The sequence below is a fragment of the Acidovorax sp. SUPP2825 genome (assembly GCF_030158995.1).
GTDB lineage: Bacteria > Pseudomonadota > Gammaproteobacteria > Burkholderiales > Burkholderiaceae_C > Paracidovorax.
In genome coordinates, this window is record NZ_BQXK01000002.1 from 54871 (window position 1) to 167665 (window position 112795).

Annotated in this window: 112 protein-coding genes and 1 pseudogene (2 of these 113 running past the window's edge); 71 read left to right on the top strand and 42 right to left on the bottom strand. The window is 67.2% G+C overall.

Going from position 1 to position 112795, the window contains the following annotated elements:
- The 12 genes from AVAK2825_RS02730 to recG form a co-directional block, all read right to left on the bottom strand.
- A protein-coding gene (locus tag AVAK2825_RS02730; RefSeq protein ID WP_284394159.1) for a Dps family protein crosses the window boundary here: on the bottom strand, positions 1-486 show its 5' portion. Its footprint begins 39 nt before the window's first position; 486 of the gene's 525 nt are visible here — the first part of the coding sequence; its start codon is at positions 484-486; its stop codon lies off the left edge, out of view.
- A 158-nt stretch (positions 487-644) separates the two neighbouring features.
- The gene (locus tag AVAK2825_RS02735; RefSeq protein WP_284394161.1) at positions 645-2399 is read right to left on the bottom strand and encodes a dipeptidase; all 1755 of its coding nucleotides are present in this window, start codon (positions 2397-2399) and stop codon (positions 645-647) included.
- A 229-nt stretch (positions 2400-2628) separates the two neighbouring features.
- Positions 2629-3594, bottom strand: a complete 966-nt coding sequence (locus tag AVAK2825_RS02740; RefSeq protein WP_272566898.1) for a LysR substrate-binding domain-containing protein — start codon at positions 3592-3594, stop codon at positions 2629-2631.
- Positions 3595-4268: 674 nt separating this feature from the next.
- Positions 4269-4529 (bottom strand): hypothetical protein, encoded by a 261-nt coding sequence (locus AVAK2825_RS02745; RefSeq protein ID WP_284394163.1) that lies wholly within the window; start codon positions 4527-4529, stop codon positions 4269-4271.
- A gap of 75 nt (positions 4530-4604) precedes the next feature.
- Positions 4605-4982, bottom strand: a complete 378-nt coding sequence (locus tag AVAK2825_RS02750) for a DUF7684 family protein (RefSeq protein ID WP_284394165.1) — start codon at positions 4980-4982, stop codon at positions 4605-4607.
- Between the two features lie 193 nt (positions 4983-5175).
- Entirely contained in the window at positions 5176-5529 is a 354-nt protein-coding gene (locus tag AVAK2825_RS02755) for a hypothetical protein (protein ID WP_284394169.1), read from the bottom strand.
- A gap of 35 nt (positions 5530-5564) precedes the next feature.
- The gene (locus AVAK2825_RS02760; RefSeq protein WP_284394172.1) at positions 5565-7280 is read right to left on the bottom strand and encodes an RHS repeat-associated core domain-containing protein; all 1716 of its coding nucleotides are present in this window, start codon (positions 7278-7280) and stop codon (positions 5565-5567) included.
- Positions 7281-7465: 185 nt separating this feature from the next.
- A complete protein-coding gene (locus AVAK2825_RS02765; RefSeq protein ID WP_284394175.1) occupies positions 7466-7753 on the bottom strand; it encodes a hypothetical protein in 288 nt (95 codons plus the stop codon).
- A 9-nt stretch (positions 7754-7762) separates the two neighbouring features.
- Entirely contained in the window at positions 7763-7927 is a 165-nt protein-coding gene (locus AVAK2825_RS02770) for a hypothetical protein (RefSeq protein WP_284394177.1), read from the bottom strand.
- Between the two features lie 127 nt (positions 7928-8054).
- Complete coding sequence (locus AVAK2825_RS02775) at positions 8055-8363, bottom strand: DUF8220 family protein (RefSeq protein WP_284394178.1); 309 nt, start codon at positions 8361-8363, stop codon at positions 8055-8057.
- A gap of 2 nt (positions 8364-8365) precedes the next feature.
- Complete coding sequence (locus tag AVAK2825_RS02780; RefSeq protein WP_284394180.1) at positions 8366-13021, bottom strand: polymorphic toxin type 37 domain-containing protein; 4656 nt, start codon at positions 13019-13021, stop codon at positions 8366-8368.
- 123 nt (positions 13022-13144) lie between these two features.
- Entirely contained in the window at positions 13145-15352 is a 2208-nt protein-coding gene (recG, locus tag AVAK2825_RS02785) for an ATP-dependent DNA helicase RecG (RefSeq protein ID WP_284394182.1), read from the bottom strand.
- 124 nt (positions 15353-15476) lie between these two features.
- On the opposite strand from recG, the gene AVAK2825_RS02790 reads away from it, so the two are divergent.
- The 6 genes from AVAK2825_RS02790 (at position 15477) to AVAK2825_RS02815 (ending at position 21897) form a co-directional block, all read left to right on the top strand.
- Entirely contained in the window at positions 15477-16763 is a 1287-nt protein-coding gene (locus AVAK2825_RS02790; protein WP_284394183.1) for a cyclic di-GMP phosphodiesterase, read from the top strand.
- Between the two features lie 33 nt (positions 16764-16796).
- A complete protein-coding gene (locus tag AVAK2825_RS02795; RefSeq protein WP_284394186.1) occupies positions 16797-17768 on the top strand; it encodes an AraC family transcriptional regulator in 972 nt (323 codons plus the stop codon).
- A 67-nt stretch (positions 17769-17835) separates the two neighbouring features.
- On the top strand, positions 17836-18627 hold the full coding sequence (locus AVAK2825_RS02800) for a fumarylacetoacetate hydrolase family protein (RefSeq protein ID WP_284394188.1): 792 nt from the start codon (positions 17836-17838) through the stop codon (positions 18625-18627).
- Positions 18628-18777: 150 nt separating this feature from the next.
- Positions 18778-19761 carry an alpha/beta hydrolase family protein gene (locus tag AVAK2825_RS02805; RefSeq protein WP_284394750.1) on the top strand — a complete coding sequence of 328 codons (984 nt, stop codon included), beginning with the start codon at positions 18778-18780 and terminating at the stop codon, positions 19759-19761.
- Positions 19762-19869: 108 nt separating this feature from the next.
- On the top strand, positions 19870-20967 hold the full coding sequence (gene queA / locus AVAK2825_RS02810; protein WP_284394190.1) for a tRNA preQ1(34) S-adenosylmethionine ribosyltransferase-isomerase QueA: 1098 nt from the start codon (positions 19870-19872) through the stop codon (positions 20965-20967).
- 18 nt (positions 20968-20985) lie between these two features.
- Positions 20986-21897, top strand: a complete 912-nt coding sequence (locus AVAK2825_RS02815; RefSeq protein WP_284394192.1) for a DMT family transporter — start codon at positions 20986-20988, stop codon at positions 21895-21897.
- Between the two features lie 74 nt (positions 21898-21971).
- Here the strand turns inward: AVAK2825_RS02815 and AVAK2825_RS02820 are convergent, their stop codons facing one another.
- Positions 21972-23591 (bottom strand): gamma-glutamyltransferase family protein, encoded by a 1620-nt coding sequence (locus tag AVAK2825_RS02820; RefSeq protein ID WP_284394194.1) that lies wholly within the window; start codon positions 23589-23591, stop codon positions 21972-21974.
- Positions 23592-23631: 40 nt separating this feature from the next.
- Positions 23632-24615 (bottom strand): Bug family tripartite tricarboxylate transporter substrate binding protein, encoded by a 984-nt coding sequence (locus tag AVAK2825_RS02825; protein WP_284394196.1) that lies wholly within the window; start codon positions 24613-24615, stop codon positions 23632-23634.
- A 172-nt stretch (positions 24616-24787) separates the two neighbouring features.
- Between AVAK2825_RS02825 and AVAK2825_RS02830 the strand changes: the two genes are divergently transcribed.
- Entirely contained in the window at positions 24788-25696 is a 909-nt protein-coding gene (locus tag AVAK2825_RS02830; protein WP_284394199.1) for a LysR family transcriptional regulator, read from the top strand.
- A gap of 109 nt (positions 25697-25805) precedes the next feature.
- Here the strand turns inward: AVAK2825_RS02830 and AVAK2825_RS02835 are convergent.
- The 7 genes and pseudogenes from AVAK2825_RS02835 to AVAK2825_RS02865 all read right to left on the bottom strand — a co-directional run.
- Positions 25806-26255: pseudogene (locus tag AVAK2825_RS02835) on the bottom strand (T3SS effector XopP-like protein); the annotation flags it as partial.
- 222 nt (positions 26256-26477) lie between these two features.
- A complete protein-coding gene (locus AVAK2825_RS02840; protein ID WP_284394206.1) occupies positions 26478-27197 on the bottom strand; it encodes a uracil-DNA glycosylase in 720 nt (239 codons plus the stop codon).
- Between the two features lie 67 nt (positions 27198-27264).
- On the bottom strand, positions 27265-28065 hold the full coding sequence (trpC, locus tag AVAK2825_RS02845) for an indole-3-glycerol phosphate synthase TrpC (RefSeq protein ID WP_284394208.1): 801 nt from the start codon (positions 28063-28065) through the stop codon (positions 27265-27267).
- Positions 28066-28094: 29 nt separating this feature from the next.
- The gene (locus AVAK2825_RS02850; RefSeq protein WP_284394210.1) at positions 28095-28709 is read right to left on the bottom strand and encodes a hypothetical protein; all 615 of its coding nucleotides are present in this window, start codon (positions 28707-28709) and stop codon (positions 28095-28097) included.
- A 182-nt stretch (positions 28710-28891) separates the two neighbouring features.
- On the bottom strand, positions 28892-29923 hold the full coding sequence (trpD, locus tag AVAK2825_RS02855) for an anthranilate phosphoribosyltransferase (protein WP_284394214.1): 1032 nt from the start codon (positions 29921-29923) through the stop codon (positions 28892-28894).
- Positions 29924-29943: 20 nt separating this feature from the next.
- The gene (locus AVAK2825_RS02860; RefSeq protein WP_284394220.1) at positions 29944-30609 is read right to left on the bottom strand and encodes a LysE family translocator; all 666 of its coding nucleotides are present in this window, start codon (positions 30607-30609) and stop codon (positions 29944-29946) included.
- The gene (locus tag AVAK2825_RS02865) at positions 30606-31175 is read right to left on the bottom strand and encodes an aminodeoxychorismate/anthranilate synthase component II (RefSeq protein ID WP_284394222.1); all 570 of its coding nucleotides are present in this window, start codon (positions 31173-31175) and stop codon (positions 30606-30608) included. Before AVAK2825_RS02865 ends, AVAK2825_RS02860 begins: the two co-directional genes overlap by 4 nt.
- 527 nt (positions 31176-31702) lie before the next feature.
- Between AVAK2825_RS02865 and AVAK2825_RS02870 the strand changes: the two genes are divergently transcribed.
- From AVAK2825_RS02870 to AVAK2825_RS02890, 5 genes are all read left to right on the top strand, one after another.
- Entirely contained in the window at positions 31703-33301 is a 1599-nt protein-coding gene (locus tag AVAK2825_RS02870) for a hypothetical protein (protein WP_284394223.1), read from the top strand.
- A gap of 41 nt (positions 33302-33342) precedes the next feature.
- On the top strand, positions 33343-33723 hold the full coding sequence (locus tag AVAK2825_RS02875; RefSeq protein WP_272565598.1) for an HrpB1 family type III secretion system apparatus protein: 381 nt from the start codon (positions 33343-33345) through the stop codon (positions 33721-33723).
- A 10-nt stretch (positions 33724-33733) separates the two neighbouring features.
- Complete coding sequence (locus tag AVAK2825_RS02880; RefSeq protein ID WP_284394224.1) at positions 33734-34246, top strand: GNAT family N-acetyltransferase; 513 nt, start codon at positions 33734-33736, stop codon at positions 34244-34246.
- Positions 34228-35004: a hypothetical protein gene (locus AVAK2825_RS02885; RefSeq protein WP_272565604.1), complete on the top strand. Its 777-nt coding sequence runs from the start codon at positions 34228-34230 to the stop codon at positions 35002-35004. The genes AVAK2825_RS02880 and AVAK2825_RS02885 overlap by 19 nt, the downstream gene beginning before the upstream one ends.
- 223 nt (positions 35005-35227) lie before the next feature.
- Positions 35228-37930, top strand: a complete 2703-nt coding sequence (locus tag AVAK2825_RS02890) for a hypothetical protein (protein ID WP_284394225.1) — start codon at positions 35228-35230, stop codon at positions 37928-37930.
- Between the two features lie 139 nt (positions 37931-38069).
- Here AVAK2825_RS02890 and AVAK2825_RS02895 read toward each other — a convergent pair whose 3' ends face one another.
- Both AVAK2825_RS02895 and AVAK2825_RS02900 read right to left on the bottom strand, forming a co-directional pair.
- Positions 38070-38780, bottom strand: coding sequence for a lytic transglycosylase domain-containing protein (locus tag AVAK2825_RS02895; protein WP_284394226.1), 711 nt, complete (start codon positions 38778-38780; stop codon positions 38070-38072).
- Positions 38780-40294: a methyltransferase regulatory domain-containing protein gene (locus tag AVAK2825_RS02900; protein ID WP_284394227.1), complete on the bottom strand. Its 1515-nt coding sequence runs from the start codon at positions 40292-40294 to the stop codon at positions 38780-38782. Before AVAK2825_RS02900 ends, AVAK2825_RS02895 begins: the two co-directional genes overlap by 1 nt.
- Positions 40295-40641: 347 nt before the next feature.
- On the opposite strand from AVAK2825_RS02900, the gene sctC reads away from it, so the two are divergent.
- The 13 genes from sctC to sctN all read left to right on the top strand — a co-directional run bounded on the left by sctC (position 40642) and on the right by sctN (position 50201).
- Positions 40642-42570: a type III secretion system outer membrane ring subunit SctC gene (gene sctC / locus AVAK2825_RS02905; protein WP_284394228.1), complete on the top strand. Its 1929-nt coding sequence runs from the start codon at positions 40642-40644 to the stop codon at positions 42568-42570.
- Entirely contained in the window at positions 42567-43559 is a 993-nt protein-coding gene (locus tag AVAK2825_RS02910; RefSeq protein ID WP_284394229.1) for a secretion protein, read from the top strand. The genes sctC and AVAK2825_RS02910 overlap by 4 nt, the downstream gene beginning before the upstream one ends.
- Before the next feature lie 26 nt (positions 43560-43585).
- Positions 43586-43849 (top strand): hypothetical protein, encoded by a 264-nt coding sequence (locus tag AVAK2825_RS02915; RefSeq protein ID WP_272565616.1) that lies wholly within the window; start codon positions 43586-43588, stop codon positions 43847-43849.
- Between the two features lie 18 nt (positions 43850-43867).
- Positions 43868-44293 carry a hypothetical protein gene (locus AVAK2825_RS02920; protein ID WP_284394230.1) on the top strand — a complete coding sequence of 142 codons (426 nt, stop codon included), beginning with the start codon at positions 43868-43870 and terminating at the stop codon, positions 44291-44293.
- Between the two features lie 109 nt (positions 44294-44402).
- Positions 44403-44606, top strand: coding sequence for a hypothetical protein (locus AVAK2825_RS02925; RefSeq protein ID WP_284394232.1), 204 nt, complete (start codon positions 44403-44405; stop codon positions 44604-44606).
- Between the two features lie 82 nt (positions 44607-44688).
- The gene (locus tag AVAK2825_RS02930) at positions 44689-44892 is read left to right on the top strand and encodes a hypothetical protein (protein ID WP_284394233.1); all 204 of its coding nucleotides are present in this window, start codon (positions 44689-44691) and stop codon (positions 44890-44892) included.
- Between the two features lie 76 nt (positions 44893-44968).
- Positions 44969-45169, top strand: coding sequence for a hypothetical protein (locus AVAK2825_RS02935; RefSeq protein ID WP_284394234.1), 201 nt, complete (start codon positions 44969-44971; stop codon positions 45167-45169).
- A 226-nt stretch (positions 45170-45395) separates the two neighbouring features.
- Complete coding sequence (locus AVAK2825_RS02940; RefSeq protein WP_284394235.1) at positions 45396-45872, top strand: HrpB1 family type III secretion system apparatus protein; 477 nt, start codon at positions 45396-45398, stop codon at positions 45870-45872.
- A gap of 27 nt (positions 45873-45899) precedes the next feature.
- Positions 45900-46283 carry a type III secretion protein gene (locus AVAK2825_RS02945; protein WP_272565623.1) on the top strand — a complete coding sequence of 128 codons (384 nt, stop codon included), beginning with the start codon at positions 45900-45902 and terminating at the stop codon, positions 46281-46283.
- A 23-nt stretch (positions 46284-46306) separates the two neighbouring features.
- A complete protein-coding gene (gene sctJ, locus AVAK2825_RS02950; RefSeq protein ID WP_284394236.1) occupies positions 46307-47146 on the top strand; it encodes a type III secretion system inner membrane ring lipoprotein SctJ in 840 nt (279 codons plus the stop codon).
- Positions 47147-47186: 40 nt separating this feature from the next.
- The gene (locus tag AVAK2825_RS02955; protein WP_284394238.1) at positions 47187-47810 is read left to right on the top strand and encodes a type III secretion protein HrpB4; all 624 of its coding nucleotides are present in this window, start codon (positions 47187-47189) and stop codon (positions 47808-47810) included.
- Positions 47804-48886, top strand: coding sequence for a type III secretion system stator protein SctL (gene sctL / locus AVAK2825_RS02960; protein ID WP_284394239.1), 1083 nt, complete (start codon positions 47804-47806; stop codon positions 48884-48886). Before AVAK2825_RS02955 ends, sctL begins: the two co-directional genes overlap by 7 nt.
- The gene (gene sctN / locus AVAK2825_RS02965) at positions 48879-50201 is read left to right on the top strand and encodes a type III secretion system ATPase SctN (protein ID WP_272565633.1); all 1323 of its coding nucleotides are present in this window, start codon (positions 48879-48881) and stop codon (positions 50199-50201) included. Before sctL ends, sctN begins: the two co-directional genes overlap by 8 nt.
- 34 nt (positions 50202-50235) lie before the next feature.
- On the opposite strand, the gene AVAK2825_RS02970 is transcribed toward sctN, so the two are convergent.
- Together AVAK2825_RS02970 and AVAK2825_RS02975 are read right to left on the bottom strand one after the other, a co-directional pair.
- Positions 50236-50964, bottom strand: coding sequence for a metal-dependent hydrolase (locus AVAK2825_RS02970; RefSeq protein ID WP_284394240.1), 729 nt, complete (start codon positions 50962-50964; stop codon positions 50236-50238).
- Positions 50961-51671, bottom strand: coding sequence for a hypothetical protein (locus tag AVAK2825_RS02975; RefSeq protein ID WP_284394241.1), 711 nt, complete (start codon positions 51669-51671; stop codon positions 50961-50963). The genes AVAK2825_RS02970 and AVAK2825_RS02975 overlap by 4 nt, the downstream gene beginning before the upstream one ends.
- A gap of 243 nt (positions 51672-51914) precedes the next feature.
- On the opposite strand from AVAK2825_RS02975, the gene AVAK2825_RS02980 reads away from it, so the two are divergent.
- Positions 51915-53378, top strand: a complete 1464-nt coding sequence (locus AVAK2825_RS02980) for a leucine-rich repeat domain-containing protein (RefSeq protein WP_284394242.1) — start codon at positions 51915-51917, stop codon at positions 53376-53378.
- A 151-nt stretch (positions 53379-53529) separates the two neighbouring features.
- Here AVAK2825_RS02980 and AVAK2825_RS02985 read toward each other — a convergent pair whose 3' ends face one another.
- The 5 genes from AVAK2825_RS02985 to AVAK2825_RS03005 all read right to left on the bottom strand — a co-directional run bounded on the left by AVAK2825_RS02985 (position 53530) and on the right by AVAK2825_RS03005 (position 60336).
- Entirely contained in the window at positions 53530-55686 is a 2157-nt protein-coding gene (locus AVAK2825_RS02985; RefSeq protein ID WP_284394243.1) for a hypothetical protein, read from the bottom strand.
- Between the two features lie 49 nt (positions 55687-55735).
- Complete coding sequence (locus AVAK2825_RS02990) at positions 55736-56191, bottom strand: hypothetical protein (protein ID WP_284394244.1); 456 nt, start codon at positions 56189-56191, stop codon at positions 55736-55738.
- A gap of 252 nt (positions 56192-56443) precedes the next feature.
- The gene (locus AVAK2825_RS02995; protein ID WP_284394246.1) at positions 56444-58609 is read right to left on the bottom strand and encodes a pectate lyase; all 2166 of its coding nucleotides are present in this window, start codon (positions 58607-58609) and stop codon (positions 56444-56446) included.
- Positions 58610-58928: 319 nt separating this feature from the next.
- On the bottom strand, positions 58929-59792 hold the full coding sequence (gene sctT, locus AVAK2825_RS03000; protein WP_284394248.1) for a type III secretion system export apparatus subunit SctT: 864 nt from the start codon (positions 59790-59792) through the stop codon (positions 58929-58931).
- A gap of 7 nt (positions 59793-59799) precedes the next feature.
- Complete coding sequence (locus AVAK2825_RS03005; protein ID WP_284394249.1) at positions 59800-60336, bottom strand: type III secretion protein; 537 nt, start codon at positions 60334-60336, stop codon at positions 59800-59802.
- A 247-nt stretch (positions 60337-60583) separates the two neighbouring features.
- On the opposite strand from AVAK2825_RS03005, the gene sctU reads away from it, so the two are divergent.
- The 8 genes from sctU to AVAK2825_RS03045 all read left to right on the top strand — a co-directional run bounded on the left by sctU (position 60584) and on the right by AVAK2825_RS03045 (position 67995).
- Positions 60584-61657, top strand: coding sequence for a type III secretion system export apparatus subunit SctU (sctU, locus tag AVAK2825_RS03010; protein WP_284394250.1), 1074 nt, complete (start codon positions 60584-60586; stop codon positions 61655-61657).
- 27 nt (positions 61658-61684) lie between these two features.
- Entirely contained in the window at positions 61685-63739 is a 2055-nt protein-coding gene (gene sctV, locus AVAK2825_RS03015) for a type III secretion system export apparatus subunit SctV (protein ID WP_284394252.1), read from the top strand.
- A gap of 11 nt (positions 63740-63750) precedes the next feature.
- Positions 63751-64515 carry a type III secretion HpaP family protein gene (locus AVAK2825_RS03020; protein WP_284394253.1) on the top strand — a complete coding sequence of 255 codons (765 nt, stop codon included), beginning with the start codon at positions 63751-63753 and terminating at the stop codon, positions 64513-64515.
- A gap of 194 nt (positions 64516-64709) precedes the next feature.
- Positions 64710-65564, top strand: coding sequence for a type III secretion system cytoplasmic ring protein SctQ (sctQ, locus tag AVAK2825_RS03025; RefSeq protein WP_284394254.1), 855 nt, complete (start codon positions 64710-64712; stop codon positions 65562-65564).
- Positions 65561-66232 carry a type III secretion system export apparatus subunit SctR gene (gene sctR, locus AVAK2825_RS03030; protein ID WP_284394255.1) on the top strand — a complete coding sequence of 224 codons (672 nt, stop codon included), beginning with the start codon at positions 65561-65563 and terminating at the stop codon, positions 66230-66232. Before sctQ ends, sctR begins: the two co-directional genes overlap by 4 nt.
- A 16-nt stretch (positions 66233-66248) precedes the next feature.
- Positions 66249-66512 carry a type III secretion system export apparatus subunit SctS gene (sctS, locus tag AVAK2825_RS03035; protein WP_272565653.1) on the top strand — a complete coding sequence of 88 codons (264 nt, stop codon included), beginning with the start codon at positions 66249-66251 and terminating at the stop codon, positions 66510-66512.
- On the top strand, positions 66509-67543 hold the full coding sequence (locus tag AVAK2825_RS03040) for a hypothetical protein (protein ID WP_284394258.1): 1035 nt from the start codon (positions 66509-66511) through the stop codon (positions 67541-67543). Before sctS ends, AVAK2825_RS03040 begins: the two co-directional genes overlap by 4 nt.
- Positions 67540-67995 (top strand): CesT family type III secretion system chaperone, encoded by a 456-nt coding sequence (locus AVAK2825_RS03045; protein WP_272549503.1) that lies wholly within the window; start codon positions 67540-67542, stop codon positions 67993-67995. The genes AVAK2825_RS03040 and AVAK2825_RS03045 overlap by 4 nt, the downstream gene beginning before the upstream one ends.
- 314 nt (positions 67996-68309) lie before the next feature.
- Here the strand turns inward: AVAK2825_RS03045 and AVAK2825_RS03050 are convergent, their stop codons facing one another.
- Entirely contained in the window at positions 68310-69023 is a 714-nt protein-coding gene (locus AVAK2825_RS03050; RefSeq protein WP_284394261.1) for a winged helix-turn-helix domain-containing protein, read from the bottom strand.
- 631 nt (positions 69024-69654) lie between these two features.
- Between AVAK2825_RS03050 and AVAK2825_RS03055 the strand changes: the two genes are divergently transcribed.
- Positions 69655-71082, top strand: coding sequence for a helix-turn-helix domain-containing protein (locus AVAK2825_RS03055; RefSeq protein ID WP_284394263.1), 1428 nt, complete (start codon positions 69655-69657; stop codon positions 71080-71082).
- Between the two features lie 46 nt (positions 71083-71128).
- Here AVAK2825_RS03055 and AVAK2825_RS03060 read toward each other — a convergent pair whose 3' ends face one another.
- From AVAK2825_RS03060 to AVAK2825_RS03070, 3 genes are all read right to left on the bottom strand, one after another.
- Positions 71129-71464 (bottom strand): chorismate mutase, encoded by a 336-nt coding sequence (locus AVAK2825_RS03060; RefSeq protein WP_284394751.1) that lies wholly within the window; start codon positions 71462-71464, stop codon positions 71129-71131.
- A complete protein-coding gene (gene trpE / locus AVAK2825_RS03065) occupies positions 71464-72963 on the bottom strand; it encodes an anthranilate synthase component I (RefSeq protein ID WP_284394265.1) in 1500 nt (499 codons plus the stop codon). The genes AVAK2825_RS03060 and trpE overlap by 1 nt, the downstream gene beginning before the upstream one ends.
- Positions 72964-73357: 394 nt before the next feature.
- Positions 73358-74149: a TetR/AcrR family transcriptional regulator gene (locus tag AVAK2825_RS03070; protein ID WP_284394268.1), complete on the bottom strand. Its 792-nt coding sequence runs from the start codon at positions 74147-74149 to the stop codon at positions 73358-73360.
- A gap of 12 nt (positions 74150-74161) precedes the next feature.
- On the opposite strand from AVAK2825_RS03070, the gene AVAK2825_RS03075 reads away from it, so the two are divergent.
- Entirely contained in the window at positions 74162-75280 is a 1119-nt protein-coding gene (locus AVAK2825_RS03075; RefSeq protein WP_284394269.1) for an MFS transporter, read from the top strand.
- Positions 75281-75302: 22 nt separating this feature from the next.
- A complete protein-coding gene (locus AVAK2825_RS03080) occupies positions 75303-75614 on the top strand; it encodes an Mpo1-like protein (RefSeq protein ID WP_284394271.1) in 312 nt (103 codons plus the stop codon).
- Here AVAK2825_RS03080 and AVAK2825_RS03085 read toward each other — a convergent pair.
- Positions 75604-76653 carry an NAD-dependent epimerase/dehydratase family protein gene (locus AVAK2825_RS03085; protein WP_284394273.1) on the bottom strand — a complete coding sequence of 350 codons (1050 nt, stop codon included), beginning with the start codon at positions 76651-76653 and terminating at the stop codon, positions 75604-75606. The two genes, AVAK2825_RS03080 and AVAK2825_RS03085, sit on opposite strands and share 11 nt — an antisense overlap.
- Before the next feature lie 95 nt (positions 76654-76748).
- Here AVAK2825_RS03085 and AVAK2825_RS03090 point away from each other — a divergent pair, with 95 nt between their 5' ends.
- The 15 genes from AVAK2825_RS03090 to AVAK2825_RS03160 all read left to right on the top strand — a co-directional run bounded on the left by AVAK2825_RS03090 (position 76749) and on the right by AVAK2825_RS03160 (position 90118).
- Positions 76749-77771, top strand: coding sequence for an AraC family transcriptional regulator (locus tag AVAK2825_RS03090; RefSeq protein WP_284394275.1), 1023 nt, complete (start codon positions 76749-76751; stop codon positions 77769-77771).
- A 103-nt stretch (positions 77772-77874) separates the two neighbouring features.
- Positions 77875-78303 (top strand): DUF2147 domain-containing protein, encoded by a 429-nt coding sequence (locus AVAK2825_RS03095; RefSeq protein WP_284394277.1) that lies wholly within the window; start codon positions 77875-77877, stop codon positions 78301-78303.
- A gap of 41 nt (positions 78304-78344) precedes the next feature.
- Positions 78345-79226, top strand: a complete 882-nt coding sequence (locus tag AVAK2825_RS03100; protein ID WP_284394279.1) for a TorF family putative porin — start codon at positions 78345-78347, stop codon at positions 79224-79226.
- Between the two features lie 7 nt (positions 79227-79233).
- Positions 79234-80820: a xylulokinase gene (locus tag AVAK2825_RS03105; protein ID WP_284394281.1), complete on the top strand. Its 1587-nt coding sequence runs from the start codon at positions 79234-79236 to the stop codon at positions 80818-80820.
- Positions 80821-80832: 12 nt separating this feature from the next.
- Entirely contained in the window at positions 80833-81486 is a 654-nt protein-coding gene (locus AVAK2825_RS03110; RefSeq protein ID WP_284394283.1) for a class II aldolase/adducin family protein, read from the top strand.
- 25 nt (positions 81487-81511) lie between these two features.
- Positions 81512-83005, top strand: coding sequence for an aspartate aminotransferase family protein (locus AVAK2825_RS03115; protein WP_284394284.1), 1494 nt, complete (start codon positions 81512-81514; stop codon positions 83003-83005).
- Complete coding sequence (locus AVAK2825_RS03120; RefSeq protein ID WP_284394285.1) at positions 83002-83649, top strand: hypothetical protein; 648 nt, start codon at positions 83002-83004, stop codon at positions 83647-83649. Before AVAK2825_RS03115 ends, AVAK2825_RS03120 begins: the two co-directional genes overlap by 4 nt.
- Before the next feature lie 75 nt (positions 83650-83724).
- Positions 83725-84513: an SDR family NAD(P)-dependent oxidoreductase gene (locus AVAK2825_RS03125; RefSeq protein ID WP_284394286.1), complete on the top strand. Its 789-nt coding sequence runs from the start codon at positions 83725-83727 to the stop codon at positions 84511-84513.
- Positions 84507-85946: an aldehyde dehydrogenase family protein gene (locus AVAK2825_RS03130; protein WP_284394287.1), complete on the top strand. Its 1440-nt coding sequence runs from the start codon at positions 84507-84509 to the stop codon at positions 85944-85946. The genes AVAK2825_RS03125 and AVAK2825_RS03130 overlap by 7 nt, the downstream gene beginning before the upstream one ends.
- Positions 85947-86126: 180 nt before the next feature.
- On the top strand, positions 86127-86723 hold the full coding sequence (locus AVAK2825_RS03135; protein ID WP_502870476.1) for a chalcone isomerase family protein: 597 nt from the start codon (positions 86127-86129) through the stop codon (positions 86721-86723).
- A gap of 264 nt (positions 86724-86987) precedes the next feature.
- Entirely contained in the window at positions 86988-87608 is a 621-nt protein-coding gene (locus tag AVAK2825_RS03140) for a cytochrome b/b6 domain-containing protein (RefSeq protein WP_284394289.1), read from the top strand.
- The gene (locus AVAK2825_RS03145; RefSeq protein ID WP_284394292.1) at positions 87605-88396 is read left to right on the top strand and encodes a molybdopterin-dependent oxidoreductase; all 792 of its coding nucleotides are present in this window, start codon (positions 87605-87607) and stop codon (positions 88394-88396) included. The genes AVAK2825_RS03140 and AVAK2825_RS03145 overlap by 4 nt, the downstream gene beginning before the upstream one ends.
- A gap of 92 nt (positions 88397-88488) precedes the next feature.
- Positions 88489-88758 (top strand): pentapeptide MXKDX repeat protein, encoded by a 270-nt coding sequence (locus AVAK2825_RS03150; RefSeq protein WP_272565669.1) that lies wholly within the window; start codon positions 88489-88491, stop codon positions 88756-88758.
- A gap of 113 nt (positions 88759-88871) precedes the next feature.
- Positions 88872-89480: a sigma-70 family RNA polymerase sigma factor gene (locus AVAK2825_RS03155; protein WP_284394296.1), complete on the top strand. Its 609-nt coding sequence runs from the start codon at positions 88872-88874 to the stop codon at positions 89478-89480.
- On the top strand, positions 89477-90118 hold the full coding sequence (locus AVAK2825_RS03160; protein WP_284394298.1) for an NrsF family protein: 642 nt from the start codon (positions 89477-89479) through the stop codon (positions 90116-90118). The genes AVAK2825_RS03155 and AVAK2825_RS03160 overlap by 4 nt, the downstream gene beginning before the upstream one ends.
- 28 nt (positions 90119-90146) lie before the next feature.
- On the opposite strand, the gene gph is transcribed toward AVAK2825_RS03160, so the two are convergent.
- The 4 genes from gph to ku all read right to left on the bottom strand — a co-directional run bounded on the left by gph (position 90147) and on the right by ku (position 93281).
- Positions 90147-90869, bottom strand: a complete 723-nt coding sequence (gene gph / locus AVAK2825_RS03165; protein ID WP_502870477.1) for a phosphoglycolate phosphatase — start codon at positions 90867-90869, stop codon at positions 90147-90149.
- 79 nt (positions 90870-90948) lie between these two features.
- Positions 90949-91425 (bottom strand): RDD family protein, encoded by a 477-nt coding sequence (locus tag AVAK2825_RS03170; protein WP_284394303.1) that lies wholly within the window; start codon positions 91423-91425, stop codon positions 90949-90951.
- 89 nt (positions 91426-91514) lie between these two features.
- Positions 91515-92327, bottom strand: a complete 813-nt coding sequence (locus AVAK2825_RS03175) for an exodeoxyribonuclease III (RefSeq protein WP_284394305.1) — start codon at positions 92325-92327, stop codon at positions 91515-91517.
- Between the two features lie 36 nt (positions 92328-92363).
- On the bottom strand, positions 92364-93281 hold the full coding sequence (gene ku / locus AVAK2825_RS03180) for a non-homologous end joining protein Ku (protein WP_284394307.1): 918 nt from the start codon (positions 93279-93281) through the stop codon (positions 92364-92366).
- Positions 93282-93444: 163 nt separating this feature from the next.
- Here ku and AVAK2825_RS03185 point away from each other — a divergent pair, with 163 nt between their 5' ends.
- The 4 genes from AVAK2825_RS03185 to AVAK2825_RS03200 all read left to right on the top strand — a co-directional run bounded on the left by AVAK2825_RS03185 (position 93445) and on the right by AVAK2825_RS03200 (position 95832).
- Positions 93445-93777: a hypothetical protein gene (locus AVAK2825_RS03185; protein ID WP_284394310.1), complete on the top strand. Its 333-nt coding sequence runs from the start codon at positions 93445-93447 to the stop codon at positions 93775-93777.
- Between the two features lie 67 nt (positions 93778-93844).
- Positions 93845-94888 carry an NAD(P)H-dependent flavin oxidoreductase gene (locus AVAK2825_RS03190; protein ID WP_272565680.1) on the top strand — a complete coding sequence of 348 codons (1044 nt, stop codon included), beginning with the start codon at positions 93845-93847 and terminating at the stop codon, positions 94886-94888.
- 42 nt (positions 94889-94930) lie between these two features.
- Entirely contained in the window at positions 94931-95263 is a 333-nt protein-coding gene (locus AVAK2825_RS03195; protein WP_272565681.1) for a DHCW motif cupin fold protein, read from the top strand.
- A gap of 152 nt (positions 95264-95415) precedes the next feature.
- Positions 95416-95832, top strand: coding sequence for a hypothetical protein (locus tag AVAK2825_RS03200; RefSeq protein WP_284394315.1), 417 nt, complete (start codon positions 95416-95418; stop codon positions 95830-95832).
- Positions 95833-95870: 38 nt separating this feature from the next.
- On the opposite strand, the gene rpe is transcribed toward AVAK2825_RS03200, so the two are convergent.
- On the bottom strand, positions 95871-96551 hold the full coding sequence (rpe, locus tag AVAK2825_RS03205; RefSeq protein WP_284394318.1) for a ribulose-phosphate 3-epimerase: 681 nt from the start codon (positions 96549-96551) through the stop codon (positions 95871-95873).
- Between the two features lie 69 nt (positions 96552-96620).
- On the opposite strand from rpe, the gene apaG reads away from it, so the two are divergent.
- The 10 genes from apaG to AVAK2825_RS03255 all read left to right on the top strand — a co-directional run bounded on the left by apaG (position 96621) and on the right by AVAK2825_RS03255 (position 107048).
- The gene (apaG, locus tag AVAK2825_RS03210) at positions 96621-97028 is read left to right on the top strand and encodes a Co2+/Mg2+ efflux facilitator ApaG/CorD (protein ID WP_272565684.1); all 408 of its coding nucleotides are present in this window, start codon (positions 96621-96623) and stop codon (positions 97026-97028) included.
- The gene (gene tlpB / locus AVAK2825_RS03215; RefSeq protein ID WP_284394320.1) at positions 97025-99004 is read left to right on the top strand and encodes a transporter-like protein TlpB; all 1980 of its coding nucleotides are present in this window, start codon (positions 97025-97027) and stop codon (positions 99002-99004) included. The genes apaG and tlpB overlap by 4 nt, the downstream gene beginning before the upstream one ends.
- A gap of 190 nt (positions 99005-99194) precedes the next feature.
- On the top strand, positions 99195-100454 hold the full coding sequence (locus AVAK2825_RS03220; protein WP_272565687.1) for a cation:proton antiporter: 1260 nt from the start codon (positions 99195-99197) through the stop codon (positions 100452-100454).
- Positions 100444-101568 carry a YbdK family carboxylate-amine ligase gene (locus tag AVAK2825_RS03225; RefSeq protein WP_284394324.1) on the top strand — a complete coding sequence of 375 codons (1125 nt, stop codon included), beginning with the start codon at positions 100444-100446 and terminating at the stop codon, positions 101566-101568. Before AVAK2825_RS03220 ends, AVAK2825_RS03225 begins: the two co-directional genes overlap by 11 nt.
- Positions 101569-101591: 23 nt before the next feature.
- Positions 101592-102113 carry an O-acetyl-ADP-ribose deacetylase gene (locus AVAK2825_RS03230; protein WP_284394328.1) on the top strand — a complete coding sequence of 174 codons (522 nt, stop codon included), beginning with the start codon at positions 101592-101594 and terminating at the stop codon, positions 102111-102113.
- Between the two features lie 289 nt (positions 102114-102402).
- On the top strand, positions 102403-102612 hold the full coding sequence (locus AVAK2825_RS03235; RefSeq protein ID WP_272565690.1) for a hypothetical protein: 210 nt from the start codon (positions 102403-102405) through the stop codon (positions 102610-102612).
- 100 nt (positions 102613-102712) lie between these two features.
- Positions 102713-103063, top strand: coding sequence for an RNA-binding regulator (gene rbp, locus AVAK2825_RS03240; RefSeq protein WP_284394330.1), 351 nt, complete (start codon positions 102713-102715; stop codon positions 103061-103063).
- A gap of 408 nt (positions 103064-103471) precedes the next feature.
- Entirely contained in the window at positions 103472-103873 is a 402-nt protein-coding gene (locus AVAK2825_RS03245; RefSeq protein ID WP_284394337.1) for a GreA/GreB family elongation factor, read from the top strand.
- A gap of 36 nt (positions 103874-103909) precedes the next feature.
- On the top strand, positions 103910-104884 hold the full coding sequence (thiL, locus tag AVAK2825_RS03250) for a thiamine-phosphate kinase (RefSeq protein ID WP_284394339.1): 975 nt from the start codon (positions 103910-103912) through the stop codon (positions 104882-104884).
- A gap of 373 nt (positions 104885-105257) precedes the next feature.
- Positions 105258-107048 (top strand): pectate lyase, encoded by a 1791-nt coding sequence (locus AVAK2825_RS03255; RefSeq protein WP_284394342.1) that lies wholly within the window; start codon positions 105258-105260, stop codon positions 107046-107048.
- Between the two features lie 86 nt (positions 107049-107134).
- On the opposite strand, the gene AVAK2825_RS03260 is transcribed toward AVAK2825_RS03255, so the two are convergent.
- On the bottom strand, positions 107135-107350 hold the full coding sequence (locus tag AVAK2825_RS03260; protein WP_284394343.1) for a hypothetical protein: 216 nt from the start codon (positions 107348-107350) through the stop codon (positions 107135-107137).
- On the opposite strand from AVAK2825_RS03260, the gene AVAK2825_RS03265 reads away from it, so the two are divergent.
- The 5 genes from AVAK2825_RS03265 (at position 107349) to AVAK2825_RS03285 (ending at position 112638) form a co-directional block, all read left to right on the top strand.
- Positions 107349-109115: a methyl-accepting chemotaxis protein gene (locus AVAK2825_RS03265; RefSeq protein WP_284394345.1), complete on the top strand. Its 1767-nt coding sequence runs from the start codon at positions 107349-107351 to the stop codon at positions 109113-109115. The two genes, AVAK2825_RS03260 and AVAK2825_RS03265, sit on opposite strands and share 2 nt — an antisense overlap.
- A gap of 107 nt (positions 109116-109222) precedes the next feature.
- Positions 109223-109762, top strand: a complete 540-nt coding sequence (locus AVAK2825_RS03270) for a chemotaxis protein CheW (protein WP_284394347.1) — start codon at positions 109223-109225, stop codon at positions 109760-109762.
- A 112-nt stretch (positions 109763-109874) separates the two neighbouring features.
- Positions 109875-111578: a DUF4139 domain-containing protein gene (locus AVAK2825_RS03275; RefSeq protein WP_349817155.1), complete on the top strand. Its 1704-nt coding sequence runs from the start codon at positions 109875-109877 to the stop codon at positions 111576-111578.
- On the top strand, positions 111575-112114 hold the full coding sequence (locus AVAK2825_RS03280) for a phosphatidylglycerophosphatase A family protein (protein ID WP_284394349.1): 540 nt from the start codon (positions 111575-111577) through the stop codon (positions 112112-112114). Before AVAK2825_RS03275 ends, AVAK2825_RS03280 begins: the two co-directional genes overlap by 4 nt.
- An 11-nt stretch (positions 112115-112125) precedes the next feature.
- Positions 112126-112638: a CinA family protein gene (locus AVAK2825_RS03285; protein WP_284394351.1), complete on the top strand. Its 513-nt coding sequence runs from the start codon at positions 112126-112128 to the stop codon at positions 112636-112638.
- A 40-nt stretch (positions 112639-112678) separates the two neighbouring features.
- Here AVAK2825_RS03285 and AVAK2825_RS03290 read toward each other — a convergent pair whose 3' ends face one another.
- A protein-coding gene (locus tag AVAK2825_RS03290) for a DUF1493 family protein (protein ID WP_284394353.1) crosses the window boundary here: on the bottom strand, positions 112679-112795 show its 3' portion. It continues 252 nt past the right edge of the window; 117 of the gene's 369 nt are visible here — the last part of the coding sequence; the start codon falls outside the window, past its right edge; it ends in the stop codon at positions 112679-112681.

Consider the following 112795-nt stretch of genomic DNA (forward strand, 5'->3'; position numbering starts at 1 on the left):
CTCGTGCACCGCCAGGCGCTGGGTCAGCAGATCGGCCGTGGGTTCGTCGCTGGCCTTGTCGGCCACCGGGAACAGTTCGCGCGCCGTGCGGGCGACGGCCTCGTGGCCCTCGACCAGGATGCGCACCATCTCCAGCGCGTGGGGCGGCTCGGTGGGCGCGTCGGGCAGCGAGGTGAGCTTGCCGAACTGGGCGTACGAGCCCGGCGCCGCATGGCCCAGCGAGCGGATGCGCTCGGCCACCGGGTCCACCGCGTTCCACAGCTCGGTGTACTGCCCCATGAACATGGTGTGCAGCGTGTTGAACATCGGGCCCGTCACGTTCCAGTGGAAATTGTGGGTGGTGAGGTACAGCGTGTAGGTGTCGGCCAGAAGGCGCGACAGGCCTTGCGCGATGGCCGCGCGGTCCTTGTCGCTGATGCCGATGTTGATGCGCGGTGCGCCGCTGGCGCCTGCGCGGGCAAGGGGGGTCTTGGGGGTCTTGGCCATGGAGAACTCCTTCGGGTGCTGAACTGAACTGAACGATGCGTCGCGTTGCCGCTGCCATCTTGCCGGCCCGGGCGGGCCTGCGCCGCTTCGGGGGAGGCGTGGCGCCCGGGCGCCTGAAACACTTTAGCGCATGCAGGGCGGCCAGCGGCCGCCCGGGGTCACTGCATCTGCGGCAGGTTGCCGATGCGCACCAGCATCTCGGTGAACATCTGCATGTCGGCGTCGAGGTCGGCCACTTCCTTGAATTCCTTCGCGTTGTGGGCCGTGTACTTCTTGCCCGGCATCGCGGGGCCGAAGTTGATCGCGTTGGGCATCAGCTTGGCCGTGGTGCTGCCGGCCGTGGGCACGGGCTTGGCCTCCAGGCCCGTGGTGTCGCCGAAGGTGTTGAGCAGCGTGGAAAGCCAGGCGCCCTTGGGGTCGCGCGCCATCCACTCGCCCTGGCTGTGGTCCACCTCGACCGCCACGCCGGCCTGCGCGCCCCACGCCTGGATGCGCGCGGCGGTGGCCTTCGTCAGCACGTCGGCGGTGCTGCCGCGCGGCATGCGCACGTTCACCAGCACATCGACCTTGCCGTCCTTCTCGCGCACCAGGTTGGGCGACATCGTGAGCGGGCCCATGAAGTCGTCGCTGTACGCCAGGCCCATCGTGCGGCCCAGGTAGTCGGTGCCGTACAGGTCGGCGATGTAGCGCACCGCGCTGGCGTAGCCGTTGGCGGCCAGCGGCACGCCGAACTCCTGCAGGAACAGCGCCAGGCGCGGCAGCGGGTTCACGCCCTCTTCGGGGCGCGAGCCGTGGGCCGACGTGCCCGTGACCTTGACCGTCAGCGCGGCGCCGTCCTGGACGATGTCGATGGCGAAGGGGCCGCCCTGGCCCGCGTACTTGGCGATGAAGGCCTCGCGGGCCGCGCCCAGGCGCTGCGCAGCGGCGGCCAGATCACCGCCCGTGAGGCGCGCGGTGGCCGTCTGCGGCACGGCGTTGGCCGAGGCGGCGCCCGCCATCGCAGCGATGGTGACCGCACCGGCGGGCACGGCGGCGGCAGGTGCCAGGGGGAACGAGGCGCGCAGCGCGCCCGAACCCTTTTCGGCCACCACGGCGGGGTACTTGCTGTCCAGCACGATGTTGTACTCGGGCAGCTGGGTCTTGGCGCGGTAGTACTTCATCGCGTCGCCGCCCGTCTCTTCGGTCGTCTCGACCATGAGGCGGATCGTGCGCGCCATCGGCAGGCCGCTGTCCTTCACCGCCTTCATCGCGTACAGCACGGCGGCGATGGAGCCCTTGTCGTCGATGGAACCGCGGCCGTACAGGTTGCCCCCCACCCGCGTGAGCTTGAACGGGTCCAGCCGGGTGCCGTCGTCCAGCACCCATTCGTCGGCCACCACGGGCACCACGTCGGCGTGCGTGAGGATGCCGAATTCTTCGGTGCCGGTGCCGGGCAGCTTCACTTCGAAGATGCGGTTGTCCACGTTGCGGTATTGGAGGCCGAAGTCCTTGGCCATGCCTTCGACCAGCGTGCCGAAGGCGATGATGGCCTTGTCCTCGTGCGGCGGCACCTTGTCCGAGCGCACCGTGGGAATGGCCACCATCTTCGCGGTCGTGTCGATCACCGCCGTGTGGTGGTGCAGCCGGTTGTACAGGCCCAGCAGGCGGCTGATGTTCACCAGGTCGTCGCCCGCCAGCGTGGCCTTGGACCCATACGCCTTCACGCTGGGCGCCAGCGCAGGGTAGGTGCGCACCGCGCGTTCGAGGAACGCGCTGAAATCGCCGCTGGGCGCGCCCGTCTCGGCGACCACCAGGCGGTCCAGATCGGGTTTCTTGAGCGTGCCCGCCAGGGGCGCGGCGTCGGTCGGCGCGGTCACGCTGGAGCAGGCCGAAAGGCCCAGGGCCAGGCCGGCCGCCATCAAAAGCTTCTTCATGAATGTCCTCGGGATCGTGGAGAGCGCGGCGCCCCGCGCGGACCGCATGTGGCGCGGCCCGCGCCAGGCCGGGGTGGAGGATGCCCACCCACCGGCCGCGCGCGGGGCGAAGTTTAGCCCTGCCCCGAGGCGTTTCGGTGAAGCCGGCAGCCCGCGCGCGCGGCGGCCAGCGCCGACCATCGGGCCGCCAAGCCCGCAAGAAGAAGCGGAAGAGGCCGCTGGTCTGCGGTCAGGACAGGCGCGTCATGCCCGGCAGCTCGCAGGCGTAGATCGCGTTGCGCAGCGCGGCGATGGCCTCGTAGCGGGTGAAGCTGCGGCGCCAGGCCAGCACCACGCGGCGCATGGGCGGCGGGCTGCCATCGGCCTCCTGGATCGGCAGGTAGCGGATGTGCGTGTCGTCGCTCTTGCGCCGGCGCGACCCCGTGTGCAGGGCATCGCGCGGCACCGACAGGCGCGGCACCAGCGTCACGCCCATGCCGGCCGACACCATGTGCTTGATCGTCTCGAGCGATGAGCCCTCGAACGTGCGGCGGATGCCCTCGGCATTGCTCGCGTAGCGCGCGAACTCGGGGCAGACCTCCAGCACATGGTCCCGAAAGCAATGGCCCGCGCCCAGCAGCAGCATGGTCTCGCTCTTGAGCTGCGCGGCGGAAATGGATTTCTGTTCGGCCAGCGGGTGGCTGCTGGGCACGGCCGCCATGAACGGCTCGTCGTACAGCGGTGCCATCGCCAGGCCCGTGTCGGGAAACGGCTCGGCCATGATCGCGCAGTCGATCTCGCCGGTGCGCAGCATCTCCAGCAGCTTGACGGTGAAGTTCTCCTGCAGCATGAGCGGCATCTGCGGCGTGCGCGCGATGGCATGGCGCACCAGCTCGGGCAGCAGGTAGGGACCGATCGTGTAGATCACGCCCAGTGTGAGCGCCCCGGCCAGTGGGTCCTTGCCGCGCTTGGCGATTTCCTTGATGGCGGCGGCCTGTTCCAGCACGCTCTGCGCCTGGCGCACGATCTCGTCGCCCAGCGAGGTGACCGACACCTCGCCCGCGCTGCGCTCGAAAAGTTTGACCTCCAGCTCGTCTTCCAGCTTCTTGATGGCCACCGACAGCGTGGGCTGCGACACATAGCAAGCATCGGCCGCCCGGCCAAAGTGCTTCTCCCGGGCCACAGCGACGATGTATTTGAGTTCCGTGAGGGTCATTGTTGGATGCGGATTGGCGAACGCGACATTGTGCGCCGAGATGAAACCCCTGTCGGTCGGCAGTTCGCGGGGAGTTCGGTGGGGGGGAAGGAACTTTACCCAGGCTTCACATTGGGTGGCGGGGCAGGCCGGGGGCTGGCGGAAGGTGCATTGCATGCCCGGAAAACGCTTGCGGCCGAGGCATGTGCGTTGTGCGCTAGTGGGGCTTGCCAGCCATCTTCGCCGCGGCTTTCCTTGTGGCCGAATAGGCTTCATGCCCTAGAAAATCATGGTCATGATGCTATTAAAAATATAGCACATCGAATGTGTTTGGTCCGACCTCTGGCGAGGGCGAGTCGTCGGCCCAGGGGGATGGATTCCGTCCGCATTGGACGGCGGGGAAATTAACGCCTTGCCGCCATGCGTCGCTCTGAACACTGCTGCGGGAGCACCAGCGCCATAAGGCAAATTGATTTGCCACATAAACGATCAGATGCGTTTCGTGTTGTTCATCTCGCTTTTCACTTATCGCTTGGAGGCGTAGCGGTGTGAAACACCTGCGGGCCTAGGGGGCTGTACTGGGTCTGGTAGCTCATCGTCAGCCGCGGTGGGCGGTACAGGCTGCTCGTGACGGCGCGACTGTTGCCGCCATGGCGACCGAATCAAGGCATTTCTATATGGAATGCTTATTTGATCTACTCCGAAGGCGGCAAATCACCACCGCGCAGAGTCGAATAAACAACACAACCTTCATACCCATAAACAATCAACCCATCTTCCAATTGCTCAATCTCCAAGATGCCATCTACCGATTCACTAGGCGCATGCACAGAAATCTCAGCTCGCTCCCCCGGAGGAATCTCAAATTGCTCTGCCCATGGCTCCAAAAATATCTGCATATTTTTTCCAGAGCCATTGACGTAGATAAATTTTTGAATCAGCTTCATCGTCTGCATGATGATATCCGAGCTGGGTACGTCATAACAATCTATTAATTTCCCTATTAAAAACCCACCCCTCGTTTTTTATTATTAATGCATAGCCGAATGCCACCCTTCAATGTTGCGAACAACGATCAACCCTTGATTCATCCCCTCCATCGCCACCAATTTAAAAAAACTGGCGACTTCCGGCCGGGATTCATGACAATGATATGTGGTGATGATTTTTGAAAAATCATGACCTTCGATTACCTCATCAATCAAATCATGCAGCATTTCAGAGGTTTCGCCATAACAAACAAAATAACCACAACCCTTCTCCAACAACTCAACCACTTTTTGTTTTACCCATGAGACGTCATGCCACTCAGGATCTCCAGCATCCAGGAGGGCTGCAAATGGTTTCATCAAAACACCAAAGAAGAGCGGCTGGCAAATATCTTTATAAAAAATATTGGGGAAACCCATTAAAACCCTCCATTCTTAGTACTTCTTCACTTCCATGCAGCATAGCTTCGAGAAAGACGCCGCAGCCCAAGAATTTTTCAAGTCCATCAATCGAGAATCAAGAGATTCAAGAGTCCTCGAAATTAACCAACTAATTACGACACCAAAATCCAATCTGAAGATTTTGAGAAATTCAATCTCTCATTTTCAGACTTCAATCAAAACCAAGCTCAATCCCCAAATCAAAAAGAACTTTTATCTCAGGAAGCCTTAGCTCCTCCGCTCCTGATTCAATCGTGCAATAAAGTATTTTTCTCAAAGTCGGATCATTAATAATTGGCAGCAGTTCAACAGGAACCTTGGCAAAAGCGATCCGTATTAATTCAATAGCCTCTGGAATGCTCTTTGAAGGGGGTTTAATTTTTAGCGCCAAATAAGACTCTTCGTAACACCCTCCAAGCAAATCACCATTAGGAGATCTACATTTATCGCCAGACTTCCAAAGTCTTGCGACTGGAAACTCCAAAGCCTCCCCTAATTTCGAAAGATCTTGAAATTCATGTCTCATCTGGAGACTCATATGGGTTGTCATCGCTTTAATCCTTAACGACAGAGTCCAGTTGGACGATTTGTAAATTGATCAGCAGGGCCATGGTTAGTCGCCCGCCCATTTCGCCCACTGGTAATCACGTCGCCATTCGGCGCTATTCCAGTCCAGTCGCGTGCTCCAGCACCCGCCCCTTCTTTAATGTCATGGATGTCGCCACGCCCGAGGCCGGTTTGGTCAATAGGTTTCGTACCAGCTGGTGCATCAGATGGACGGGATTCATTACCTGGTTTCGCAAACATGCGATCCAACCCATAGCTCAGCGCACCTAAACCCGTTCCGATAGCAATATCTGTCCCAGTGATGATCGCTGGAATGAACGGAATGGCGATTGCGAACTCGCCTGTCGGGTCGGTATAAGAGGCCGGATTTCCTCCCACATACAAGAACCGGTTCCACCCCCCATCCAGCCCAATCGGATCCGCCTGGATGTATCGCCCTCCCTCCCGGTCGTAGTACCGGTTCAGGTTGTACGCCAGTCCTGTCTCTTCATCCCACACCTGCCCTGGATACCGCAGGTCGAATTTGATGGATTCCGCATAGTTGGCACTGCCTTGCCCACTCTGCGCATAGCCCGTGGCGCCGGTCGTCGAGTTCGCCTCTCCGAACCCCGTGATGAGCCATTGCCACACCACCTGGCCCTGCGTGTTCGTCAGCCTTCTCGGCGTGTTCAGGTGGTCCGCATCGATGGCATACAGCCGCCCATTGATCTGCGCCGCCACCGGCATCGGCCCGCCGGCCGTGGGCAGGTAGATGACCTCCGTGCTGTCCATCTCGCCGGCCGGCGCGGCGCTGTTGCTGCTCCTGCGGTTGCCGTACTGGCCCAGCACGGTGCTGCCGATGCCGTCTTCGGCATAGACGGTCTGCTGGGTGATGGCCGGGTTGTTGGCCCCGGACAGCCGCGCATCGCTCTTGAACACGCGCTGGCCCAGGGCGTTGTACGTGTAGCTCACGGCCAGGGCGTTCGCCGGGTCGGCGTTCAGGCCGGCCTTGGCGATGCGGCCGTCGCTGCCGTAGTGCAGGTAGTTGTCGCCCTTCCTGGTGAGCGAGCCGCTGGCGTCATGGCTGTAGGCCACGGTGCTGGTTTGCGCACTGCCGCTGGCGGGCTGGAACGTCTGCGTGGTGTTCTGCAGCCGGTTGCTGCCGCTGACGGCGACGTAGTTGCGCTTGAGCGTGGCCGTGCCCGCCGCCGTGGTGCTGCTGTAGTGGCTCTGGCTTCGGTTGCCGTTGGCGTCCCACGCGTAGCCGCTGGTGTTGGCGCCCAGGGTGTCGCTCAGCGCGCTGCCCGTGGGTAGCGTGAGGCCGGCCGGCGCGCTGTGGGCGCTGGCGGTGAGCCGGCCCGTGGCGTCGTAGGTGTTGGCGCTGGTGATCACGGCCTGCTGCGCGCCCGTGGCGCCGCGCAGGGCGTGCCGCTGCTGCGCCTGGGCCAGGCGCCCGGCGCTGTCCCAGGCCAGCTGCGGCAGCAGCCGGCTGGCGGACAACTGGCCCGCCAGGGTGTAGCTGCGCTGCTCGGTCAGGCCGGGCGTGGGCCCGGCCGAGCTCTCCCGCGTGACGTTGCCCCGGACGTCGTTGCCCCGGACGTCGTTGGCATACGTGGTGGCCACGCCGGCGAAGTCCTGGGCACCCTGCACGGCGCCCAGGACTTCGTAGGACAGCGAGGCCACATTGCCCAGGGCCTGCAATGCGATGAAGACGGCCCAGACGACCCTCATGAACCTCCTCCCGTTTGATGTGAGGCCTGACATCAGGTCAAACAGGCCTTACGCCCTAGTAAATCATGGTCATGATGCTATTAAATATATAGCATTTAAGATGTGCAACGGCCAGGGTTGGATGTCAGGGTGTTGCATCGGCTCGCATGAGATCTCCCGCGCAAGGCTTGAGAAATAAGCAGCAGTTATTTATTTTCAAAGTCCTTAATCAGCCCCTCAAACTCAATGAGCGACTCTTCAATAGAAACCTTGTCTGCTTCGGTCAAATCATTGCCACCATTAATTGCCGCTGCGTTTATCTGCTCCATAGATAAAATGACGGGAAAAACCGCATTTCGCCATAATTCATTTTCAAAAACACTCCCAACCCCCTCAATCCGATGAATAAGTGAGTTTAAATCAAGTGTTCCATCACGATATTCATTGATGGCTTGCCGCAGCACGAAGGCTTGACGAGAGAAAAAATCGCTCATACAACCTGATTATTCAGGAATAAATTTAATTACCTGCTCATTTCCACCAGCAACAATAACCACGCCGTTGCGCGCCATATGCACTGTAGTTCTATGCCATGCCGATGGTGCCATTAAAAATGGCAAAAAAACGGTGCAACGAAATTTTCGGCGGCGGGCAGGAAATGGATTCAAGGGGTTGCATTGGCTCATCATGGCAACTTACTCCGACTAAAGAAGTTGGAACCGATGCAACACTTAGTTCATGAATCAATACAGAGTCGGAAATACAGTTCTGTATGCCCTGCTCAGCAGTATTCCATTACCTAAGCCTAGACCCATCGGGATTGATGGCCTCCTCATCCTTTCTAGTTGGATAATAAATCATTTTTTGATTAAGTTCGTAGAATATCAATCCATGAATGCCTTGCACTTCTAATTTTTTAACCCGGCGTTGCCAAATATTATTGAATACTTCATCAAGCACCTTCGCATCACCAGTCGCGTATATCTCATCGATGAAAGCAATATCGACACCACCAGGAAATAACAACAAAAATTCCTCATCGGTTGCTGAAAAAATGTCATATACGCAATTTTGCGCACCATCAATAATTTGAATGTTTTTCATAATCAGCGACTTGGTTTCACGTTTCTATAATCGCCACCTGGAGTCTGTACATCCCAATGGGGACCGCTGTGAGACCTACCTCCTGACCCAGTAGGACACCACACATCCCCTTTAGCATCTTCCCAGCCGTGGCTAGAACCGCCTTTGCCTGGATTTGGATTGGGCACCCAGTTATCGCCCCCTTTAGGACTTCTAAATCCATCTGCCTCTGTCGGTTTGCCCGGCGCCTTGGGCCCATTTGGGTCATATGCATTCTTAGGCGGTTTCGCAAACATGCGATCCAACCCATAACCCAATGCGCCAAGAGCAGTTCCAACCGCGATGTCAGTACCCGTGATGATCGCCGGAATAAATGGGATGACGACTGCAAACTCGCCGGTCGGATCGGTATAGCTAAGTGGATTTCCTCCCACATACAAGAACCGATTCCATCCCCCCTCCAGCCCGATCGGATCAGCTTGGATGTACCGCCCTCCCTCCCGGTCGTAGTACCGATTCAGGTTGTAGGCCAGTCCCGTCTCTTCATCCCATACCTGCCCCGGATACCGCAGGTCGAATTTGATGGCTTCCGCATAGTTGGCGCTGCCTTGCCCGCTCTGCGCATAGCCCGTCGCCGCGGTCGTCGGATTGGCCTCTCCGAACCCCGTGATCAGCCATTGCCACACCACCTGGCCTTGCGTGTTGGTCAGGCGCCGTGGCGTGTTCAGGTGGTCCGCATCGATGGCATACAGCCGCCCATTGATCTGCGCCGCCACCGGCATCGGCCCGCCGGCCGTGGGCAGGTAGATGACCTCCGTGCTGTCCATCTCGCCGGCCGGCGCGGCGCTGTTGCTGCTCCTGCGGTTGCCGTACTGGCCCAGCACGGTGCTGCCGATGCCGTCTTCGGCATAGACGGTCTGCTGGGTGATGGCCGGGTTGTTGGCCCCGGACAGCCGCGCATCGCTCTTGAACACGCGCTGGCCCAGGGCGTTGTACGTGTAGCTCACGGCCAGGGTGTTCGCCGGGTCGGCATTCAGGCCGGCCTTGGCGATGCGGCCGTCGCTGCCGTAGTGCAGGTAGTTGTCGCCCTTCCTGGTGAGCGAGCCGCTGGCGTCATGGCTGTAGGCCACGGTGCTGGTTTGCGCACTGCCGCTGGCGGGCTGGAACGTCTGCGTGGTGTTCTGCAGCCGGTTGCTGCCGCTGACGGCGACGTAGTTGCGCTTGAGCGTGGCCGTGCCCGCCGCCGTGGTGCTGCTGTAGTGGCTCTGGCTTCGGTTGCCGTTGGCGTCCCACGCGTAGCCGCTGGTGTTGGCGCCCAGGGTGTCGCTCAGCGCGCTGCCCGTGGGTAGCGTGAGGCCGGCCGGCGCGCTGTGGGCGCTGGCGGTGAGCCGGCCCGTGGCGTCGTAGGTGTTGGCGCTGGTGATCACGGCCTGCTGCGCACCCGTGGCGCCGCGCAAGGCGTGCCGCTGCTGCACCTGGGCCAGGCGCCCGGCGCTGTCCCAGGCCAGCTGCGGCAGCAGCCGGCTGGCGGCCAACTGGCCCGCCAGGGTGTAGCTGCGCTGCTCGGCCAGGCCGGGCGCGGGTCCGAAGGCCGGCCACTTCCAGCCGGTGGGCTGGCCCAGCGGGTTCCAGGTGATGGCGGTGAGCAGCGGCTGGCCGTTCCATTGCAGGCCGGTGAGCTGGCCCGTGGCGTCGTACTGGTACTGCAGCTTCTTGCCGCTCGCGTAGGTGAGGGTGGCGATCTGCCCGGCTCCGCCATTGCGGGCGCCGTCCGGCCCCGCCGGCACATAGGCCTGGGCCAGGGTGCGGCTGTCGCCGTTGGCCAGCACCTGGGTGCGGGCGGTGACCCGGCCCAGCGGGTCGCGCTGCCAGCGCGTGGTGACGCCCGCGTCCTGGATCTCGCTCAAGGACCCGATGCTGGCCTGCGGCGTGCCGGGGGCGTTGTAGCTGGCGCCGGTGAGGTCGTACCGCCACACGCTCTGCTTGCCGTCCTTGAAGAGGATGCGCGTCAAGCGCCCCGCCGCATCCCGCGTGAGCCCGGTGGTGCGGCCCAGTGCATCGCTCACCTGCGTGGGGCGCCCCAGTGCGTCGTATTGCACGTTGGCCGCGCCGCTGTCGGCCGAGGTCTCCCGCGTGGCGTTGCCCCGGATGTCGTTGGCATACGTGGTGGCCGCGCCCGCGAAGTCCTTTGCGGCCTGCACCGCGCCCAGCCCGTCGTAGGACAGCGAGGCGACCTTGCCCAGGGGGTCGGTGATTTCCGCGACGCGGCCCAGGGGGTCGGTGGCGTACCGGTAGCGCTGGCCCAGGGCGTTCTCGGCGGTGATGCGCTCGCCGTTGGGGCCGTAGGCGTAGCGGTCCACCTGGCTGCCTGCCTTGACGGTTTCCAGCTGGTTGGCGGCGTTGATGCCCCGCTCCTGGCGCCACACGGTCTGGCCCGCGGCGTCTTTGACTTCCTGCAGGATGACGTTGTTGAACAGGTCGTACCCATAACTGCCCGAGGCGCCCCGGTTGTCCTTCCACGAGGCCAGCCGGTGCGCGCTGTCGTAGGCGTAGTCGATCTGGTAGCCGTCGGGCTGCGTCGTTCGGGACCGCTTGCCGATGGCGTTGTACTGGTGGGTCCATTGCATCCCGAGGACCGAGACGTTGCCGAGCAGGTTCCAGGGGTTGTTGCCATAGGCGTACTGGATTTCCAGGCCGTTGGGCAGGAGCTTGCCCACCAGGCGGCCATCGCTGTAGCTGTGGTTGGTGCGCCGCCCGAACGGGTCGGTGGACTCGAACACCAAGGGCGTGTTGCTGTGGTACGTGTTTTCGCGCCGCACGCCCAGGGCATCGATTTCGGCGGTGACCAGGCCGCCCTGGTATTCCCATCGGCGGACGGCGGCCTTGGCTGCGCCGTCGGGCAGGCTGGCGTCGTACACCCGCTCGGTGAGGACGTTGCCGTCCGCGTCGTAGGTGTATTCGGTGACACGGTTGCCATCGGTGACCTTGACCGGCAGGCGGTAGGTGGGGTGCCACTGCGTGGCGACCCGGCGCTCCTGCGCGGTGCCCTTGGCGTGGGTGGCCAGCAGGGGCAGTTGGCGGTCGTTGTCCCATTCGTAGGTGGTCTGGCGGCCAGCGAAGTCCACCTCCGCCGTGACGAGGCCGGCGGCGTTCTGCACCCGGCGGTTGACCGGGCGGTAGGCCAGCCCCGGCGCCGACGAGGCACTGGTGACGGCCAGCGCCTTGTTCTGCACGGTGTAGCCGTACCGGCGGGTCTGGCCGAGCGGGTCCTTCACGCCGACCTGGCCCGAGGCGATGTCGGTGTAGTCGAACTGGTGCGCCAGAGCGTCGCCCGCATGCGCGGCCCGGAGCGTGCGGCCCAGCGCGTCGTAGCTGAACTGGGCGAAACGGCTGCCGTTCTCATCGACGATGGCGGTCAGCAGGAACGGGTTGCCGGTGTCTTCGTACAGGTAGGTCTTCTGGTACTGGTCCTGCAGGCGGGACGACACCAGCCGGTCGCCCACGCCGTCCTGGTAGCTGTACCGGTAGGTGGTGGTTTGGTAGTCCGGCGTGATGATCTTCTCGATCAGCCGCTCGCCCCAGACGAGGGTGAGGGTCTTGCCGAAGGCGTTGGTGATGGTGGTCAGGCGCCCGTAGGTGTAGCCGTAGGTGGTGACCCAGCCGTTGCGCGCCCTGCGGCTCAGGAGCTTGCCGGCGCTGTCGAAGGTGAGCACGGTGTCGTCGCTGGCGTTCCGAAAGCGCCACAGGCCATCGGCCTGGGACAGCATGTCGCTGCGCTGATCGCCCACCCAGTCCTGCTGGGCGCCCGCGCGCTGAAAGCCCCGCTCTTCGCCATTGCCGAAAATGACGGTCGCAACGCCTTCGGACACCCGCAGGCTGATGGCGTGGTTGTGCCCCCACTGGCGGCCGAAGCCCCGGCTGGTGCGGGCGGAGTCCAGCGCCCAGTGGCTGCGGTAGATGCGCACGAAGTCCAGGCTGCCGCCCCACGGGTCCTGGTGGTCCACGATCTCCTGGAAATTCTCCCCGGTGGCGGGAATGACGGGGTCGCCCACGCACATGCCGTCCTGCCCGCCAGGGAACACGGAGACACCCCGGTAGCCGTCGCCGGGCGGCGGCACCGGGGGTGGCGGCGGCGGCAGGGGCGGCGGGGGTGGGGGAGGAGGTGGCGGCGGTGGGGGTGGCGGCGGGGGCGGTGGTGGCGGATCGGGGTCGATCAATTGCTTGGGGCCGCACCAGCCGCTGATTTCGGAGTCGCGCACATCACCTCGGTAGGCGCTCAGGCAGACGCAGGAGAACTGGTCGGTGGCGTAATCGTATTTACCGCGGCTTTCGGTCCAGCCCGCCGGGTTGTAGAGGTATTCGGGGTGCTCGTTCTTGGGACGGTTGCAGATGGGCGCGATGCTGTCGCCCAGTCCATCTTCGCCCTCGCACGGGGCACCCAGCGAAGGCAGCAGTTGGCACCGGTTGCGCCCCCAGATGGACTGCGCGCAGAACCGATGCGGCCCATCGGGCAACGCATCGCACACACCTGCCACCGTGCCGGACAGCACTGTGTAGCGCCTCGCCCCATACTCGACGCCGTACCCAAACGGCTTGCTTCTGTCGATCCCCCCAGCCTCCGCCACGCCCCAATAACCCATGGCCTGCAATGCGATGCAGGCGGCCCAGACAACCCTCATGAATTCCTCTCCCATTTGATGTTGAGTTACGCATTTTATCGACTGCGCAGAAACCCGAACATCGAGATACAGGGAGTTACATTACCCGCGACCTGCACTGAAAATGCGCCAGGCCTTTTGTCTTCACGCCTTCAGATAATCCGATTTTCCGCCCAGCCACCGCATTACATGCCGCTCGGCCAGGGCGGGAAACCGGTCGAGCATGTGCGGTGCCAGTTCCCTCGCCCACTCCAGCAGCACGGTGTCGGTGGCCAGGTCGGCAAAGCGCAGCAGCGGCGCGCCGGACTGGCGGGCGCCCAGGAATTCGCCCGGGCCGCGGATGTCCAGGTCGCGCCGGGCGATCTCGAAGCCGTCGTTGGTCTCGGCCATGGCCTTGAGGCGTTCGCGGGCGGTCTCGCCCAGCCGGCCGCTGTCGTTGGTGGAATACAGCAGCACGCAGGCCGAGGCGGCCGCGCCCCGCCCCACGCGCCCGCGCAACTGGTGCAGCTGCGACAGGCCGAACCGTTCGGAGTGCTCGATGACCATGAGCGAGGCATTGGGCACGTCCACGCCCACCTCGATCACGGTGGTGCTGACCAGCACGCCCATGGCGCCGCTGGTGAAGAGCGCCATGACGGCCTTTTTCTCGGCGCTGGGCATGCGCGAGTGCAGCAGGCCCACCTGCACGGGCGCCTGGCCTGCCGCGATGCCGCCCTGCAGGGCCTCGCTCAGCTCGGCATGGGTGGCGGTGGCGTTGGACAGGTCCAGCGCCTCGCTTTCCTCGATCAGCGGGCACACCCAGTACACCTGCCGGCCCGAGGCGACCTGGGCGGCGATGCGCTCGATGACCTCGTCCTTGCGGCTGTCCGCGATGAGCTTGGTGACGATGGGGGTGCGCCCGGGGGGGAGCTCGTCGATGGTGGATACGTCCAGGTCGGCGTAGTAGCTCATGGCCAGGGTGCGCGGAATGGGCGTGGCGCTCATCATGAGCATGTGCGGCTCCATGCCCTGCCCTTCGAGCTTTTGCCGCAGAGCCAGGCGCTGCGCCACGCCGAACCGGTGCTGCTCGTCGATCACCGCCAGGGCCAGGCACCGAAAGCGCACCTGCTCCTGGATCACCGCATGGGTGCCGACCACCAGCGCGGCCTCGCCGCTCTCCACCAGGGCCAGCATGGCGGCGCGCTCTTTCTTCTTTTGCCCGCCGACGAGCCAGGCCACGCGCTGGCCGCGCGCGGCCAGCAGGGGCTCCAGCCAGCCGACGAGCTTGGCGAAGTGCTGCTCGGCCAGGATTTCGGTGGGGGCCATCAGCGCGCACTGCCAGCCGGCGTCGATGCACACGGCGGCGGCTAGGGCGGCCACCACGGTCTTGCCCGAGCCCACGTCGCCCTGCAGCAGGCGGTGCATGGGCACGGAGCGGCCCAGGTCGCGGGCGATTTCCTCGCCCACGCGGCGCTGGGCGCCCGTGAGGCCGAAGGGCAGCACGGCCAGCAGCTGTTCGGCCAGCGTCAGGCCGCCGTCGCCGGGCGGCGGCGCCTGCAGCACCGGCGCGCGCAACCGGGCCCGTTCGCGCTTGGACTGCTGCTGCGACAGCTGCTGGGCCAGCAGCTCCTCGGCCTTGAGCCGCTGCCAGGCGGGGTGGCTGTGGTCCTCCAGGGTGGCGATGGCCACGTCGGGCGCCGGGTGGTGCAAAAAAGTGAGCGCCTGCCGCAGGTTCCACCCCGGCGCCAGGCCGTTTTGGCCGGGCACGCGGCCCACCGGCGGCTCCACGCCGGGCGGCAGCGTCTCGGACAGCTCCACGCGCTGCAGGGCGCTCACGATGGCGCGGCGCAGGTAGGCCTGGGGCAGTTGCGCGACGGTCGGGTAGACCGGGGTGAGCGCGGCCGGCAGGTCGCCGCTGGCCGTGCGAAAGGCCGGGTGCAGCATCTGCCGGCCCCAGAAGCCGCCCTTGACCTCGCCCCGGATGCGCAGGCGCGCGCCCACGGCCAGGGTTTTCTGGTGGGAGGGGTAGAAGCTGAAGAACCGCAGTTCGCAGGTTCCGGTGCCGTCGTCCACCTGCACCAGCAGCTGGCGGCGGGGGCGCAGCTGCACCTCGCTGGAGACGACGGTGGCCTCGATCTGCACGGTGTCGCCGTCCCGGGCGTTGCGCAGGGGGGTGATGCGGGTTTCGTCCTCGTAGCGCAGGGGCAGGTGCAGGGCCAGGTCGATGTCGCGCACCAGCCCCAGCTTGCGCAGGGCCTTCTGGGCGGGGCTGGGGGCGGGCCGGGCCCCGGCGGGGGTGCCCGGGGCGCCCGGACGCCCGGGCGCGCCTGCGGAACCGGCGGCGGCAGTGGCGGCGGCGCTACGGTCGGTCATGGGAAGGGGGAGCGGGCGCAGGCAAAGCGCAACAAGAGGAAACCGGCATGGGCAGAAAAGGCTAACATGCCAGCGCCGTCGTTCGGCGTTTTTTGCGGACGCACCCGCGTTACCCACTGGTCCCATGCTCAAGCGAATCAGCGTCCAACATCTTGCCCTGGGCATGTACCTGCACCAGTTCTGTGGCTCCTGGATGGACCACCCGTTCTGGCGCACCGGCTTCGTGCTCCAGGACCCCGAGGACCTGGCACGCATCCACGGCACCACCATCGCCGAGGTCTGGATCGACGTTTCCAAGGGGCTGGACGTGGCCTCCGACGTGGCCACCACCTCGCCCGAAGAGGCCGAGGCCCGCCTCGATACCGACTTCAGCCAGCTGCAGGAGATGCCGGACCTGAAGATCCCGCCCGCCCCGCCGCCCGCCCCGTCCCAGCGCGTGCGCTCGCTGGCACCGACCAGCATGGCCGAGGAGCTGGGCCATGCGGCGTCGATCTGCCACCATGCCCGCCAGGCCGTTTCCTCGATGTTCCACGAGGCCCGCATGGGCCGCGCGGTGGATTCCAGCGATGCGCGCAGCCTGGTGCAGGAAATCTCCGATTCGATCACCCGCCACCCGTCGGCGCTCATCAGCCTGGCGCGGCTGAAGACGGCGGACGACTACACCTACATGCATTCGGTGGCGGTGTGCGCGCTGATGGTGGCCCTGGGGCGCCAGATCGGCCTGGACGCCGCCCGCATCCGCACCTCCGGCCTGGCCGGGCTGATGCACGACATCGGCAAGGCGGCGATCCCGCTGGTGGTGCTGAACAAGCCCGGCAAGCTCACCGACGAGGAATTCGACATCGTGCGCAGCCATTCCGAGCACGGCTACCGCATGCTGCTGGAATGCGGCGGCGGCGTGGAGGACGAGGTGCTGGACGCCTGCCTGCACCACCACGAGAAGATGGACGGCTCGGGCTACCCGCACCGCCTGCCGGCCGAGAAGATCAGCCTGACCGCGCGCATGGCTTCGATCTGCGACGTGTACGACGCCGTCACCTCCGACCGGCCCTACAAGCGCGGCTGGGACCCGGCCGAATCGCTGCGGCGCATGGCCGAGTGGACCAACGGGCACTTCGACCCCCGCCTGTTCCAGGCCTTCGTGAAGAGCATCGGCATCTACCCCGTGGGCTCGCTCGTACGGCTGACCTCGGGGCGCATCGGCGTGGTGATGGAGCAGGCCGCCTCGCTGGTGTCGCCGCGCGTGAAGGTGTTCTTCTCCACCAAGTCCGACCTGCGCATTCCGCCCGAGATCGTCGACCTGGCCCAGCCCGGCTGCCCGGAGAAGATCGTGGCCCGCGAAGACCCCGAGAAATGGCGCTTTCCGGACCTGAACGAGCTGTGGACCGGCATGCCGTCAGTGCCGCGCTGACGCCCCGGCCCTGACGCGCCACCGGCCGCCCGCATGCCCCCGCCGCGCGCCAGCAACGATCCCGCGGGTGCCGTGCGCACCTATGCGATGGTGGAGCGCTCCAGCCACCTCGATTTCGACATCCGCGACCAGAGCGGCCGCACGCCGCTCACGCAGCCCCACAAGCACGAGTATTTCCAGATCCAGGTGAACCTGGAAGGCCACACGCAGCACCACATCGGCGGCGTGGCCCGGCCGTTCACCGCGCGCACCCTGAGCTTCGTGCTGCCGCACCGCATGCACTTCGTGCCGCACCCGCCGGGCACGCGCTGGCTGGTGGTGAATTTCAGCCAGCGCTTCCTGTGGCCCGGCCTGGCCGTGGACCCGCTCGATCTGGAAGACGTGCCGCTGGCCCTGGCGCCGGAGCTGGCGCCGTTCCAGTTCCAGGAGCACCTGGACTTCACGTTCGACGAAAGCGCCTTCGAGGCCGTGCAGGCGCTGCTGGACACCCTGCAGCGCGAGAACACGGCGCGGCGCCTGGCCTCGCTGGCGTGCATCCGCGGTGGCCTGCTGCAGCTGCTGGCGCTGACCTGCCAGCGCTGGGAAGGCGAGTTGCGCGCGCTGGCCGCGGCCCAGGCGCAGCGCGGCAGCCGCCGCGCGGCCATGGCCCGGCTGCTGCGCTACCTGCGCGGGGAACTGGCCGGCGACCCCACGCTGGCCGACGCGGCCGAGGCCGCCTGCCTGTCGCCCAACTACCTGGCCCACCTCATCAAGAAGGAAACCGGCAAGACCTTCACCGAGCTGCTGACCGAACGCCGGCTGGCCCTGGCGCAGGAACTGCTGCTGGCCACGGGCGAGCGCATCGGCGAGATCGCGCGGCGCTGCGGCTTTGCCGACGAGGCGTATTTCGCCCGGCGCTTTCGGCAGTGGCACGGCCTGAGCCCCAGCGCCTGGCGCGCGCAGCGGCTGCGCGAACTGCAGGGCATGCCCGTGGCGGTACCTGGTTCCGTCCAAGTCTTGCGCTGAATCGTCCGGGTGCGCCGCGGCGGCGAACCTTAAGCTTTCCGTTGACCAAAACAACGGAGACGCTTTCATGGACCTGAACCGCCGAGACCTTTTGATGACCTCTTCCGCCACCCTGGGCGGCGCCCTGGCCGCAGGCTGCGCCAGCGTGACCGCCACCCCGTCCCAGCCCACGCCGTTTTCGCTGAGCGTGCCGGCCGTGCCCATCGCCGGCAGCCGCGAAGTCTTTCCGGTGCACCGCATCTACTGCATCGGCCGCAACTATGCGGCCCATGCGCGCGAGATGGGGTCCGACCCCACGCGCGAGCCGCCGTTCTTCTTCCAAAAGCCCAACGACGCGGTGCAGTTCGTGCCGCCGGGCACCACGGTGGACCACCCCTACCCCGCCCTCACCCGCAACTACCACTACGAGGTGGAGCTGGTGGCCGCACTGCACAGCGGCGGGCGCAACATTGCGCCGGAGCAGGCACTGCAGCACGTGTACGGCTATGCCGTGGGCCTGGACATGACGCGCCGCGACCTGCAAAGCGACATGAAGGACCAGAAGAAGCCCTGGGAGATCGGCAAGAGCTTCGACCTGTCGGCCCCCATCGGCCCGATCCACCGCACGGCCCAGACCGGCCACTTTCCCAAAGGCGCCATCACGCTGTCGGTGAACGGCACGGTCAAGCAGAGCGCCGACCTGGCGCAGATGATCTGGAGCGTGGCCGAGCAGATCAGCAACCTGTCGCAGGCGTTCGAGCTGAAGGCCGGTGACCTGATCTACAGCGGCACGCCCGAGAACGTGGGCGCCGTGGTGCGCGGGGACCTCATGGTGGCGCACATCGACGGCCTGCCGGACCTCTCGCTGCGCGTGGTCTGAGCCGGGCCGCATCGGCGCCGAGAAGGCATTGGCGGGCTGGCCGGCGTGGCGGTGGCACACTGCCCCGCCATGACCTCTCCTTTAGCTCCCGAGCCCCGCCGCGCACGCGCGGCACGCGCGGTCGTTGCCCTCGTGGCGCATGCCGTCTCCCTGCCCCGCCGGCTGGTCCTGCCGCTGCTGGCCCTGGCCGCCGGGGTGACCCAGGCGGCGGGCCTGCGCATGATCGAGGTGCCTGCCGATGCCCAGGGCCCGGCATTGCGCGGCGCGGTCTGGACGCCCTGCGCCACACCGCCGGGGCCCGTCGGCATCGGCCCGCTCACCCTGGAGGCGGTGCGCAACTGCCCCGTGCAGGGCGCACCGCTGCCGCTGGTCATCGTCTCGCACGGCTCGGGCGGCACCGCCTTCAGCCACCACGACACGGCCGCGGCGCTGGCCGATGCGGGCTTTGCCGTCGCGGCCATCAGCCACCCGGGCGACAACGCGCAGGACCTGAGCCGCCAGGGCCAGCTTTCCGCCTTCGCCACGCGGCCAGCCGACATGCGGCGGCTCACCGATTACCTGTTGGGCGCCTGGCCCGGCCACGCGGAGCTGGACCCCGGGCGCATCGGCTTCTTCGGGTTCTCGCGCGGCGGCACCACGGGGCTCGTGGCCCTGGGCGCGGTGCCGGACTTCACCCAGCGCCCCGAGCTGTGCCCGGCCGGCTCGCCCATCCCGCTGTGCACCGAGATCCGCAACCGCTCCTGGCCCGCGGTGCCCGCGCCGGACCCGCGCATCCGCGCCGCGGTGATCGCCGACCCGCTGAACTTCTTCACCCCCGAGACACTGCAGGCCGTGAAGGCCCCCGTGCAGCTGTGGGCCTCCGCGCTGGGTGGCGATGGCGTCACGCCCGGCAGCGTCGAGGCCCTGCGCCGCGCGCTGCCGGCTACCCCCGAATGGCACGGGGTGCCCCAGGCCGGACACTTCGCGTTCCTCGCGCCCTGCCCCGCCTCCCTGGCCGAGCGGCTGCCCGCCCTTTGCCGCGATGCGCCCGGCTTCGACCGCAGCGCCTTCCATGCGGCGTTCCACCGCGAGGTGATCGCGTTCCTGCGCCAGCAGTTGGCGCCGGCCGGAGCCAGCGGTCCTTCGGCACGCTAGGGGCGGGCGCAGCCGCGCCCAGCACCGCCCCAGGGGCCCATGGGACAATCGCCCGCTGTTTTTGGTCGTTCTTTCCTTGGAACGGGCCCGTCCGGCCCTCAAGCCCCCATGCCTGCCAGCCCCCGCACCTTCACGCTCAGCGATTTCGACTTCACGCTGCCCCCGCAGCTCATTGCCCAACACCCCGCCCCCGAACGCAGCGCCTCGCGCCTGCTCGACGGCCGCAGCACCGAGCCGGCCGACCGGGTCTTTCGCGACCTGCCCGGGCTGCTGCGCGCGGGCGACCTGCTGGTGTTCAACGACACGCGCGTGGTCAAGGCCCGCGTGTTCGGCGAGAAGGCCAGCGGCGGCAAGCTGGAACTGCTGATCGAGCGCGTGCTGACCGGCAACGAGGTGGTGGCGCACATGAAGGTGAGCAAGAAGCCCCTGCCCGGCGCCGTGGTGCACCTGGCGGGCGGGTTGGCCGGTGGCGGCTTCGACGCCACGCTGCTGTCGCGCTGGCCGGAGGACGACGGCCCGCTGTTTCGCTTCGCGCTGCAGGGCCCCGCGGGCGAGACGCCCTACGACCTGATGGAGCGGCACGGCCACCTGCCGCTGCCCCCCTACATCGAGCGGCACCAGGAGGGCGGCGACGACCCCGATGCCGCCGAGGACGCGCAGCGCTACCAAACCGTCTTCGCCCGGGCCCCCGGCGCGGTGGCCGCCCCCACGGCGGCGCTGCACTTCGATGCGGGCGTGCTGGCCGACCTGGAGGCCCGCGGCGTGGAGCGCGCGAGCGTCACGCTGCACGTGGGCGCCGGCACCTTCCAGCCCGTCAAGACCGAGAACCTGGCCGAGCACCAGATGCACAGCGAGTGGTACGAGGTGCCCCTGGCCACGCTGGCCGCGCTGGAGCGCTGCCGCCAGCGCAGGGGCCGCGTGGTGGCGGTGGGCACGACGACCGTGCGCACGCTCGAATCGTGGGCCCTGAGCGGCCAGGCCACGGGCGACACGCGGATCTTCATCACGCCCGGCTTCGGCTTCCGGGTGGTGGACGTGCTGGTCACCAATTTCCACCTGCCCAAGAGCACGCTGATGATGCTGGTGAGCGCCTTCGCGGGCTACGAGCACGTGATGGGCCTGTACCGCCACGCCATCGCGCAGGGGTACCGCTTCTTCAGCTACGGCGACGCCATGCTGCTGCAGCGCCCGCAGCCGGCGCACTGAACGCGGGCCGCCCGCGCCGTGACGAACCGCTCCGAGACGCCGCCCCCACCGCTGCACGCCCTGCGCAGCCGCGGCGCCGCGGTAGCGGGCATCGGCCTCACCGTGGGCGCCTGCGCGTGCTTCGCGGTGCTGGACGCCACCACCAAATGGGTCAGCGCCACCGTGCCGCTCTTCATGGCGCTGTGGCTGCGCTACCTGTTCCAGGCGCTGCTGACCACGGTGTTCGTGCTGCAGCGCGAAGGCGTGGCCGTGCTGCGCACCACGCAGCCGCGGTTCCAGGCGCTGCGCGCGGTGCTGTTCGCCGCCACGAGCCTCTTCGGTTTCATCAGCATCCAGCACCTGCCGCTGGCCGAGTTCACCGCCATCGTGGCGGCCACGCCGCTGTGCGTGACGGTGGTGGCGGCGCTGTGGCTGCACCAGCGGGTGAGCGCGCCGCGCTGGGCGCTGGTGGTCCTGGGGCTGGCGGGCACGCTGGCCATCATCCGCCCGGGGGGCGAGGCGTTCACCTGGGCCATGCTCTGGCCGCTGTGCCTGCTGGCCACCGGCACGGGCTACCAGGTCATCAGCAGCAAGATGGCAGGGCACGAGAGCCCCGCCACCACGCAGCTCTACACCGGCTGGCTGGCCGCGGCGCTGGTGTCGGTGGGCGTGCCGTTCGCCTGGACCGCCATCGCGGACCCGTGGCTGTGGGTCGGCATGTTCGCCATGGGCCTGTCGAGCGCCGTGGGGCACATGCTGCTGCTCAAGGCCTATGCGCGCACCACCCCTGTGACCATCGCGCCGTTCCTCTACAGCCAGATCGGCTTCGCGATGCTCGCCGGCTGGCTGCTGTTCCGCCATGTGCCGGACGCCTGGTCGCTGGCCGGCATCGCGGCCATCGTGCTCAGCGGGGCGGCCAGCGCCTGGCTCACGGTGCGCGAGACGCGCTGAAACGCCGGTTGAAAGGGTTTCGTGGCCGTTGCCCTAGTGCTTATTGCCCTGGATGCTATTTATTTAATAGCAAATCAAAACGCCGCGGCATGCCCGTCCTTGCGCGGGTCCGAGCCCGCGATGTAGATGCCGCCCTCGCGCAGCACGAGCTGGGCGCCGCCGAAGGCGAATACGCCGTGGCCCGACTCCACGGTGACCTCGTGGCCGCGCGCGCGCAGTTCGGCCAGCACGGCGGGATCGAAACCCGGCTCCACGGCCACGCCCCGGCCGCCGGTGACGCGCCAGCGCGGCGCATCGGCGGCGGCCTGCGGGTTCTGGCCGTAGCGCAGCACGCGCAGCGCCATCTGCACGTGGCCCTGCGACTGCATGGGGCCACCCATGACGCCGAAGGCCATGCGCGGCGTGCCGTCGGCATGCATGGCGAACGCCGGAATGATGGTGTGCGAGGGGCGCTTGCGCGGGCCCACCTCGTTGGCATGGCCCGGCACCAGGCTGAAGCCGTGGCCCCGGTTCTGCAGGCTGATGCCGGTGCCCGGCACCACCACGCCCGATCCGAAGCCCATGTAGTTGGACTGGATGAACGACACCATCATTCCCGAGGCATCGGCGGCCGCCAGGTACACCGTGCCGCCGCGGCGCGGCGCGCCATGGCCGGGATCGCCGGCGCGCGCCGGGTCGATGCGCAGGGCACGCTCGCGCAGGTAGGCCGGGTCCAGCAGGTCGCGCGGCGCCACGCGCATCGCGTCGATGTCGGCGTTGTGCTCGTACAGGTCGGCCAGCGCGAGCTTCATGGCCTCGATGCTGGCATGCACCGTCTCCACGTCGTCCACGGGGCGCGTGCCGATGCCCACGGCGTCGAGCAGCCCCAGCGCGATCAGCGCGGCGATGCCCTGGCCGTTGGGCGGGATTTCATGGACGACCGCATCGCCGAACGGCTGGCTCACCGTGCCCACCCAGTCGGCCTGGTGCGAGGCGAGATCGTCCTCGGTCATCGCGCCGCCATTCGCCTGCGCGTGGGCGGCCATCTGGCGGGCCAGCGTGCCGCGGTAGAAGGCCTCGCCGCTGGTGTCGGCGATCAGCTCCAGCGTGCGGGCATGCGCTTCGCTGCGGAAGATCTCGCCCGCGCGCGGCGCCCGCCCGCCGGGCATGAAGCACTCCGCGAAACCCGGCTGCGCACCCAGCCGGTCCGCCCCCAGCGCCCACTGCGTGGCGATGATGGGCGAGACGGGAAAGCCGCCGCGCGCGTATTCGATGGCGGGCTGCGCCAGTTGCGCGAACGGCAGCTTGCCCAGCCGCTTCGACAGCGCGACCCAGGCCGAGACCGCGCCGGGCACGGTCACGGCGTTCCAGCCGGATTCGGGAATGCCGCCGCGCTGGGCGAAGTACTCGGGCGTCCAGGCCGCCGGCGAGCGGCCCGAGGCATTGAGGCCGTGCAGTTCCTTGCCATCCCACACGATGGCGAAGCCATCGCTGCCGATGCCGCAGCCCGTGGGTTCCACCACCGTCAGCGCCATGGCCGTGGCAATGGCCGCATCCACCGCGTTGCCGCCGGCCATCAGCATGCGCAGCCCGGCCTGGGCGGCCAGGGGCTGAGAGGCGGAAACGATGTTGCGGCCCATGACGGGGCTGCGCTGCGAGGCGTAGGGCTGGCCCCAGTCGAGGGCGGTGGCGTTCGGTGGGGGCGCTTGGGTCATGTCTTGTCTCCTTGGGTTGGGAAAGGCGCTCGGGGCGGGCTCATTGTTCCAGGGTGATCTTGCGCTCGCGGATCACGGCGGCCCAGCGTGCGCTGTCGGCCTGCACCATGGCGGCGAACTGCGCGGCCGTGCTGGGCCGGGCCGGCTCCACGCCCAGATTGGCCAGGCTGGCGATGACGTCCGGGGCCTGCATGGCCTTGGCGAAGGCCTGGTGGATGCGCTCCACCAGCGCGGGCGGCGCACCGGCCGGCGCGTACACGCCGAACCAGGTCACCGACGAATAGCCGGGCAGGCCGGACTCCGCCAGCGTGGGCAGCTCGGGCGCGAGCGCGCTGCGCTGCTGGCTGGTCACGGCCAGGGCCCGCAGGCGGCCGCTCTTCACGTGGGGCATGCCGGTGGGAATCGAGTCGAACAGCACATGCACCTGGCCCGTCGCCAGGTCGGCGATCGACTGGGCCGTGCCCTTGTAGGGCACGTGCGTCATCTCGATGCCGGCCTGCGCGCTGAAGGCCGCGGCATTGAGGTGCACGATGGTGCCGTTGCCGCTGCTGGCGTAGTTGAGCTGGCCGGGGTGCGCCTTGGCGTAGGCGATCAGGTCCGCCACCGATTTGACGGGCAGCGAGGGCGTGACCAGCAGCACGCTGGCGGCGTCCGCCACGTGGGCCACGGGCGTGAAGTCCTTGCGCGGGTCATAGGCCAGGCGCGGCATGAGGTGGGGCGAGATCGCATGCGTGCTGCTGGTGGTGAGCAGCAGTGTGTAGCCGTCGGCCGGGGCCTTGGCGGCCTCGGCCGCGCCGATGGTGCCGCCCGCGCCGGGCCGGTTGTCCACCACCATCTGCTGGCCCAGGTCCTGCGACACGCGCTGCGTGACCACGCGCGCCACCAGATCGGTGGCCCCGCTGGCCGGAAACGGCACGATCACGCGCACGGGGTGGCTGGGCCAGGCCTGCGCACAGACCCCGCCGGCCGTCGCGGCGAGCGACAACGCAACGAGCAGGCAACGGGTGAAATTCACGAATCGCATGGGGCACTCCGATCGGGCACGCGGCAAAAGGGGCCATCTTAGGAACCGGTGCGCCCGCTGACCAACAGCAATTCGGCAAAGACCTTTGCCGCAACGGCAAAGCACTCGATACTTTGCACCTTCCCGAGCAAACCCCTGAGCCCCTTCAAAGCCCTTCGCGCCCTTCTCCGCCATGCGAGCCCACCTGCTGCAAGACACCGCCCTGCGCTACTTCCTCGAAGTGGCGCAATGCGGATCGCTGACCGAAGCCTCCGCCCGGCTGCACGTGGCCGCATCGGCCCTGAGCCGCCAGATCGCGGGGCTGGAGGCGCAGCTGGGCACGCCGCTGTTCGAGCGGCACCCGCGCGGCATGGTGCTGACGGCGGCCGGCGAGATCCTCGCCACGCATGCGCGGCGCACCGGGCTGGACGCCGAGCGCGCGCTGGGCGAGATCGGCGCGCTGCTCGGGCTGCGTGCGGGTCAGGTGCGTCTGGCCACCTCGGATGTGTTCGCCAACGAACTGGTGCCCCGGCTGTGCGTGGCGTTCCAGCGCGAGCATGCGGGCATCCGCTTCACGGTGACGGCGCTGCCCACCGCGCAGGTGCCGGAGGCCGTGCGCACGGGCGTGGCCGACATCGGCCTGTGCTTCAGCCGCGCGCCGCAGCCCGGCATCCAGGTGGCCCACCGCCAGAGCGCGCCCGTGCTGGCCATGCTGCCGCCCGGGCACCCGCTGGCCGGCGCCAGCCGCGTCAGCCTGGCGCAGATGGCCCGGTTCCCGCTCGTGCTGCCGCCCCAGGAAACCATCGTGCGCCAGATGATCGACATGGCCTGCAGCCGCCAGGGACTGCAACTGGAGCCCGTGCTGGTCAGCAACCACGCCCGCACCGTGCTGGAGTTCGTGGCGCATGGCGGCGGCGTGTCGGTGTCGAGCGAAATCGCCACACGCCATGCCGTGGCCGCAGGCGCCATCGTGGCACGGCCCCTCGGCGACCCGGGCATGGACCTGCGCGACATCGAAGTGCAGACCCTCGCCGGCCGCGCGCTGCCCGTGGCTGCGCAGGCCTTTCTGGAGCGGTTGAAGCAAGAGTTGCCGGGGCTGTGACGGGCTGCGGCACCAGGCGTGCGGGATCAGAGGCTCTGCCGTGCGATGTGCGCTGGGTGACCAGACCTGGGGCCTGCCCCTCGGATGCGGTGCGAACGGGCTGCAAAGATCAGCCCTGGAGGCGCTTTTGCAGATCCATCAGCACCTGGTCCGTCAGTGCGCCACGGTGCACCGGCCCCAGCAGGGCGGCATTGAGGGCTTCCCATTTGGGACCGAACGCTCGCTGATCCGCTGTCTTGACATGCACTGCGGCCAGTTGATCGGGAGAAATGCTGGCGATGGCATCGGTCCCTGCCACGCTCTTGGAATGAAAGTGCACGTAGAGCGGCGCTGCCGGCTGCCCGTCCGACAAAGGCTTCACCGCAAGGCACACCTCGAACAGCGTGCCGTGGTCGCCATCCGGATCGCCGTCGGACGGCAGCTTGCGGACCGCCCCGTCCGGCACGGCCTCGCCGGAGTTCAGCAGCATCGACACATGGTTTGCCCTCGGCAGCGCGTATTGCTTCACGAGATCGATCTCGAACGCACTGACCTGGTCGTGCAAGGTCTGCACCTGTGCAGCACGCTGGGTCCTTCGTGTCCTGCATCATCGACGCCGCCAGGGCGAAGAAGTCGAAGCGCGCTCCGGACGGCGCCGCTGGCGGCTTGCGGAATGGGTGGACGCGTGCTTGCGCCAGTTCGATGCAGACCTGCTGCGCCACCGACAAGCCGGGCTTCGAAGCCGCGGCAGCCGATGCCCCCTTTGCAAAGCGTGGGGGCCAGCCCAGCCCTCACGCCGTGGCTACTTCTCGGCGTGCTGCTGGCGAAACTCCCGCGCTTTCCCGAAATGCCCGCAGCCGATGAACGGCACCGGCGGGCGCAGCGCGGACAGCGGCGAAGGGTGGTTGGCCGTGAGCACCAGGTGGCCCCGGTCGCCCGGAATCCACATGCGCTTGGACTGGGCGTGCGAGCCCCACAGCATGAACACCACCGGCCGATCGCCTTCGGCCACATGGCGGATCACCGCGTCGGTCAGTTCCTCCCAGCCCTTGCCGGAATGGCTGGCGGCCTGGCCCTCTTCCACCGTGAGGCAGGTGTTGAGCAGCAGCACGCCATTTTTGGCCCACTTGGCGAGGCTGCCGCCCGGCTCGGGCCAGGCGGGAAAAGGGGTACCCAGGTCGCGCTGCATCTCCTTGAAGATGTTGCGCAGCGAAGGCGGCAGCTGCACGCCGGGCGCCACCGAAAACGCCAGGCCCTCGGCCTGCCCGCGGCCGTGGTACGGGTCCTGCCCCAGGATGACCACGCGCACCTGATCGGGCGGGGTCAGCTCCAGCGCGCGCAGCGGCCGGGGCGGGAAGATGGCGGCGCCATCCGCCAGCCGCGCCTTCAGGAACGCCAGCAGCGCCTGCCCCCGCGCGCCGGCGAAAAAGGCATCCACCAGGGGCTGCCATCCGGGCGCCACGGGCCAGTCGGCAGGGTCGGCGCTGTGCAGTTGGGTCGACGGCGCCACGGAATCATTCATGCTCAAAACAGCCTTCAGCGCAATAAAATCTATGGCATATCGCTATTAATTTAATAGCAATCCAATGTCAGGCAAACAGCTTGGCCAAGGCCTCGCCGGGCTCCGGCGCCCGCATGAAGGCCTCGCCGACCAGAAAGGCGTTCACGCCCGCATCGCGCATCTGCCGCACGTCGGCGGGCGAGAGAATGCCCGACTCGGTCACCAGCAGGCGGTCGGCCGGCACGTTCTTTTGCAGTGCCAGGGTGGTCGAGAGCGACACATCGAACGTGCGCAGGTTGCGGTTGTTGATGCCCACCAGCGGCGTTTTCAGGCGCAGCGCCCGGTCCAATTCGGCGCCGTCGTGCACCTCCACCAGCACCGCCATGTCCAGGCTGCGGGCGATGGCCTCGAAATCGGCCATCTGCGCATCGTCCAGGCAGGCCGCGATCAGCAGGATGGCATCGGCGCCCATGGCCCGCGATTCATAGATCTGGTAGGCGTCCACCATGAAATCCTTGCGCAGCACGGGCAGCTGGCAGCTGGCGCGCGCCTGCTTCAGGTAGTCGGGCTGGCCCTGGAAGAACTGCCGGTCGGTCAGCACCGACAGGCACGCCGCACTCACCTTGCCGTCGCCCTCGGCATAGCTCTGGGCGATGTCGGCGGGAATGAAATCCGCGCGCAGCACGCCTTTGGACGGGCTGGCCTTCTTGACCTCGGCGATCACCGCCGCCTGGCCCTTGGCTATTTTTGCGCGCAGCGCCCCTTCGAAGTCGCGCGTGAGCACGCGGCTTTCCGCGTCCGCACGAATGGCGGCCAGGGGCGCTTTCTTTTGCGCCGCCGCGATTTCTTCGCGCTTGACGGCAATGATCTTGTTCAGGATGTCGGACATGGAAGGCAATCAGGGAATGGAAAATAGGGTCAGCGCATCGGGCGCAGCGGCTCGCCAGAGCGACGAATGTGAAGGCGCTCGGCCAGCATGTCAACGCAACGATCCAGCTGTTGCAATTGTTGATTCCAGGCCGCCTGGCGCACGGCAGAAAACGTAACAGAGGTCAGTTGCGCCACCGGGCCGCGCCGCACATGGCGCAACTCCAGCACAAAGCAGGTGCCGTGCGCGGCGCTGCTTCCGACGTAGCAGCCCAGGCTGTGCTCCGTGGCATTCAAAACGATGGGAAGCTGATGGCCCTGCCCCACCGCCATGATGCGCAACTGTTCGAAGTCCACACACCAGCCGCGCCACCGACGCTCCTGGCGAGCCAGTGCCCAGATGGCTGCAGCAGCCAGCACGCCGGTGACTACCGCCACCCCCCAGGAAATCGGTGGCGCGTCCAGACCGGGAACCTGCATGGCCTTCCAGCCCAGAAACAGCGCAACAGGGCCCAGCATGGCGGCATACGCCCATGGGCCGCGCGGCGGGTTCAGGGCCTCGGGCAACAACAAGCGCTGCACTCGCGGCAGGGCCAACGCCAGTGCTTCGACGCTGTGGAGCGGGCCATGCTCCACCCGAGGCGGCTTCGTGAGGTCCTGCGTCATGGCATGGCGAAGTTGCATCGACCCGTGCGCATCAGCGCGCCGAGCAAAGCGCAGGCGAGCGCCTCGGCCACGCCCGGTGGGCTGCGGTCTTCGGGAATGCCGCGACAAAGCGCGGCATCGACCTCGGGAGGCCGAGGGCGCCGAAGTTGGCGCGGCAGCACCACAACATGGGGGGCAATGCCTCAGGCCGCCAGCGCATGGGTGCGCGCGACGAGTTGCTCCAGCTTGGCAAGGGCGGCGCCGCTGGCAATGGCGGCGCGGGCGCGGACGATGCCGTCCGCGATCGAGTCGGCCACATTGGCGGCATACAGCGCCGCGCCGGCATTCAGGCAGACGATGTCCTGGGCCGGGCCGGGCTGGCCGCGCAGCACGCCCAGCAGCACCTCGCGCGACTGCTCGGGGGTGTCCACCTTCAGGGTCCGGTTGCTGGCCATGGCCAGGCCGAAGTCTTCGGGGTGGATTTCGTATTCGGTGATCTCGCCCTTTTTCAGCTCGCCCACCAGCGTGGCTGCGCCCAGGCTGACCTCGTCCATGCCGTCGCGGCCATAGACCACCACGGCGTGCTCGGCGCCCAGGCGCTGCAGCGCGCGCACCTGGATGCCCACCAGGTCGGGGTGGAACACCCCCATGAGGATGTTGGGCGCGCCCGCCGGGTTGGTGAGCGGCCCGAGGATGTTGAACAGGGTGCGCACGCCCATTTCCTTGCGCACCGGCGCCACGTTCTTCATGGCGGGGTGGTGGTTGGGCGCGAACATGAAGCCGATGCCGACCTCGGCGATGCAGCGCGCGATGGCCTCGGGCGGCAGGTTGATGTGCACGCCCAGCGATTCCATCACGTCGGCGCTGCCGCTCTTGCTGGAGACACCGCGCCCGCCGTGCTTGGCGGTCTTGGCGCCGGCAGCGGCGGCCACGAACATCGCGCAGGTGGAGATGTTGAAGGTGTTGGCGCCATCGCCGCCCGTGCCCACGATGTCCACCATGTGCGTGGTGTCCGGCACGTGGACCTTGTTGGAGAACTCGCGCATGACCTGCGCGGCGGCGGCGATCTCGCCGATGGTTTCCTTCTTGACGCGCAGGCCGGTCACGATGGCCGCCGTCATCACGGGCGACAGTTCGCCGCGCATGATGAGGCGCATCAGGTGCAGCATCTCGTCGTGGAAGATTTCGCGGTGCTCGATGGTGCGCTGCAGCGCTTCCTGGGGGGTAATGGACATTCCGTTTCCTCGAATGAAGCTCAGGCGCCGGGACGCTCGGAGAGCGCAAGCCGGATGCCGAAACCGATGAACATCGCACCGGCCACGCGGTCCAGCCAATGCATGCCTCGCTGGATCGCACCCTGGCGGCGGGCCATCCAGGCCGCCGCCAGCGCCCAGCCGGCGTTGACCGGAATGGCGTTGATGTTGAACAGCACGCCCAGCAGCACGAAGGCCCAGGCCTTGTTCTCGGTGCCCGGCGCGATGAACTGGGGCACGAAGGCCAGAAAGAAGATGGCCACCTTGGGGTTGAGCACGCTGGTCCAGAACCCGCCCAGGAACACCTTCTTCAGCGAAGCTGGCGCCGAGGGCGCGGCGCGCGCGGCGGCCAGATCGGCGCCACCGGCCGCGTCGGCAGGGGCCTTGGCCCACAGCATGCGAACGCCCATCCACAGCAGGTAGGCGGCCCCCACCCATTTGAGCGCCGTGAAGGCCGTGGCCGACGCGGCCAGCAACGCCCCCACGCCCACGGCCGCCGCGGCGATGTGCACGAAGCACCCGGCCGTGATCCCGAAGCCCGCGACGAGCCCGGCGCGCACGCCGGATTTCAGCGCGTTCGTGACGATGTAGAGCACGTCCGGCCCGGGCGTGAGGTTGAGCAGCCATCCGGCAGCGATGAACAGGAGCAGTTGGTGCGTCTCGATCATGGCCGCGCCTGCAGGAAGTTGCGCAGCATGGCGTGGCCGTGCTCGGTGAGGATGCTTTCCGGGTGGAACTGCACGCCTTCGATGTCCAGCGTCTTGTGGCGCACGCCCATGATCTCGCCGTCGTCGGTCCAGGCGGTCACCTCCAGCACGTCCGGGCAGGTGGCCCGCTCGATGGACAGCGAGTGGTAGCGGTTCACGGTGAACTGCTCGGGCAGGCCGGCGAACACGCCTTGTTGGGTGGTGGTGATCACGCTGGTCTTGCCGTGCATCAGTTCCTGGGCCCGCACGATGGTCCCGCCGAATGCGGCCCCGATGGCTTGGTGGCCCAGGCACACGCCCAGGATGGGCAGCTTGCCGGCGAAGTGGTGGATGGCGGCCACCGAGATGCCGGCTTCTGCCGGCGAGCACGGCCCGGGGGAGATGACGAGCCGGTCGGGCGCCCGTGCGGCGATGCCCTCCAGCGTGATCTCGTCGTTGCGGTACACCTCGACCTCGGCACCCAGCTCTCCGAAGTACTGGACGATGTTGTAGGTGAAGCTGTCGTAGTTGTCGACCATCAGCAGCATGGCTTTGACCTCTTGAATGCTTGGGGTGCCGGGCCCGGCCCCCGTTGGGAAATGCACCCCCGTCACACGGCGCAGCCCGGTCCGGGCGAGTCCGCGGCTGCCGAGGCAGCGGGGGGAGACTTTTTTGGGATGCGCGCCCGCGCGGGCGCACCAGGGGTGTCAGTTCGCAGGCTTGCGCCAACGAAGGGGGAAGGGTGCCGCCAGGCAAGGACGCGGATGAGGCATGGCGGCGATTATCACCTGCCTGCCCGCCCCGCCGTGCAAAGGACGGATTCGCGGGGCGCCGGCCCCTGCGCAGCCCCTCAGCCTCCCTCAACGAGCCCTCCGGCGCGCCGCGCTCACACGCCACGCCGGTGCCCGCCGCACTTCGCATGGCCGCAATCCGCATCGCATACAAAGCGTTTACATACGCTTGCCACGCGGAAAGTCGGAACCTCCGCGTTGGGTCCTGCAACCGCCCCCTTTCCGTTCCGAAAAGGCAGATTGCCGTCCAGTGCATTTCTTCATCAACTGCAAGGGGTCAATCCATGGGTGCGATAAAAAACGCGTTCAAGTCAATCGCGAAGGGCATTGAAAAAGCCGTTCAGGGCGTAGGGCAAATCGCCAAAGGCCTGGTCACGCTCGATCTGAAAGGGGCGGCGGCCGGTCTCAAGAAGCTGGGAGAGGCGGGCGGAGACATCGCCCGCGGCGCCATCAACCTCACGCCGGCCGCATTGGCGGCCAATACCTTACTGGACGGGGCGCTCGACAAGGTGCTCAAGAAGGTGCAGAGCGTCGCCCAGAAGGTGGTCGACACCGCCGTGGACAGCGTCGAGGGTGGCCTCACCAGCATCAAGAAGGGCGCCGTGGGCCTGGCCAAGGGCATTGCCAAAGGCAACCTGTCCCAAGCCCTGAACGGCATCAAGGACCTGGCGCTGGGCGCCATGGAAACCGCCTCCAATTTCGGGCCTGGCGGCATCGCCAAGAACGTGGCGCGCCTGGCGGTGGACTCCACCATCGACCTGGCCACGCAGGAGGTCACCAAGGCCGCGTCCAAGGTGCTGGACCCCAACGGCACATCGCTGCTGGGTGGCCTGGCCGTGGACACGATCAGTGCAGCCACCAGCGGCGGCCTGAGTTCCTCGCGCGCGGGCCGTTTCGCCGATGGCGAGAGCATCCGCAAGGGCGCCAACGACCTGCCCGACACCCGCTCGACCGGCCTGCGCCAGAACGGGGACGACCTGTCCGGCATGTCCCCGACGGGCTTCCGCCAGGGCGCGCGCGATGCCGCCGAAACCGCGGCCCGCGATGCGGTCGATACGGTCGTCCAGAGCACCATCGACAAGCTGATGCTCAGCCTGCAGCAGACGCTGGACCCCAACAACGACTCGAACGCGGTCGGCACCGGCACGAACCTGGTCGGCGGTGCATTGCAGGACGCCGCCAGCACGGCCGTGCAGACCCGCGGCCGCCGTGGCACGGATGGCTCGCGCCATGCACAGGGCCCGGACGAAGTGCCGCCGCAGACCCGCCGCGAGGCCGTCAAGGAATCGGTGCAGAACTCCGTGCACAACGCCGTCGACATGGCCATCCAGGCCGCGGTGCAAGCCGCCCTGTACACGCTGCTGCCCAAGCTGGGGCTCGACCAGAACAGCGCGCTGGCAGCGCTCGGCCAGGGCGTGCTCGAGGACACGCTGTCCAACGTGAGCAGCCCCCGCAATGCGACAGGCCTGAAGTCGGGCAGCCGCCAAGTGGCCTCGGACCTCAAGCAAGGCCTGCAGAACTCCATCCAGGAAAAGCTGCTCGGCGTGGCGGACCAGGCCATCCAGGGCATCGTCGACCAGGTCATGGCCAAGGGCCTGCAGGGCCTGCAACCGACGGGCGGCGCATCGTCGCCGAGCGCGGGCGGCGTGGGCAGCCAGCTGGGCTCGGACCTGCGTGCCGGCATCCAGGACCGCATCCAGTCCGTGGTGAAGGACGTGATCAGCGGCGTGATGCAGTCGGTGATCGACACCGCCAACCAGGGCGTGGCCGCCGGCCTGTCCCTCGGCAAGGGCCTGCCGCAGTTGCCGCAGCTGCCACAGCTGCCCGCCAGCGCGAACGAACCCCGCGTTTCGATCGACATGCACATGCACATCCGCGCCTGACGCGGACGCTTCTTCCTCACTTCTTTTGAAAGGCAATGACCATGGACGACTCCAATGTTCACGAAGATCCCATCGCCGCCTTGGCCGTCTCCCTGGTCAACGCCATCCGCGAGAACCAGCTGGACGAAGCGGAAACCATGCTGGAGGAGCTGAATGCGCTCAGCCCGGACACCGAGGAGTACCTGATCTTTCCGGTGCTCATCGCGATCCAGCGGGGCTACACGCAGGAGGCCCTTCAGTACCTGAACACGCTGGGCGAGGACACCGCCCCGGAACTCAAGGCCCTGTGCCTGAACATCCTGGGCGATCCCACCTGGCACTACCACGCGCAAAGCTGCCTGGAAAGCGGCGACGAGCACGTGCGCAAATCCATGCGCGAGCTGCTCCAGCTGGAACCCGAGATCGCTGGCGATCTCGCATAGGACCGCCGCCATGCTGAAGCTCACTCCCCAGGCCGACCTGGGCGTGTTCTACGACGCGGATTCAGCCCGCTACGCGGCGGGCTGCGCCCAGGACTACACGCAGACGGTCACACGCGACGCCTTCGCCGCGTTCTACGCCGAATGCCCGTCCATCGGATTCGAGTCCGATGGCGCGCCGATCGGCGGCATCCTGTTCGATGGAGAACAGGCCCACATCGCGGTGCTGCCGCGCTACCACGGCCTCTGGGCCCTGCTGCTCAAGCCGGCACTGCAGTGGCTGTTTTCGCTGAAAGCCGACATTCTGGTCGCGGTGGAGAACGACAACCACCGCTGCCTGCGCTTCATGGAGCGCCATGGCTGGCAGCGGATCGAGGCCCGCGGCGACGACATCATCTACCGCATCACGCCGCAGGGCGGCCTGCGCAAGACCGAGTACCCGCGCCCCCACCGCAACGGCGCGCCGGCCGCGCGTGCGACGGGCCCCGCCTTCTTCGGAGCATCGCCATGCCTTCACCCTCAATGAGCGCCGCCGAGCGGCAGCCGCCCCAGGCTTGGGGCGCCGGCGCGCACCGGATCGTTCCCCATGACGGCGCGGGCGTTCGCCTGCGGCTCGTGTCCATGGTCCAGCCGCCCATTCTTCTGGACGACGGGTTTCCCCGCTCTTCCGGGCTCTGGGTGTCCAGCAACCTGTTGCTGCCCGGTTGCGAAAGCGCTTTGACGCAGCGGCACATGGCCGTGCAGGGCCTGCTGGTGCGGCTGGAAGCGCTGGCAGGCCAGGAGGGGCGCGAATTGAACCGCACCCTTCGCCTGTTCTCGGACAACCGGCTTTCGCAGGTGCACGCCAACAGCGCGGACTTCGAGCGCCTGAGCGCTCCCAGCGGCCTGTCGGGCCCGGCCGCGCACCCCGCCTGCGGCGACGCGATCGCGTGCATCGACGAAGAGCGCGAATGGCTGCTGGTCGATGCCCAGAAAGGCTTTCACCCCGGAGGCATGGCCCCTTCGGCGGCACTGATCGCCTCGCTCGTGCGGCTGGCCGAGGTGCCGGTGCATGCGCGCCGCCGGCTGGTGGACGCCGGCGACCCCGCGGGCACGATCGAGGCGGCCAAGCCCCTGGTGCTCGAAGCCGCGCGCGCATTGGTGCAGCAAGGACTGGGCGACACGAAGGTCCAGCTGTCGGCGCAGGCCATCGCATTGGCCGAGCATCTGAGCCCGGCCCATCTGATCCAGTGGCTGCTCACCGATGCGGCGCTGCCGTTTCGCGACCAGGCCCTGCCCGCCTGACCCCCGTGGCCCGGCACCCACCGCAGGGTTCCGGGCCCCAGGGCAGGCTGCTGCAGGCCGCACCCGATCCACGCGGTACCGCTGTCCCACGGTGGATTTTGAGGGTCGCGAAGAACAGCGTTTGCCCATCCATTCCGTCTCGAATCCCGAGACACCTTTCTCCACCCTGGCAGGGAGCGTGGCCGGAAACCGCCGCCTCCGCTGCCCACCGAAAGCAGCGTCCATGAACACCACGGTCAACGGCTACACAGCCTCTCTCAGCATCAGCATCGGGCGCGCCCAGCCCGGCAAAACGGCGGGCAACACGGCCGCGCAGACCAAGGAGGCCGCAGCGGCCCTGGCGAAATACATGCACCAGAACGGCATCGACACGCAGACGCCGAATGGGCTCTACGGGCTGGCCCGCAACACCTCCGGCCAAACGCCCGAGGACGTCTCGGAAGCGGCGAATTTCATGCTGACCCATCCGGACATCTACGCGCTGCTGGACCCATCGGGCGGTGACGGTACCGCGGACGTCTCCAGTTTCGACTTCGCGGCGCGTGGCGGCTACGACGCGCAACTGCAGGACAGTGCGCCAGAGAGCGCGGTGCCCATGAACGAGCAGGCCGCCTCCGGCGCCATCGCGGCCTTCATGCGCCAGAACCATGTGCCGTCCATCGACCCCAACACGCTTTTCCAACTGGCCAAGCGGCCCAACAGCGACACCTCGCCCACCGTCTCGGCGGCGGCGAAGTTCATGCTGCAGAACCCCGAGTCCTATCGCCAGATCGAGACGAACGACGGGGGCGCCGCCGACGGCCTGTCGGAATCGGACGACTTCGAGGCGGCCGCCCAGGGAGCCCTTTCGGGGCTTTCGTCGCCCCGACCCGCCGGCGGCTCCACGCTGCAGCCCCTGGCCGACCAGGACCGTGTGGCGCCGGTGGCGCCCCGCGCCCAGCAACGGTCCGCCCCTGCCGAGCCGCCCATGGACGCGCAGGATGCCTCCCGCATCCTGGCGGATCACATGCTCCAGGGGAACGCCTCGCCGCTGGCACGCCTGTTCAAGCCCCAGGCGATGACACCCGAACGGCTCTATCAACTGGCCGAGGGGGGCAAGGCCTCTCCCGAGGTGGCGGCGGCCGCGAAATTCATGCTCCAGAACCCCGATGTCTACCGCGCCATCGAAACCCATGACGTGCCTGGCGCGGACGGCAAATCCGGCGTCGGAAACCTGCTGGCGGCCGCGCGGGGCGAGGTCCCCGGCGTGGGCGGCCAGGCCTCCAGCGCCTTGGGCAACGTCCTGCAACTGCTGCGGCAATTGCTGGCGCAGCTCCAGGGCCCGACCGGTCAGCCGCAGCCGACGCAGGCCCAGCCGATGAACGGCCAGAGCGCGGCGCGCGTCCTCGCCGACCACATGGTGCAGGAAGCCGGTGGTGCGCTCCATCTCTTCGGCAAGCGCTTTCTGCCCAAGACCCAGCCCATGACCCCGGACCGCCTGTACCAGTTGAGCCAGGGACAGGGCAAGGTAGCCGAAGCCGCGAAGTACATGCTCCAGCACCCCGACACCTACCGCGCGATCGAAACGCGCGACGTGGCCGGTGCCGACGGCAAGTCCGGCCTGGGCAACCTGCTGGCCGCCGCCCGCGGCGAGATCCCTGCCGTGAAGGGCGCAACGGACTCCCTGGACAGCCTGCAAGAACTGCTGCAGCAACTGTTGAAGCTGCTGAAGGCCCATGCAGAGCCGAACCCGCCCCTGGACGGCCAGAGCGCGGCACGCATCCTCGCCGACCACATGGTGCAGGAAGCCGGTGGCGCGCTCCATCTCTTCGGCAAGCGCTTTCTGCCCAAGACCCAGCCCATGACCCCGGACCGCCTGTACCAGCTGAGCCAGGGACAGGGCCAGGTGGCCGAAGCCGCGAAGTACATGCTCCAGCACCCCGACACCTACCGCGCGATCGAGACGCGCGACGTGGCCGGTGCCGACGGCAAGTCCGGCCTGGGCAACCTGCTGGCCGCCGCCCGCGGCGAGATCCCCGGTGTGCAGGGCCGGGCCGGCGGCTCGGCACAAGCTCTCCTGCCGCTGTTGCAACTGCTGCTGCAGCTGCTCAAGGCCACCTCGAACACCCAGCCGCCACTGGATGGACAGAGCGCTGCGCACACCCTGGCCGATCTGCTGCAGCAGCAAGGTGGCACGATGACGCCGGACCGCCTCTACCAGCTGAGCCAGGGCCAAGGCGAGATCGCCGACGCCGCGAAGTTCATGCTCAAGAACCCCGACATCTACCGTGCCATCGAGACGCACGACGTGGCCGGGGCCGACGGCAAGTCCGGCCTGGGCAACCTGCTGGCGGCCGCGCGAGGCGAGATCCCTGGCGTCGAAGGCGGCGCGGCGCAACGCACCGCAGGCGCGAGCCGCTCCGTGCTCGATGCGCTGCTGCAACTCCTGCAGTTGCTCACGGGCCAGGGAACCGCGCAGTCCAACGGCGCTTCGCGGCCCACCCGGCCCGTGCAGCCATCGCAGCTGGACGGCCAAGGCGCCGCACGCATCCTGGCCGACCACATGCTGGGTTGCCACGCCGGACTGCTGGCGAAGGCTTTCGGCGGCAAGGACATGACGCCGGGCCGCCTCTACCAGCTGGCCGAGAGCGGCACGGCATCGCCCCAAGTCGCCGCAGCCGCGAAGTTCATGCTCCAGAACCCCGACACCTACAAGGCCATCGAGACCCACGATGTACCTGGCGCCGACGGCAGATCGGGTGTCGGCAATCTGCTGGCCGCCGCGCGCGGCGAAGTGCCTGGCGTGGGTAGCACGCCGGCTTCGAGCGCCGGCATTCTCCAGTTGCTGGCCCAGGTGCTTCAGGGCCTTCAGTCCCGTGAGCAGCAGCGCGTGGTGCAGATCGAAATGCGGGTGAGCGTGAGCGTCCAGGTCTCCGTCAAGGCCTGATCGATCCTTCGAAGACGCAATGGGGACGGTGGCCTGGGCAATGCCCCAGGCCATCGTCCTTTTTTCTTGCCCGCCGCTGCCGAGCGAACGAAAAAAAGGGCCGGCGATCATGTCGCGGCCCTCGGGGAAATCAGGAAAATCAGCGGGTGGCGGGATACCTGTCCAGCACCTTGCGCACGTAATCCTGCGTCTCGCGAAAAGGGGGAATCTTGTAGCCGTGCCGCACGACCGCCCCCTCGCCCGCGTTGTAGGCGGCCAGGACCAGCTCGGTCTGGCCACTGAACTTGTCGGCCAGAAAGCGCAGATAGCGCACCCCGGTCTCGACATTGACGGCGGGCGTGAACAGGTCGGCGGAGGACGGCGCGCCAAAGCGCGCAGCCGTGGCCGGCATCAGTTGCATCAGGCCCAGCGCGCCCTTGGGCGATCGGGCGTTGGGCGCGTAGGCCGACTCCACCTCGATCACGGCCTGGACCAGGTGGGGGTCGATGGAATGGCGGGTGGCGGCCGACTCGATCACAGGCCACAGCGCTTCATGGCGCCAACGGGGCGTCACCATCGCCGTGGGCCAGACCGCGCCGGACGGCGCGGCACCGGCGGTGCGTGGGGCCCGGATCACGCGCACGCTTGCCACGGCGGCCGCGCTGGCCGCGGGATCGTCCGGAGGGTCGGGCAGCTCGACCGCCCGGCATTGCCCCACGATCGCCGGATAACGCTTGGCAATGTCGAACGCCACGCGCACCGGATCGGACTCCGGCCCCTTCACCCAGCAGTCGTAGGCGATGAGTGCGTTGGCGCCACACGCCTGCAGCGCCGCCGCTGCCACCAGCGCATGGCGCTGCCAGCGCACCATCACAACAGGCCCAGGTGGCGCAGCACCGGGGCACGGCTGGCAAAGAAGCAGCGGGCGCTGTGCGCCAGGCGTTCGGCCGGCATCTGGCCCTCGCCCTCGCCTTCGAACCGGGCCCGCATCGCCTGGACCATTTCGTCCGCGGTCTGCGCGCCCTGGCAGGCGGCACGGATCTGCGCCATGGCGAGCGGCGACCAGCCCATGGCCTGGCCGCTGGCGGCGCAGGACAGGTAATGCAGTCCATCGTCGTCCGGCCGCTGCATGACCGCCTTGTTGAAGCGCTGCACCGATTCCCGAGCGCTCTCACGCAGTGCCACGGGCAACGCGGGATGCACTTGGGCTTCGTTTTCCAGCAGCATCAAGGCATCGACGATGAAATCCGCGCCCAGCGATGCCAGCTCGGGCCGGCGGGCCAATTCGCGGGCGGTGGCGGGGCCTTCTGCCAGCGCGTCCAGCAGGCGCAGGGCGGTGGCGCCGTCCACATGGTCGGCGGCGCCATCGGACAACGGGCTCTCGCGGGTTTCGCTGCGCGCGGTGGCCAGGATCCAGGGCCTGTCCAGGCGGAACTGCGCATGCTGCTGCGCGCTGGCCTGGGGAGCGCCCCGGGTGTACAGATCCCAGCGGAAGGACCGGTTCACCGCGAAGTCGCGCAGGGTCTCCCGCAGCACCGGGTCATCGACCCCCCGCAGCAACTCCCGCGTGGCCGGGGGCAGGATGGCCGCATCCACCTGCTGGGACAGCACCGCGGGCGCTGCGAACTCCAGCCCCGCCTCGGCCATCTCGGCGGCGACCTGGTGAAAGTGCATGGGGTGCCAGTCGGGATTGAAATACTCATGCGCAGCGTAGTGCGGATCGAGCCGCCGCAGCCCGTACAGGCGCGCCTGCACCGAGAGGTCGTCGGAGAAATAGGCGGGGTTCACCTTGGCGAAATCGTCGAGGAAATCCAGCGTTTGCGACAACCGCTCGATCGGCGTTGCGCTGACCGGAACCTGGCGCAACCCATGCAGGTTCACCAGTTCGCGCAACGGCATCTGCGCGGCCCAACCGGGCAGTGCGTTGTGGCTCACGAACACGACGCCTCCCGGACGCAGCCGCTCGGCGATGAAACGCATCACCACCTTGCGCAGCGACGGCGAGATCCAGGAGTACACACCGTGCATGGAGATGATGTCCATGGGGGGCAGGTCACGATCGAGCAAGGTCTCGAAGGCGTCTTCGAACACTTCCACGTTCGACAGGCCCGCGTCCCGGGCCAGTTCGTTGGCATAGGCGACGTGATGGGGGTTGAAGTCGTTGCCGTAAAAGCGCATGTGCGGAAAGCAGGCCGCATGCGCCACCAGCGGCAGGCCGAACCCCATGCCCAGCTCGAAGCAGTTCAGGGGGGCCGACAGGTCGGGGCCGCACACGCCGCGGGACTCCAGGGCCACGCTCATCTGCGCGGGCGAGAGGGCGCGGTAGTAACCGCGGGTATAGGGTTCGCTGCGCACGTCGAGCACGGCGGGCTGGGGTGATTTCATCGGTCTTCCTCTGAGCGTTGGGACGGTGACAGGGCGTGTGCACCTTCGCTTTTCGCGAAAGGCACCAACGGCTGCGCCCATTGCAGCCGCAACGCGCGGCCAGGCCGGTCCAACAGTCGAAACGATGGCCGGAAAGGCGAAGCAGAGGCGCCATGTCGCACCCTGCCCGCCCCGTGCCGGGCTTACCGACACCCCTACCGGTGCCCTTCGTGACAACCCTGGCGACGGGCCCTGAACCACCGAAATCATGGCCTTCGCGCCGCGGGCCGTGTCTTCGCCTGCGGTGCCGCGACGGCGGTGGCCCCCACCTACTCTTCGTTTGCCAGACAACGAACCGGAGTACTGCGTTGAAGTCCACCGCCCCCATCCCTCGCAAGCCATCCGCCCCCTCGGCCTGCGGCATGGGAGCCGTTCAGCGCGACACCCTCGCCGCCGTGCTGCTCGCCCTGTCTCTCACCGGGTCCGCTCTCGCACAGCCCTCCATGGGCTACATGAAGATGTCCCACCAGTTGGGCAGCCTCTCCAGCATTTCCGCCTCCGCCAACCCTTTCGCCGTTCCGGCGGCGGACCGCACCCAGGGCGATGCCGCCGTGGCCACCCGGCCCGTCACGATGCCATCGGCCCGGGCCACATCGCTGTCCGCCGCGCAAGCCCTGCCCTTGCCACCCAGCGCCATCGAACCGGCGGCCTGGGAGAAGGGCCGATTCGTCTACCGGGCGGAAAACAAGCGGATTGCGGACGTGCTGCAGGACTTCGCCGCCAGCCGCGGCACCCCAGCCATCGTGGCCGACGGGGTGGACGGCGTGGTCAACGCCAACTTCGATCTCAAGCCGCGCGAATTCCTCGACAGCGTCTCCCGTGCCTACAACCTGTTGTGGTACCACGATGGGTCGGCGCTGTACTTCTATCCGGGCCGCTCCATGCAAAGCCGCATGTTCCGCCTCAAGGGTTTCAACCGGGAACAGGTGGCGGAGCTGCTGCAGTCGTTCGACCTGGGCGACAAGCGCTACCCCATCCGGTTCAACGAGGCCAGCAGCACGCTGTATGCGTCCGGCCCGCCCCGGCACCTGGAACTGGTGAGTTCGGCCCTCGAAGCACTCGACGCGGGTGTGACCGACAACAACGCCCGTACGGCGCGCGTCTTCTCGCTCCAGTTCGCCTCGGCAGGCGACCGGGCCGTGGGCAACACCACCGTGCCGGGGGTCGCCTCCATGCTGCGCAAGCTCTACGGCGAGCGCGAAAAGGAAGGCGCCAGCATCGCCCCCCTGGTGCGGATGATGGACAAGGACACCGACAACACGCGCAAGAAGCTCGGGGCGTACATCCCCCTGCCTTCGGCCAACCAGTTCCTGCCCCCGCTTCCGCGCGCCACCAACCAGGACGCCAGCACACCGGCGTCGGATCTGCGGCCGCTGACGCCCCCTGCGAAGAACCCCGAAGAAGACAACCAGCCGCGCTTCGAGGCCGACGAGGGCACGAACTCGGTCGTGGTTTTCGGTCGCGCCGACCGCATGGCGGAGTTCGAGACCCTGATCCGCCGGCTCGACCAAAAGCCCCAGCTGGTCGAACTGGAGGCCACCATCATCGAGGTCAACTCCGATAGCGTGGATGCGCTGGGCGTGAACTGGACCTTGCGGGGGAGCGACACCAACATCAGCATGAACCTGTCCAACAGCCTCATGCCTGCCGCGGCGCTGGGCACGATCGTCGCCGACGCGGGCCGCCATCTGCTGGCCCGCGTGAACGCCCTGCAGGGCGAGGGCAAGGCCCGCGTCCTGTCCAAGCCCTCCGTCATGGGCGTCGCCAACCGGACCGCCGTCATGCGCGAAAAACGCGTGGCAACGGTGCGTGTGGCCGGCAACCTGGAAGCCAACCTGTTCCAGATCGAGGCCGGCACGCTGCTGGAGATGACGCCGCAGGTCACCCGCATGGACGGCAGCAACAACATCAAGCTCACGCTCTACATCGAAGACGGAGCGTTCGAGACGAACGTGGTGGACCAGATCCCCATCGTGAAGAAAACCGAGATCCGCACCGAAGCCCATGTGCGCGAGGGCGAGAGCCTGCTCATCGGGGGCATCACCGTGGAGTCGGAGCAATCCCAGAACAACGCCGTTCCCGGGCTTTCCAAGCTGCCGCTCGTGGGCGGGGCATTTCGCAACAACGAGCGCCAGACGCAGCGCACCGAGCGGCTTTTCCTCATCACGCCGCGCCTTCTCAACAACGGTTCGCCCGCCGCCCCTGTCGCCTTTTTGAACGAGGTTCGCAAGCCATGAAGCAGCTTCGCATACTGACCGGCCAGCATGCCGGCGCACAGATAAATTTGACTTCAACGCGCTACCTGATCAGCGCGGAAGACGCAGCAGATATCCAGCTCACCGACTGGACTTCGGATGCGATGTTGATCGAAGCGGGAGAGGACGGAATGATTCAGTTCGCGCTGTCGCCACAAGGCTCTGCACCGGCATGGCTCCCCATGGAGGACTTCACGCCCCATCGCATGGGTGACATCGTGCTGTGTACCGGCCCCGGCAACGCCACCTGGCCCGCCAGCGTCGATCTGATCGCCCGTCTCAGCCAGATCCCCGTGGTCGTTCCCCAACGCCGCAAGGTGTCGCCGGTGGTCCTTTCGGCGGTGGTGGGAACCGCGCTCATGACCGCGGCGCTGAGCGCGGCCGTCGCGCCGTTGAGCCCCTCCAAGAAGGATCGCCCCGCCACCGACTCCGTCGCCCGTGAGGCGGCGCCCAAGGAGCCGCTCCTGGTGCGGGTTCAGCGCGCCCTGGCGACGGCCCCGGTCTCCGGACTGGAGGTGATTGCCCAGGCGGATGGCGTCATCGTGCGCGGCCTGCTGGCCGAAGCCTCGGATGCCGACACGGTACGCCAGCTGCTGGCGCCCTTCAAGTCGGAACGCATCGTGCACGCCTATGCGACGAGCACCGAGGTGGAGCAAAGCATCGCCGACGCGATTGCACGCCCGGGACTCCGTGTCCACCACCTGGGTGAAGGGCGCTTCAACGTCACCGGCGACACGCAGAACCTGTCGGCGCTCAAGGACAGCGCCACGCGCATCGCGTCCGACCTGGCACCGCTGGTCAAGCGGATCGACGTGAGCGCAGCAGAACTGCCCCCTGCAGGCGTCAAGCGCATGAGCGCGCTGATGAACACCGGGGACCTGCAGTACGTACAGACACGCGACGGCGTGAAGCACCTCTCGCCGCCGAATGCAGAGAGCCTGGCCGCCAACGACTGGTCGGTTTCCCGTTAACCCTTCACCCAACGAACGCCAACACCATGACTGCTTCCAACGAATCCATCATCTTCAGCGACCTCGCCAACCTGGACCAGGCGCTCACCGAGGACAAGAGTGGCGACCGTGCGCGGGCCATGATCCGCTACTTCGCGGAGATCGCGGATGAGAGCAGCGCCATGCTGAAGTCCACCCAGGTGGACGCCGAGCGCCAGCTCGTCACGCAGCTGATCCAGGCGTTCTACGCGTCGCAGCGCGTGATCCAGCGGATCTGGGAAACCCTGCACGGCACCACCCTGGCCGTCTGAGACACAAGGAGCCCCTCCATGCTGGTCCTCGAAGCACCCACCGCGGCCAAGAGCGCATATCCGGTGATCTACCGCAACCTCATGACCGTGGGCTTGCTGGGCACGATCTACCGGGTGGGCGAAGACGCGCAAACCATCCACTCCACCGTCGAGATGACGCTCGAAGATGCCCACGGCTACTCGCTGTACCGCACCGTTGCCATGGCGATGGCCGGCCAACTGGGCGAAGCACGGGAGGCCCTCGCAGCGCGCATCGAGGAAGAACCTCAGAACGGCGAGAACAAGATCGCCATGGCCGTCGCGATGCTCTTTGGCGGCGACCGGGGCTGGCGCTACTGGATCGACAACGTGCTGGCCACCCACGCAGACCAGGAGGTGCGCGAAGCCGCCTTCGGGGTGCTGAAGTACGTGGGCCAGCAAGGCCGGGGGGTCTCCCTCCACTGAACCGAAATTGGCATGGCGGCATCCGGCCGGCATGCCTCAACGAATGGGGGCCGCGCGGTGTGGCCTTCAGCAACGCGGAATGTTCCGCACTTCACCTGGGAATCCAAACATGTCCACGAGCAAAGCAGACGGCGATACGAAAGCCCTGATGGGCCGCATGCAGCAGCAGCAGAACAACCAGAACGCGATGACGGCACTGCAAGCCGAACTGAGCGAACAGCAAGGTAAGAACGCTGTCGTCTCCAACATGGCCGATGCGTTCCAAAAGAACTCCAAGGCCCTGTCGGACAAGCAAGCGCAAGGCGCGGGCTAAAGCGGCATCGCGCCATGGGCGCCAACGCTCATGGTGCTGCACCTTCTCTTTTCCAACGTTCAACTTTTAAAGGAATTCAATCATGTCGACGAGCAAAGCAGATGGCGATACCCGTGCACTGATGGGCCGCATGCAACAACAGCAGGACAACCAGAACGCCATGACGGCACTGCAAGCCGAGCTGAGCGAGCAGCAAGGTAAGAACGCCGTCATCTCCAACATGGCCGATGCGTTCCAGAAGAACTCCAAGGCCCTGTCGGACAAGCAAGCGCAAGGCGCGGGCTGATGCTGCATCGCGCCATGGGCCGCACCGCTCATGGCGCAGCACAGCCTTTTACTTTTTCCCTCACAGGAGAGCCCCCATGGTCAACAAAGCAGATGGCGACACCAAGGCCCTGATGGCCCGCATGCAGCAGCAGCAGGACAACCAGAACGCCATGACGGAACTGCAAGCCAAGCTGAGCGAGAAGCAAGGCCGCAACTCCGTCATCTCCAACATGGCCGACGCGTTCCAGAAAAGCTCCAAGAGCATGACGGACAAGCTTGCGCAGGCTGCGGGATGAAGCGATCGGATCCTCTTTGGATCCAAGGCGTTCCCCCCGCGCATGGATTGCAAGCCTGTCCGCAGCCGCCGCAGGCCATGCCACCTTTCATCACCACGATCGTGACCCTTCTGGCTTGCGCTTCGTACGTCGTACTGGTGAGCGCCGAGGCGGACCATCAACCGACGCCGGCGCAGGGCTGTACGCGAGCCCAGGCCGTCTATGCAGAAGAAACAGGAGTGTTTTTATGAACCCGAAATTTGAGCGCAAGGAATTCGTTACCGCGCTGATCAAACTGGTCTACCGGACCATCGCCCAGGGCATGAACGACGAGGCGTCGGACATCCTTGCCGGAATCCGCACGGTGCGCCCCAAAGTGGCGGAGCTGGACATGATCGACGGCTGGATTTCCTTCCGGCGCGGGGCCTACCGCGAATGCATCCAGCTCGTGCGCACCCTGGAGAACCACCCGGAACAGTGGGGTTCCGCGAAAGCCATGATCGCCAACTGCCAATACATGCTGGGCGATCGCGGCTGGGAGATGACGCTGAACGAGCTGGAGCAAGGCAACGCCGGCCCGGACGCACTCGAACTGGTCAGCGGCCTGGTCATCAACCGGGCCCGGGCCGCAGGCACGTTCCAGGAAACCACCGAGGCACCCAAGCCCGCCGAGGCCGCCAGCGTTTCCGCGTTCCAGATGCCTTTCATGTTCATGCGCGCCTGACACCCCTTCATTTCCGGAGAATCCACCATGGACCCCATCGGCAGCATTGGCGCGGCATCCAGTTCCCTCATCGTCGATCAGGCGTCCAGCCCCTCGATGAACATGAGCGCCGTCGCGGAAAAATTCGCCCGCATGATGAAGGACGCGCCCCCGCTGTCCTCCGTGGAGACCGAGAGCCCGTCCACGCTGGGCAAGATGCTGATCAATCAGGACGAGTCCATCCGCAAGGAAATCCAGGACACGGCGGCGCTCATGCAGGCCGCGATCCAGCAGCCGCCCGGGGTGGACCTGACGGCGTACCAGGTCACTCTGATGTACCAGTTCGCCGGCACCCACTTCCAGGTCCAGGCGATGAGCAGCCTTGCGCAAACCGCCAAGACCGGCCTGCAGACGCTCATGCGCAACCAATAACCCCCTTCAGCGAAGCACCCATCATGGCGCAATCCCTCTGCTCCCGCGCGGCGACCTACCGCCAGTTCGCGCGCCGCGCGCTGATCCCGTTGCTGCTGTTGCTGGCCCTCACCGGCTGCAAGACGGACCTCTACACCAAGCAGACGGAAACCGATGCCAACGACATGGTGGCCGCCCTGCTGGAAAGCGGCGTGCAGGTGAGCAAGGCCACCACGGATGCCGGCAAGACCTGGAACGTGCAGGTCGACCAGGACGATGTGGTTCGCTCGCTGACCGTGTTGCGGTCCTATGGCCTGCCCCGCGAGCGCCACGTCACGCTCGGCGAGATGTTCAAGAAGGAAGGCCTCATCTCCACGCCGACCGAAGAACGGGTGCGCTTCATCTATGGTGTGGCCCAGCAGCTGGAGGCCACGCTGTCGCAGATCGACGGCGTCGTCACCGCACGGGTGCACATCGTGCTGCCCAACAACGACCCCTTGGCATCCTCGGTCAAGCCGGCCAGCGCCTCGGTCTTCATCAAGTACCGCGAGAGCGCCAATCTGGCAGGGCTGGTCGCCGGCATCAAGAACATGGTGGCACGCAGCGTCGAAGGGCTGGCCTATGAAAACGTGACCGTCACACTGGTGCCGGGCATGCCTTTGAGCCCTGCCGTACTGAAGGAAGAGTCCAACAACAGCCTGTGGATCGGCCTGGCCGCCGTGCTGTTCGTCCTTGCCGCGGCGGGTGGATGGCTGGCCTGGAAGCGCCCCGCATGGCTGCCAGCGCCGCTGCGGCGCAAGGAAGCCAGCGCATCGCAACCCGCCGCCGATGCCGCCAAACCCATCCCGGTGTCGACCACAACGGCCGCGGGAGCCTCGGCATGACGCCCCTCCCCGAAACGGACAATGGCCTGGGGCAGCGGCCATGAGCCGGGCCAGCCAACTCGCCTCGCTGGCGCAGGCGCTCCAACTGCGGCTCGAAGCCCTGCACGAAGGCATGGACCCGAGCTGGCGTGCCCCGCTCGGACTGGCGCAATCCGCCCAGGACTGGGACCAGGGGGCCGTGGGACAGCGCATGTCCATTGCGCTGTATGAACGCAGCTGCGGCCCCCTGCCCCCCCTGCCCTCCCTGGACCACCCCGCCAGCCGTCTCGCGCTGATGGACCGGAAAAAAATGCTATCGCGGTTGTGCGCTCTCGCGTTGCTGGGACGGCCCGGTGTGCTGCGCTGCTGCGTCGAGCGCACATCGCGGGCCGCGCTGCAGCAATGCCTGGGGCCGGCCTACGGCGCCTTGCGCGGCCTTCAGGAAGGCACGCCCGTGCCCAGTGAAGTTGCAGCGTGGACGCCCCTCGCGTGGGCCTGGGTCGGTTACCGCGAGCTGGTGCGGGAAGGCGTGTGGCCCGACCGGGGGTTGCGCCGGCTGGCCCGCTTGTCCCTGCCCCTGTCGAGGCAAGACGAGCCCCGCGCCCGGCATGTGCCGGCGGCACTCAGTCCGGCCCATGCCCGACTGGAGCGTCTGGAATCCCTGTTCGAAGGCACACCATGCTGATCTGGTCCAACCCGAGTGGCGCCCACCTGCGCACCGATACCGGCATCCTCCGGGCCCATGAAATCCCCACGGTGACCGGCGTGCTGGGGCTGCTGGAGAGCGTCCGAAATGAATGCGCCGCCATCCGCGAGGAAGCCCAAGCGCAGGCACTGCACACCGCCGAAGAAGCCGAACAGTCGGCCCAGGCCCTGCTGCAGCAAGCGCGGGAAGAGGCCGAAGCCCTGGTGGACGAGGCCCGGCGGGAGGCCGCTGCCGAGCGGGAACTGGGCTACGCCCATGGCGAGCGCGAAGCGGCCGCGCGGTGGCACGGCCGCTTCGCGCAGCTCAAGGCCACGCATGAAGCCGCCTGGCACGCCATGGACACCCAACTGGCCGGCGTGGTCGCGCTGGCCGTCGAGCGCATCGTGCAGTCCGAATCGCGCGAAGCCCTGTTCCGGCGCGCCCTGTGGACCGTGAAGGATGCGCTGCGCCAGGCGGGAACGGCCAGCCTTCGCGTTCACCCGGACGAGGCCGACGCGGCACGCACCGCCATTGCCTCGGCCGTGCGTGGGCCGAACGAACCCGAGGTGCGCGTCGAAACCGATGCATCGCTCGCGCTGGGCTCCTGCATCTTCGAATCCGACATCGGCCGGCTCGACACCAGCCTCGGCGTGCAGCTCGCTGGTGTGCGCTCTGCACTGGAGCGGGCCACCCGGTTGGCGATGGCCAATGCTTCGCAGGAAGCCAGTACGCCGCCAGACCCCGAAGAGATTGAGATCGAACCTTTGCATGAGGTCCAGCCGCCGTCCGCCCACGAAGCCACGGAGTGGCTGGAGGCGTACGAGGCCGAAGCCGAAGAGGCGGAGGAGCCTCTCTTACCCGAGGACCCGCTGGACACCGAAGAGCCGGTGTCCGAGCAAACCCTGGTATCCGTTGCACCGCCTCTGGCCCAGAGGGCAGACGCTTCGCCCAACTGGTTCTCATCCGCCAAGCCGTTGGAAGACGAAGACGATGCGACGGACTGGCTCGAAACCCTGGACCCGATGAACGGGACGGCCGGCGACGGCGATGACTACGAGGAAAAGCACCATGCTTGAAGTCTCCGGACTGCCCCAATGGATGGAGCAGGAAATTGCCTCCGCGACGATCGTTCGCCGCAGTGGCAAGGTCGTCGAGGTGATCGGCACCTTGATGCGCGTGACCGGCCTGGACGCCAAGCTCGGCGAGCTTTGCCATGTGCTCGATGAAAGCGGTGGCTTGCTGCAGGCCGCCGAGGTGATCGGCTTTGCCAACGGCCAGAGCATCCTGTCGCCGTTCGGATCGATCCTCGGCGTGCGGGGCGGCTCGGCGGTGGTCGGCCTGGGCGAGGTGCTGTCCGTCCCCGTGGGCCCCAAGCTGCTGGGCCGGGTGATCGACAGCCTGGGCCAGCCCATCGATGGCAAGGGCCCGCTCGATTGCCTCGAGCGCCGCCCGGTGTTTGCCCTTCCACCCACCCCGATGGAGCGGGAAATGATCGAGCACCCCTTGCCCACCGGCGTGAAGGCCATTGATGCCCTGCTCACCCTGGGCGAAGGTCAGCGCATGGGCATCTTCGCCCCGGCGGGGGTCGGCAAGAGCACGTTGATGGGCATGCTGGCGCGTGGCACGGAGTGCGACATCAGCGTGATTGCGCTCATCGGCGAACGGGGCCGCGAAGTGCGGGAATTCGTCGAGTTCATTCTGGGCGAAGAAGGCATGGCGCGGTCCGTGGTGGTGTGCGCCACCTCCGATCGGTCGTCCAGCGAACGCGCCAAGGCGGCCCACGTGGCCACCGCCGTGGCCGAGTACTACCGGGACCAGGGCCTGAAGGTGCTGCTGATGATGGACTCGCTCACCCGCTTCGCCCGCGCGCAGCGGGAAATCGGCCTGGCGGCGGGCGAGCCCCCCGCGCGGCGCGGCTTCCCGCCCTCGGTGTTCGCCGAGATTCCCCGCCTGCTGGAGCGGGCCGGCATGGGTGCGGTGGGCTCGATCACGGCGCTTTACACCATTCTTTACGAGGACGAGAGCGGTGGCGACCCGATCTCCGAGGAAGTACGAGGCATCCTGGACGGCCACATGATCCTGTCGCGCAAGATCGCGGCGCGCAATCAGTACCCGGCCATCGATGTGCTGGGCAGCCTGAGCCGCGTGATGTCGCAGATCGTGCCCAAGGACCATCAGCAGGCGGGTGGGCACTTTCGCCGCCTCATGGCGAAATACGACGAGATCGAACCGCTGGTGCAGATGGGGGAGTACAAGCCCGGCAACGATGCGCTCGCGGACGAGGCCATGCAGAAAATGCCCCAGATCCTGGATTTCCTGAACCAGGCCACATCGGATCTCTGGGATTTCGACCGATCGGTGGGCACCCTGGCACAGGTGGCCAACGGCTGACCCCACGGCCCACCGGCCGGGATCGGGCCAACGGTCAGGCCAGGCGTCGGGGCAAGAGACCGGCGAGCGAGGCGATGGCCATGCGGCCCACGCCGGGCGCCGTGCGCAATGCGAACCGCGTTGCCTGCCCCAGCAGGCCCAGCGGGCGCACGTGGCCGTCAACCATGTCCCGCCACAACAGTGCCGTCATCAGACGCGACAGATCGATGCCGAGGTAAAGCGTCGCCAGCGCCAGGCATGCCACACGCCGGGCATAGCCCACACCGAACGCACGGGCCACATCGGAGGCCACATGGCGATGTCCGACCTCTTCCTCGCAATGCCAGCGCCACATCCGCGCCTCACGGCCATCGCCCTGCAGCCAGGCCGTTCCCTGCAGCACCTGCGCTGAGAGCAACGCGGTCAGGTGCTCGAACGCCTCGGCCAGTGCCAGGCGCATCGGCAGCGGCAGACCGGCCAGGTCCTGGACCGCCGCCGCGACCCGCCCCTCCAGCTTGGACACCGGCACGCCGGCCTGCGCCAGGCGCTCGTTGTAACGGCGATGCGCTCGCTGGTGGGTGGCTTCTTCCCGCACGAAGCGCAGGGCCTCGTCACGCAGTGCGGGGGCCGACACGCCTTGCCCGCCGTCGGCCTGGAGCGCGTCGGAGATGGCATCGATCACGAAGGCTTCGCCGGACGGCAGCAAAAGCGACAGGGCGTCGAAGAACCGCGTGCGGAACAGGTCCCCATTCCAGGGCACCATACGGGCGTGCGTCGCGGTCAAAGCAGCGCTCCAGCCCAGTGCGTGGCACGTCGCAGCACCGCAAACGGCAGAATGCGCCACAGGGGCCATGCTGCCGCGAGCGGCACGGTGCCACGCAGCAGGACGCCATGGTCCAGCGAATCCGCGTGCGGGAAATAGTCCGGCCGCACGCCGACGATCTCGCGGAAGCCCTTGCGGTGGTAATACCGCAGCTGGGCATCGGCCGGCAGGCCGCCGCGGCGCGAATGCACATAGGTGTCTGCATCGGGCGCAAGCCCTTCCTGCAAGGCGCGGCGCAGGCCGGGCACCGGCGATCCCAGATAGATGTCGCGCCAGCCATGCCGAAGCGCGTGGGGCCAGAAGAATCGGATCAACTGGCAGGCCGCCTCCGGGTCCACGCTGGTCAGGCTGATCCCGAAGAGGCTGCCGCCAGGCTGCGCGTCGCCCGGTTGTCCCGCGCAATCGTGCCAGGAACGGGCGGCCACCAATGCCTCACGGCAGGCCGGTTTCATGAAAAGCGATGCCAGCGCCTCCCCTGTTTTAGGGCAGAACGCACCTACGCACAGATCGGGATGCGCCAGGATGCGACTTTGCAGAGCTGCTTCGTCAGCGGCTTGCTCCGGCGTCCATTGCCGGGCTTCCAGGCGGAGCAATTGCGGAATGTCGTCCAGACCCAAAAACCGCGCACGGGGCCGGCTGGCCACCCGTGAAACGCTCTGGGGCACCATGGCTGGCGAACGCGCTCTGCGCGATGGCAACCAAGAGCCCGCTGGCGCGGTGCGCCGAATCTGCATATCGAAAGACATGGGGCCGGATGATCGCCAGCCCGTGTGAAAGGCTGATGACACCCCGTGCAATCGGCCACCGCTGGCCTGACCCGCTCGCTTGTCGGTCGATCGCTTCGCATGCCGGCTGCCTGCGCTGGGCATGGCTGCCTACCCTGGAGGCATCCCGATCAACGCGAGAACGCCATGAACAGCCTTATCCTGAAAAGCCCCCCTACAGAACTGCGCCCGGTAGCGGGCGGCCTCTTGGCCTGGCTGAGCGCCAAGGCCTCCGGCGCCCATCGCCTGCGCCGCGCATCGTCCCGTCGCATGGGTGGCGCGTCCTCGGCGCCTGCCGCAAAGCAAGCAGCCGCCCGGCCGGCCGAGCAATCCGTGCGGGACCTGTCCGAGGGGCAGGCTGGCGTGCCGGTGGTGCGTGGCACACAGGGCCTGCTCGATATTTGCGAAGACGGACTTTTCCCCGGGTTGCGCAAGATCGTGCTGCGGGGCGAGTTCAGCGACGCGGATCTGCAGCACCTGCCCGGGTCGCTCGAGGAGCTGGAACTGCTGCATTGCAAAGGCATCAGTTCCGCAGGCCTGGCACAACTTTGCCAATTGGATCTGCGCTCGCTCACGGCCCGCCATCTGCACATCGATGCGCAAGGCGCAGCGATCCTCGCAGGCCATCCCACGCTGCGCTGCCTGGACCTCAGCCACAACCCGATTGGCGATGAAGGCGCTCGCGCGCTGGCTCGAAACCCCGGCGTGCAAACGTTGCGGCTGAACGACTGCGGCATCGGCAATGCGGGCGCGGCCGGCTTGGCGGCCAACCCCCACCTCCAGGTGTTGGAGCTGCGCAGCAACCCCACGCTGGGAGCCGATGGCATCCGGGCCCTGGCCCGCAGCCACGGCATGCGTTCGCTCGACCTGAGCGACAACCGGCTGCGCGACCCGGCCATCGCCCCGCTGGGCAGCAACCGCAGCCTGACCCATCTGGTACTGGGCGGCAACCTGATCGGCGAGGACGGTGCGCGCAGCCTGGCGGCACACCCGTTCCTGGAGTCGCTGAACCTGCAACGCAACCGGATCGGCGACAAGGGCGCCGGCGCTCTGGCGCGCATGCCACGGATGCACACTCTGGTCGCATCAGGCAACGGCATCGGCACGGCCGGTGCGCAAGCCCTGGCGCAGCACACCGCCCTGACCACCTTGGACCTGCGCCACAACCCGATTGGCGATGCCGGTGCCCAGGCGCTGGCCGACGCCCCGTCCCTGGTCTGCCTGGATGTGGGCAGTTGCCAGGTGGGCAATGCCGGCGCGTGCGCGTTGGGCCGCTCCCGCACGCTGACTCGCCTGGTCCTGCGCAACGACATGGCCGGCACCGTGCAGATCACGGAAGCCGGCGCGTGCGCACTGGCCGCCAGCGCCTGCCTGACCGAACTCGACCTGGAGGGCCACCAGATCGGTTCCGGTGGTGCGAGAGCCCTGGCAGCCAATCCCCGCTTGCAGAAGCTGAACCTGGCCCGCAACCGGATCGGCGAGTCGGGTGCGCACGCGCTGGCCGGCAATCGCACGCTGGCATCGCTGGACCTGTGGAGCAACCCGTTTTCAGAGCGGGGGAACCGCGCGTATGCGCAAACGCATCGCGCACTGATGACGGCCCTCGGCTGAAGGCGTCCGGCATTGCCGAAGGGGCTGGCTGGGCGCCCATGATCGGGGTAATAGGGGCCCGGATCGAGAGAACGGTGCGCGCTCAAGCGCTGGCTTCACCGACTGTCTGATGGCAGGCAGGTCCGGTGCCACGGCGCCGGCCTGCGATGCATCAATCGGACTTGGGCTTGACCCAGTCGGTCAACTCGTCCCGGTGCCGCAGAGTGCGGATGGTTTGGTCGACCATCTCCTGGATCTCCGCGATCTCTTCCCTGTGCTCGCCTGCGCCAGTCGCGCCACTCAGTAGAAGCCGCTGAACGAACTCCAGATCAGCCAATTTCGGCTCGCGAGCGTCTCGCAGACTAGCCAGCTTGTCCATCGCCGTGCTGAGGTACAACGCCTCGTCGCCGCGATATTCGGGAATCGCGCCTTGCAGCGCCGAACCCCGGGTGGCCAGCTTTCCCTGCACGATATACGCCGCATTCGACAGCCGTACCAGCTTGTTGCTTCGCCACTTGTCCAGAGAATCGTTCAGGCTGTGCGATGCGCCGCCCAGATACTCCTTGCTCGCCTGCCAGACAAAATCGTTGGAAGAACTCTGGCCCGCCTGCTGCAGCATGTAGCCCTGCGATCGCAGGGATTCGCCTGGCAGGGCAGAGTTGGAGCCGCCCCGCCCCAATTGTCCGACCAGGGCGCCGATGCCGGTCGAGGCAACGCCTGCCATCACATTGGACGCCAGCGAACGGCCCATGTCGCTGACCCGGGCACGCACGTCGTCGCCATTGGGCAACCATGATCCGCTGGTGCGCCAGGGGCCGATCCAGAAGTGCTGCGTCAATGCCAGCGTTTCCTTGGCCACCTCCGCGCCATAGCCTGGCAACCCTTTGATATCGGCCAGTCCCGCCGCGGGCAACCCGGGCTGGGGCAGGCTTTTGGCAAACACGTTGGCCTTTTGCGTCCCCCCTGCGAAATCGTCCAGGTTGGCATAGGCCACGGACTTACCCATGCCCAGCGCCAGCTTGGTCACGCCCCCTCCGAGCCCCGAAGCCCATAGCGAGTGCGCGAACACCAAGGCGGGATTGGTGAACGCGTAGATCGGCATCACCTGCCGGCGCAGCACATTGAAGCCCGCCGTCATCAGCGGCTGGGCCAATACCCCCCACTGCTTGCCATCCAGTGCCGCCTGCAGCGTGGTCACCGACTTGCGCCGCAGGTCCGCCTGGGCCTTCAGCTCGTTCATCGTGGGCAAATGCGGCGAGCCACCGAGCGAGTCTGCCGTCACCGGCCTCCAAAACTCCTTTTGTCCGTTCACCACCCGGATCTGTACCGGGCAAGGGTCGGGGACCAGCACGTGCGGATCGATGGCCTTGAACTGGGGAAAGTTGGCCATGGCCGCTCGCCGGTCCATGGCCGACAGCAACGTGGTATCGACCATGTGGGCGGTGAGCCCCCCGAGGGTGCCGCCCGCGAGCGCCGAATCGTACTGGTTGCTCAACTCTCCGATGTTCACCGACTGGCCTTCGGCATTCAGGCCCGAGCGCGGACCGATGGCGGTGGCCATCGCATTGGTGGCGGGCGAACGCGCCATCGAGTTCAACAACTGCCGGGCAAAGTCGTACCCCGCAGGCAAGGCCGCATCGCCAGCCCGCAGCGAGTAGCCCTCGGCCCCGGCGGCCTCCCGCGCATCGGCCTTTTGCCGGGCCCACTCGCTGTATTGCGCGGCCATATCGCGCTGCTCCTGGCTGTTGTCCATGAGAAACGGCATGTTATCCAGGGCGGCCACCAGGCGGGCGCCCGCCGACAGAGCGGGCCGGTCTGCGGCCGGGGGATCGACCGCCACATCCGGAATGCCGGCCTCCAGGTCCACCATGTCGATGACGATGTCTTGCACCGGCGCCTGCACATCGGTTGCCTGGGCAGCTGCAGGCTGTGGCGCCTGGCCTCGCCATCCCACCTGTCCCGCCAGGGCATGGGCGCCGGTCCATGCAGCCCCCAAGCCTTGCGCCATGCGCCGTCCACCCGACTGCATGGTCTCCATCCAGCTGCGGGAGGCCCCGGCATTGGCAAGGCCTTCGTTCGGGGTCGGCATGTCGATGGCGACGTAGCTTCCGGACGCCGGCGGGGAGTTGGTGCTCCGTTCGGGCAGCGCTGTTCGGCGCATCGGAGTGGCCGGCTCGGCGGTGCCTGGCGCGGTGCGCGGGCTCAGGTCCTGGTGCTCGAGCGTTTGCGTCCGGGGCCGCTCGGTCGTGTGGCTGGCGGCCGTGGTGTTGGCATCGGTCCGATGGGGGGTAGACCGAATGCTGCGGCCAGTGATGTTCGGGTGGTCCATGGGAGTGTCCTTGGGTCCAGAAATTCGTGAAACGGAGGGTCAGCCGGTCTCAAGCCGAGGACGGCGCTGGCGCGGGTTCGTCCAGCAGTGCCTGCAGCACGCTGGTCCCGATTCCGTTGAGCATGTCCATGGCGGTGGCCGCGTCTTGCGGCGCCTCGATCCAGGACAGCGAACTGAGCTGCAGCATGCCTTCGGCGGATGCGCCCAGATACCAGCCGAACTCTTTCAGGATCGCGGCCTGCAACGTCAAAAGCTTCAAGACCTCCGGGCCGGCAAGCTCTTGCGCCGCGACCGGCAGCAGCACTTCGGGCAGCACCGCGGCATGCTCGGGGTGCAAATGGAAACGGCCGGCCAAGCCGGCCGGCCCGCTGATGACCCGCGGGGCCACCAGGAGAAGGCCGTCTTCCGCCCGCAGGCCGATGTGCACGGCCAACTGGGTCAGGAAATCGATCTGGGCGCGCGTCGCGGCCTCGGGCACGCGGGCAACGGTGGATGGGGCGCTCATGGGAGTGTCCTATGACGAATTGAGTGGGGGGTGTGGGAGAGAAATCAGGGCACGGAGGTGGCACCGACGGAAAGACATTGCCCTGCCGCTGCTGCTGAAAACGAGGCAGCAGGCCGTGTGGCGGCGGGATGCGCCGCACGCAGGCGCAGCGGCTGGCAGGGCAGGCGAACGCCTGCATGCACCAGCCGCTGTGGCCAAGCAAGGCCGGAAGATCCGCTGGCATGACGCAGCAGACTTCCAGCCTCTTTTTCATCAGCCCGTGAAGGCCTTCGTACCGCGGTTTTCCGCACCTTCCACCTTGGTGGCTGCGGGTGCGAGCACATCGTGGGGCGCGCCAACGATGTCGTTGTTGGCCAGCTTGATGTTGGCCTGCGTCGCGTCGGTACGCACCACGGCTTCCTTGACGTTCCTGATCGTCGAGTTGGTGATCGAGATGTCGGTCGCGAAGTCCTTGCCACCGTTGGTGCGGACCAGCTTGCTGGTGCCATCGAAGAAGGAGTTGTCGATGGAGAAGGCGCCGCCGTGGTTGAGCTGGAACGTCTTGTCGGTGGCGTTCGATGCGCCGCCGTTCTTGAACACCACGTCGCCTTCGCCCTTCTTCGTCATGAAGTCCTCGCCCACATCGCGTCCGAACACGCCGTCGATGGTGGCATTGCCCATGGTGTGAATGCCATCTGCGCCCGAAATCTGCACATTCTTCAGGGTCGCACCGGGTTCCAGCACGAACAGCGGTTTCTGGCTTTCGCCTTGTCCACCATCTCCCAGGGCAGGGCCGGCCTTGAGATGCATCATCTTGCCGTATTCCTTGAGGCCATCGAAGGTTTCCCCAGCCTTCACGACGATGGTTTCGTTCTGGATCTTCTCGGCGTCATACGGCGGAATGCTCGTCACCTTGCCGGCAGAGCCAGAACCGGTGGTGGAGGGGGTCTCGGAAGGTTTGGTGCCGGTAGACGGACCTGTCGTGGAAGGCTTGTCGGTGGAAGGCTTTTCCGTACCGCCGCCATCACCCACTGGAGGCTTCGTACCGCCGCCATCACCCACTGGAGGCTTCGTACCGCCGCCATCACCCACTGGAGGCTTCGTACCGCCGCCATCACCCACTGGAGGCTTCGTACCGCCGCCATCACCCACTGGAGGCTTCGTGCCGCCGCCATCACCCACTGGAGGCTTCGTGCCGCCGCCATCACCAGAAGGCTTCGTGCCGCCGCCACCACCAGCAGAAGGCTGAGTGCCGCCACCACCACCAGCAGAAGGCTGCGTGCCGCCGCCACCACCGCCTCCACCCGACTCGCTATCGGACTCGTCCGGCTTCTTGCCCGTCAGGAGTTCGATCAGTTTTTGCAGCAACTCCATCAGTTGTTGGGTTGCATCCTGTGCGCCACCATTTTGCTTGTCGCCATTGGCCAGCTTGTCCAATGCGCTGCTGTCGCCCTTGATGAGGGCCTCGACCAATTGCTTGAGCATGTCGCCCGGCGAGCCCTGCCCTTTTGCACCATCAGTTCCATCGACTCCACCGGAATCACCAGTTCCGCCAGTTCCACCGGCATTGCTGGTGCCGCCAGAGTCCTTGGTGCCGCCGGCCCCACCGCCATCACCAGAGCCTTCCGCCTTTCCGCCCTGCAGGGTTTGCAGGATTTGCAGAATCTGCTCGAGCACCTGCAGCAGCTGCTGGATCGACGACTGGCCGTCGCCGCTTTGCGTGCCGTCCGCGCCCTCAGGGCCGCCAGTGCCGCCAGTGCCGCCAGTGCCGCCAGCACCGTTTGTGCCTCCGGTGCCACCCGTACCGTTTTTCCTGCCCAGGTCTTCCACCGCACCCGAGCCACCCGACAGCAGTGCTTCGATGAATTGCTTGGCCAGATCGCCAATGTCGCTGGCGCCTGTATTGCCGTCGCCACCGCTGCCGCCGCCGTTGGTTTGCCCCGTGCCGCCTGTGGTCATCTTGTCCAGGATCTGGCGCAGATAGCTTTCGCCCAGTTGCTCCAGCAGGTTGCCACCGCTGCCGCTGTCCTTGCCCATTTCATCGAGCGTGTTGCCGCCACCGCCGCCGAGCTTGTCGGCAATGCTTTTGGCCAGATCGCTGGCAGGATTCTTCTGCGAGTTCTGCTCCATGGACTTGGCGATCTGCTGCAGCAACTCGCCGAACTGCTGGATCAGGCCGGCCACGCCCTGGCCCTTGTTCGCGCCGCCGCCTCCGTTGGCGCCGCCCGCACCGCCCTTGCCCGACACACCATCCGTGCCGCCCGCTTTGCTGTCGGAACCGTCTTTGTCCATCGCTTTCATGACTTGCTGCAGCACCAGCACGACCAGCTGGAGCAGTTCGTCCTGCAGTTTCTGGGAAGAGTTCTGTTGGTTGTCCGACAGAGAGTCCAGGTTGTTGTTGAACCGGGAGGTGGTCTGGGTTTGGAAATTGACTGACATACTGACTCCTTAAGGCAAAGTGAAAAAAAAGCTGCCCACCCCATGGCGGCTCAGACAGAGAAATGCGGCGAAGGGATCCACCGTGTTGCGCGACGGCGTGGGTTCAGAGAAAGCGACTGACTGCGGTGGCGACCGGATCGACACGTGGTGGGAAACCCCGGCCCCGCGGTGCACATCGCTGGGACACTGCAGGCGCGACGGCACGAGGGGACGTCCACACCTCACCGACACAGCGCATCGGCGCGCCGCCAATGCACAGGACAGGCTGGCAGTCCAGCTGCGAAGGCGGGACTGCGCGGCCTGCCGGTTGCCCTCAGCGTCATCCATGGGGCACCGCCGGCGATTGGGGTGAGGCAGGGGGCGAGGCCGCAGGCGACAGCAAACGCTTGATGCGCTCGGCCACGGGCCGCATCGTGAGTTGCGGCCGCACCTGCTGGAAGAAAACGCCCACCAGGAGCACCAGCAGCAGCATGGTCGTCGCCCCCTTGATGGGCTGCGCGAGGCTGTTGGGCTCCAGCTTTTCTGCGGCCTTTCCCAGCAAGCCAATGCCCAGGTCGATGAGCATCAGGATCACGATCACCGGTCCGGCGATCTTGAGCACGGTTTCGGCGTAGTTGGTGACTTCGGTCGGCAGGAACCGCTCCATCAGCACCGACCAACTGGGCATGACGCCCGTGAGCGGCCACCACTCGTACGAATCGAACAGCAGGCCGATGAAGACCAGCATGCCCCCCAGCATGTAAAAGCCTACGATGGCCAGTTGCGACAGCAGGTTGCCCACCGGAGTGCTCTGCTGGCCGCTGAGCGGATTGGTCTGCTGAATGTTGTTGTAGCCGGTCTGGTTGTCGATGAGCATGCCCACGCTCTCGGCCACCCAGAAGACGGTGCCGACCGCGAACCCGATCAGCATTCCGATGACGCCCTCCTTGAGCACCAGCACCGCCATGTCCACGGCGGTCAGCGAATGCAGCAGTTCGGTCGGCTGGCCCCAGGCCACGAAGGCGCCCAGCACGAGCACGAGCCCACCGCGAGTGCGTCCATACAGCAGCATGTCGTTCGTCGCCGGCATGACGAGCATGGCGGCATAGATGCGCGCGGTGGACAGTGCCAGCACGGCAAAGAAGCCCTTGAGATCGAGGGTCAGCTGGAAAAGGCCCAGCCCCTGCTGCATGGAGGGGTCCATCGCCACCTCATGCCCTGGCGCCGCGCGCCAACTGCAATCGCGTGCGCGCAGCGGCACGGGAGCAGGCCAGCATGCGAGCAACGGCCGTTTCCTCTGCCTCCTCGTCCTGCGCGTCCTCCTGGGCCCGCTCCGCCTCCTGCACGGCCCGCTCCAGCCGGGCCTCGGTCGCCTCCAGTTGCTGCGTTGCCCGCCGCAGGGCGTACTCGCGCTCGGCCACCCGCTGCACGGCCGCCTCCACCTGCGTTGCAGCGCGCTGCGTCAGCTTGCCGGCATCGGCGCTGCGCACTTCGGCCTCTTTGACCAGAATTTGCAGCGTGACCACTTCCTGCGCATGAAAGCCTTGCGGACGCTCGGTGGTCGAGGCGATCCGGCCGCGCACGTCGCTCTCGGCCTGGCGCACTTGCGCCTCCTCGGCCACGGCCGCTTCGTGCGCGGCCTGCTCGCGGTCGCGCTGCCGGGCGCTCTCCTGCAATGCCGCTTCGCTCTGCTCGACGCGCCGCTTCTTCAGGCGCACCAGGATGCGCAACCCCTTGATCGTGCTCATGAATCCCTCTCCAGCGGCCGACCGACATCGATCGACCTTCTGGCGGCAATACTAGAAGCGCGCGGCCTCGCGCCATGGAGCCCGAACGAAGGCAGTCACGGCAATGCGAATGTGGGCACGCAGCGCAGGACTGCGATCCGTCACGTTCGTCTGCGAGGGCAAGGACTTCGCATCGATCGCGTGCCAGGCGGCGTGCAGAGCTAGATTGCAAGAACCCATCGCGCACCGCGACCAACGAGCCCACGCCATGTCAGAAAAAACGGAAGAACCCACAGACAAGAAGCTCCTGGACGCCCGCAAGAAGGGCGAGGTCCCCAAGAGCCAGGACGTCGTGGCCGCGGCCATCCTGGTGGCCTCGCTGCTGGTGCTGATCGGCTCCGGCCCCATGCTCTACGACCACATCGCGAAGGTGGTGAAGACCGCCATGCACCAAGGCATGCAGGCGCAGGACACGCAGGAGGTTCTGGCGCTGATTTCCTCCATGGTGCTGGACGGCGCGATCGCCGCGTTCTCCCTGGTCATCGTCTCCGTGCTGGTGGCGATCATTGCCATGATGGGCCAGGTGGGGGTGATCATTTCGTTCGAAGCCATCCAGCCGAAATTCGAGAAACTGAACCCCGCCGAAGGCCTCAAGAAACTGATCAACGCACGCTCGATCATCGAGTTCTGCAAGTCGGTGGTGAAGGCGGTGGCACTGGGAGCCGTGATCTGGCAAATCGTGCTCAGCCTCGTGCCACTGCTGGTGGGCTCGGCCTACCTTTCCGCCCAGGGCGCGGGCCAGGTGGCGTGGAGCGCCATCCTGCGGCTGATCGGGTTTTCGTGCCTGGTGTTCGTGATCATCGGGCCCGTGGATTTCGGCTTGCAGCGCTGGCTGTTCATGCGCGACCAGCGCATGAGCAAGGACGACATCAAGCGCGAGCGCAAGGACAGCGACGGAGACCCCCACGTGAAGGGCCAGCAGCGCTCGCTGCGCGACGAACTGGCCAACAGTCCACCGCAGGAACGCGTGCCAGGCGCCACCGTGGTGGTCACCAACCCGACCCACTATGCCGTGGCCCTGCTCTACGAGGAGGGCGTGACGCCCCTGCCGATCGTGGTGGCCAAGGGGATGGATGCACAGGCCGCAGTGATCCGCGGGCTGGCCGCAAAGCACGGTGTTCCGATCATCGCCAACCCGCCCCTGGCCCGCGCGCTGCACCGCCTGCCGCTGAACCAACCCATTTCCGAAGAGCTGCTCGAGTCCGTCGCCGTCGTGCTGCGTTGGGTCGCAGAGCTCGACCAGTTCGGTGGCGGCACGGCCGCAAACACCTCTCCTCCCTGACAAGCCTTCACCACCAGGAACACCCCAATGGCCAAACGTTTCGACTCCACCCTGGTCAACGACATGACGATGGCGGGCTTTCTCGTCGGCGTGATCGCGCTGATGATCCTTCCGCTGCCGACCATGCTCATCGATGCGCTACTGGCCATCAACCTCACGGTGAGCATCCTGCTGCTGATGACCACGCTGTTCATACCGGACGCGCTGTCGCTTTCGACCTTTCCTTCGCTGCTGCTGTTCACCACGCTTTTCCGGCTGGCGCTGAACATCGCCTCCACCAAGGCGATCTTGCTGCATGCCGATGCAGGCCACCTGATCGAGAGCTTCGGGCAGCTGGTGGTGGGCGGCAATCTGGTGGTGGGGATCGTGGTGTTCCTGGTCATCACCATCGTCCAGTTCATCGTGATCGCCAAGGGCTCGGAGCGCGTGGCGGAAGTCGGCGCGCGCTTCACGCTGGATGCCCTGCCCGGCAAGCAGATGAGCATCGACGCCGACTTGCGCGCGGGCCTGCTGACGCCCGATGAAGCCAAGCGAAAACGCGCTCACCTCGGAATGGAAAGCATGCTGCACGGCGGCATGGACGGCGCGATGAAGTTCGTGAAAGGCGACGCCATCGCCGGGCTGATCATCACGATGGTGAACATCCTCGCCGGGGTCGTGGTGGGCATCATGTACCACAACATGACCGCTGGCGAAGCGGCCAATCGCTTCGCGGTGCTGTCCATCGGCGATGCCATGGTGTCGCAGATTCCGGCCCTCTTCATCTGTATGGCGGCCGGCGTTCTCACCACCCGGGTGACCGACGAGCACAAGAAAAAGCCCACCTCGCTCGGCCAGGACATGACCGAGCAACTGACCCGCAACCCACGGTCGATGTACCTGGCGGCGGCGCTCACGGCGGGCTTCGGGTTTATCCCGGGCTTTCCGATGGTGCCGTTCGCCCTGCTGGCGGGTGGGCTGGTGGCTGGCGGGCATTTCCTCACCAAGAAACGCACCCAGCTCGCAGGCAATTCGCTGTCCAAGCCGATCGCGGCCCTGATGCGCGAGGGGGCCAAGGGAGACGCGCCCTCCATCCAGGAAAAGGCGCCCGAGTTCGCCAAGCCGCTGTCGATCCGCATGTCGGATGCGTTGGGCAAGCTGATCGATGCCGAGCGGCTCAACGGCGCGCTCAACAAGGAACGGGAAGGGCTGCAATCCCGGCTGGGCCTGCCGTTTCCCGGCGCTGCGATGTGGGTGGCCACCGAGCTGGCCGGCCTGCGTTACGAGGTGCTGATCAACGACGTTCCGGTGGCACAGCCGGAACTGCCGGGCCGCATGCTGCTGCTGCTCGACCCCCAATCGCCACTGGCCACATCGGCTCAGCAACACGGACCCGCGCTGGGCAGCGAGGTCTCGCTGTGGCTGGCACCGGAGGCCGTGCCCATCGCCCAACGCGAAGGCGTATGCATCGATGTGGAGCAGGTCATCGCGCGCGAAGTCGTCGGCATGCTGCAGCGGCACGCCCACCTGTTCATGGGGGTTCAGGAGGTGCAGTGGGTGATCGAGCGAAGCACGCCGGAATACCCTGGTCTCGTGGCTGAGGTGCAGAAGATCATGCCCCTGCAGCGCATGGCCGAGGTGCTGCGCAGGCTGCTGGAAGAACAGGTGCCGATCCGCAACATCCGCAGCATTTTCGAGAGCCTGATCGTCTGGGGACCCAAGGAAAAAGACCTGCTGCTGCTCACCGAGTACGTGCGCTCCGACCTGGGTCGCTATCTCGCGCACGAGGCGACCAGTGGCCAGCGGCATCTGTCGGCCATCTTGCTCGATCCGGACATCGAACAGGCGATCCGCGGCTGCATCAAGCCTACGCCGGCGGGTAACTACCTGGCCATGTCGCCCGACGACGCGCGCGACCTGACCGAGCGCATCGCCGCGGTTGCCGACACCGCAAGACAACCCGGCGTGGCCTTGGTGACGTCGATGGACATTCGCCGCTATGTCAAGAAGATGATCGAAAGCCGTCTCGACTGGCTGCGCGTGTACTCGTTCCAGGAGTTGGGAACCCAGGTGGAACTGCGGCCTATCGGCCGCGTTTCCTGAGGCCCGCGGCCATGAGTTCCCTTCAGCGCCCCGACCACACCCTGCGCCACGTCGCGCACCCCGCAGTGGCGGCCACCGCCGCGCTGCTGCGGCCGAACTCGCAAGAACGGTTTCGCCGCGAGCTGTTCCCCCCCGCACTGCCGCAGGAAGACCCCGCCGAAGGCGAGGCGATCGAGTCCACCGATCCCTTCGCCATGGCTGCGGACGGCGCCCCGCCCGATCCCACGGACTCGGGCGAGGGAGAGCCTCGGGAGCAGGCCGATGCGCAAGGCGATTCGCCGCACGAAGAAGAGCGGGACGACAACGCACTGCCCGCTCCTGCGCCGCAGGCAGCGACGCCGGACCCATTGCCACCGCAATATTTCTTCATCCAGGGCGATACCGTGCCGCCGCCACTGGCACGCACACCCGCCCCCGGGGAAGCGGGGCAAGACCTCCCCGACGACCGGCCACCCGTGCACACCGTCGGGGCCACCGGTACCGCCACGGATGCGGAGCCGCCGCAATGGCTGCGGGATACCGCGCAAACCATTACCGATCTGTGCCTGCGGGCAGACCCGGCCTTCCAGTCCTGGGCCGTCACAGTGCCCATGGACCCCAAGGTACTGCCGGAATGCGAACTGGCGCTGGGGCTTTCGTCCTATGCCATGACGCTTCGCTTCCGAACGGTGTCGTCCGAGTCCCGCCACCTAATCTCAAAGCATCGCGATCAACTGCACGGGTTGCTTGCCCGCCTGGGCACGGCCCAACGAAGCATCGACATTGACCTGGAATGACCTTGAACGCTGTCAAGCCACCGGCTTTCCCCTTAAGCGACCTCGCAAGGTATCTGCCGCCCATGGACCACGGCGAAGCCCGTCTGGCGCGGGTGATGTTCGATCGGCGGTTCGTGCGTTGGGTCCGGGCCCTTTCGGGACAACCGGGTGCGTCGATCAGCCGGGCGCCCGGTCGATCCGGCAAACGCATCAGCATGGAATTTCGGTCGGCGCAGGGCACGATGCGGCTGTCGGTCCCCAGGACCGACTGGCCTGCGCTGGAGATGGCGGCGCGCCTGCCGGACCCCGCGCTGGCCCGGGACGTTGCGCAGTCGCTGCTGGCCCAGCCGCTCGCCCCGTTCCAGTCCCGCTTCGCAGGCCTGGTGCTGCATGGGATGCAGCTGGACTCCGGCGCTGCGCCTTTCGAGATCACTGCAAGAAATCGCCGCATCGGGCTGCAGGCCATCGACGAAGCGATGGCCGGGCAGATCCAGGCGCTGCTGGCTGCCTCGGTCCGAAGCGACGCAAGCCACCTTCTCGGCCTGCGCGTGGCCTGCCGCATCCGGCTCGCGCGCAAAACGTATGGAGCCTCCGAACTGGGCTCGGTCAGGGCGGGCGACGTGCTGCTCACAGGCGTGCCCGCCGGCGCTTCGGCCTCTTTGCATTGCCACTTGTCTTTTGGAATGGGCGTCTCCATGGAAACCACCGCACAACTCGATATCGACTCGCACGAAGCCACGCTCGACGGGGCACCTCAGCCCGGCAGCGAACCCATTCCGGAGCACGACCTGCCAGCGGGTGCGGAAATCGGTGCCATCGGAAAGCTGTCCATCCCCGTGGCGTTCGAGATTGACAGCGCCCGTGTCCGGCTTGACGATCTCGCGGCCTTCGGACCGGGCTCGGTCATCACGCTGGACATGCCCGTGCGCGAAGCACTGGTGCGCCTCGTGTGCCACGACCAGGTGGTCGGTACCGGCCGCCTGATCGTCATCGGCGAGCAGCTGGGCGTGCGCATCGAGCGCATGGGGCTCAGCCAGGCGGCCGAAGCACCACCACAAGACTTGCCATGACGCCGCTGTCATCCGTCCAGGGGCTGGACCCCATCTCGCTGTTCATCGCCCTGATGGCGCTGGCGGTGCTGCCGTTCGCGGCCATGGTGGTGACCTCGTACACCAAGGTGGTGGTGGTGCTGGGCTTGTTGCGCAACGCGCTGGGCATCCAGCAGGTGCCGCCCAACATGGTGCTCAACGGCATCGCCATCATCATTTCGATCTACGTCATGGCGCCGGTCGCCATGGAGGCGGCCGACAAAATCCAGAACGGGCCGCCGTCATCGCAGACGTCGAACACTCAGCAGTTGTTGGCAGCCGCTTCCGCCGCGAAGGAACCGTTCCGGCAGTTCCTCGTCAAGCACGCGCACCCGGCCGAAAAAGCATTTTTCCTGAAGTCGGCACAGGCGATATGGCCCCAGGAACGCGCCAAGGCACTGCTGGTCGACGACCTGATCGTGGTGGCCCCCGCTTTCTTGCTGACGGAGCTGACGGCCGCCTTTCGCATCGGCTTCCTGCTGTATCTGTCCTTCGTGATCGTGGAACTGGTCATCGCCAACGTGCTGCTGGCCATGGGCCTGTCTCAGGTGTCGCCCACCAACATCGCCATCCCTTTCAAGCTGCTGCTGTTCGTCGTGCTCGACGGGTGGTCCCAGGTCATGCACGGACTCGTGCTGACCTACCGATGACGGAGCTCGCAACGCCATGACACACGACAACATCGTTCAACTGACGTCCGAGGCACTGATGCTGTGCCTCATTCTTTCGCTGCCTGCCGTGGCCGTGGCGGCCATCGTCGGTTTGCTGGTGGCGCTCGTGCAAGCCGTGACTTCGCTCCAGGATGCTGCCATTTCGCAAGGCATCAAGCTGATCTGCGTGACCGTCACCGTTGCGGTCTCCGCCCCGTGGGTCGGGACCACCGTGTTGCAGTTCTCCCAGAGGCTGCTTGCCGCCACGTTCACGCCATGAACCCCAACGCGCCGCTCTTCCGCGGGCTGCAGCAGTTGCAGCGGCTCAAGCAGTTGCGCCTGCGCGAACACAACCACCTGCTCGCAGTGCAGCATGATCAGGCCGCGCGCAACGCCTCGCTCATGCAGCAAGGCCGGTTCGGCGACTACATTTTCCGTACGGTTCCCCGTCCGCCGCTGCCCTTGCCACCCAAGCAGACCCGACTCCCCGGCCAGCCCGATGCCCCGCTTTTTGCGCCAGGGCAGGACATTCCGCTCGAAATCCTGCAAACCGATCCCGAAGAAGCCGAAGCACGGCTGGGATCTGCCGAGCGGTGGAAAGCGGCCCTCGACGACGACCGCGGAGAGCGCTATGCGCGGTACCGGGAATCGCTGCGGGACACCGGGAACGAGCCCACGGCGCTGGACAGCTTTCTGCGACAAGGAAGCAGCAGCCGTGACAAGGGGGACTCCCAAGAGAACTCCGAAGGCGGCAACTCTGGATCTGGTTCCGGCTCGGGATCTGGCTCCGGGTCGGGTTCCGGTTCCGGTTCCGGTTCCGGTTCCGGTTCCGGGTCAGGATCTGGCAAAGGCGATCAAGGAAGTTCACGTGACAACCCTCAGGCAAGCCGAATGGCCAAATCGGGCCTTGCGGAGGGAGCCATGGCGGCCCACCAGGTTTTGCAGCGGCATTACGCCGGCACGGCGCAAGACCGGGCCCAGGTCCTTACCCGGCGGCTTTGGGAGCACAGCCGAAAGCCCCACTTCGCCGCCACCCCCACGCGGGGCATGGCGGAGATGGCGGCTTACCTGCAAAACCACGAAGAGCAGGGTGCATTGGGAACCCTGCAGCGGGTCAAGATGGCGTTGTTGCTGTGCGGAGGTCCCGCTCCCGATGCAGCCAGTGACACCGTTCGCATGAAAGACCTCAAGGCCTTGCTGCCGCTCGCGTTGCTGAGCACCGATCTCCCGCGCACGCCGTCCCAGGCGAGCATCGCTGCAGAGCGGCAATTGCAGGCCAGCCAGTCCCTGAAACGGCCCGTTCGCCCATGAGTCTCGACCAATACAACCAACTGGTCACCGAGTTGTGCGAAGCCATCGACTTGCCCGATCCGCAGGCGGTGCTCGCACAGGGCTGGATCGAGGTCGAAGGGTTCGAGGTTCTGCTGTCGCACTACGAGAACGACCCCGCAGCGCTGTATCTCAACTTCCATTTCGGCATCGTCACCGCAGGGCGCACGCTGACCATCTTCCGGCTCCTGCTGGAAGCCAACCTCACCGTGTATGCGCAGGATCAGGCCCAGGCGGGCATCAACCCCGATACGGGCGGCATCATCCTGATCGTGCGGGTGCCGATGACACCGGAAATCACCGGGACCTGGCTGGCCGAAACGCTGACCCACTACACCGAGCACGGACGCTACTGGAAAGACAACGTGCTGAGCTCCACCGACGAAGCCTTCAACGGCATTTGCGCGGGGGACTACATCTGGCTCAAGGTTTGAAACCCGGGCCCCCGCCGCCAATGCCCTGATCGGGCTAGAACGTGTTCAAGGCCTTTTTTGGAGCCCATGCTGACGCGCAATCGGAGGGGGTGGGCCCCAGTGGCACCGCATGGGCGGGTGCGCATGCAGGTCGCCGGAGCGCTGCGTCATCCGGTTCCGCTCCAGCCCGCGGGACCCGTACCTTCTCAGGCGACCGGCGGCGTGGCAGCGCTGGCCGAAGTCCCAGGCGATGGCTGGCGCATTGCGCCTTGCACCCCATCCCGAAACGTCACTTGCACGGCCCGAAAAAGACATTGAGCACGTTCCTGCTGCCGTTACCAGTAAAGCGCGGTGTATTCGCTGCCGACCGCTTCCGTCCCCTCATGGGACAGCAACCGGTAGCCGCGTCCATAAGCCGCCTGGACGCGCAGTTGGCACCCGGCCTCCCGCAGTTTGGTGCGCAGCTTGTAGATGTGCTGCTCCAGGGTGCGTTTGTTGGACTCGACCGAGCGCCCCCACACCTTGGCGATGATCGTGGGCAAAGACACCACTTGGTTGGGCTTGGAAAACAGCAGGCAGGCCAGTTCGCATTCGCGGTGCGTGAGACCCACCGTCTTGTCCCCATGAACGAGGCAAAGCCTGGCCGGGTCGAGCCGGCAGCCGTCGACATCAATCGGGTGGGCGGCCTGGAACGCCTGGGCTTCCATGTGGCCGCGCAGCCGGGTCTTGAGTTCGTCATGCCCGACGCGGGAAAGGCTGATGTAGTCCACCGCCCCGCAGGCCAGGGCCACGCCGAAGCCGGCGTGCAACTCGGCCCCCACCACCACGACGGGAACCTGATCGGAGACGCAGGTTTTGATCAATCCCAGATCTTCCGCCAAGGTGCCTCCGCAGTCTTCAAGGATCACGGCATCAAAAGCCTGCTGCCTCACTTGCATGCGGAAGGCCGCAATGCTGACGTGCAGCATGGCTTGAATTCCGCCACGGGAAAGCAGATCCACCAGGAACTGGTTCACCGTCGATCGACGCGAAAGAAGAGCAATGTTCATGGAAACCCTCGACGCAAATTTATATCGACAAATGGCGGCGCATCACGCTGCCCCCTGGCCTGTTCAGCTGGGCGTGGGTGCCAAAAAATCGCCATCCGGTTGCTACACATAGTCACAGATTTTGCAATTTTTTCCCAGCCTTCCGCGGAACAGAATCAGCTAAATATTCTTTGCAGTATGCCCTTTCGATAGGTCAATTGCTTATAGGCAATAACTATTCGACGCCATAGCAGTCCCTTATCAGTCTCCAACTCCGGCTTTGTGCGCTCAATCGGCTGGCGCAGCAGTCCCTGTTTTTTTGCTGGCAGTTCTGGATCCGCGGCGCCTCCCTCTCTCGCTGCAAATCCGGTCCTCGACGACCTGATTTCACTCTAAACACCTCGCATGAATGCAGAAACAGCGCTTCATGAAAAACCGGTGACTTGCCGATGAACATTGGATGAACAGGGAAGCGGATGTGCTGCCAATAGCTTCAGGCAACGCGTGCAAAGGTATCCGAAGGCACTCACCACAAAACGTGGCAATTAGCAAAAGTTGAGGATTGAACGTAAGGAAGTTGAGCATTGGCCGGACGCCCGTTCCTAGCATTGACTGGTCATCAATCAAAGGCGCGGCAACACCGCGAAGACCCATGCTGCTCACACTTCTGTCGTTGACCTGCCAGCGCGCCCAAGCCCAAGCGCCAGAGCTTTCCAATCTCATTCATGCCATGCGCGTCAAGGACGCAGCGGGCATCGGCCGCCGGCGCCTGGAGCGCAATGGGCGCGATACGGGCACGCCACAGGAAGGCGCGCTGCTCGGACGCAGCCTGCTGCTGGTTGGCATGGAAGAGGCGGCCAGCGAAGTGTTTCACCAGCAACTCAAGGCCTATGACCAGGTTTCACGCAGCAACGTGCGCTGGCAGTCGGCACTGGACCAGGCATGGCTCTTTCATCATTTGAACAAGGCCGCCCGCGCCGTGGCTTGCTGGTCGATCGTGGCTGGCGACCACGAGGCCCCGCTTGAGTTGCGTGTGGAAGGCCATTGCGGCAAGGCGCTGTCGCTGCAGGCCCTGGGCCAGCATGCAGAAGCCCTGGCCACCGCACGCCAGGCGGAAGCGCTCTGCCAATCTGCCGCTGCAGCCATGCTGGAGCCGCACGCCAGGGCGATCCGCCTGGAGGTACTGGCCCGGGTGCACCTGCTGCGCCATGAAGAACTGACCGACCATGCACTCTCGGAGTCCGCCATGGCGCTGGCACGCGATCTGCCCACCGCGGCGGAGATGGTGGCCGAACTGGCAGCGCTCGAGTCGAGCACCCACGTGCCCGAGCTGTTGCGGGCCCGCCTGGCTTACCTGCGCTGCGGCTTGCTGGGACACCACCCTGCCAGTCGGCAAGAGGCGGTGGCGGGCTTCGTGCGCTGGCTGCGCGAACACGAATTGGCCGGCCTGGAATCGCAAGTGCGGGTGGAAGCCTGCCTCGCATTGCTGACCGACAAGGCGGCCACGGGTGCCCGCGATGTGATCCAGCCGCTGGCCAGCGTCGAACGCGAGGTCGATCGGCACCCTTACGCATCGGACATCCAGTACTGCCTGTCCAAGATCCACATGGAAGAAGGCCGGCTGGGCGAGTCACTGCGCCAGTACAAGCGCCACGTGGCCCAGGCCATGCGGGTGGTGCACAACACGGTGCTGGCGCGCATGAACAGCGCCGCGTCCACCCTGCCCTCCCAGGCCCAGGACACGACCGGGTTGCGCCTGCCGCCCCGCTACCGCGCGGCCTACCGCTACATCGTGGAGCACCTGCACGACGCCAACCTTTCGGTGCGTGAAATCGCGGGCCGCCTGGGGGTCACCGAACGCGCGCTGCAACTGGCGTTCCGCAACCACCTGGGCATGACGCCTGCCGAACTGATCCGGACCGAGCGCGTGAAGCGCATCGAAGACGAACTGCGCGAGATGAGCGAAACCGGCGGACGGGCCCACATGCTGGACGTCGCGTCACGCTGGGGCATCTGCAACCGGTCCACGCTGGCCAACGCCTTCAAGCTGTCCGCCGGGCGTCCCGCCGATGCGCACTGACATCACGGCTGGCGGGACGCGACAGCCGCCCGCCGCCACCCTGAGGTCACTTCACGGAGGTCTTGGCGCCTTGCTCGACCAGCCGCGCGAACTCTTCATGCTCGTAGGCGATGTAGGTCTCCATCATGCTGCGGTAGATGGCCTCGATCACCTCGGGCTCGCCGCCTTCGGCCAGCGCACGCTCGCGCACCCGGTGCACGATGAATTCGATGCGGCCTTCGTCCCGCACCTGGAACTCGCGCTGCTTGTTCAACGCCGCCTGGGTCATGTAGCCGCCGCGCTCCACCAGCAACGGCACCAGGATGTCGTCCAGCGCGTCGATGCGCGCGCGCACCTCCGCCATGCTGCTGCAGCGCTCCACCTTGTCGATCGCCCGGGTCATCATTCGAGTCCTTCCTCAACCAGTTCGGCAGCGCGCAGCAGGGCGCGGGCCTTGTGTTCCGTTTCCTTCCACTCCAGCTCGGGCACCGAGTCGGCCACGACACCGGCCGCGGCCTGAACATAGAGCGTTCCGTCCTTCACGATGCCGGTGCGGATGGCAATGGCCACATCCATGTCCCCGGCGTAGCTGAGATAGCCGCACGCCCCGCCATACAGGCCGCGCTTGACGGGCTCCAGGCGGTCGATCAGTTCCATCGCATGCACCTTGGGCGCGCCGGTGAGCGTGCCAGCCGGAAACGTGGCCTTGAGCACGTCCATGTTGGTCATGCCGTCGTTGAGCAGGCCCTCGACGTTGCTCACGATGTGCATCACGTGGCTGTAGCGCTCCACGGCGAACGCCTCCGTCACCTTCACCGTGCCCGTCTTGGCGATGCGCCCGATGTCGTTGCGCGCCAGGTCGATCAGCATCACGTGCTCGGCGCGCTCCTTGGGATCGTTCACCAGCTCGACTTCCGTGGCCTTGTCATGCTCGGGCGTGTTGCCGCGCGGTCGCGTGCCGGCCAACGGCCGGATCGTGACCTTCTGGCCTTGCGGGGTGCTCTCTTGCCGCACCAGGATCTCGGGCGACGCCGAGACGATGTGGAAGTCGCCCATGTGGTAATAAAACATGTAGGGCGAGGGGTTCAGCGACCGCAGCGCGCGGTACAGGGAGAGCGGCGACTCGGTGTAACGCTTTTGGATGCGCTGGCCCACCTGCACCTGCATGAAGTCGCCCGCGGCGATCAGCTCCTTGGCACGGTCCACCGCCGCCAGGTAATCGGCCTTGGCAAAGTCGCGCTGGGGGGGATGGCTCTCCGTCGGCTTGACGACCGGCGCGGCCACCGAATACTTGAGTTGGTCCTTCAAACCCCGCAGGCGTTGCTTGCCTCTGGAATACGCCTCTGGCTGGCCCGGGTCCGCGTAGACGATGAGGTACAGCTTGCCCGAGAGGTTGTCGATGACGGCCAGATCCTCGCACTGCAGCAGCAGGATGTCCGGCATGCCCATCGTGTCGGGCGGGCAACTGGCTTCGAGCTTCTTTTCGACGTAACGCACCGCGTCATAGCCGAAATACCCCGCCAGCCCGCCGCAAAACCGCGGCAGGCCGGGACGCAGCGCCACCTTGAAACGCTTCTGGTACGCCTCGATGAAGTCCAGCGGATTGCCGGCAGCGGTCTCGACCACCTGCCCATCGGTGACCACCTCGGTCTTGGCGTCGGCCCCGAAGCCGCTGGCCCGCAGCAAGGTGCGCGCCGGCAGGCCGATGAAGCTGTAGCGGCCGAACCGCTCGCCCCCCACGACCGATTCGAGCAGAAAGCTGTATTTTCCGCCGTCCTTGCTGTAGGCCAGCTTCAGGTACAACGACAGCGGCGTCTCCAGGTCGGCGAAGGCCTCCGCAATGAGCGGAATGCGGTTGTAGCCTTCGCTGGCCAAGCTTTTGAATTCAAGTTCTGTAATCACGGGAATTTCCCAATCGGGCAGCGCCAGCACAAGGACGTGGGGCGCCGCAGTTCATTGCGTTCGGCCCGTCAGGGCCACGGGTGCAGCTGGGATTGCCCCAGGTGCCATCAGGCGTTCGATGCGGCTGGCTTGCGCCAGGGCCAGGCTCCCCGGTCGCTGCAACCTGTGATGAACACGTGGTGAATGAACATGGGGAGAAAGTGTAGCAAAGCGCCTGCGGCCAGCCTGGATGGCCCAAGGCGAAAGGGCATCGCCACGTGACCGCCGTCGATGGCATGCATTGCACGGGAAATGCATCCCATCGGCCACCCTTCGCGACCACCGCCATGAAACCGCGAAAGTGGAGGCAAGGCCTGCCGCCGATGCCTCGGGAGACGCATGGCGCGTGCGGCGTTCAGCGGGAACGTTTCACCGCAGGGGCCAGGCGATCGAGCTCGCTGGACATCATTCTGGCGACGACGCGTGCCACGGCCTGGGGATCCATCGTTTCATCGAACAGCATCTCGACCGCCGAATAGAGCATTTCCACCACGATGCGACTGGCCAGTTTCAATTCCGTGGGATCGGCATCCGGAAGCACCTCCACCAGCAGCCGCACTTGCGCCTCGGTGACCTGCGCGTGGGAGGCGAGCCGGACCTGCTGCAATGCCGGCACAGCGCGCATGGCTCGCATGATCCACACGCCTGCCGGGGTGTGGCGCGTCACTTCGTAGGTATCGAGCAAAAGGCCCTCCAGCGCGCGCTCCAGGCTCGGGGCACCTTTCAGGAAGACGTCTGGCTGGATCCAGCGCTCCACGCACTCGTTCTGGCGCACCATCAGCCGCTGCCCCAACTCCGACAGCAACGCGTATTTGTTGGGAAAGTAGCGGTAGAGCGCAGGCGGCGTCATTCCAGCGCGCTCGCAAACCAGATTGGTCGACAGCCGCTCGATGCCGACCTCGTCCAGCGTCAGTGCGGTCGCTTCGAGGATGCGTTCGAACGTGTCGGTGGCGCGCTGCTGCGCGGGCTGTACCTTGGTGGCGAGATCGGGCTGAACGCGGCGAGTCCGTGGCAAAGCGGCTTTCTCTTTCTTCATGGTGTTCGGGATTCTCCCCATATAAAAGGTGAAACAACTGGGCCGCATGACAATATCATAGTCATCACTACCTTCAAGGATGGCATCGTGACACAGCGCAAAGAAATCCATGCTTCCGCGTTAATGACCGCGCTCGTGGTGGGCTCGCTGGCGCTGCTGGTCCTCGGGTTGCAGCCGATTTTGCTGGGCGAACTGCTGGAGGCCAGGCAGGTCAGCCTGGAGGGACTGGGGTTGGTGGCAATGGCCGAGATTGTGGCGCTGGGGCTGGGGGCCCTGCTCGGCGATCTTGCGCTGCCATTGGTGCATCTTCGCCTGGCCACCGCCATCGCGGCGGCCGCGGCCGCCGCGTTGAACGTGGGGACGCTGCATGCGGTCGGCGACATGGGGTTCGTTGCGTACCGCGCGGCGGCCGGACTGGCGGAAGGCATTCTGGTGTGGGGGACCACGGCAGTGATCGTGCGCAGCGCCAATCCCGACCGCATCGCGGGCCTCTTCTTCGTGCTCCAGACCCTGGCCCAGGCGTTCGTGGGACTGTTGCTGGCCCATGTGATCATCCCCACCCATGGCTGGGCCGGTGCCTTTGCGCTGCTCGCGTCGCTGCTGTTGGTGCCCGTGCTCCTGGCATTTGCGCTGCCGCGCCACCTTCAGCCGCTACCCATGCCGCCGACCGGCGTCTTTGCCTGGACCTGGCAGAAAGCGACGCCACTCATCGCCGTGTTCTTGCAGCTGTCGACGTTGGGGGCCCTTTGGGCGTACGTCGAACCGCTGGGCATCCAGGTGGGCTTCTCCGCGACCGCGGTGCAGACGCTGATCGCGGCCTGCCTGGGCGTTCAGGTCGTGGGCGGGCTCTGCGGCTCGGCGCTGGTGCGCTCGCTGCAGGCCCCCAAGGCACTTCTTGCGGGGTCGACCTTGCTGTGCGGTGTGGCGATCGGCATCTTCTACACCGGCGCAGGGGCCACGACGGCCTTCGCCGCGCTGTGTGGCCTGTTCGCCTTCACCTGGCTGTTCATCACGCCGTTTCAGATGCGGTTCGCCTTTGACGCCGATGCCAACGGGCGCGTGGCGTCCCTCATCCCTGCCGCCCAGGTGTTCGGCATCGCGTTCGGACCGCTGGTCGCCTCGTTCTTCGTCCAGGGAGAGCAGGCGCATGCCGTGCCGGTGGTCAGTGCCGCCTTTGGCGCCGTGGCCACGCTGACGCTGTGCTGGCGCTCCGTTACCCAACGCCACGCATTTTCCGCCTAGCGGTCACGCCAAGGGAGTCAGCATGTCTTCACAGCCACCGTACCGCACCTTCCGCGAGTTCTATCCCTTCTATCTCAGCGAGCACGCGAACCCGGTCTCGCGCCGCCTTCATTTTTTGGGCAGCAGCATGGCCCTGATTCTCCTGACGGCCGCCTTATGGCAACAGAACGGTTGGCTGCTGGGACTGGCGCTGCTCCAGGGCTACGCCTTCGCCTGGGTCGGGCATTTTTTCTTCGAACACAACCGCCCTGCCACCTTCCGCTACCCGCTCATGAGCTTCATGGGCGACTGGTGCATGTGGTGGCAGATCCTGACTGGCCGGATCAGGTTCTAACCGCCTTGCGCCATGCCTGCCACGCACTGGAATGCGCCGCGAGCGTCTCTTCGATCGGGCGATAGCGCAAACCGAGTTCGTCCATGCTGCGCTGGTTGTCGAGCGTGAAGCGGATGCCGAGATGATTGCGGACATAGGACTGCGACAGGCCGAACAGCGGCCCGATCCAACGCACCAGCGCGTCGGGCAACGGATGCCGGGGCAGCAGCCAGGGCCGATCGTGCACACGCCGCACGATGCGCGACATCTCGACGAACCGGGTCATTTCGCGCTCCGCGACGATGTAGCGGCCTTGGGCCCCATCATTCAGCGCGGCGGCGAGGTGTGCCTTCGCCACGTCGCGCACGTCCACCGTGCAGAAGCTGAAGTCCGGCACTCCGTAGAAGAACACGCCCCGCATCAGCTCGTCCAGCAGGAAAAGGCTTCCCGACTCCGATTCGGGCGTCAACGCCGGCCCCAGGACCAGGCCCGGGTTGATCGCCACCATGCGCCAGCGTTTCTGGCCGCCGGCGATGCGCCACGCCTCTTCTTCGGCCACCACTTTCGAGTAGTGGTACGGGTTGTTTTCCAGGGTACTGGTGCGGTTGAACTGGTCTTCCGTGAGCACGTGCCCCTTCATCTGCAGGACGTCGGCGTAGTCGCCGAACATGGCCCCCACGGTCGATGTCAGAACGACCTTGCCGACCGACTCGCAGCGGTTGACCGCGGCCAGCACGTTGCGTGTGCCCGCCAGCGCAGGCTCCAGCAATTCGACCCGCGGGTTCTTGATCTGCTCGGGCAGAAAGAAAGGGGAGGCGACATGGAACACCGTGTCGCAGCCGCCCATGGCCTCGTCAAACGATCGCTCCCGCAGCAGGTCCGCGGCAAACAGCCGCAACCTGCCAGGGAAAAGCGTTTGCAACCCGAGCAGGGCGTACAGCTTGTGCGCCTTGCCCAGATCGCGCACGGTCGCGTGCACGGCCCATCCGTTTTCCAGCAGCAACTTCACCAGATGGCCGGCCACATAGCCCGAGCCTCCCGTCACCAAAGCAGTTCGCATCAACCCACTCCATTCGTTGGGCCTAGCGTATCGGGCGGGGCCCAGCGTGCGGTGTTCGCAATGGACAAGCGCGGGGCCGTTTCGGCCTGGATGCCATGACGCAGACCGAAACGGCGCTCCAGAACCGCGCCATCGTGCCGCCGATGCTCATCCGGGCGCTGCTGCGCGTCGCGCAGGCACGCGGCCTGCCGCCGGACCGCCTGTGCCTCGGCTTGGGCTTCGGCCCCGAGGATCTGCGGGATCCCGCGTTGCGGGTGTCCTACCGCCAGACGCGGGCGCTGTGCAAGCGGGTACAGGCACAACTGAACGAACCTTCGCTGGGCCTGCTCGCCGGACAGGCGCAGACCCCGCTCTCCTGGGGGCTGCCCGGCCTGGCCATGCTCACCTGCCAGACACTGGGCCAGGCCATCGCATTCTGTGCGGTGCATCAAAGCGAGGCGGGCGCATTGGTGTCTTTCCGGATCGAACGCCAGGATGGCCTGCTGGTGGTCGAGGCGCAGCCCCGCTACCACGATCCCGAACTCGAGCCCTTGCTGATCGAGGAGGCCTTCGCGGCCAGCCTGACCGTGGTGCGCGCGCTGGTCGGTGCGGACTTCACGCCCGAACGGGTGGAACTGGCCTGGCCTGCGCCGGCGCACACCCTGGCGCATCGGCGTGTCTTCGGCTGCAACGTGCAATTCGACAGGCCGGCACACCGCATGTGGACCTCGCAGCGATGGCTTGCCCAGGAATTGCCCGGATGGGACCCCTACGCCTGCGACGCCCTGCGCGAACATCTGGCGGCCCTGCTCGAATGCCCCGGCAACCGCAACGATCTTCATGAAAGCGCCCTGACGTGGCTGCGCGGCAACCTGGACAACGCTCCGTCCATGGCGGGCCTCGCACGCCACCTGAACCTCGGGGAGCGCACGTTGCGAAGGCGCCTCGACGCCCTGGGCGTGTCATGGCGCGCGTTGCACGACCAGGTGCGCCGCGACCACGCACTGGCGCTGCTGCAACGCGCGGCGCTGCCCATCCACGAAGTCGCATCCGCCACGGGCTTCGACGATTTGCGAGCCTTTCGCCGTGCATTCAAGCGGTGGACAGGCGCCCGCCCCAGCGCACTGCGCCAACGCTGACCCTCCGCGACCCTATTAGGGTTTTCACAAAGAAATCTCTCTTTTCAAAATAGTAGTCATCGCTATAAACTAGCCATCATTACCAAATAACCAAGTCATTGTGATGACCACATTCACCCCCCTCCTTCGCGCTGCCGTCGTGCTGGCCACACTGGCTCAGCCCGCGTGGGCCGCCGGTCCTGACGAGGCGAAAGGCCTGTGGATGGGGGCTGACAAAGATGCGGTCCTCGAGTTCAAACCCTGTGCCGATGCGCCCACGGCGCTGTGCGGGCACATCGTCTGGGACAAGGACGCAGGCCAGGCCAAGGACAGCTGCGGCGTGCAGATCGCCCGGCTGGAGCACGACCAGAACGATGCCTGGCGCGATGGGTGGGTCTACGACCCGCGCGACGGCAAGAAATACAAGGGCGCGCTGCGGGTCAAGTCGGGAGATCTGCATATCCGAGCGTTCCTGGGCACCGAGATCCTGGGACAGACCGAGCAGCTGCAACGCGTTGCCGCCCTTCCTGCCACCCCCGTGTGCAAGCCCTGACCCCGTCCCGTTCATCCACCCCACCAGCGAAAGGATCTCGCATGAAAAAACGCCCACTGGTCTTCCTGGTTTCCACCGGCGCGCTGCTCGGCGGCATCGCCATCCCTGCGCAGGCTGACGAGACCGCCAGCTACGCCGTGGAGACCGAAGTCAAGCTGCTCAGCGACCAGCGCACGCGCGGCCTTTCCGATTCGCTGAACCGCCCCGGGGCGCAGCTGGCCGTGCAATTCGCCCACGAAAGCGGCGTGATCGCGCTGGCGCAGTTGTCCACCATCAGCAACAAGGTCTACACGGGCAGCGACGGATACAACGTGCTGCTGGCCACCGGCTGGCGCTTTGGGGATCCGGACGGCTGGCACTACGGCGTGGGCGTGGCCAGCGAGCTCTTTCCCGGCGCCAAGTTCGATGCGCCCTATGGCTTCGATGCCAGCACCGGCACGCCCACCGACTTCCGGACGACGAAATACAACTCGACCTACGCCGTGCTCGAACTGGGCTGGGGCGCGCTCGATGCGCGCATCCTGACCGTGCTGTCCAAAAACTACCGGGGCGCCAGCACCAGCGGCGTCTGCGGCCAGATGCTGGCCCTGTCGGCCGACCCCACCAAGGCGCTCGACTGCTATGCCCGCGGCGACCACGACTCGCGCGGCAGCTGGCTCGCCGACCTCGACTACAAGATCCCCCTCGACGACAAGACGACGCTGAAACTGCACGCCGGAATACAGCGCATCAAGAACTTCAAGGAAGCCAACGCCAGCGACTATTCGATCGGCGTGCTGCACAAGCGGTGGGGCTTCGACTGGAGCGCCGAGTACGTCATGCCCAAGACCCGAACGCGCGAGTTGTTCCAGGTGGTCGATGGCGACAAGATCCGGGCGGTGGACGGCAACCGGCTCGTGCTGGCCGTCTCGCGCAAGTTCTGAGGCCTCGATGAGTCTTGCCCAACGCCTGGTGCTCGCCATCGACCTCGGCACGTCGGGTTGCAAATGCGCCCTGGTCACGCTGGACGGGACCGTGCACGCCTGGGCCTTCAGGCCCGTCTCCCTGGAGGTGCATGGCGTGACGGCCGAACAGGATCCCGCCCATTGGTGGCAGGCCCTGGTGGAGGCCGCGGGCGAATTGCTGAATGCGGACGCACAGCGGCGCCAACGCGTCGTCGCGGTGTGCTGCTCGACGCAGACGGAAGTCACGGTCTGCGTGGACCGGGCCGGTCGCCCCATCGGACGCGCCATCAGCTGGCTGGATGCCCGCGGCGCGCCCGCCATCGCACGGCGAACGCGCAGCCGGTTCGGCAACATCGAGGGCTACAGCCCCCTGAAACTCTGGCAGTGGCTGCGCCTGACCGGTGGCGCCCCGTCGACCACGGGCCGCGACAGCGCCGGACACATCGCCTACGTGCGCGACGAATGCCCCGACGTCTACGAGAAGACGCACAAGTTCCTGAACGCGCTGGACTACCTGAACCTGCGCCTGTGCGGCCGCCTGTGCGCCACGCAGGACTCCATCCTCACTGCGTGGGTCACGGACAACCGCGACCCGCACCACGTGCACTATGACGCGCGGCTGCTGCGCATGCTGGGTGTGGATGCGGAAAAGCTGTCCGAGATCGTCCGATCCACCGATGTGATCGGCACCCTGCTTCCCGAGGTGTCCGAGGCGCTCGGCCTGGACCCGGGCACGGTGGTGGTGGCTGGCGCGGTCGACAACTCCGCCGTCGCGGTGGGCGCGGCCGTCGACGACTTCGAAACGCACCTGTACCTCGGGACCTCTTCCTGGCTCGGCGCGCATGTGCCGTTCATGAAGACCGACATCTTCCGCAAGATTGCCGCCGTGCCCTGCGCAGTGTCGGGCCGCTACCTCGCCATGGCGCTGCAGTCCACCGCTGGCGCCAACCTGTCGTTCCTGCGCGACCGCATCCTGTACCACCCCGATGAACTGGCCAGCGACGAAGAGCATCCCGAAGTTTATGAAGCGCTGAACCGCATCGCGGCGCGCGTTCCACCGGGCGCCAGGGGTCTGATCTACACCCCATGGCTGTACGGTGAGCGCACGCCCGTGGACAACCCGCGGCTGCGCGCCGGACTCATCAACATGTCGCTGGAGCATTCGCGCGAAGACATCTTTCGCGCCTTTCTCGAAGGCGTCGCGTTGAACACGCGATGGATGCTGGAGCCCTTCTCCAGGCTGCTCGGGCGCAACCCGGGCGTCATCACTGCAGTGGGAGGGGGCGCGCAAAGCGAGGTCTGGTGCCAGATCATGGCGGACGTCTCGGGACAGCCCATCCGCCAACCCACCAGCCCGATCCAGGCCAATGCGATCGGCGCCACGTTCATCGCGGGCGTGGGCATCGGCGCCCTGTCCTTCTCCGACCTGGGCCAGCTGCGACAGATCCGCCGGGTGTACGAGCCCGCCTCGTCGCTGCGGAATCTGTACGACGAGAAATTCGGAACGTTCAAGGAGGTCCACACGCGCCTGGCGCCGCTGTACCACCGCCTGAATGCACCGGCCCTTTCCTGACAGCGAGAGCCCATGAAACACGAATCCCAACGCCGGCATGTGGTGGACCTTTGCCTCGAACTCTCCCGCCGTGGCTACTTTGCCGGCACTGGCGGAAACATCATGCTGCGCATCGATGCCGACCTCGTGGCCGTCACCCCGTCCGCGATCGACTACCACGCCATGAAGCCCGCGGACGTCTGCGTGCTGCGCCTGACCGACCTGCGGCAGACCGATGGCGAGGGCACGCCGTCCGTGGAGAGCAGCCTTCATGCGGGCGTGCTGCGGGCGCGGCCCGAATCGGGCTGCAGCATCCATACGCACCAGCCGGTGGCCAGCGCGCTGGCGTTGCTGGGCGAGGAAATTGCCGTTCCCCCGCCGTGGAGGGCCACGTTGGGAGCACGCCTTCCCGTGGTGGGCTATGCGCCGTCGGGCAGCGGCTGGCTGGCCTGGAAGTTCAGCCGCAAGGTCCGTGGCGATGTCAATGCCTATCTGATGCACAACCACGGCATCCTGTGCTGTGGCCGCGACAGCGATGCGGCCATGCAGGCCGTGGATGACCTCGAAGCCCTTGCCCGCTCGCTGCTGGATCAGCGCATCCGACATCGCGCCACCTCGGCCTCCCCGGCCATGGAACAGGCCCTGCAGCGCACGCGCGATGCGCTGCACACCCGCGCCACGGCCTGAACGTTTCCTCCCTCGAGCACTTCCCATGAGCAACCTCGCCACCATCCACGCCGCCGCCGCCGGCGCTGCAGCCATGCCGCCCACCGCCATCTCGTCCTGGCCCGACACCCCGTCGCTCTATCAACGGTTTTCCGAACTGGTGGCGCAGCCCATGCGGCCCATCCGGCCGGATGCCATGCCCAACGTCCTGCGCTGGTTCGAAACCAAATGCGCGGGCTCCAAGCGGCTGGCCGAGCGGGCCAAGGGGGTCATTCCGGGCGGAATCCAGCACAACCTGGCCTTCAACCACCCCTTCGCCCTGGCCATTTCCCATGCCGAAGGGGCCCATCTGACCGACGTCGACGGCAACCGCTACATCGACTTCCTGCAGGCCGGCGGCCCGACGCTGCTGGGCAGCAACCACCCGGCCGTTCGCCAGAAGGTCCATGCGCTCATCGACGCATGCGGCCCCGTCACCGGCCTGCTTCACGAATACGAGGTGAAGCTTGCCGAGCTGGTCTGCAGGCACATGCCCGGGGTGGACATGCTGCGGCTCCTGGGTTCGGGCACCGAGGCGGTGATGGGTGCGGTGCGGCTCGCGCGAACCTACACGAAGAAAAAACGGATCATCAAAATCGGCGGCGCCTACCATGGCTGGAGCGACCAGCTGGTCTACGGCATGCGCCTGCCCAATACCGGGCGCATGGAGGCCACCGGCATTCCACGCGGCGCGACGGGCCACACCCAGGAGTGCCCTCCCAACGACCTGGAGGCGCTGCGCCGCCAATTGCAGCTCAACCGGCTGCGCGGCGGCACGGCGGCCGTGCTGCTCGAACCCCTGGGCCCCGAGAGCGGCACGCGGCCCGTCCACAAGGGCTACAACGAGCAAGTGCGCAAGCTGTGCGACGAGTTCGACACGCTGCTGATTTTCGACGAGGTCGTCACGGGTTTCCGCATCGGCATGGGCGGCGCCCAGGCCTATTTCGGGGTCACGCCGGACATCACCGTGCTTGGCAAATGCCTGACCGGGGGGTACCCGATGGCCGGGGCCATCGGCGGCAAGAGGGACATCATGATGTCGCTGGTCGGCGGCATCGGCACCACCTCGCGCCGCGCCTTCGTCGGCGGAACGCTGACGGCCAACCCCCTGTCCTGCGTGGCCGGCTACTACGCGCTGCAGGAAGCCGAACGCACCAACGCCGCCGTGGTGGCAGGCCAGGCCGGGGACCGCCTGCGCCGCGGCCTCGAGGAGATCATCCGCCGCCGCAACCTGCCCTACGTGACCTACAACATGGGCTCCATCGTGCACCTGCAGACTTCGGGCGTCCTGCTGCTGGACACCAGCAGCCTGTGGAAACTGTTCAAGGTGCGGAACGAGGCCAAACAGCGCAAGCACATGATGGAGGAGATGGGCGCGGCCTACACGGCGCACGGCCTCATCACCCTGGCCGGAAGCCGCGTCTACACGAGCCTCGCCGACACCGACGAAGTGATCGACGACGCACTGAACCGCTTCGACGACGTGTTCGCACTGGTATGACGGCGGCGCACATGGACCGGGCACTGGAACAGCTGTGGCTCCAGCTGCGGGAGCGCCTGATGCAAAAGCACCTGCTGCAGGGAGCGGCGGCAGCGTTGTCGCTGCGCATTCCCGGCGGCGATGGCATGTGGTTCGGAGCCGCGGGCGATGCAGCGCCGCGGCGCCTCGACGCGATGGATCTGGCGTCCTCGGGGCCAGGTCCGGGCCTGCACGCACAGGTCCTTGCGTCGCGCGACGACGTTTGCGCCGTGGCCTCGGGCGGTGGCATGTTCGGGACGGGCCTGGCCGATTTCGGCGGGGCGATGCCGGGGGTGTTCGACGAGCAGGTGCGGCACCTGGGCCGCATGGCGCCAGCGTCGTCCCTCGCCGCCGTCGGCAAGGCATTGCGCCTCGGCGGCAACGCGCTGCTGGTGCAAGGACAGCCGCTCGTGCTGGGCATGACCGGTGCACGGCTCGCCCTCAATGCGGAACTGTTCGAAAAGTGCGCCAAAGCCTATCTGCTCGCTGCGGCCGGGGGCGGCCAGGTGCGGCCCCTGCCGTGGGTGGTGCGGTACGTGGCCAACCGCCGCCTCATGAAGGACGAGCACCGGGCGCGCCTGCGGGTCCGCCAGGGGCTGCTCCCCGAAGAGACCAAGGGCTACTGACGGCCTCGGTCGCACTCCACGGATGCGCGCGTGCGCCCCATGAACGGCCGGGCGCCAACCCTCGAAGGACCCCACATGGAATACAAGGACAAGGTCGTGCTGATCGTCGGTGCCTCGTCCGGCATCGGCCGCACGCTGGCACTGCGCCTGGCGGGCATGGGCGCCCAGGTGGTGGCCATGGCGCGGCGCGAAGACCGGCTGAGGCATCTGTCCGCCGAGATCGTGGCACGGGGAGGCCGCTGCAGCCTCCAGGTGGCGGATGCCCAGGACCCCGGCGCCGCCCTGCGCGCTGTGCAGGGCGCACTGGCCGAGCACGGCCGCATCGACCTGTTGATGCTCAATGCCGGCGGCGCGCCCGCCATCGACATGCGCAGCATGACCGCCAGCGAAGTGCTCGGGTACATGCGGTCGAACTACGACGTCGCGGTCAACGTGCTGTTTCCGGCGCTGGATGCCATGCGCCGGCAGCGCAGCGGCGTGGTGGTCGCCACCAACTCGCTCGCAGGCCTTCTGGGGGTGCCGCTGCAGGGGCCGTACTGCGCCGCCAAAGGCGCCCTGAAGCTGTTGATCGACACCTGCCGGGTGGAGTTTGCGGAGTTCGGCATCCGTTTCGTCTCCGTTTATCCGGGATTCATTGCGACCGAGGCGACCGCCGGCGATGGCATGCCCGCGCCGTTGCAGATGTCGGAAGACCGCGCGGTCGATCACCTTCTTCGGGCCCTCCAGGGGCGCTACATGGACTATGCCTTTCCCCGGCCGATGACCGCCCTGGTCTGGCTCGCCAATGCGTTGCCCAAACGCCTGGTCGTGCGGATCCTGCGCCGCGATGTGCCCCCGCTCGGCACGGAGCTTCGGCCATGGTGACCCTATCGGCCGATGCGGATGCCACCGCCATCCGCGCCCTGTTCGATGCGCAGGCGGCCACCGCGCTGGCGCTGCGCGAATCGACCGCACCGCAACGCCGCGACAAGCTGCGCCGGCTCAGCCGCGCCGTGCTGGCGCGCCGGGAGCGCTGGTACGCGGCCTTCCACGCCGACCTGGGAAAGCCCCGGATGGAAGTGGAGCTGACCGAACTGCTGCCGGTCCTCGACGAGGCCAGCCATGCCATCGGCCATCTCCAGCGATGGATGCGCCTGCGCCGCATCGGCGCCACGCTGACCACGCTGGGGACCAGCGCACGCGTGCAGTACCAGCCACGCGGCCGGTGCCTGATCATCGGCCCGTGGAACTACCCGCTCAATACCGTGCTGGGGCCCCTCGTGTCGGCGGTGGCGGCGGGAAACACCGCGATCCTCAAGCCGTCCGAATTCACGCCCCACGTCAACGCCCTCGTCGAGGAAGTGATCGCGGAAGTCTTCGGGCCGCAGGAGGTGGCCCTCGTGCAGGGTGCCGTGAAAACCTCGGAGTGCTTGCTGGCACTGCCGTTCGACCACATCTTCTTCACCGGCTCGCCGGAGGTCGGCAAGAAGGTGATGGCCGCCGCCGCCCTCCACCTGACCTCCGTGACGCTCGAGCTGGGCGGAAAGTCCCCGGCCATCGTCGATGCGAGTGCCGACGTCGAAGCGGCGGTGCGCATGCTGGCCTGGGGAAAGCTCACGAACGCCGGGCAGACCTGCGTCGCGCCCGACCATGTGTACGTCCACCAAAGTGTCGAAGCGCGGTTCATCGCGTGCTGGCGCCGCGTCGTGGCCGAACGGTATGGCCGGAATGCGCCCGACGTCGCCGCCAGCGCGCACCTGGGCCGCATGGTCACCGAGCGCCACGCCGAGCGCATGGCCGCGCTGATCGAGGATGCCGTCGCCAAGGGGGCCACGCGGCTGGACGGTGGCGAACACGACACCCCCATGCGTTACGTCGCACCCACGCTGCTGGGCCGCATTCCCGGCGATGCACGCATCGCGTCCGAGGAAATTTTCGGCCCCGTGCTGCCGCTGCACGTCTTCGACTCCGTGGACGAGGTCGTCGCGCGCATCAACGCCGCCTTCAAACCCCTCGCCCTGTACCTCTTCGCGCGGGACCGGGCACTCGTGGCGAAGCTGCAGCAGCAGACCAGTTCCGGCAGCCTCGGTGTGAACCTGTGCGTTCAGCAGTACGCGCACAGCCAGTTGCCGTTCGGCGGCGTCAACCACTCCGGGATGGGCAACGCCCACGGCTTTTACGGCTTTCGCGCGTTCTCCCATGAACGGGCCTGCCTCTACAACGGCCCGCTCAATGGGCTGCGCCTGTTCTTCCCGCCGTACTCGCCGATGAAGCTCGGATGGGCGCAAAAGCTCGTGAAACTGATCGCCAGAACCTGAACCACCGAGGGCGCAGCAAAGCCAGCAAGGCTGCCCCCCCCTGCGTGCCGCGCGGCACCGGCACGGCAGGTCGATCCCGCTCCAGGCCCCTGATGAAACCCCTGCTGAAAACCCTGTTGTGCCTGCCTCTACACGCAGCAACAATCAGAAACGAACGATCGTTCTTTTTTTGGAGTTGCCATGATGTTTCTGCAGCGGTGGCTGATCGCCACCCTCGCCGGCCTTCTCGTGACCATGGGGGCCGCCTCGGCCCAGGTCGTGACCGTCGCCGATGTGAAGTACGGCACCGCGTTGCAACTGCAAGGCAGCCCGTTGCTGCTCAATGGCGCGGGCATCCGCTACAAGGCCGTGTTCAAGGTGTACACGGCGGGCCTGTACCTGGAGCGCAAGGCGGGCACGCCGCAGGAAGTGGCCGCCTTGCGCGGCCCCAAGCGGCTGTCGATCACCATGCTGCGCGACATCGAATCGGCCGAACTGGGCAAGCTGTTTTCGCGCGGCATGGAAGACAACATGGACAAGGCCTCGTTCTCCCGCCTGGTGCCCGGCGTGCTGCGCATGAGCGAGATCTTTTCCCAGCACAAGAAGCTCTCGGCCGGCGACACCTTCACCGTGGACTGGCTGCCCGGCACGGGCACCGTGATCAGCGTCAAGGGCGTGGCGCAGGGCGATCCGTTCCGCGAGCCCGAATTCTTCGATGCCCTGATGGGCATCTGGCTGGGCGAGCGGCCGGCGGACTGGAAGCTCAAGGACGCGCTGCTGGGCAAGGCGGGTGGCTGACTCAGTGTCCGCGGCCCTCCGGCTGGCGGCGCACGGGCATCCGGCCCCCGCTTTTCCTGCCCCGCAAACAAATGCTATTATTTTTATAGCTACATGCCCTAGTAAATATTGCACTGGAGCATGATTCGACCGCTTTGAAGAAAACCGCGATGCCGGCACGCCCCCTGAATTCCAGGAATTTTTTCACCCGCCTGTAACCCGCGGCGCATTCCGCCCGAACTACTGGACGAGGCCCGATCGCCGGGCCCTCTTTCAGGAGCATTCATGGCGGCATCCGCGAAACCACAGCCCATCCACCCCTTGTGGATACGCATCAGCCACTGGCTGAACGCCCTGGCGGTGCTGATCCTCACCGCCAGCGGCTGGCGCATCTACAACGCGGCGCCGTTCTTCCCTTTCACGCTGCCCAACGCGCTGACCCTCGGCGGCTGGCTCGGAGGTGCACTGCAGTGGCATTTCGCCGCCATGTGGCTGCTCGCGGCCAACGGCCTGTTCTATCTGGCGATGAACCTCGCCAGCGGCCGGCTGGCCCGCAGGTTCTTTCCGGTCTGGCCGCGCGCCGTGCTGCGCGACGCCATGGACGCCCTGCCCGGAAAGCTCGCCCACACGGATGCGCGCCAGTACAACAGCGTGCAGCGGCTGGCCTATCTGTTCGTGATGCTGGACCTTCTGGTCCTGGTGCTGTCCGGGCTCGTGCTGTTCAAGTCCGTGCAGTTCCCCGTCTTGCGGGAATGGCTGGGGGGCTACGAGTTCTCGCGCCGCATCCATTTCGTGGCCATGGGGCTGCTGGTCGGGTTCATTGCCCTGCACGGTGTGATGGTGGCCCTGGTGCCGCGCACGCTGCTCACCATGTTGAGCGCCGGTCGCCAAGGGAGTGCGGCATGAACCTCTTCAGACGCCGGAGCTTGTCCAATGCCGATGCAGACCTGGCCGTGGCCGACGCGCGCAAGCTCCTGGAGCGCCGCATGGCGCCCGCCGCGCGCCGCCATTTCCTGCGCGGCAGCCTGACGCTGGGCGGCCTGTCCCTGCTGGCCGGCTGCAGCATCAGCGACAACGAGGATGTGGAAGCCATGCTCCAGCGCATCTCGCGCTGGAACGACCGGGCCCAGGGATGGCTGTTCGACTCCGGCCGGTTGGCACCCACCTATCCCGAATCCATGATCGTCCGGCCGTTTCCCTTCAATGCGTACTACGGCGAAGACGAAGTCCGGATCGTGAAAGAGGAAGGCTACCGGCTCGAAGTGGCCGGCCTGGTGGCCGAAAAACGCCCCTGGACCCTTGCGGCACTGCGCGCCCTCGCGCAGCAGGAGCAGGTCACCCGCCACATCTGCGTGGAGGGCTGGAGCGCCATCGGAAAGTGGGGCGGCGTGCCTTTCGGCGATTTTCTGCGGCGCATCGGCGCCGACCTGAGCGCGAAGTACATCGGCTTCGCATGTGCCGACGACTATCGCACCAGCATCGACATGGCGACCGCGCTGCATCCGCAGACGCTGCTCGCGCTGACCTGCGACGGCGAGCCATTGCCACCGAAATACGGCTTTCCGCTGAAGCTGCGCATACCGACCAAGCTGGGCTACAAGAACCCGAAACACGTCATGGCGATGTCCGTGACCAACACCTATCCAGGCGGCTACTGGGAAGACCAGGGCTACAACGGGTTCGGCGGCAGCTGAGCGATCGGGCTCGGCGCCGCAGACGGCGCGGCCGTGCCCGATTCCCGGGTGCGGCGCAATTTTTCTCTTCCCTCTCTTGAAGGACTTTCGACATGAACAAGCTCACGACCGCACTGCTCGCCGCCTGCCTGACCGCGGCCTCCGTCTCCGCCATGGCGGCGGACGACATGATGAAAAAGGACCCCATGGCCAAGGACTCGATGGCGAAGGAAGCCACGCCGAAAGACGCCATGAAACACGACGGCATGAAGAAGGATGCGATGAAGAAAGACGGCATGAAACACGACCCTATGGCCAAGGATTCCATGGGAAAGGACGCGATGAAGAAAGATGAGATGAAGAAGGACGAGATGAAGAAATAAGCCACGGCATGCCTGCAGGCAGTGGGTCCATGCATGCCGTCAGCGCAGGCAGTGTTCGAAGCCATCGCGCGATGCGCGCGAGTGGTGCCGATGCCGTGTACCCTGAAGCGGCCATGGCACCCCGACCGCCTCGAGATATTGCGCACCTCCAGACCGAACAGCGCCTGCGAAGCCTGATGCTCGCCGGGCTGGAGGGCGATGCGGCGGCGTACCGGCAATTCCTGCAGCAAATGGCAACCCGCCTGCGGTCGTTCTACCGCCGGCGGCTGTCCGGTTGGCCCGACGACGTGGAGGACCTTGTGCAAGACACCCTGCTGGCCCTGCACAACCAGCGCCACACCTACCAGCGCACCCAGCCGCTCACGGCCTGGGTGCACGCCATCGCGCGCTACAAGACCATCGATCTGCTGCGCGCGCGCCAGGCGCGCGAAGCGCTGCACGATCCCCTGGACGACGATGAAACCGGCCTCTTCGATCACACCGAGGACACGGCCGCCGAGGCCCGGCGCGATCTCGGGCGACTGCTCGCCACCCTGCCCGACCGCCAGCGCTTGCCCATTGAGCAGGTCAAGCTGCATGGCCGGTCGGTCTCCGACGTGGCCCTGGAAACCGGCATGACGGAATCCGCCGTGAAAATCGGCATCCACCGGGGCCTGAAGGCGCTGGCGAGCCGCATCGCGTCTTCGTCCCCACCCACGGCGAAGCCAAAGGCCTCCCCATGAAAACCGACGATCTGATCCATCTATTGGCCGCCGACACGGTGCCGGTCCCTCGCCATGCCGCAGCGAAGCGCCTGGCGCTCGGCCTTCTCCTGTCGGTGCCGGTTTCGGGCTGGCTGATGTGGTATGGGCTCGGGCTCAATCCAGCGCTCGGCCAATACGCCACCCTGCCCATGTTCTGGGTGAAATTCGGCGCTCCGCTGCTCATGGCCCTGGCCGCGTTGCGGCTGGTCACCCGGCTCGGAAAACCGGGCTCTGTCACCCGCCTCGCATGGCTGGGCTGGGCCGCCCCGATCGGCCTGGTGTGGGCCCTGGGGCTGATGGCGGTGTGGCAGGCCCCCGCGGCACAACTGCCGGAGCTGGTGCTCAGCCGCACCTGGCGTGTGTGCGCGGAAAACATCGCGATGCTGTCGCTGCCGGTGTTCCTGGCCGCGATCTGGGTGCTGCGGGGCATGGCGCCCGTCCGCCCCGCATGGGCCGGCGCTGGGGCCGGCGCCCTGGGCGGCGCGGCCGGCGCCACGGTCTATGCGCTGCACTGCCCGGAGCTTGCTGCACCGTTCATCGCCATCTGGTACGTTCTGGGCATGTCGCTGCCGGTGGCCGCTGGTGCCGTGCTGGGGCCTCGGCTGCTGCGCTGGTAGCGGGCCATCGCCCCGCTGCTGCGGCGCGTCAGGGGCCGGGCCGCAGCGCCTCCAGCGAATCGACATAGCCGTCGGCATCCACCTCGCGCACGGGTTGCCCGTGGTTGTAGCCATAGGTCACCAGCACCACGGGGCAGCCGGCGGCGCGGGCCGCCCGGGCATCGTTGCTGGAGTCGCCGATCATCAGCGTACGCGCGGGCACGGTGCCCAGTGCCTCGCAGGTCCTGAGCAACGGCATCGGGTCGGGCTTCATGCGCTCGAAGGCATCGCCGCCGAAAACCTTCTCGAAGAAGCCGTCCAGCCCCTTGGCCTTCAGCAGCGAAATGGCGAACGCCGTGGGCTTGTTGGTCAGGCAGGCCAGGCGCACGCCTTGCCGCCGCAGCGCCTGCAGCCCGGTGACCACCCCGGGGTACAGCGCGGCGAACTGGCCGTTGACGGCGGCGTAATGGCGCTGGTAGCTTTCCCAGGCCTGCGGATAGATTGCTTCTTTTTTGATAGCAATATGCCCTAGTGAATCATGCGCCAGAACGTGATTGAGCACTGAATGAATCAGGTGCTGCGAGCCCTTTCCCACCATGCGTTCGATGTCGGGCGCCGCGATGCCGGGCAGCCCCAGCTCGTGCAGCATGCGGTTGATCGCCTCGGAAAAATCGCCGAGCGTGTCCACCATGGTGCCGTCCAGGTCCACGATCGCGGCATCGGCTTGTGCGGGGGACAGCGGAATCCAGTCTGAAAAGGGGGCAGATTGCATCGTCATGGCCATGAAAACAGGCGTGCAGTGAATGAAGTCGGGGTGGTGTCGTGGCGGTCCTGGTGCGGGGAGGACGTCTTCAACCTTCTGGAAAACTCACCGCCTGCGTCCCACGCCGCTTCGGCCGCACGACCACCGTGCCCGCCAGCTTATCGTGCCAGCCCTGCTTGCGGCCATCGAACGCCACCCACAGCAGGCCCAGGCCCAGCGGAATCGCGGAGGCGAAATACGCCACGTAGCGGCCTACGGACTGCCCGGGGGTCATCGGCTTTCCGGTGGCGGCATCCACCACGCGGGCGCCGATGGCCATCTTGCCCGGCGTGGCCTGCCGGCTCAGCCAGAACAGCACCACGGCCACGGCCGGCAGCACCCAGGAGATGACGAAATCCGCAGGCCCCATGACCAGGCGCTCGGATTCGAAATATGCCCAGCCATAGAACGCCACCAGCAGCGGCACCGTCACGACGATCAGCAGCAGGGTGTCGATCAGCGTCGCGCCCACGCGCGCCCAGAAGCCGACATATTCGAGATCGGGAAAACCGCTGGGGTCGTTCATGGCATCGTTTCCTTCTGAAGCAGGTGTTTGCGGCCTCAGGGGTCGAGGCACCCTGGATTCTGGCAGCGATCGCCGGCCTGCGAGGGGTTTCAAACGCCAGTCGGCCCGGCCGCCCGGCGCCGCACCGGCGCCTTCGCCACCGTCAGTTCCGCCCAGACGGGGGCATGGTCGCTGGCGTTGTCCTTTCCGCGCTCGTCCCGGTCCACGCCGGCGTCCGCCACGTGGAGCATGCGGCTCACCAGGATGTGATCGATGCGCAGCCCCGCATCGCGCTCCCAGCGCCGGCGCCGGTAGTCCCAGAAGGTGAACGGCACGTCCTTCGGGTGCACCGTGGCGATGGCATCCGTCCACCCCTGGGCCAACAGGTCGGCATAGGCTTGCCGGGGCGCCGGCTGCAAAAGGGCGTTGTCCGCCCATGTGTCGGGTCGGTAGATGTCCGCATCCGTCGGCACGACGTTCCAGTCGCCCATCAGCACCACGGGATGGCCAGACGCCCAGAGCGCCTGGGCGCGGCGGCTCAGCCGCTCGAACCAACGCAGCTTGGCGTCGAATCGGGGGCCGGGTTGCGGGTTGCCGTTGGGCAGGTACAGGCAGGCGTAGAGCACGCCGTTGACGGCCGCTTCGAGGTAGCGGGCTTCCTTGTCGGCCGGGTCGCCCGGCAGCGCGGTCAACACGGGCAGCGGATCGTGCCCGCGGCCGAGCAGCGCCACGCCATTCCATGTGCGCTGGCCGACGGCCACGCCCCGGTAGCCCGCCGCGCGCAGCGCCTCATCCGGGAACTGCGCCGTGGGACATTTGAGTTCCTGCAGCGCGACCACATCGGGCCGCGTGCGCTGCAGCCAATCGACCAGCCGGTCGATCCGCTTGTTGACGTTGTTGATGTTCCACGTGGCGACGCGCATGGCGTCACCGGCCTGGACACGCGGGCGAGCAATCGCTCACGCCGCTTTTCTTTCCGGTGCGCTCTTCCTGGCGGCGGCGCTTTTGGCACCTGCCTTCCTGGCAGGCGCCTTGGCCGCCGCCTTGCCGGCCGTTTTGCCCGCCCCCTTGCGCGCAGGCGCGGAGCCCCCCTTGAGGCTGCGCTTGAGCAGGGCCGTGAGGTCGATCACTTCGCCGGTCTGCGGCGCTTCTTCCTCCGGGTCCATGACGGTATGGCCTTCGCCCGCCTTCGCCTTCTTGTCCACGAGCTTCATCACCTGGATGCGGAACTCGTCCTTGAAGTCGGCGGGGTCCCATTTTCCGGACATCTCCTCGACCAGCTGCCTGGCCATCTTGAGTTCCGCGACGCTCACACTCTTCCTGCCGGCGGCCGGCAGTTCGAGCGAGTCGAGCGTCTTGACCTCGTCGCCCCAGCGCAGCAGGTTCAGCACCAGCGCCGGCCCCGAAGGCACCAGCGCGGCCAGGTGCTGCTTCGTCGAAATGACGACCTTCGCGAGACCGACCTTGCCCGTCGCGATGAGGGTTTCGCGCAGCAGCGCATAGACCTTGTCGCTCTTGTTGACGGGTGCTACGTAGTACGGCCGCTCCAGGAAGATGAACGGCATGTCGTTCGCATCGATGAAACGTTCGATCTCGATGGTCTGCGTGGTCTTGGGGAACACCGCCTCGATCTCTTCCGGGCTGATGATGACGTACTTGCCGTCTTCGTACTGCACCCCTTTGACGATGTGGTCCTTGTCGATTTCCTTGCCGGTCTTCTTGTTGATGCGCTTGTAGCCCACCGGGTCCATGGACCGCTTGTCCAGCCAGTCGAAGTCCACGCCCTGCTCCGTCGCCGCCGTGTGCAGCCCGACAGGGATATGGACCAGGCCGAAGGTGATGGCGCCCTTCCAGAGCGTGCGACTGCCAGTTGCCATGTGACTTTTCTCCGAAGGGGGAAACCCCGTTCTTCCCAGTCTGCGTCGATCGGTCTGTCACCCTTGTAGGCGGCCGCTTGCCACAGCGGTAGGCATTGCCTGCCAATCGGGTGGCGGCACGCACGGCCTTGAGCCATCCCCTGCAATCCCCTATGCTGGAGCGATGCCGTCCGCCCTTCGCCCCATCGCCATCCATGTGCAAGAGCCGTCCCCCGGGGACTTCCGCTGGGTGCTGATGGAGCGCGAAGGCGGCGGTGCCTGGGCGGAGATGGAACGGTCCGCGTCGGCCGCAGGCACCTACCACCAAGCCCTGGCCGATGGGCTTCGGGTCTTGCAAGCCATGATCGAAGACCTGGACATCGGCCCTCGCCTTGCCGTGAAGCGGGCCGCAAAAGCGGTGGCGCCATCGGACGATGCGCCCCAGACGGATCGCGCGCCGGCCGATCCCCCAACCCCCTCCAAACCCTCGCTGTTCGGATTCGGCCCCGCCCGCTGAACCGCCGCGCCTGGCGGCTGCAGGGAGGTGGTGCAGAATGCCCACCACGTCCCTACAGACCCCACCGATGACCACGCTCCAACACCTCCTCGGCACCGAATTTCCCCTCATCCAGGCGCCCATGGTGGCGGTGTCGGGAAGCGCCATGGTGATCGCCGTGAGCGAAGCCGGGGGCCTGGGCTCCTTGCCCTGCGCCGGGCTCACGCCCGACCTGATCCGCCAGGAAGTCACGGCCATCCGCGCGGCCACCCGCCGGCCCTACAACGTCAACTTCTTCTGTCACACGCCGCCCCAGCCCGATCCGCAGCGGGAGGCGGCATGGCGTGCGGCGCTGGCGCCCTATTACGCCGAATTCGGCCTTCGTTCGGAGGACATCCCCGCCGGTGCGGGACGCCATCCGTTCAACGCCGAGGTGGCCGGCCTGCTGGCGGAGTTCCGGCCACCGGTGGTCAGCTTCCATTTCGGACTGCCGCCGGACGACCTCCTGGCGCAGGTGAAAAGCTGGGGCTCCAAAGTCCTCGCGTCGGCCACCACGGTGGAAGAAGCGCTCTGGCTGCAGGCGCGGGGCGTGGACGCGGTCATCGCGCAGGGCCTGGAGGCCGGCGGGCACCGCGGGCACTTCCTGTCGCACGACCTGACCAAGCAATCCGGCACCTTCGCGCTGCTGCCCCAGATCGTCGGCGCCGTGCAGTGCCCGGTCATCGCGGCCGGGGGCATCGCGGACGCCCAGGGCGTGGCCGCGGCCATGGCGCTGGGGGCCTCGGGCGTGCAGGTCGGCACGGCCTACATGCTGGCCACCGAGGCCACCACCAGCGCGGTGCACCGCGCCGCATTGCAAAGCGACGCAGCGCGCCACACTGCCCTCACCCACCTGTTCACCGGCCGCCCTGCCCGCGGCATCATGAACCGCGTCATGCACGAATTGGGGCCACTGAATCCCGCGGCCCCGGAATTCCCTCTCGCGACGGCCGCGCTGGCCCCGCTGCGCGCCAAGGCGGAAGCCTTGGGGCGCAGCGACTTTTCACCACTGTGGTCCGGACAGAACGCGAGCGGGTGCCGGGAGGCGTCCGCCGCCGACCTGACGCGCGCGCTGGCGAAGGGCCTGCGGTAAGCGGCCGACCGTTTCCAGATTCACCGGCCCCACCGCTTTGACATGAAAATTCCTGCACTGCCCTTCACGACGACGGACTGGTCGCTCATCGCACCCACCGAGCACCCTGGCGAGACCGGAACGGCCCTGTGGCGCACCCAGACCGTGGGCGACATTCGCATTCGCCGGGTCGACTATTCCGCCGGCTACCTGGCCGACCACTGGTGCGACCGGGGCCACATCCTGTTCGTGCTGGAAGGCACGCTGGAAACCGAATTGAAGGATGGCCGCCGTGTCACGCTCACGGCCGGCATGAGCTATCAGGTGTCCGACTTCGGCGATGCGGCCCACCGGTCGTCGACGGCCACGGGCGCGCAGCTCTTCATCGTGGATTGACGCCTGGGCCGCCCTGTGGCGGGCGAACGGCCCGCACGGCGGCTGCGCACCGTCCGACAGACGCTACCGCGGTGTACGCCTAGTCTGCAAACCTTGCCCCGGCCGGGCCTTCGCCCGGCTGCCAGGGGCGGTTCGCATACCAAAGGATCACCATGCCGATGTCTTCTCTTCGCCGCTTTTCCGCTCTCGCCACCACCGCCCTGCTGGCAGCAGCCGCCGCCACCGCGCACGCCGCGCCGGACGAATCCGCCCGGGCCCGCTACGAGCGCGACCGCCAGGCCTGCCTGAGCGGCAACACGCAGCAGTCCCAGGCCGTGTGCCTGCAGGAAGCGGGTGCGGCCCTCGAATCGTCGCGCACTGGTCAGTTGACCAATCCGGGCGCCCAGGCCGAGCAGAGCAATGCGGTGGACCGCTGCGCCGTGTTCAAGACGCCCGAAGAACGTTCCGCCTGCCTGGACCGCGTGAAGGGCCCGAGTGCCGTGTCCGGCTCGCCCGCCGCGGGCGGCGTGCTGCGCGAGAGCACCACGACCACCATCGTGCCGGCCCCCGCCACGCCACCAGCGCGTTGATTGCCGTGGATGCAGGCCGAGCCCGCGGCCGAGCCGCGTCAGGCCAGCTGCGTGCGCATGGCGCCGATCACGCCGGCGTAGTCGGGCTTGCCGAAGATCGCGCTGCCCGCCACGAAGGTGTCCGCGCCCGCATCCGCCACGCGGCGGATGTTGTCGGTCTTGATGCCGCCGTCCACTTCCAGGCGGATGTCCTTGCCGCAGGCGTCGATGCGCCTGCGCACGGCCTCGATCTTTCGCAGAGCCGAGTCGATGAAGCTCTGGCCGCCGAAGCCCGGGTTCACGCTCATGATGAGGATGAGGTCGATGTCGTCGATCACCCAGTCGAGCACGTCGAGCGGTTCGGCGGGGTTGAACACCAGGCCGGGCTTGGCGCCCTTGGCGCGGATGGCCTGCACGCTGCGATGCACGTGGGCCGAGGCGTCGGGGTGAAAGCTGATGTAGTCGGCGCCGGCATCGGCGAAAGCGGCGGCCAGCGCATCCACGGGCTGGACCATCAGGTGCACGTCGATCGGCACGGGCTGGCCGTTCGGGGTCTTGGCGTGGGGCTTCAGCGCCTGGCAGATCATGGGCCCGAACGTCAGGTTGGGCACGTAGTGGTTGTCCATCACATCGAAGTGGATCCAGTCGGCGCCGGCGGCGATGACGTTCTTCACTTCGTCGCCCAGGCGGGCGAAATCGGCGGACAGGATCGAGGGGGCAATGCGGTAGGTGCGGCTCATCCCCCGATTGTCGCAGCAGCCCGCGGCGCTCCGGAAGGCACGGCCGCCGGCCCGGGTACCATTGCGCCCATGCCGAAGTACCAGTTCCAGGCCGAGGTGCAATCCCAGTACCTGCCCGAGCAATCCACGCCCGACGAGGGCTTTTATGGCTTCGCCTACACCATCACCATCACGAACACGGGCGACATCCCCGCCCAGTTGATCTCCCGCCATTGGGTCATCAGCGACGCGCGCGGCCACACCGAAGAGGTCAAGGGCCTGGGCGTCGTCGGGCAGCAGCCGCTGCTCAAGCCCGGGGAATCCTTCCAGTACACGAGCGGCTGCCGCCTGCGCACGGCCAGCGGCAGCATGCACGGCCGCTATTTCTGCGTGGCCGAGGACGGCGAGCCGTTCGAATGCCCCATTGCGCTCTTCGTGCTGGAAGCCGTGTCCGGCGACGCCTCGGGCGCTCCCCTGAACGGCAGAGTGCTGCATTGAAGCGCCAATCCAATGACCTGGGCCACCTGCTGGCCCAGTTGGATGCGGGCGCGCCGCTGGCGCAGCGCCACCTTTGGCTGATCTCACTGCTGGACTGGGTGCGGGGCAACCGCCGCTCGGTCGAGGCCGCGGTCGGCCGCATGCAGCTGTTCGTGGAGGCCATCGAAAAGGACGATGCCGCGCGCCAGCGCCTGCAGGACTGGTGGAGCGCGCTCGTCGGCACGGTGGACATCACCACCTTGCTGGCCGATTTCGGCTTCGCGCCGCGCACGGCCCTCGCCAGCGAGGTGGCGGAGCGCCTGCGCTACAAGCTGCTGCCCGGCAGCCCGGAGACCATCGACGCGTCCGAGCTGTTCATGCTGGCGCTGCCCTACGATTTCGATGCGCTGTGGCTGGCGGCCCTGGACGAGGCCCTGCTCGCGCGGCTGCTGTCGGCCATGGCGCCGGCCGAGGCGCCGGGCGCCACCCGCTGGCAGCGCGCCCTGCTGGACGCCATCACCTATTGCGCAGGGCAGATCCTGTCCACCGGCTTCGCGCCCGAGTTGCGCCTGCGCATGAGCGAGGCCGCGCGCGACGCGCAGCCGTTCCACGCCCTGATCCGCGACGTGGAGAGCGTGCGCGTGGAGGTCCTGCACCAGCTGCGCACCACCGACCGGCTCGACGAATCCGTGCAGCGCCTGCGAGAACGGCTCGATGCCTGCCGCGCCGCCGCGGCCACCGTGTATTCGCACTTCGAGGACAACGGCATTTCGGTGGGCCTGGTGTTCCGGCTGCGGCAGTTGCGCGAGCGCATCCTGCGCGTGCGCGAGCTGCTGGACTGCCTGCTCTCGCCCACGCCCGCCCCCACCGCCGCCCGCCTGATGGCGCGGCTGGTCACCGTGGGCCGCGAACGGCGCAGCCTGCGCGCGCTGCTGGCGTCCAACTCGTCGCTGCTGGCGGCCAAGGTGGCCGAGCGCAGCGCCGAGACGGGCGAGCACTACATCACGCGCACCGGCGCCGAATACCGCGCCATGGTCGGCAAGGCCGCGGGCGGCGGCCTGGTGATGGCCTTCACCACCCTCATGAAGTTCGGCCTGGCGGCACTGGCGCTGTCGGCCTTCTGGGGCGGCTTCTGGGCGGGCGTGAACTATTCGGTGAGCTTCGTGCTGATCCTGCTGCTGCACTTCACGGTGGCCACCAAGCAGCCCGCGATGACCGCGCCGGCCATGGCGGCCAAGCTCAAGGACCTGCACTCCGATGAGGCCGTGGTGTCCTTCGTGGACGAGGTCACGCACTTGGTGCGGTCGCAGGTGGCCGCGGTGCTGGGCAACGTGCTCGTGGTGTTCCCGACCGTGATCGGCATCACGCTGCTGATCGCCAAGGGAACCGGGCAGACGGCCATCAGCACGGCCCAGGCCCACCACGTGCTGGAGTCGCTGCACCTGCTCGGGCCCTCGCTGCTGTTCGCGGCCTTCACCGGTGTGCTGCTCTTCGCCTCCAGCATCATCGCGGGCTGGGCGGAGAACTGGTTCGTGCTGCACCGCCTGGATTCGGCCGTGCAGTACAACCCGCGCATCACCCGGCTGCTGGGCACGGCGCGCGCCGCGCGCTGGGCGCACTTCCTGCGCGAGAACCTGTCCGGCTTCGCCGCCAACATCTCGCTGGGCTTCATGCTGGGGCTGGTGCCGCCCATCGCCTCGTTCTTCGGGCTGGGGCTGGACGTGCGCCACGTCACGCTGTCGTCGGGCCAGCTGGGCGCGGCCAGCACGGCGCTGGGCCTGCCGGTGCTGCACATGCCGCAGTTCTGGTGGGCCGTGGCCACGATACCGCTGCTGGGCGCGCTGAACGTGTCGGTGAGCTTCTACCTGGCCTTCCGGCTCGCCCTGCGCGCGCACAGCGTGACGGGGGTGGAGCGGGCCCGCGTCTATGCGGCCCTGCGCTCGCGCCTGCGGCGCGCGCCGCTGGAGTTTTTCATGCCCGCCCGGCGCGCGGCCTGAGCCCTGTTAAAAGGTCTTTTCCGCCGCCTGGATCCGCCCCGGAATGGAGGCCTCCGTCCTACAGGGTGGGGCCACCCTAACGGGTAAATTCGGGCGACCCCGGGGTCGGGCCGCTGCGCGCCGAGGGGGCTTCGCGAAGGCCGACCCAACCCTGCAGGCCTGGCGCCTGCGCGAAGAGGACATACAAAGAATGGATGAAATCCTGAGCTTCTGGGCGCAATGGTTGCGCCCTTCGGCCGGGTTGCCCACCGTGCAATGGTCGCTGCTGCTCGCAGTGGCCGCGGTATCGGGCTACCTTTTCCAACGCCATATCGGCCTGCCCAAGGTGGTCGGCTACACCCTGGTCGGCACCATCGCCGGCCTGCTGGGCTTCACCGGCGCCGTGTGGCCGCTGCAGGGCATCAGCCTGTTCCTGCTGGAGCTGGGCATCGCGCTGGTGCTGTTCGAGGCGGGCGGGCGCATTCCGCTGCGCTGGTTCCGCCACAACCCGATGGTGCTGGTGCAGAGCATCGCCGAATCGGCCCTGACCTACTTCGCCGTGTACTACGTGCTGATGTGGCTGGACGTGCCCCAGCGCGCCGCCGGACCGCTCGCCCTGGTGGCCCTGGCCGCCTCGCCCGCGGTGCTCAGCCGCGTGGTGGCCGACACACGCGCCGCCGGCCCGGTGACCGACCGCGCCATGGTGCTGGCCACGCTCTCCACGCTGTACGCCCTGACGCTGGGCAGTGCCACGGCGGAGCTGATCAACCGCCCCGCCGCGCGCATCATGGACACCATCTACCCGGTCATGGTGGTGCTGGGCGTCTCGATCATCGTCGGCGCCGTGCTGGCCCTGGTGCTGCGCATGGCGCTGCGCTTCATGAGCCCCACCAGCGAGAACACCTCGTTCCTGCTGCTCACCCTCATCGCCGCCGGCACGGCCGTCGCGGCGCACATGGGCGGCTCCGCGCCGCTGGCCGCGCTCCTGGCCGGCATGCTGCTCAAGCAGCTCAATCCGCGCCCCTGGGCCTGGCCGCGCCAGATGGGCACGGCCTCGTCTTTGCTGACCATGCTGATGTTCGTGCTGGTCTCCACCGTGGCGGCGCAAGCCGACTGGAGCGGCCCGGTGGCCGGCGTCGTGCTGGCCCTGATCGTGGTGCGCCTGGCGGCCAAGGCCCTGGGCGTGGCGGTGGGCAACGTGGGCAGCGGCGCCAGCTGGCGCCAGGCCCTGTGGGTGGGCTGCGCGATGACGCCGATGTCGTCCATCGCGCTGCTGATCGCATCGCAGTTCGTGGTGGCCTCGGCCTCCACCGGCCAGCTGATCGCCCGCGTGGCGCTGCCGGCCATCCTGGTCATGGAAGTGCTGGGGGCCGTGATCGCCACCGTCGCCATCTACCGCGCGGGCGAGAGTTCGAAACCCTGGGCGCCGCTCTCGCGCGCCGCCAACGGAGACAACAGCCGTGAGTCTTGAAGCCTTCCACCATTCCGAGCCCCTGACGCTGGGCGTCGAGCTGGAGCTGCAGCTCGTCAACACGCACGACTACGACCTCGCGCCCTATGCCGAGGACATGCTGCGCCTCATGCACAAGACGCCGCTGCCCGGCAGCGTCGTGCCCGAGATGACCAACAGCATGATCGAGATCTCCACCGGCGTGTGCCATAGCAGCAGCGAGGTGCTGGGCCAGCTCACGCAGATCCGCGATGCGCTGGTCAAGAGCGCGGACAAGCTCAACATCGCCGTGGCCGGCGGCGGCACGCACCCGTTCCAGCAATGGCACGAGCGGCGCATCTATGACAAGCCGCGCTTTCGCGAGCTGTCGGAGCTGTACGGCTACCTGTCCAAGCAGTTCACGATCTTCGGGCAGCACGTGCACATCGGCTGCCCGGACGCCGACGCGGCGCTGCTGATGCTGCACCGCATGTCGCGCTACATCCCGCACTTCATCGCGCTGTCGGCCTCCAGCCCCTACGTGCAGGGGCAGGACACGGCGTTCGATTCCGCCCGGCTCAACTCGGTGTTCGCGTTCCCGCTGTCCGGCCGCGCGCCCATGGCGCTCACCTGGACCGACTTCGAGCACTACTTCGACAAGATGACGCGCACGGGCGTGGTCAAGAGCATGAAGGACTTCTACTGGGACATCCGCCCCAAGCCCGAGTTCGGCACCATCGAGATCCGCGTGTTCGACACGCCGCTCACCGTGGAGCGCGCCGCCGCGCTCGCCGGCTTCGTGCAGTCGCTGGGTGCGTGGTTCCTCGCCGAGCAGCCCTTCATGCCGACCGAGGACGACTACCTCGTCTACACCTACAACCGCTTCCAGGCCTGCCGCTTCGGCATGGACGCGGTCTATGTGGACCCGGCCACGGGCAGCCACATGCCGCTGCGCGACCACATCCTGCAGACGATCGACCACATCGCGCGGCACGCGGGTGTCACCGGGGCGTCGAGCGCCCTGCACATGCTGCGCAGCGAGGCCGACGCCGGCCAGAACGACGCGCGCTGGCTGCGCGAGCGCCAGCGCAACGAGCAGTTGCTGGGCGAGGTGAGCCGGCAGGCGGCGCAGCGCTTTCGGGGCGCGGTGTCCTGACGGGCCGACGGCAGGCCGCGCCCATGGCGAACGCCACGCTTCGCGCGCTGCGCGCCGACATCACCCGGCTGGCGGTGGATGCCATCGTCAACGCGGCCAATTCGTCGCTGCTCGGCGGCGGCGGGGTGGATGGCGCCATCCACCGCGCGGCCGGCCCGGAGCTGCTGCACGAATGCCGCCTGCTGGGCGGCTGCAAGCCCGGGGAGGCGAAAGCCACCCGGGGCTACCGGCTGGCGGCCCCCGTCATCGTGCACACGGTCGGCCCGGTGTGGCGCGGCGGCTCGAACGGCGAGGCGGAGCTGCTGGCCTCCTGCTATCGCAAGTCGATTCTGCTGGCGAGCGAACGCGGGGCGAGGACGGTGGCGTTTCCCTGCATCAGCACGGGCATCTACGGCTACCCGATCGAGCAGGCGGCGGTGGTGTCCGTCGATGCAGTGCGCGCCACCCTCGAACAGACGCCGGATGTTCGGGAGGTGACCTTCTGCTGCTTCTCGGAGCAAGACCTGTCCGTGTACCGGGCGGTGCTCGCACAACAAGCCGAATAGCCCCGGGATGCCCCTGGAGGCGGCATCTTTAAAACCAATGAGAATATTGATTGATTTTTAAATTCTCAATGGTGATATAATGCCCTTTGTTGCAGTCCTGGCGCCTGACCCGTGCCGTCACCGCAACGCTTGCTGGGAACCGGCCATCGGCCCCCGGCAGGCCGCCTTTTGCGACCTTCGTCGCCCTGTCGATCTGCCGAGCTGCAGCCGACCGAGTTCCTCGATGCTCACGCAGGCCCTCTCCCGCCTGCGATCCTGAATGAATTAGATTTCCAAGACCGCCATTCCCATGGGCCAGTACGTCGTCTCGCCCTCGACACACCCGACCGACTGTGGCCGCTTCCGCGCCTCCTTCTCGGTCCATCGATCCCAGGGTAACGGCAGCTACTGCCGCGTATTCCGTTTCGACAAAGCCTTTGCATCCCGCGAAGCCGCCCGGCTCTTTGCCATCACCCAGGGCTGGCTGCAAACGAGCATGCCGCATCCTCCGGCGTGCTGAGGCCAAGGGTCCGCCAAGGCAGATCCCTTTTCCCCTTTCGCACCACCGTCCTCCAACGGCGCGCCATTCGTTGCGCACCTCTTTCAGAAAGGCTCTTTCCATGAGCAGCAAAATCTACGTGGGCAACCTGCCCTACTCCGTGACCGATGCCATCTTGCAAAGCAACTTTGCCGAGTTCGGCACCGTCTCTTCGGCCAAGGTCATGATGGACCGTGAAACCGGCCGCTCCAAGGGCTTCGGCTTCGTGGAAATGGCGTCCGCCGAAGTCGCCCAGGCGGCCATCACCGGCCTGCACGGCATGTCCGTCGACGGCCGCTCGATCGTCGTGAACCTGGCCCGTCCCCGCGAAGAAGGCGGCGGCTCGGGTGGCTACAGCGCAGCGGGCTACGGCGCGAACAAGCGCTCCGACGTGGGCTACGGCACGGGTGGTTTCGGCGGTGGCCGTTACTGAGCCCTGCCGCACTCCGCGCAAGACCGGCCCTCCTGGGCCGGTTTTTTTTCGCCCGGCCCTGCCTGCCGCCCCTCGGCGCGCGCCGCAGCGCGAAGGGGCATCCAATCTGGCAAAGGGCGTGAGGCCATTGCGGGTGCCGCCTGCATGACGGCCTACACTGCCCGCATGCCCTTCCCCCTCTCCGGCCCCCACGCCACCCTGGCCGCACTGCCCAGCGCAGCGGCCGGCGCGCACGCGGCCGCCAAGAGAGCGCATCGGCCGGTGCCCCCCGCACCTTCCTGAGCCCGGCGGTCCGCTCCCCTCTCTTCCTCTTTCAGCGCAACCCTCCGCCGCCGGGCCCCCGCCTCGCGCGGCCGCGGGTGCACCCTCTTTTGGGCGGTGCCCGCATTGATTCGATGGAGTGTGTCGATGCATGCAACGATTCACGGCGAGCGCACGCTCACCGAACTTGATTTCGCCCGCCTGAGCAAACTGTCCGGGCGCGAGCTTCCCCCCGCCCTGGCCGCGCTGCTGGCCAGCGCCGAGGTGACCGGCTCGCGCGCCGTCCCCGGCGACGTCGTGACGATGTACTCGCGCGTGGAGCTGGTCGATGTGCAGACCGCCCGGCGCCAGACGCTCACGGTCTGCTATCCGCGGGATGCCGAGCCCACGGCCGGCTTCATCTCCGTGCTCTCGCCGGTGGGCAGCAGCCTGCTGGGCCTGAAGGTCGGGGACGTCGCGAAGTGGCTTACGCCGAACGGCGACGCCTGCGCGGCGCAGGTGGTCGCCATCCTCTTTCAGCCCGAGGCCAGCGGCGACTACCAGACCTAGCGCGGGCCGTGGCCTGCCGCACCGTATGCTCCTGCCATGGGTGAATTCGATCTGATCCGCCGTTTCTTCCAGCGCCCCGTGCGCCGTGCCGCGCTGGGCGTGGGCGACGACTGCGCGCTGCTCGCGCCCGCGCCGGGCATGCACCTGGCCGTCTCCAGCGACATGCTGGTGGAGGGCCGCCATTTCTTCGCCGACGTCGATCCCGAGGCGCTCGGCCACAAGGCGCTGGCGGTCAACCTGAGCGATCTGGCCGCGTGCGGCGCCCGGCCGCTGGCCTTCACGCTCGCCCTGTCGCTGCCGCGTGCCGACAGCGACTGGCTGGAGCGCTTTTCGCGCGGGCTGCTGGCGCTGGCCGATGCGCACGGCTGCGAGCTGGTGGGCGGCGACACCACGGGCGGGCCGCTCAACATCTGCATCACCGTGTTCGGCGAAGTGCCCGCCGGCCAGGCCCTGCTGCGCAGCGGCGCGCGCGCGGGCGACGACGTGTGGGTGAGCGGCACGCTCGGGGACGCGCGGCTGGCGCTGGAGGCGCTGCGCGGCGAGCGCACCCTGCCCGCGCCCTGGCTGGCCCAGGCCCGCGAGCGGCTGGAGCGCCCCACGCCGCGCGTGGCACTGGGGCAGGCCCTGCGCGGGCTGGCCCGCAGCGCCATCGACGTGAGCGATGGGCTGGTGGGCGACCTGGGCCACATCCTGCAGGCCTCTGGCGTGGGGGCCCGCATCGACACCCAGAATGCTATTGAATTAATAGCAGCAGGGACAATAAGTACTAGGGCATCGGGGGCGTTTGACCACGAAACCCTGCTGCGCTGCGCCCTGGCCGGGGGCGACGACTACGAACTGCTGTTCACTGCCGCGCCTGACCGCCGCGCCGAGGTCCAGGCCGCTGGCCAGGCAACGGCCACGCCCGTGGCCCGCATCGGCACCATCGAGGCCGCGCCCGGCCTGCGGCTGGTGGATGCCCAAGGCCAGCCCCTCCCTCACCAGTACTCGTCATACGACCACTTCCGCTGATCGGCAGCGCAATCACTTGCGGGACATCGCCGCCCCGGCAAAGCGGCAGTTGTCGTACCACTTTGTGACGAAATGCCACTGAAATCACGCTTTCGGCCGTCCCGACATTGGCGGCCGATACCGGCCGCGCAATCGTTTGCGCCTAAGTAGGTACTAACTCGAAGCGCCTTACCAAAGGCTTACAAGCCCTCTGGAGCGTGGCAGACCGGGTAAACACGCATCGCCTCCTCTCCCCGGCCTCCCACAATCGCCGCCAAGTTGTACGACATCCTTCAAGATGATCTACACAACAAGACAGCCGGGATCCCCAGGCTGCGATCGCCGCGCCGACGGCGCGTGCATTCCTTGCATCGAAGACGAGAGGAGACATTCCATGAAACGCAGAGATTTCGCGCTGACAGCGCTCGCGCCGCTGTGGCTCACCGCCTGTGGCGGCGGTTCGGGCGGCGCATCCGGCCCGCAGGGAGAGGCGGCCACCGCGCTGCGGCGCGCCGCCGACGACATGGACGAGGTGGTTTCGTACCGCGGCGGCTACGTGTGGTCGTACTCGCCCGACCTGAAGCAGACCTTCGGCGAGATGGAGGCCTACCGCACCATGTGCTGGATCCAGCCGCCGGGCACGCCCTCGGTCGGCCACGTGTACCTGGACGCCTACCACGCCACCGGCGACGAGCGCTTCCTGCAGGCCGCCGAGCGCACCACACTGGCCATCGTCGCGGCGCAGCACGCCTCGGGCGGCTGGAACTACATCCACGACTTCGCGGGCGAGGCGTCGCTGCGCCAGTGGTACGACACCATCGGCAAGAACGGCTGGCGGCTGGAGGAGTTCCAGCACTACTACGGCAACGCCACGTTCGACGATGCGGGCACGGCCGTGGCCTCGCAGCTGCTGCTGCGCATGTATGTGGAAAAGCGCGACGTGCGCTTTCTCGCGCCGCTGCAAAAGGCCATCGACTTCGTGCTGAACGCGCAGTTCGGCCCCGAATACGGCGTGGCGAACGGCGGCTGGCCGCAGCGGTTCCCGCACTTTCCCGGCTCGGTCGGCGCCATTCCCTCGCCCCACCCCGAGCAGGTGCCCGCGGGCGCCCATTCGGGCATGGAAGACGGCGACTACACGCTGCACGTGACCTTCAACGACGACGTGATGGGCGAGAACATCAAGTTCCTCACGATGTGCGTGATGGCGCTGGGCGAGACGCGCCTGCTGGCCCCCATCGCACGCGCCATGGAGTGCATGCGCCTCATGCAGCAAAGCGGCCCGCAGGCTGGCTGGAGCCTGCAGCACCTGTCGCGCCCCATGGCCGGCCGCCCGGCCGGCGCACCGGCCGGCGCGCGCAGCTACGAGCCCCGCTCGCTGGCCACACACACCACGCAGACCAACATCCGCCAGCTGTTCAACTACTTCCAGCTCACGGGTGAGCGCCGCTATCTCGCGCGCATCCCCGAGGCCATCGCCTGGCTCAAGACCTGCCCGCTGCCGGCGGCGGCCATCGCGGGCAGCCCGTTGCTGGGCGGCGGCCGCACCCACCCCACGTTCGTGGAGCTGGGCACCAACGCACCGCTGTACGTGCACCGCTACGGCTCCAACATCCACAACGGCGGCTATTACGCCGACAAGGACTGGGCCAACACCGTCAGCCACTACTCGGCGGGCCGCGCCATCGACATCGCGGGGCTGGAGTCCACCTACCAGCAGCTCGATGGCATGAGCGATGCGGCCGTGGCCGCCATGGCGGCGCGCTCGCCCCTCAAGGCCGGCACGGCCACGCGCGCGCTGCCCCGGTATTTCTCGATCCGCGAGGTGGACTTTCCCGACCTGTTCGCGGGCGCCACCATGGCCACGCCCAAGGTGCCCGACAGCGAGGCGCAGGCGCTGGTGGACGAGCTGGGCGCCAAGGGCTACTGGACCTCGCCCGTGCCCGAGGTCGTCAACCCCTACCAGGGCGACGGCACCTCGGCGGCCTACACCGGCACCGCCTACCGCAGCAAGCACGTGGGCGATGCCTGGGACACGTCGCCCTACCCGGCCGACAACCCGCCGGAGGTCCCGCCCCTACGTGAAGCGGGACAAGCCGCAGTTCATCGTCACCTCGGAGTGGATCCGCCGCATGGGGCGGCTCATCGCCTACGTCGCACCGCAGGCGTGATGCAGCGCGGGCACTGACGTTTTTTCGCACCAGCGTCCACCGCTGTGGCCACCTGCCGCAGCCTGCCGGCCCGGGATCGGACCCCGTGCCGGCAAGCTGCCTTTCATTGGGTCGCACCCAATGGATTGGCGCACAAACTATCATATTTATCAAATAAAAAAGGGAGCAAGAAGGGCTCAACGCGACGCATTTCTCTTCCCACAGGTCGAAATGTCCGGAATTCAGATATTTTTTGATACACATTTTTGGGTTTCAAATCTATCATTTCTGCGAAATATTGCATTTCCATCTTCCCAGCCAGACCAGAGAGGAATGACATGACCCCGCGCAGCACCCTGACCGTTTCCCGGCGACTTCTGATCGCTTTCGGTACCGTCATCGGTATCTTCCTGGCGGTCGCCGCCACCTCCCTGTACAGCAGCGCCAAGCTGGCCGAGGCGGAGAAATGGAACATCCACACCTACCAGGTGCTGGACCGCTCCAACACGCTGCTCAACAGCATGGTCAACATGGAAACCGGCACGCGCGGCTTTCTGCTCAGCGGCGAAGACCGGTTCCTGGAGCCCTGGAAAGCCGGCACCCAGGCGTTCGACCAGGCCTGGACGGAGGTCAAGAAGCTGACCGCGGACAACCCCGCGCAGCAGCAGCGCCTGGACGGAATGAAGGCCCGCAACACCGAATTCACCGCCGTGGTGATCGCCTTGATGCAGGCACGGCGCGACGTGGCGGCAGGCACCAGGACCATGCAGGACGTCGTCGCGCAGTTCGGCCAGGGCAAGGACAAGGCGGCCATGGACGGCTTTCGCGCGCTGCAGGGTGAACTCGACAAGGCCGAGAGCGACCTGCTGGCCCGCCGCTCCGCGCAGGCCGAGCAGTTGCGCGCCTTCAATGTCAACGCCGTGGTGGCCGGCTCCCTGCTCGCCATCGGGCTGGCCTGTGCGCTGGGCGTGTGGGTGACGCGGTCCATCACGCGGCAGCTCGGCGGCGAGCCGGACTACGCCTCCGAGGTGGTGCGCCAGATCGCCGCGGGCAACCTCGCCGTGGACGTGAGCACCCGCGCAGGCGACCAGGCCAGCCTGCTGGTGGGCATGAAGGCCATGCGCGACAGCCTGGCGCAGGTGGTGGGCCAGGTCCGCCAGAGCAGCGACTCGATCGCCACCGGCAGCACGCAGATCGCCACCGGCAACGCCGACCTGAGCCAGCGCACGGAAGAGCAGGCCTCCAACCTGCAGCAGACCGCCGCCTCGATGGAAGAGATCACGGCCACCGTCAAGAACAACGGCGATACCGCCCGCCAGGCCACGCAGCTGGCCGACTCCGCCAGCGCCGTGGCGCAGCGCGGCGGCGTGGTGGTGGGCCAGGTCGTGGACACCATGGAGGCCATCACCGCCTCCAGCAAGAAGATCGTGGACATCATCGGCGTGATCGACGGCATCGCCTTCCAGACCAACATCCTGGCGCTCAACGCCGCCGTGGAAGCCGCCCGTGCCGGCGAGCAGGGCCGGGGCTTCGCCGTGGTGGCCAGCGAAGTGCGCAGCCTCGCGCAGCGCAGCGCCGACGCCGCCAAGGAGATCAAGGGCCTCATCACCGACAGCGTGCAGAAGGTCGACGCGGGCAGCCAGCAGGTGGAAGAGGCCGGCCGCACCATGGCCGACATCGTGGCCCAGGTCAAGCGCGTGAACGACCTCATCAGCGAGATCAGCGCCGCCACGCAGGAGCAGACCCTGGGCATCGGCCAGGTGAGCGACGCCGTGAGCCAGCTCGACCAGGTGACGCAGCAGAACGCCGCGCTGGTCGAGGAAAGCGCCGCGGCGGCGGACAGCCTGCGGGCCCAGGCCGGCAAGCTGGTGCAGGCGGTGAGCGTGTTCCGCCTGGACCACGAAGCCCCCAGCCTGCACGCAGTGGCGGCCTCCGCCCCGGCCCGCGCCGCAGCGCCCAAGCCCGCCCCGCTGCGCGCTGCGATGGCACCGCACGCGCCGGCCCGCATGGCGGCTGCGCCCAAGAAGGCCGCCGCGCCCAGCCCGAGCCAGCCGTCGCTCGCCATGGCCGGCGGCGGCAGCGAAGACGACTGGCAGAACTTCTGACCCGCCCCCGCGCACCGTCCACGGCCCATCGTCCCGCCCCGGTACGATGGGCCACCGGACGCCGCCGGGACCCCTTTTCTTCCTCCATTGCCTGCAAGAGATCCGCCATGGCCCTTTCTTCATCGCCCACCGACACCACCGCCGCCAATGCCGTCAGCAAGGGCGGCGAATTCCTCTCGTTCCGCCTGGGCGATGAGGAGTACGGCATCGGCATCCTCCAGGTACAGGAAATCCGCTCCTACGAGCCGCCGACGCGGCTGGCCGGCGCGCCGGAATTCATCAAGGGCGTGGTCGATCTGCGCGGCATCATCATTCCCATCGTGGACCTGCGTCTGCGGCTGCATTGCGCCAGCGCCGAGTACAACCACTCCACCGTGGTGATCGTGCTCAATGTCGGCCAGTACACCGTGGGCGCGGTGGTGGACGCCGTCTCCGATGTGGTGGAGTTGACGGCGGAGATGATCCGCCCCGCGCCCCAGCTGTCCTCCAGCGTGGACGACCAATTCATCCTGGGCCTGGGCAGCGTGAACGACCGCATGCTCATCCTCGTGGACATCGAGGGCCTGGTGGGCAGCGAGACGCTGGGCCGCATGCGGCCGACCCACATGAGGGCCGCCGCAGCGGCCGCGGCGGCCTTCTCCGACTGATCACCGAGCGCCTGCGGCCGCGGCTGCGGCGGGCACGGGTGAATAATCGCCGGGCGCGGTATCCTGCCGCCCGCCCCACGATTGCATCCGCCAGCCCACCCAGGAGCCGCACTTGATCCATTCCCTGCCCTCCCTGCGGCCCGCGCCCGCCGCACGGCCGACCACTTCCCTGGCCGCGCTGCTGACCTGTCTGTCCAGCGCCACAGCGCTGCTGGGCACCGGCGGCGCCCTGGCGCAGGACAGCGTGGCCTCGCGCATCACCCAGGTCACCGTCTCCCCCGGCAGCGCCACCGTGGAGCGCACCGCGCGCGTGGCCGCCGGCGCCCGCAGCGCCGTGTTCCGCTGCCTGCCCGCCTCCATCGATACCGCCAGCCTGCAGATCGCCGCAGGCACCGGGGTGCGCGTGGGCGAATTCAAGATCACCACCGAAGACCGCGACGTGGCCGCCGGCTGCGCCAGCCCGCTGGACGGCCGCATCCAGGACCTGGAAGACCAGCTGGCCGCCGTGCGTGCCGAGACCGCATCGCTGCAGCTCGTGAACCGCTACCTGCAAGGCGTGGCCGGCAATGCCGGCAGCGCGGCCGACACGCCGCCGCCCGACCGCCGCCCGGCCGCGGGCCCCGCCGCAGCGGTAAGCCCGGGCCAGATCGGCGCCACGGCCGATGCGCTGCGCAAGACCTCGCTCGACGCCCTCACCCGCTCGCACGCGCTCAAGCGCCGGCAAGAAGCGCTGGAACTGGCCCTCAAGCCCCTGGTGGCCGAGCGCAACCGCAATGCGGGCGGGCCCCGGGCGCGCGCCGTGTCGGTCGCCGTCAATCTGGCGGCCGAGCGCGAGGGCGAACTGCGCCTGTCCTACCAGGTGCGCGGCCCCGGCTGGCAGCCCACCTACCGCGCCGTGCTGAACAGCGACACCGGCGCCGTGGTGCTGGAGCGCCTGGCGCTCGTCGCGCAAAACAGTGGCGAGGACTGGACCGACGTGCGGCTCACCCTCTCCACGCAAGCCGCCACCCGCGCCACGCGCGGCCCCGCGCCCGGCGCCTGGACCCTCGATGTGGCGCCGCCCCCGCAGCCGCAGATGGCCATGGCCCGCCTGCCCGCACCGGCGGCACCCGCCGCGATGGCCGCGCCCGCCAGCGTGGCCGAGGAAGCCGAGGCGCCCAGCTTCGACGTCACAGCGTTCGCCGGCACCTACGCCACGCAGTTCGCCGTGCCCCAGCGCATCACCGTGCCCTCGAACGGCCAGCGCACCACGCTGGCCCTGGGCACGCACAACGCGGCTGCCACGCTGCTCACGCGCGCCGTGCCCGCCCGGCAGGAGACGGCCTATCTCGTGGCCGAGATCGCGCCGCCGCCGGGCGCCTGGCCCGCAGGGCCCGTGGGGCTGTACCGCGACGGCGCCTTCATCGGCAACGACACGCTGGATTTCGCGCAGGACGCCACGGCCGGCGGCAGGGCCACGCTGTGGTTCGGGGCCGACGACCAGGTGATCGTGCAGGCCGAGCCGCCGCAGGAGACCACCGGCAGCGCCGGCTTCACGGGCGGGCGCACCGAGCGCCGCACCGAGCGCGCCTACCGCGTGGAGAACCGCCACGCCCGGGCCATCGCGCTGCAGGTGCTGGATGCGGCGCCGGTCTCGCGCAACGAGAAGATCGAGGTCGAATCCCGCTACACGCCCGCGCCGCAGGACACGGCCTGGAACCGCACGCCCGGCACCATCGCCTGGCAGCAGCCGCTGGCCGCCGGCGCCACCGCGCGCTTCACGGCCACGCACACCGTGCGCTACCCGAAAGAGATCGCGCTGAGGGAGCGGGAATGAACGCCGCCCCCTTCGGCGCGGCCACGCCCGCCGCCGCACCGCGCCGCGCGACCGCCGCCTTCATGCGGTCGCACCCGGCGCACTGGATCGCCCTGGGCTTCGGCGCGGGCCTGTCACCCAAGGCACCCGGCACCGTCGGCACGCTGTGGGCGTGGCTGGCCTATCTGGTACTGCAGCAGTGGCTCGCACCCCTGCATTTCGGCGTGCTGATCCTGGCCGGCACGCTCGTCGGCTGGTGGGCCTGCACCACCACCGCGCGCCACATGGGCGTGGCCGACCCCGGCAGCATCGTGTGGGACGAGGTCATCGCCTTCTGGCTCGTGCTGTGGCTGGCCATGCCCATGGGCTTTTGGGGGCAGTGCGCAGCGTTCGCGCTGTTCCGCTTCTTCGACGCCGCCAAGCCCGGCCCCGTGGCCTGGGCCGACAGTTTGTTCAAGGGCTTCGGCTGGCGCGGCGGCTGGGGCATCGTGTTCGACGACCTGGTGGCGGCCTTCTGCACGCTGGTGGTGATCGCGCTCTGGAGGCATCTGTGGTGACACCGGACGGCATGCTATCAAAATCAGAGCATGATGCCCTAGGAAATATTGCACTGGAGGCCCATTTGGCCCACATCGCCGAGGCGCTCATGGCGCGCGGCGCGATGCTGGCCACCGCCGAAAGCTGCACGGGCGGGCTGATCGCCGGTGCCTGCACCGATCTGGCCGGGTCGAGCCGCTGGTTCGAGCGCGGCTTCGTCACCTACTCCAACGCAGCCAAGACCGACCTGCTGGGCGTGCCCGCCGCCCTCATCGCAGCGCACGGCGCCGTGAGCGAACCCGTGGCGCGCGCCATGGCCGAGGGCGCCGTGGCGCGCTCGCTGGCGCAGGTGAGCGTGGCCGTGACGGGCGTGGCCGGGCCCGGGGGTGGGAGCGCGGACAAGCCGGTGGGGACGGTGTGGTTCGGCTGGTCGGTGGCGGGGCAGACCCACAGCGAAATGGTGCGCTTCGCAGGCGACCGGGCGGCCGTGCGCGCCGCCACTGTGCGGCATGCGCTGGCGCGGCTGGCCGATCTTCTGCTTTGACAGCAAACGCCCAAGCCTCAAGACCTTGGGCCTGTGCGCCTCAAGTGGCGGTCTCTCTAGGGCCGGAGGATTCGATGCGGGCGGCATCCCAGCGCTTCAGTTCAACGGACTTCGCGAGCATGCCCAAGGTGAGCGGCACCTTCTTCTGTCGATCCCG

Coding starts and splice junctions, on each gene's coding strand:
- AVAK2825_RS03100 (WP_284394279.1), top strand. CDS start 78,345: ATGAAAAAACGCCCACTGGTCTTCCTGGTTTCCACCGGCGCGCTGCTC.
- AVAK2825_RS03190 (WP_272565680.1), top strand. CDS start 93,845: ATGACCACGCTCCAACACCTCCTCGGCACCGAATTTCCCCTCATCCAG.
- AVAK2825_RS03200 (WP_284394315.1), top strand. CDS start 95,416: ATGCCGATGTCTTCTCTTCGCCGCTTTTCCGCTCTCGCCACCACCGCC.
- AVAK2825_RS03135 (WP_502870476.1), top strand. CDS start 86,127: ATGATGTTTCTGCAGCGGTGGCTGATCGCCACCCTCGCCGGCCTTCTC.
- sctN (WP_272565633.1), top strand. CDS start 48,879: ATGCTTGAAGTCTCCGGACTGCCCCAATGGATGGAGCAGGAAATTGCC.
- AVAK2825_RS03245 (WP_284394337.1), top strand. CDS start 103,472: ATGCATGCAACGATTCACGGCGAGCGCACGCTCACCGAACTTGATTTC.
- AVAK2825_RS02745 (WP_284394163.1), bottom strand. CDS start 4,529: ATGCAGACGATGAAGCTGATTCAAAAATTTATCTACGTCAATGGCTCT.
- recG (WP_284394182.1), bottom strand. CDS start 15,352: ATGACCGACCGTAGCGCCGCCGCCACTGCCGCCGCCGGTTCCGCAGGC.
- AVAK2825_RS02900 (WP_284394227.1), bottom strand. CDS start 40,294: ATGAAATCACCCCAGCCCGCCGTGCTCGACGTGCGCAGCGAACCCTAT.
- AVAK2825_RS02865 (WP_284394222.1), bottom strand. CDS start 31,175: ATGCTGCTGATGGTCGACAACTACGACAGCTTCACCTACAACATCGTC.
- sctJ (WP_284394236.1), top strand. CDS start 46,307: ATGGCGCAATCCCTCTGCTCCCGCGCGGCGACCTACCGCCAGTTCGCG.
- AVAK2825_RS02975 (WP_284394241.1), bottom strand. CDS start 51,671: ATGGTGCCCCAGAGCGTTTCACGGGTGGCCAGCCGGCCCCGTGCGCGG.
- AVAK2825_RS02820 (WP_284394194.1), bottom strand. CDS start 23,591: ATGACCCAAGCGCCCCCACCGAACGCCACCGCCCTCGACTGGGGCCAG.
- AVAK2825_RS02880 (WP_284394224.1), top strand. CDS start 33,734: ATGCTGAAGCTCACTCCCCAGGCCGACCTGGGCGTGTTCTACGACGCG.
- AVAK2825_RS03125 (WP_284394286.1), top strand. CDS start 83,725: ATGGAATACAAGGACAAGGTCGTGCTGATCGTCGGTGCCTCGTCCGGC.
- AVAK2825_RS03110 (WP_284394283.1), top strand. CDS start 80,833: ATGAAACACGAATCCCAACGCCGGCATGTGGTGGACCTTTGCCTCGAA.
- AVAK2825_RS02920 (WP_284394230.1), top strand. CDS start 43,868: ATGCTGGTCCTCGAAGCACCCACCGCGGCCAAGAGCGCATATCCGGTG.
- sctS (WP_272565653.1), top strand. CDS start 66,249: ATGACACACGACAACATCGTTCAACTGACGTCCGAGGCACTGATGCTG.
- AVAK2825_RS02825 (WP_284394196.1), bottom strand. CDS start 24,615: ATGCGATTCGTGAATTTCACCCGTTGCCTGCTCGTTGCGTTGTCGCTC.
- AVAK2825_RS02990 (WP_284394244.1), bottom strand. CDS start 56,191: ATGAGCGCCCCATCCACCGTTGCCCGCGTGCCCGAGGCCGCGACGCGC.
- AVAK2825_RS03075 (WP_284394269.1), top strand. CDS start 74,162: ATGACCGCGCTCGTGGTGGGCTCGCTGGCGCTGCTGGTCCTCGGGTTG.
- AVAK2825_RS03155 (WP_284394296.1), top strand. CDS start 88,872: ATGGCACCCCGACCGCCTCGAGATATTGCGCACCTCCAGACCGAACAG.
- AVAK2825_RS02870 (WP_284394223.1), top strand. CDS start 31,703: ATGGGTGCGATAAAAAACGCGTTCAAGTCAATCGCGAAGGGCATTGAA.
- AVAK2825_RS02740 (WP_272566898.1), bottom strand. CDS start 3,594: ATGACCCTCACGGAACTCAAATACATCGTCGCTGTGGCCCGGGAGAAG.
- AVAK2825_RS02850 (WP_284394210.1), bottom strand. CDS start 28,709: ATGACGCAGGACCTCACGAAGCCGCCTCGGGTGGAGCATGGCCCGCTC.
- AVAK2825_RS03285 (WP_284394351.1), top strand. CDS start 112,126: ATGCTATCAAAATCAGAGCATGATGCCCTAGGAAATATTGCACTGGAG.
- AVAK2825_RS03090 (WP_284394275.1), top strand. CDS start 76,749: ATGACGCAGACCGAAACGGCGCTCCAGAACCGCGCCATCGTGCCGCCG.
- AVAK2825_RS03055 (WP_284394263.1), top strand. CDS start 69,655: ATGCTGCTCACACTTCTGTCGTTGACCTGCCAGCGCGCCCAAGCCCAA.
- AVAK2825_RS03085 (WP_284394273.1), bottom strand. CDS start 76,653: ATGCGAACTGCTTTGGTGACGGGAGGCTCGGGCTATGTGGCCGGCCAT.
- trpC (WP_284394208.1), bottom strand. CDS start 28,065: ATGTCCGACATCCTGAACAAGATCATTGCCGTCAAGCGCGAAGAAATC.
- AVAK2825_RS02980 (WP_284394242.1), top strand. CDS start 51,915: ATGAACAGCCTTATCCTGAAAAGCCCCCCTACAGAACTGCGCCCGGTA.
- ku (WP_284394307.1), bottom strand. CDS start 93,281: ATGGCAACTGGCAGTCGCACGCTCTGGAAGGGCGCCATCACCTTCGGC.
- queA (WP_284394190.1), top strand. CDS start 19,870: ATGCCTGCCAGCCCCCGCACCTTCACGCTCAGCGATTTCGACTTCACG.
- AVAK2825_RS02735 (WP_284394161.1), bottom strand. CDS start 2,399: ATGAAGAAGCTTTTGATGGCGGCCGGCCTGGCCCTGGGCCTTTCGGCC.
- sctV (WP_284394252.1), top strand. CDS start 61,685: ATGGCCAAACGTTTCGACTCCACCCTGGTCAACGACATGACGATGGCG.
- AVAK2825_RS03080 (WP_284394271.1), top strand. CDS start 75,303: ATGTCTTCACAGCCACCGTACCGCACCTTCCGCGAGTTCTATCCCTTC.
- AVAK2825_RS02925 (WP_284394232.1), top strand. CDS start 44,403: ATGTCCACGAGCAAAGCAGACGGCGATACGAAAGCCCTGATGGGCCGC.
- rpe (WP_284394318.1), bottom strand. CDS start 96,551: ATGAGCCGCACCTACCGCATTGCCCCCTCGATCCTGTCCGCCGATTTC.
- AVAK2825_RS03175 (WP_284394305.1), bottom strand. CDS start 92,327: ATGCGCGTCGCCACGTGGAACATCAACAACGTCAACAAGCGGATCGAC.
- AVAK2825_RS03105 (WP_284394281.1), top strand. CDS start 79,234: ATGAGTCTTGCCCAACGCCTGGTGCTCGCCATCGACCTCGGCACGTCG.
- AVAK2825_RS03230 (WP_284394328.1), top strand. CDS start 101,592: ATGGCGAACGCCACGCTTCGCGCGCTGCGCGCCGACATCACCCGGCTG.
- apaG (WP_272565684.1), top strand. CDS start 96,621: ATGCCGAAGTACCAGTTCCAGGCCGAGGTGCAATCCCAGTACCTGCCC.
- AVAK2825_RS03260 (WP_284394343.1), bottom strand. CDS start 107,350: ATGTCATTCCTCTCTGGTCTGGCTGGGAAGATGGAAATGCAATATTTC.
- sctQ (WP_284394254.1), top strand. CDS start 64,710: ATGGAATTTCGGTCGGCGCAGGGCACGATGCGGCTGTCGGTCCCCAGG.
- AVAK2825_RS03265 (WP_284394345.1), top strand. CDS start 107,349: ATGACCCCGCGCAGCACCCTGACCGTTTCCCGGCGACTTCTGATCGCT.
- AVAK2825_RS03255 (WP_284394342.1), top strand. CDS start 105,258: ATGAAACGCAGAGATTTCGCGCTGACAGCGCTCGCGCCGCTGTGGCTC.
- AVAK2825_RS02765 (WP_284394175.1), bottom strand. CDS start 7,753: ATGAGCGATTTTTTCTCTCGTCAAGCCTTCGTGCTGCGGCAAGCCATC.
- AVAK2825_RS03070 (WP_284394268.1), bottom strand. CDS start 74,149: ATGGATTTCTTTGCGCTGTGTCACGATGCCATCCTTGAAGGTAGTGAT.
- AVAK2825_RS02995 (WP_284394246.1), bottom strand. CDS start 58,609: ATGTCAGTCAATTTCCAAACCCAGACCACCTCCCGGTTCAACAACAAC.
- sctR (WP_284394255.1), top strand. CDS start 65,561: ATGACGCCGCTGTCATCCGTCCAGGGGCTGGACCCCATCTCGCTGTTC.
- AVAK2825_RS03005 (WP_284394249.1), bottom strand. CDS start 60,336: ATGAGCACGATCAAGGGGTTGCGCATCCTGGTGCGCCTGAAGAAGCGG.
- sctU (WP_284394250.1), top strand. CDS start 60,584: ATGTCAGAAAAAACGGAAGAACCCACAGACAAGAAGCTCCTGGACGCC.
- gph (WP_502870477.1), bottom strand. CDS start 90,869: ATGCAATCTGCCCCCTTTTCAGACTGGATTCCGCTGTCCCCCGCACAA.
- AVAK2825_RS03020 (WP_284394253.1), top strand. CDS start 63,751: ATGAGTTCCCTTCAGCGCCCCGACCACACCCTGCGCCACGTCGCGCAC.
- AVAK2825_RS02790 (WP_284394183.1), top strand. CDS start 15,477: ATGCTCAAGCGAATCAGCGTCCAACATCTTGCCCTGGGCATGTACCTG.
- AVAK2825_RS03040 (WP_284394258.1), top strand. CDS start 66,509: ATGAACCCCAACGCGCCGCTCTTCCGCGGGCTGCAGCAGTTGCAGCGG.
- AVAK2825_RS02955 (WP_284394238.1), top strand. CDS start 47,187: ATGAGCCGGGCCAGCCAACTCGCCTCGCTGGCGCAGGCGCTCCAACTG.
- AVAK2825_RS03170 (WP_284394303.1), bottom strand. CDS start 91,425: ATGAACGACCCCAGCGGTTTTCCCGATCTCGAATATGTCGGCTTCTGG.
- AVAK2825_RS02935 (WP_284394234.1), top strand. CDS start 44,969: ATGGTCAACAAAGCAGATGGCGACACCAAGGCCCTGATGGCCCGCATG.
- thiL (WP_284394339.1), top strand. CDS start 103,910: ATGGGTGAATTCGATCTGATCCGCCGTTTCTTCCAGCGCCCCGTGCGC.
- trpD (WP_284394214.1), bottom strand. CDS start 29,923: ATGTCCATTACCCCCCAGGAAGCGCTGCAGCGCACCATCGAGCACCGC.
- AVAK2825_RS03160 (WP_284394298.1), top strand. CDS start 89,477: ATGAAAACCGACGATCTGATCCATCTATTGGCCGCCGACACGGTGCCG.
- AVAK2825_RS02945 (WP_272565623.1), top strand. CDS start 45,900: ATGGACCCCATCGGCAGCATTGGCGCGGCATCCAGTTCCCTCATCGTC.
- sctL (WP_284394239.1), top strand. CDS start 47,804: ATGCTGATCTGGTCCAACCCGAGTGGCGCCCACCTGCGCACCGATACC.
- AVAK2825_RS03130 (WP_284394287.1), top strand. CDS start 84,507: ATGGTGACCCTATCGGCCGATGCGGATGCCACCGCCATCCGCGCCCTG.
- AVAK2825_RS03115 (WP_284394284.1), top strand. CDS start 81,512: ATGAGCAACCTCGCCACCATCCACGCCGCCGCCGCCGGCGCTGCAGCC.
- AVAK2825_RS02895 (WP_284394226.1), bottom strand. CDS start 38,780: ATGGTGCGCTGGCAGCGCCATGCGCTGGTGGCAGCGGCGGCGCTGCAG.
- AVAK2825_RS02800 (WP_284394188.1), top strand. CDS start 17,836: ATGGACCTGAACCGCCGAGACCTTTTGATGACCTCTTCCGCCACCCTG.
- AVAK2825_RS03060 (WP_284394751.1), bottom strand. CDS start 71,464: ATGACCCGGGCGATCGACAAGGTGGAGCGCTGCAGCAGCATGGCGGAG.
- AVAK2825_RS02915 (WP_272565616.1), top strand. CDS start 43,586: ATGACTGCTTCCAACGAATCCATCATCTTCAGCGACCTCGCCAACCTG.
- AVAK2825_RS02890 (WP_284394225.1), top strand. CDS start 35,228: ATGAACACCACGGTCAACGGCTACACAGCCTCTCTCAGCATCAGCATC.
- AVAK2825_RS02760 (WP_284394172.1), bottom strand. CDS start 7,280: ATGAGGGTCGTCTGGGCCGTCTTCATCGCATTGCAGGCCCTGGGCAAT.
- AVAK2825_RS03140 (WP_284394289.1), top strand. CDS start 86,988: ATGGCGGCATCCGCGAAACCACAGCCCATCCACCCCTTGTGGATACGC.
- rbp (WP_284394330.1), top strand. CDS start 102,713: ATGAGCAGCAAAATCTACGTGGGCAACCTGCCCTACTCCGTGACCGAT.
- AVAK2825_RS02795 (WP_284394186.1), top strand. CDS start 16,797: ATGCCCCCGCCGCGCGCCAGCAACGATCCCGCGGGTGCCGTGCGCACC.
- AVAK2825_RS02930 (WP_284394233.1), top strand. CDS start 44,689: ATGTCGACGAGCAAAGCAGATGGCGATACCCGTGCACTGATGGGCCGC.
- AVAK2825_RS02840 (WP_284394206.1), bottom strand. CDS start 27,197: ATGAATGATTCCGTGGCGCCGTCGACCCAACTGCACAGCGCCGACCCT.
- AVAK2825_RS02775 (WP_284394178.1), bottom strand. CDS start 8,363: ATGAAAAACATTCAAATTATTGATGGTGCGCAAAATTGCGTATATGAC.
- AVAK2825_RS02830 (WP_284394199.1), top strand. CDS start 24,788: ATGCGAGCCCACCTGCTGCAAGACACCGCCCTGCGCTACTTCCTCGAA.
- AVAK2825_RS03145 (WP_284394292.1), top strand. CDS start 87,605: ATGAACCTCTTCAGACGCCGGAGCTTGTCCAATGCCGATGCAGACCTG.
- AVAK2825_RS02910 (WP_284394229.1), top strand. CDS start 42,567: ATGAAGCAGCTTCGCATACTGACCGGCCAGCATGCCGGCGCACAGATA.
- AVAK2825_RS02940 (WP_284394235.1), top strand. CDS start 45,396: ATGAACCCGAAATTTGAGCGCAAGGAATTCGTTACCGCGCTGATCAAA.
- AVAK2825_RS03220 (WP_272565687.1), top strand. CDS start 99,195: ATGGATGAAATCCTGAGCTTCTGGGCGCAATGGTTGCGCCCTTCGGCC.
- AVAK2825_RS02875 (WP_272565598.1), top strand. CDS start 33,343: ATGGACGACTCCAATGTTCACGAAGATCCCATCGCCGCCTTGGCCGTC.
- AVAK2825_RS03045 (WP_272549503.1), top strand. CDS start 67,540: ATGAGTCTCGACCAATACAACCAACTGGTCACCGAGTTGTGCGAAGCC.
- AVAK2825_RS02755 (WP_284394169.1), bottom strand. CDS start 5,529: ATGAGACATGAATTTCAAGATCTTTCGAAATTAGGGGAGGCTTTGGAG.
- sctT (WP_284394248.1), bottom strand. CDS start 59,792: ATGGACCCCTCCATGCAGCAGGGGCTGGGCCTTTTCCAGCTGACCCTC.
- AVAK2825_RS03195 (WP_272565681.1), top strand. CDS start 94,931: ATGAAAATTCCTGCACTGCCCTTCACGACGACGGACTGGTCGCTCATC.
- AVAK2825_RS02780 (WP_284394180.1), bottom strand. CDS start 13,021: ATGAGGGTTGTCTGGGCCGCCTGCATCGCATTGCAGGCCATGGGTTAT.
- AVAK2825_RS03050 (WP_284394261.1), bottom strand. CDS start 69,023: ATGAACATTGCTCTTCTTTCGCGTCGATCGACGGTGAACCAGTTCCTG.
- AVAK2825_RS02750 (WP_284394165.1), bottom strand. CDS start 4,982: ATGGGTTTCCCCAATATTTTTTATAAAGATATTTGCCAGCCGCTCTTC.
- AVAK2825_RS03270 (WP_284394347.1), top strand. CDS start 109,223: ATGGCCCTTTCTTCATCGCCCACCGACACCACCGCCGCCAATGCCGTC.
- AVAK2825_RS03095 (WP_284394277.1), top strand. CDS start 77,875: ATGACCACATTCACCCCCCTCCTTCGCGCTGCCGTCGTGCTGGCCACA.
- AVAK2825_RS02985 (WP_284394243.1), bottom strand. CDS start 55,686: ATGGACCACCCGAACATCACTGGCCGCAGCATTCGGTCTACCCCCCAT.
- AVAK2825_RS03280 (WP_284394349.1), top strand. CDS start 111,575: ATGAACGCCGCCCCCTTCGGCGCGGCCACGCCCGCCGCCGCACCGCGC.
- AVAK2825_RS03185 (WP_284394310.1), top strand. CDS start 93,445: ATGCCGTCCGCCCTTCGCCCCATCGCCATCCATGTGCAAGAGCCGTCC.
- AVAK2825_RS03120 (WP_284394285.1), top strand. CDS start 83,002: ATGACGGCGGCGCACATGGACCGGGCACTGGAACAGCTGTGGCTCCAG.
- AVAK2825_RS02860 (WP_284394220.1), bottom strand. CDS start 30,609: ATGATCGAGACGCACCAACTGCTCCTGTTCATCGCTGCCGGATGGCTG.
- AVAK2825_RS02885 (WP_272565604.1), top strand. CDS start 34,228: ATGCCTTCACCCTCAATGAGCGCCGCCGAGCGGCAGCCGCCCCAGGCT.
- AVAK2825_RS03235 (WP_272565690.1), top strand. CDS start 102,403: ATGGGCCAGTACGTCGTCTCGCCCTCGACACACCCGACCGACTGTGGC.
- AVAK2825_RS03150 (WP_272565669.1), top strand. CDS start 88,489: ATGAACAAGCTCACGACCGCACTGCTCGCCGCCTGCCTGACCGCGGCC.